Annotated in this window: 107 protein-coding genes (1 of these 107 running past the window's edge); 60 read left to right on the forward strand and 47 right to left on the reverse strand. The window is 66.5% G+C overall.

The window, feature by feature from the left end; all coding sequences use genetic code 11:
- Window positions 1-737 (forward strand): DNA polymerase IV (dinB, locus tag GGR33_RS21055; protein ID WP_183508992.1); only part of this gene is annotated, 737 nt, incomplete at its 5' end.
- A 189-nt stretch (window positions 738-926) separates the two neighbouring features.
- On the opposite strand, the gene GGR33_RS21060 is transcribed toward dinB, so the two are convergent.
- A complete protein-coding gene (locus tag GGR33_RS21060) occupies window positions 927-1,319 on the reverse strand; it encodes a hypothetical protein (RefSeq protein ID WP_183508994.1) in 393 nt (130 codons plus the stop codon).
- A 279-nt stretch (window positions 1,320-1,598) separates the two neighbouring features.
- Here GGR33_RS21060 and GGR33_RS21065 point away from each other — a divergent pair, with 279 nt between their 5' ends.
- A complete protein-coding gene (locus GGR33_RS21065; RefSeq protein ID WP_210302140.1) occupies window positions 1,599-2,699 on the forward strand; it encodes a helix-turn-helix transcriptional regulator in 1,101 nt (366 codons plus the stop codon).
- 195 nt (window positions 2,700-2,894) lie between these two features.
- Here the strand turns inward: GGR33_RS21065 and GGR33_RS21070 are convergent, their stop codons facing one another.
- Complete coding sequence (locus tag GGR33_RS21070; protein WP_183508998.1) at window positions 2,895-3,179, reverse strand: hypothetical protein; 285 nt, start codon at window positions 3,177-3,179, stop codon at window positions 2,895-2,897.
- On the opposite strand from GGR33_RS21070, the gene GGR33_RS21075 reads away from it, so the two are divergent.
- Window positions 3,178-3,831 carry a response regulator transcription factor gene (locus GGR33_RS21075; RefSeq protein ID WP_183509000.1) on the forward strand — a complete coding sequence of 218 codons (654 nt, stop codon included), beginning with the start codon at window positions 3,178-3,180 and terminating at the stop codon, window positions 3,829-3,831. The two genes, GGR33_RS21070 and GGR33_RS21075, sit on opposite strands and share 2 nt — an antisense overlap.
- Before the next feature lie 48 nt (window positions 3,832-3,879).
- Here GGR33_RS21075 and GGR33_RS21080 read toward each other — a convergent pair whose 3' ends face one another.
- Complete coding sequence (locus tag GGR33_RS21080; RefSeq protein ID WP_183509002.1) at window positions 3,880-6,429, reverse strand: TonB-dependent receptor; 2,550 nt, start codon at window positions 6,427-6,429, stop codon at window positions 3,880-3,882.
- Between the two features lie 254 nt (window positions 6,430-6,683).
- On the reverse strand, window positions 6,684-7,589 hold the full coding sequence (locus GGR33_RS21085) for a LysR family transcriptional regulator (protein ID WP_183509004.1): 906 nt from the start codon (window positions 7,587-7,589) through the stop codon (window positions 6,684-6,686).
- A 469-nt stretch (window positions 7,590-8,058) separates the two neighbouring features.
- On the opposite strand from GGR33_RS21085, the gene GGR33_RS21090 reads away from it, so the two are divergent.
- The 7 genes from GGR33_RS21090 to GGR33_RS21120 all read left to right on the forward strand — a co-directional run bounded on the left by GGR33_RS21090 (window position 8,059) and on the right by GGR33_RS21120 (window position 16,187).
- Window positions 8,059-9,069, forward strand: a complete 1,011-nt coding sequence (locus GGR33_RS21090; RefSeq protein WP_343068593.1) for an efflux RND transporter periplasmic adaptor subunit — start codon at window positions 8,059-8,061, stop codon at window positions 9,067-9,069.
- Window positions 9,066-12,179, forward strand: coding sequence for an efflux RND transporter permease subunit (locus tag GGR33_RS21095; RefSeq protein ID WP_183509008.1), 3,114 nt, complete (start codon window positions 9,066-9,068; stop codon window positions 12,177-12,179). Before GGR33_RS21090 ends, GGR33_RS21095 begins: the two co-directional genes overlap by 4 nt.
- 342 nt (window positions 12,180-12,521) lie before the next feature.
- Window positions 12,522-12,674: a hypothetical protein gene (locus GGR33_RS21100; protein WP_183509010.1), complete on the forward strand. Its 153-nt coding sequence runs from the start codon at window positions 12,522-12,524 to the stop codon at window positions 12,672-12,674.
- A 313-nt stretch (window positions 12,675-12,987) separates the two neighbouring features.
- Window positions 12,988-13,545 carry an iron transporter gene (locus GGR33_RS21105; protein ID WP_183509012.1) on the forward strand — a complete coding sequence of 186 codons (558 nt, stop codon included), beginning with the start codon at window positions 12,988-12,990 and terminating at the stop codon, window positions 13,543-13,545.
- A gap of 62 nt (window positions 13,546-13,607) precedes the next feature.
- Window positions 13,608-13,892: a cupredoxin domain-containing protein gene (locus GGR33_RS21110; protein ID WP_246413379.1), complete on the forward strand. Its 285-nt coding sequence runs from the start codon at window positions 13,608-13,610 to the stop codon at window positions 13,890-13,892.
- The gene (locus GGR33_RS21115) at window positions 13,892-15,310 is read left to right on the forward strand and encodes a 4Fe-4S binding protein (RefSeq protein WP_183509015.1); all 1,419 of its coding nucleotides are present in this window, start codon (window positions 13,892-13,894) and stop codon (window positions 15,308-15,310) included. Before GGR33_RS21110 ends, GGR33_RS21115 begins: the two co-directional genes overlap by 1 nt.
- Before the next feature lie 43 nt (window positions 15,311-15,353).
- Window positions 15,354-16,187, forward strand: coding sequence for an FTR1 family iron permease (locus GGR33_RS21120; RefSeq protein ID WP_183509018.1), 834 nt, complete (start codon window positions 15,354-15,356; stop codon window positions 16,185-16,187).
- A 22-nt stretch (window positions 16,188-16,209) separates the two neighbouring features.
- Here GGR33_RS21120 and GGR33_RS21125 read toward each other — a convergent pair whose 3' ends face one another.
- The 4 genes from GGR33_RS21125 to GGR33_RS21140 form a co-directional block, all read right to left on the reverse strand.
- A complete protein-coding gene (locus tag GGR33_RS21125) occupies window positions 16,210-16,968 on the reverse strand; it encodes a COG4705 family protein (protein WP_183509020.1) in 759 nt (252 codons plus the stop codon).
- A 45-nt stretch (window positions 16,969-17,013) separates the two neighbouring features.
- Entirely contained in the window at window positions 17,014-17,484 is a 471-nt protein-coding gene (locus tag GGR33_RS21130) for a phosphatase PAP2 family protein (protein WP_183509022.1), read from the reverse strand.
- A 299-nt stretch (window positions 17,485-17,783) separates the two neighbouring features.
- Window positions 17,784-18,203, reverse strand: coding sequence for a histidine kinase (locus GGR33_RS21135; protein WP_183509024.1), 420 nt, complete (start codon window positions 18,201-18,203; stop codon window positions 17,784-17,786).
- Between the two features lie 61 nt (window positions 18,204-18,264).
- The gene (locus GGR33_RS21140; protein ID WP_183509027.1) at window positions 18,265-19,056 is read right to left on the reverse strand and encodes a COG4705 family protein; all 792 of its coding nucleotides are present in this window, start codon (window positions 19,054-19,056) and stop codon (window positions 18,265-18,267) included.
- A gap of 288 nt (window positions 19,057-19,344) precedes the next feature.
- On the opposite strand from GGR33_RS21140, the gene GGR33_RS21145 reads away from it, so the two are divergent.
- The 6 genes from GGR33_RS21145 to GGR33_RS21170 all read left to right on the forward strand — a co-directional run bounded on the left by GGR33_RS21145 (window position 19,345) and on the right by GGR33_RS21170 (window position 24,178).
- Window positions 19,345-19,806, forward strand: coding sequence for a hypothetical protein (locus tag GGR33_RS21145; protein WP_183509029.1), 462 nt, complete (start codon window positions 19,345-19,347; stop codon window positions 19,804-19,806).
- Complete coding sequence (locus GGR33_RS21150; protein WP_183509030.1) at window positions 19,803-20,648, forward strand: MipA/OmpV family protein; 846 nt, start codon at window positions 19,803-19,805, stop codon at window positions 20,646-20,648. The genes GGR33_RS21145 and GGR33_RS21150 overlap by 4 nt, the downstream gene beginning before the upstream one ends.
- Window positions 20,649-20,715: 67 nt before the next feature.
- Complete coding sequence (locus GGR33_RS21155) at window positions 20,716-21,060, forward strand: hypothetical protein (protein WP_183509032.1); 345 nt, start codon at window positions 20,716-20,718, stop codon at window positions 21,058-21,060.
- 167 nt (window positions 21,061-21,227) lie between these two features.
- Window positions 21,228-21,908, forward strand: a complete 681-nt coding sequence (locus GGR33_RS21160) for a winged helix-turn-helix domain-containing protein (protein ID WP_183509034.1) — start codon at window positions 21,228-21,230, stop codon at window positions 21,906-21,908.
- A complete protein-coding gene (locus GGR33_RS21165) occupies window positions 21,892-23,265 on the forward strand; it encodes a sensor histidine kinase (RefSeq protein WP_183509036.1) in 1,374 nt (457 codons plus the stop codon). The genes GGR33_RS21160 and GGR33_RS21165 overlap by 17 nt, the downstream gene beginning before the upstream one ends.
- A 280-nt stretch (window positions 23,266-23,545) precedes the next feature.
- Window positions 23,546-24,178, forward strand: a complete 633-nt coding sequence (locus GGR33_RS21170; protein WP_183509038.1) for a tyrosine-type recombinase/integrase — start codon at window positions 23,546-23,548, stop codon at window positions 24,176-24,178.
- A 142-nt stretch (window positions 24,179-24,320) separates the two neighbouring features.
- Here GGR33_RS21170 and GGR33_RS21175 read toward each other — a convergent pair whose 3' ends face one another.
- Window positions 24,321-25,214 (reverse strand): LysR family transcriptional regulator, encoded by an 894-nt coding sequence (locus GGR33_RS21175; protein WP_183509812.1) that lies wholly within the window; start codon window positions 25,212-25,214, stop codon window positions 24,321-24,323.
- Window positions 25,215-25,335: 121 nt separating this feature from the next.
- Between GGR33_RS21175 and GGR33_RS21180 the strand changes: the two genes are divergently transcribed.
- A complete protein-coding gene (locus tag GGR33_RS21180) occupies window positions 25,336-26,835 on the forward strand; it encodes a CoA-acylating methylmalonate-semialdehyde dehydrogenase (RefSeq protein ID WP_183509040.1) in 1,500 nt (499 codons plus the stop codon).
- A gap of 119 nt (window positions 26,836-26,954) precedes the next feature.
- Entirely contained in the window at window positions 26,955-27,893 is a 939-nt protein-coding gene (locus GGR33_RS21185) for a LysR family transcriptional regulator (protein WP_183509042.1), read from the forward strand.
- 184 nt (window positions 27,894-28,077) lie between these two features.
- On the opposite strand, the gene GGR33_RS26060 is transcribed toward GGR33_RS21185, so the two are convergent.
- The gene (locus GGR33_RS26060; RefSeq protein WP_246413393.1) at window positions 28,078-28,293 is read right to left on the reverse strand and encodes a hypothetical protein; all 216 of its coding nucleotides are present in this window, start codon (window positions 28,291-28,293) and stop codon (window positions 28,078-28,080) included.
- On the opposite strand from GGR33_RS26060, the gene GGR33_RS21190 reads away from it, so the two are divergent.
- The 13 genes from GGR33_RS21190 (at window position 28,249) to GGR33_RS21250 (ending at window position 40,752) form a co-directional block, all read left to right on the forward strand.
- Window positions 28,249-28,905, forward strand: a complete 657-nt coding sequence (locus GGR33_RS21190; RefSeq protein WP_284211767.1) for a succinate dehydrogenase/fumarate reductase iron-sulfur subunit — start codon at window positions 28,249-28,251, stop codon at window positions 28,903-28,905. The genes GGR33_RS26060 and GGR33_RS21190 overlap by 45 nt on opposite strands.
- A complete protein-coding gene (locus tag GGR33_RS21195; protein WP_183509046.1) occupies window positions 28,902-29,231 on the forward strand; it encodes a succinate dehydrogenase/fumarate reductase transmembrane subunit in 330 nt (109 codons plus the stop codon). The genes GGR33_RS21190 and GGR33_RS21195 overlap by 4 nt, the downstream gene beginning before the upstream one ends.
- The gene (locus tag GGR33_RS21200; RefSeq protein ID WP_183509048.1) at window positions 29,228-29,578 is read left to right on the forward strand and encodes a succinate dehydrogenase, cytochrome b556 subunit; all 351 of its coding nucleotides are present in this window, start codon (window positions 29,228-29,230) and stop codon (window positions 29,576-29,578) included. Before GGR33_RS21195 ends, GGR33_RS21200 begins: the two co-directional genes overlap by 4 nt.
- An 8-nt stretch (window positions 29,579-29,586) precedes the next feature.
- Window positions 29,587-31,323, forward strand: a complete 1,737-nt coding sequence (locus GGR33_RS21205) for an L-aspartate oxidase (RefSeq protein WP_183509050.1) — start codon at window positions 29,587-29,589, stop codon at window positions 31,321-31,323.
- A gap of 40 nt (window positions 31,324-31,363) precedes the next feature.
- Window positions 31,364-32,323, forward strand: coding sequence for a fumarate hydratase (locus GGR33_RS21210; protein WP_183509052.1), 960 nt, complete (start codon window positions 31,364-31,366; stop codon window positions 32,321-32,323).
- A gap of 5 nt (window positions 32,324-32,328) precedes the next feature.
- On the forward strand, window positions 32,329-33,000 hold the full coding sequence (locus GGR33_RS21215; protein WP_183509054.1) for a fumarate hydratase C-terminal domain-containing protein: 672 nt from the start codon (window positions 32,329-32,331) through the stop codon (window positions 32,998-33,000).
- Between the two features lie 149 nt (window positions 33,001-33,149).
- Window positions 33,150-34,013 carry an amidohydrolase family protein gene (locus tag GGR33_RS21220; protein ID WP_183509056.1) on the forward strand — a complete coding sequence of 288 codons (864 nt, stop codon included), beginning with the start codon at window positions 33,150-33,152 and terminating at the stop codon, window positions 34,011-34,013.
- Window positions 34,006-34,749, forward strand: a complete 744-nt coding sequence (locus GGR33_RS21225) for a sulfite exporter TauE/SafE family protein (RefSeq protein WP_183509058.1) — start codon at window positions 34,006-34,008, stop codon at window positions 34,747-34,749. Before GGR33_RS21220 ends, GGR33_RS21225 begins: the two co-directional genes overlap by 8 nt.
- A 61-nt stretch (window positions 34,750-34,810) precedes the next feature.
- Window positions 34,811-36,439 carry a thiamine pyrophosphate-binding protein gene (locus GGR33_RS21230; RefSeq protein WP_183509061.1) on the forward strand — a complete coding sequence of 543 codons (1,629 nt, stop codon included), beginning with the start codon at window positions 34,811-34,813 and terminating at the stop codon, window positions 36,437-36,439.
- Between the two features lie 46 nt (window positions 36,440-36,485).
- Window positions 36,486-37,487, forward strand: a complete 1,002-nt coding sequence (locus GGR33_RS21235; RefSeq protein WP_183509063.1) for an ABC transporter substrate-binding protein — start codon at window positions 36,486-36,488, stop codon at window positions 37,485-37,487.
- Between the two features lie 515 nt (window positions 37,488-38,002).
- Window positions 38,003-38,773, forward strand: a complete 771-nt coding sequence (locus GGR33_RS21240; protein WP_183509065.1) for an ABC transporter ATP-binding protein — start codon at window positions 38,003-38,005, stop codon at window positions 38,771-38,773.
- A complete protein-coding gene (locus GGR33_RS21245; protein WP_246413353.1) occupies window positions 38,766-39,677 on the forward strand; it encodes an ABC transporter permease in 912 nt (303 codons plus the stop codon). The genes GGR33_RS21240 and GGR33_RS21245 overlap by 8 nt, the downstream gene beginning before the upstream one ends.
- Window positions 39,678-39,726: 49 nt before the next feature.
- Complete coding sequence (locus GGR33_RS21250) at window positions 39,727-40,752, forward strand: ABC transporter substrate-binding protein (protein ID WP_183509067.1); 1,026 nt, start codon at window positions 39,727-39,729, stop codon at window positions 40,750-40,752.
- Between the two features lie 78 nt (window positions 40,753-40,830).
- Here GGR33_RS21250 and GGR33_RS21255 read toward each other — a convergent pair whose 3' ends face one another.
- Entirely contained in the window at window positions 40,831-41,661 is an 831-nt protein-coding gene (locus GGR33_RS21255) for a 3-oxoadipate:acetyl-CoA acetyltransferase (protein ID WP_183509069.1), read from the reverse strand.
- Window positions 41,662-41,869: 208 nt separating this feature from the next.
- Between GGR33_RS21255 and GGR33_RS21260 the strand changes: the two genes are divergently transcribed.
- From GGR33_RS21260 to GGR33_RS21275, 4 genes are all read left to right on the forward strand, one after another.
- Window positions 41,870-42,640, forward strand: a complete 771-nt coding sequence (locus tag GGR33_RS21260) for an SDR family NAD(P)-dependent oxidoreductase (RefSeq protein ID WP_183509071.1) — start codon at window positions 41,870-41,872, stop codon at window positions 42,638-42,640.
- Between the two features lie 19 nt (window positions 42,641-42,659).
- Window positions 42,660-43,667 (forward strand): ABC transporter substrate-binding protein, encoded by a 1,008-nt coding sequence (locus GGR33_RS21265; RefSeq protein ID WP_284211758.1) that lies wholly within the window; start codon window positions 42,660-42,662, stop codon window positions 43,665-43,667.
- Window positions 43,668-43,703: 36 nt separating this feature from the next.
- Window positions 43,704-44,645, forward strand: a complete 942-nt coding sequence (locus GGR33_RS21270) for a 3-hydroxyacyl-CoA dehydrogenase NAD-binding domain-containing protein (RefSeq protein WP_183509075.1) — start codon at window positions 43,704-43,706, stop codon at window positions 44,643-44,645.
- A 244-nt stretch (window positions 44,646-44,889) separates the two neighbouring features.
- Entirely contained in the window at window positions 44,890-45,942 is a 1,053-nt protein-coding gene (locus GGR33_RS21275) for an ABC transporter substrate-binding protein (RefSeq protein WP_183509077.1), read from the forward strand.
- 540 nt (window positions 45,943-46,482) lie between these two features.
- Here GGR33_RS21275 and GGR33_RS21280 read toward each other — a convergent pair.
- The 9 genes from GGR33_RS21280 to GGR33_RS21320 all read right to left on the reverse strand — a co-directional run bounded on the left by GGR33_RS21280 (window position 46,483) and on the right by GGR33_RS21320 (window position 63,670).
- Complete coding sequence (locus GGR33_RS21280) at window positions 46,483-48,624, reverse strand: helicase-related protein (protein WP_183509079.1); 2,142 nt, start codon at window positions 48,622-48,624, stop codon at window positions 46,483-46,485.
- Window positions 48,625-49,195: 571 nt separating this feature from the next.
- Window positions 49,196-50,812 carry an FAD-dependent oxidoreductase gene (locus GGR33_RS21285; protein ID WP_183509081.1) on the reverse strand — a complete coding sequence of 539 codons (1,617 nt, stop codon included), beginning with the start codon at window positions 50,810-50,812 and terminating at the stop codon, window positions 49,196-49,198.
- Window positions 50,813-51,127: 315 nt separating this feature from the next.
- On the reverse strand, window positions 51,128-52,387 hold the full coding sequence (fabF, locus tag GGR33_RS21290) for a beta-ketoacyl-ACP synthase II (protein ID WP_183509083.1): 1,260 nt from the start codon (window positions 52,385-52,387) through the stop codon (window positions 51,128-51,130).
- A gap of 145 nt (window positions 52,388-52,532) precedes the next feature.
- Complete coding sequence (locus tag GGR33_RS21295) at window positions 52,533-53,075, reverse strand: TetR/AcrR family transcriptional regulator (RefSeq protein ID WP_183509085.1); 543 nt, start codon at window positions 53,073-53,075, stop codon at window positions 52,533-52,535.
- A gap of 41 nt (window positions 53,076-53,116) precedes the next feature.
- Window positions 53,117-56,221: an efflux RND transporter permease subunit gene (locus tag GGR33_RS21300; protein ID WP_183509087.1), complete on the reverse strand. Its 3,105-nt coding sequence runs from the start codon at window positions 56,219-56,221 to the stop codon at window positions 53,117-53,119.
- Complete coding sequence (locus tag GGR33_RS21305) at window positions 56,218-57,303, reverse strand: efflux RND transporter periplasmic adaptor subunit (protein WP_183509089.1); 1,086 nt, start codon at window positions 57,301-57,303, stop codon at window positions 56,218-56,220. The genes GGR33_RS21300 and GGR33_RS21305 overlap by 4 nt, the downstream gene beginning before the upstream one ends.
- Before the next feature lie 308 nt (window positions 57,304-57,611).
- Window positions 57,612-59,009, reverse strand: a complete 1,398-nt coding sequence (locus tag GGR33_RS21310) for an MFS transporter (RefSeq protein WP_284211762.1) — start codon at window positions 59,007-59,009, stop codon at window positions 57,612-57,614.
- A 46-nt stretch (window positions 59,010-59,055) separates the two neighbouring features.
- Window positions 59,056-59,571 carry a DUF1993 domain-containing protein gene (locus GGR33_RS21315; RefSeq protein WP_183509093.1) on the reverse strand — a complete coding sequence of 172 codons (516 nt, stop codon included), beginning with the start codon at window positions 59,569-59,571 and terminating at the stop codon, window positions 59,056-59,058.
- A 367-nt stretch (window positions 59,572-59,938) separates the two neighbouring features.
- Window positions 59,939-63,670 (reverse strand): vitamin B12-dependent ribonucleotide reductase, encoded by a 3,732-nt coding sequence (locus tag GGR33_RS21320; protein ID WP_183509096.1) that lies wholly within the window; start codon window positions 63,668-63,670, stop codon window positions 59,939-59,941.
- 564 nt (window positions 63,671-64,234) lie between these two features.
- Between GGR33_RS21320 and GGR33_RS21325 the strand changes: the two genes are divergently transcribed.
- Together GGR33_RS21325 and GGR33_RS21330 are read left to right on the forward strand one after the other, a co-directional pair.
- Window positions 64,235-64,651, forward strand: a complete 417-nt coding sequence (locus GGR33_RS21325) for an NADH:ubiquinone oxidoreductase subunit NDUFA12 (protein ID WP_183509098.1) — start codon at window positions 64,235-64,237, stop codon at window positions 64,649-64,651.
- A 115-nt stretch (window positions 64,652-64,766) separates the two neighbouring features.
- Window positions 64,767-65,432 (forward strand): DUF2155 domain-containing protein, encoded by a 666-nt coding sequence (locus GGR33_RS21330; RefSeq protein WP_183509100.1) that lies wholly within the window; start codon window positions 64,767-64,769, stop codon window positions 65,430-65,432.
- A gap of 15 nt (window positions 65,433-65,447) precedes the next feature.
- On the opposite strand, the gene aat is transcribed toward GGR33_RS21330, so the two are convergent.
- From aat to GGR33_RS21360, 6 genes are all read right to left on the reverse strand, one after another.
- Window positions 65,448-66,122 carry a leucyl/phenylalanyl-tRNA--protein transferase gene (gene aat, locus GGR33_RS21335; RefSeq protein WP_183509102.1) on the reverse strand — a complete coding sequence of 225 codons (675 nt, stop codon included), beginning with the start codon at window positions 66,120-66,122 and terminating at the stop codon, window positions 65,448-65,450.
- An 87-nt stretch (window positions 66,123-66,209) separates the two neighbouring features.
- The gene (locus GGR33_RS21340; protein WP_183509104.1) at window positions 66,210-66,500 is read right to left on the reverse strand and encodes a hypothetical protein; all 291 of its coding nucleotides are present in this window, start codon (window positions 66,498-66,500) and stop codon (window positions 66,210-66,212) included.
- A gap of 107 nt (window positions 66,501-66,607) precedes the next feature.
- Window positions 66,608-67,963 carry an acetyl-CoA carboxylase biotin carboxylase subunit gene (gene accC, locus GGR33_RS21345; RefSeq protein ID WP_183509106.1) on the reverse strand — a complete coding sequence of 452 codons (1,356 nt, stop codon included), beginning with the start codon at window positions 67,961-67,963 and terminating at the stop codon, window positions 66,608-66,610.
- Between the two features lie 94 nt (window positions 67,964-68,057).
- Window positions 68,058-68,537, reverse strand: a complete 480-nt coding sequence (gene accB / locus GGR33_RS21350) for an acetyl-CoA carboxylase biotin carboxyl carrier protein (protein ID WP_183509108.1) — start codon at window positions 68,535-68,537, stop codon at window positions 68,058-68,060.
- Window positions 68,538-68,548: 11 nt separating this feature from the next.
- Window positions 68,549-69,010 carry a type II 3-dehydroquinate dehydratase gene (gene aroQ / locus GGR33_RS21355; RefSeq protein ID WP_183509110.1) on the reverse strand — a complete coding sequence of 154 codons (462 nt, stop codon included), beginning with the start codon at window positions 69,008-69,010 and terminating at the stop codon, window positions 68,549-68,551.
- A gap of 120 nt (window positions 69,011-69,130) precedes the next feature.
- Window positions 69,131-69,910 (reverse strand): DsbA family protein, encoded by a 780-nt coding sequence (locus GGR33_RS21360; RefSeq protein WP_183509112.1) that lies wholly within the window; start codon window positions 69,908-69,910, stop codon window positions 69,131-69,133.
- A gap of 163 nt (window positions 69,911-70,073) precedes the next feature.
- Here GGR33_RS21360 and GGR33_RS21365 point away from each other — a divergent pair, with 163 nt between their 5' ends.
- Window positions 70,074-70,439, forward strand: a complete 366-nt coding sequence (locus GGR33_RS21365) for an MmcQ/YjbR family DNA-binding protein (protein WP_183509129.1) — start codon at window positions 70,074-70,076, stop codon at window positions 70,437-70,439.
- A 4-nt stretch (window positions 70,440-70,443) separates the two neighbouring features.
- Here GGR33_RS21365 and GGR33_RS21370 read toward each other — a convergent pair whose 3' ends face one another.
- Entirely contained in the window at window positions 70,444-70,764 is a 321-nt protein-coding gene (locus tag GGR33_RS21370; protein ID WP_183509132.1) for a DMT family transporter, read from the reverse strand.
- Between the two features lie 246 nt (window positions 70,765-71,010).
- On the opposite strand from GGR33_RS21370, the gene GGR33_RS21375 reads away from it, so the two are divergent.
- The gene (locus tag GGR33_RS21375; protein WP_183509825.1) at window positions 71,011-72,177 is read left to right on the forward strand and encodes a pyridoxal phosphate-dependent aminotransferase; all 1,167 of its coding nucleotides are present in this window, start codon (window positions 71,011-71,013) and stop codon (window positions 72,175-72,177) included.
- Between the two features lie 9 nt (window positions 72,178-72,186).
- Here GGR33_RS21375 and GGR33_RS21380 read toward each other — a convergent pair whose 3' ends face one another.
- Window positions 72,187-73,452, reverse strand: a complete 1,266-nt coding sequence (locus GGR33_RS21380) for a methyl-accepting chemotaxis protein (RefSeq protein ID WP_183509134.1) — start codon at window positions 73,450-73,452, stop codon at window positions 72,187-72,189.
- Window positions 73,453-73,787: 335 nt separating this feature from the next.
- Window positions 73,788-76,676 (reverse strand): ribonuclease E/G, encoded by a 2,889-nt coding sequence (locus tag GGR33_RS21385; RefSeq protein WP_183509136.1) that lies wholly within the window; start codon window positions 76,674-76,676, stop codon window positions 73,788-73,790.
- Between the two features lie 714 nt (window positions 76,677-77,390).
- Between GGR33_RS21385 and GGR33_RS21390 the strand changes: the two genes are divergently transcribed.
- Both GGR33_RS21390 and GGR33_RS21395 read left to right on the forward strand, forming a co-directional pair.
- Window positions 77,391-78,677, forward strand: a complete 1,287-nt coding sequence (locus GGR33_RS21390) for an N-acetylmuramoyl-L-alanine amidase (protein ID WP_183509138.1) — start codon at window positions 77,391-77,393, stop codon at window positions 78,675-78,677.
- A 189-nt stretch (window positions 78,678-78,866) separates the two neighbouring features.
- On the forward strand, window positions 78,867-81,287 hold the full coding sequence (locus GGR33_RS21395) for a penicillin-binding protein 1A (RefSeq protein WP_183509140.1): 2,421 nt from the start codon (window positions 78,867-78,869) through the stop codon (window positions 81,285-81,287).
- A gap of 161 nt (window positions 81,288-81,448) precedes the next feature.
- Here GGR33_RS21395 and GGR33_RS21400 read toward each other — a convergent pair whose 3' ends face one another.
- Window positions 81,449-82,426, reverse strand: a complete 978-nt coding sequence (locus tag GGR33_RS21400) for an alginate O-acetyltransferase AlgX-related protein (RefSeq protein WP_183509151.1) — start codon at window positions 82,424-82,426, stop codon at window positions 81,449-81,451.
- A 99-nt stretch (window positions 82,427-82,525) separates the two neighbouring features.
- Between GGR33_RS21400 and GGR33_RS26460 the strand changes: the two genes are divergently transcribed.
- Both GGR33_RS26460 and GGR33_RS26465 read left to right on the forward strand, forming a co-directional pair.
- Complete coding sequence (locus GGR33_RS26460) at window positions 82,526-82,666, forward strand: DUF2306 domain-containing protein (protein WP_306484456.1); 141 nt, start codon at window positions 82,526-82,528, stop codon at window positions 82,664-82,666.
- A 9-nt stretch (window positions 82,667-82,675) separates the two neighbouring features.
- Entirely contained in the window at window positions 82,676-82,924 is a 249-nt protein-coding gene (locus GGR33_RS26465; protein WP_306484454.1) for a DUF2306 domain-containing protein, read from the forward strand.
- Between the two features lie 6 nt (window positions 82,925-82,930).
- Here GGR33_RS26465 and GGR33_RS21410 read toward each other — a convergent pair whose 3' ends face one another.
- The 3 genes from GGR33_RS21410 to GGR33_RS21420 form a co-directional block, all read right to left on the reverse strand.
- Window positions 82,931-85,072, reverse strand: a complete 2,142-nt coding sequence (locus tag GGR33_RS21410) for a TonB-dependent receptor family protein (protein WP_183509161.1) — start codon at window positions 85,070-85,072, stop codon at window positions 82,931-82,933.
- A gap of 120 nt (window positions 85,073-85,192) precedes the next feature.
- A complete protein-coding gene (locus GGR33_RS21415) occupies window positions 85,193-86,182 on the reverse strand; it encodes a copper chaperone PCu(A)C domain-containing protein (protein ID WP_183509165.1) in 990 nt (329 codons plus the stop codon).
- Window positions 86,183-86,233: 51 nt separating this feature from the next.
- Window positions 86,234-86,635 (reverse strand): hypothetical protein, encoded by a 402-nt coding sequence (locus tag GGR33_RS21420; protein WP_183509169.1) that lies wholly within the window; start codon window positions 86,633-86,635, stop codon window positions 86,234-86,236.
- 257 nt (window positions 86,636-86,892) lie between these two features.
- On the opposite strand from GGR33_RS21420, the gene GGR33_RS21425 reads away from it, so the two are divergent.
- Both GGR33_RS21425 and GGR33_RS21430 read left to right on the forward strand, forming a co-directional pair.
- Window positions 86,893-88,209: a L,D-transpeptidase family protein gene (locus GGR33_RS21425; RefSeq protein ID WP_183509175.1), complete on the forward strand. Its 1,317-nt coding sequence runs from the start codon at window positions 86,893-86,895 to the stop codon at window positions 88,207-88,209.
- 130 nt (window positions 88,210-88,339) lie between these two features.
- Window positions 88,340-88,783 (forward strand): DMT family transporter, encoded by a 444-nt coding sequence (locus GGR33_RS21430; RefSeq protein ID WP_183509179.1) that lies wholly within the window; start codon window positions 88,340-88,342, stop codon window positions 88,781-88,783.
- Window positions 88,784-88,832: 49 nt separating this feature from the next.
- On the opposite strand, the gene GGR33_RS21435 is transcribed toward GGR33_RS21430, so the two are convergent.
- Window positions 88,833-89,837: an SLAC1 anion channel family protein gene (locus GGR33_RS21435; RefSeq protein WP_183509184.1), complete on the reverse strand. Its 1,005-nt coding sequence runs from the start codon at window positions 89,835-89,837 to the stop codon at window positions 88,833-88,835.
- A 149-nt stretch (window positions 89,838-89,986) separates the two neighbouring features.
- Here GGR33_RS21435 and GGR33_RS21440 point away from each other — a divergent pair, with 149 nt between their 5' ends.
- From GGR33_RS21440 to GGR33_RS21460, 5 genes are all read left to right on the forward strand, one after another.
- Window positions 89,987-90,979: an AraC family transcriptional regulator gene (locus tag GGR33_RS21440; RefSeq protein ID WP_183509189.1), complete on the forward strand. Its 993-nt coding sequence runs from the start codon at window positions 89,987-89,989 to the stop codon at window positions 90,977-90,979.
- Between the two features lie 158 nt (window positions 90,980-91,137).
- Window positions 91,138-92,439 carry a serine hydroxymethyltransferase gene (gene glyA / locus GGR33_RS21445; RefSeq protein ID WP_183509193.1) on the forward strand — a complete coding sequence of 434 codons (1,302 nt, stop codon included), beginning with the start codon at window positions 91,138-91,140 and terminating at the stop codon, window positions 92,437-92,439.
- Between the two features lie 105 nt (window positions 92,440-92,544).
- A complete protein-coding gene (nrdR, locus tag GGR33_RS21450) occupies window positions 92,545-93,075 on the forward strand; it encodes a transcriptional regulator NrdR (protein WP_183509197.1) in 531 nt (176 codons plus the stop codon).
- Window positions 93,072-94,184 carry a bifunctional diaminohydroxyphosphoribosylaminopyrimidine deaminase/5-amino-6-(5-phosphoribosylamino)uracil reductase RibD gene (gene ribD, locus GGR33_RS21455; protein WP_343068597.1) on the forward strand — a complete coding sequence of 371 codons (1,113 nt, stop codon included), beginning with the start codon at window positions 93,072-93,074 and terminating at the stop codon, window positions 94,182-94,184. Before nrdR ends, ribD begins: the two co-directional genes overlap by 4 nt.
- Before the next feature lie 3 nt (window positions 94,185-94,187).
- The gene (locus GGR33_RS21460; protein WP_183509202.1) at window positions 94,188-94,826 is read left to right on the forward strand and encodes a riboflavin synthase; all 639 of its coding nucleotides are present in this window, start codon (window positions 94,188-94,190) and stop codon (window positions 94,824-94,826) included.
- Window positions 94,827-94,832: 6 nt separating this feature from the next.
- Here GGR33_RS21460 and GGR33_RS21465 read toward each other — a convergent pair whose 3' ends face one another.
- Both GGR33_RS21465 and GGR33_RS21470 read right to left on the reverse strand, forming a co-directional pair.
- Window positions 94,833-95,204 carry a nuclear transport factor 2 family protein gene (locus GGR33_RS21465; RefSeq protein ID WP_183509204.1) on the reverse strand — a complete coding sequence of 124 codons (372 nt, stop codon included), beginning with the start codon at window positions 95,202-95,204 and terminating at the stop codon, window positions 94,833-94,835.
- Between the two features lie 5 nt (window positions 95,205-95,209).
- Complete coding sequence (locus tag GGR33_RS21470; protein WP_183509206.1) at window positions 95,210-95,584, reverse strand: YciI family protein; 375 nt, start codon at window positions 95,582-95,584, stop codon at window positions 95,210-95,212.
- A gap of 127 nt (window positions 95,585-95,711) precedes the next feature.
- Here GGR33_RS21470 and GGR33_RS21475 point away from each other — a divergent pair, with 127 nt between their 5' ends.
- From GGR33_RS21475 to thiL, 4 genes are all read left to right on the forward strand, one after another.
- Window positions 95,712-96,458 (forward strand): glutathione S-transferase family protein, encoded by a 747-nt coding sequence (locus GGR33_RS21475; protein ID WP_284212070.1) that lies wholly within the window; start codon window positions 95,712-95,714, stop codon window positions 96,456-96,458.
- Window positions 96,459-96,599: 141 nt separating this feature from the next.
- A complete protein-coding gene (ribH, locus tag GGR33_RS21480; RefSeq protein ID WP_183509208.1) occupies window positions 96,600-97,094 on the forward strand; it encodes a 6,7-dimethyl-8-ribityllumazine synthase in 495 nt (164 codons plus the stop codon).
- Window positions 97,091-97,600 carry a transcription antitermination factor NusB gene (gene nusB / locus GGR33_RS21485; protein ID WP_246413355.1) on the forward strand — a complete coding sequence of 170 codons (510 nt, stop codon included), beginning with the start codon at window positions 97,091-97,093 and terminating at the stop codon, window positions 97,598-97,600. The genes ribH and nusB overlap by 4 nt, the downstream gene beginning before the upstream one ends.
- Entirely contained in the window at window positions 97,597-98,577 is a 981-nt protein-coding gene (gene thiL / locus GGR33_RS21490; RefSeq protein WP_183509215.1) for a thiamine-phosphate kinase, read from the forward strand. The genes nusB and thiL overlap by 4 nt, the downstream gene beginning before the upstream one ends.
- A gap of 58 nt (window positions 98,578-98,635) precedes the next feature.
- Here thiL and GGR33_RS21495 read toward each other — a convergent pair whose 3' ends face one another.
- The 10 genes from GGR33_RS21495 to GGR33_RS21540 form a co-directional block, all read right to left on the reverse strand.
- Entirely contained in the window at window positions 98,636-99,265 is a 630-nt protein-coding gene (locus GGR33_RS21495; protein WP_183509221.1) for a DUF1989 domain-containing protein, read from the reverse strand.
- Window positions 99,255-99,956, reverse strand: coding sequence for a guanitoxin biosynthesis heme-dependent pre-guanitoxin N-hydroxylase GntA (gntA, locus tag GGR33_RS21500; protein WP_183509226.1), 702 nt, complete (start codon window positions 99,954-99,956; stop codon window positions 99,255-99,257). The genes GGR33_RS21495 and gntA overlap by 11 nt, the downstream gene beginning before the upstream one ends.
- A gap of 175 nt (window positions 99,957-100,131) precedes the next feature.
- Window positions 100,132-100,452 carry a hypothetical protein gene (locus tag GGR33_RS21505; protein WP_183509230.1) on the reverse strand — a complete coding sequence of 107 codons (321 nt, stop codon included), beginning with the start codon at window positions 100,450-100,452 and terminating at the stop codon, window positions 100,132-100,134.
- Between the two features lie 20 nt (window positions 100,453-100,472).
- The gene (locus tag GGR33_RS21510) at window positions 100,473-101,057 is read right to left on the reverse strand and encodes an ABC-type transport auxiliary lipoprotein family protein (protein ID WP_183509849.1); all 585 of its coding nucleotides are present in this window, start codon (window positions 101,055-101,057) and stop codon (window positions 100,473-100,475) included.
- Between the two features lie 158 nt (window positions 101,058-101,215).
- Window positions 101,216-102,298 (reverse strand): MlaD family protein, encoded by a 1,083-nt coding sequence (locus GGR33_RS21515; RefSeq protein ID WP_183509233.1) that lies wholly within the window; start codon window positions 102,296-102,298, stop codon window positions 101,216-101,218.
- A 73-nt stretch (window positions 102,299-102,371) separates the two neighbouring features.
- Window positions 102,372-103,145, reverse strand: a complete 774-nt coding sequence (locus tag GGR33_RS21520; protein ID WP_425488808.1) for an ABC transporter ATP-binding protein — start codon at window positions 103,143-103,145, stop codon at window positions 102,372-102,374.
- An 89-nt stretch (window positions 103,146-103,234) separates the two neighbouring features.
- On the reverse strand, window positions 103,235-104,380 hold the full coding sequence (locus GGR33_RS21525) for an ABC transporter permease (RefSeq protein WP_183509241.1): 1,146 nt from the start codon (window positions 104,378-104,380) through the stop codon (window positions 103,235-103,237).
- Between the two features lie 175 nt (window positions 104,381-104,555).
- Window positions 104,556-105,842, reverse strand: coding sequence for an MFS transporter (locus GGR33_RS21530; RefSeq protein WP_183509246.1), 1,287 nt, complete (start codon window positions 105,840-105,842; stop codon window positions 104,556-104,558).
- A 165-nt stretch (window positions 105,843-106,007) separates the two neighbouring features.
- Window positions 106,008-106,199, reverse strand: coding sequence for a hypothetical protein (locus GGR33_RS21535; RefSeq protein WP_183509250.1), 192 nt, complete (start codon window positions 106,197-106,199; stop codon window positions 106,008-106,010).
- Window positions 106,200-106,517: 318 nt separating this feature from the next.
- Window positions 106,518-106,877, reverse strand: a complete 360-nt coding sequence (locus tag GGR33_RS21540; protein ID WP_183509255.1) for an ArsR/SmtB family transcription factor — start codon at window positions 106,875-106,877, stop codon at window positions 106,518-106,520.
- 50 nt (window positions 106,878-106,927) lie between these two features.
- Here GGR33_RS21540 and arsH point away from each other — a divergent pair, with 50 nt between their 5' ends.
- From arsH to GGR33_RS21555, 3 genes are all read left to right on the forward strand, one after another.
- Window positions 106,928-107,674 carry an arsenical resistance protein ArsH gene (gene arsH, locus GGR33_RS21545; protein ID WP_183509267.1) on the forward strand — a complete coding sequence of 249 codons (747 nt, stop codon included), beginning with the start codon at window positions 106,928-106,930 and terminating at the stop codon, window positions 107,672-107,674.
- Window positions 107,675-107,920: 246 nt separating this feature from the next.
- Window positions 107,921-109,204, forward strand: a complete 1,284-nt coding sequence (locus GGR33_RS21550) for a PQQ-dependent sugar dehydrogenase (RefSeq protein WP_246413359.1) — start codon at window positions 107,921-107,923, stop codon at window positions 109,202-109,204.
- Window positions 109,201-109,773 (forward strand): c-type cytochrome, encoded by a 573-nt coding sequence (locus GGR33_RS21555; protein WP_183509271.1) that lies wholly within the window; start codon window positions 109,201-109,203, stop codon window positions 109,771-109,773. The genes GGR33_RS21550 and GGR33_RS21555 overlap by 4 nt, the downstream gene beginning before the upstream one ends.
- Window positions 109,774-109,775: 2 nt before the next feature.
- Here the strand turns inward: GGR33_RS21555 and GGR33_RS21560 are convergent, their stop codons facing one another.
- Complete coding sequence (locus GGR33_RS21560) at window positions 109,776-110,318, reverse strand: GlcG/HbpS family heme-binding protein (protein ID WP_183509275.1); 543 nt, start codon at window positions 110,316-110,318, stop codon at window positions 109,776-109,778.
- 361 nt (window positions 110,319-110,679) lie between these two features.
- Here GGR33_RS21560 and mgtE point away from each other — a divergent pair, with 361 nt between their 5' ends.
- The 3 genes from mgtE to GGR33_RS21575 form a co-directional block, all read left to right on the forward strand.
- A complete protein-coding gene (gene mgtE, locus GGR33_RS21565) occupies window positions 110,680-112,053 on the forward strand; it encodes a magnesium transporter (protein ID WP_183509285.1) in 1,374 nt (457 codons plus the stop codon).
- A 112-nt stretch (window positions 112,054-112,165) separates the two neighbouring features.
- Entirely contained in the window at window positions 112,166-112,969 is an 804-nt protein-coding gene (locus GGR33_RS21570) for a hypothetical protein (protein ID WP_183509291.1), read from the forward strand.
- A gap of 49 nt (window positions 112,970-113,018) precedes the next feature.
- A protein-coding gene (locus GGR33_RS21575; protein WP_183509296.1) for a DUF1489 family protein crosses the window boundary here: on the forward strand, window positions 113,019-113,405 show its 5' portion. 54 nt of this gene lie beyond the right edge of the window; the window shows 387 of its 441 coding nt (coding positions 1-387); the start codon lies at window positions 113,019-113,021; the stop codon falls past the right edge of the window.

A 113,405-nucleotide genomic window follows, 5' to 3' on the forward strand; every position in this document is an offset into this window, starting at 1 on the left:
CGATCTCGGAGGAGATCCGCGCGATCTTTGCCAAGCATACCGAACTGATCGAACCAGTTTCCCTGGACGAGGCCTATCTCGACGTCACCGAGAACCTCCAGAGCCTGCCGACCGCAACGGACGTTGCGAAGGCGATCCGGGCCGAGATCCTGGAGGCGACCGGGCTCGTCGCCTCGGCGGGCGTCTCCTACAACAAGTTCCTGGCGAAGGTCGCTTCCGACTACCGGAAGCCAAACGCTCTGTTGGTCATCACGCCGACGATGGGACCAGCCTTCGTCGAGGACCTCCCGATCGGCCGCTTCCACGGCGTCGGCCCGGTCACCGAGGCCAAGATGAAACGGCTCGGCATCCAGACGGGACGCGATCTCAAGGAGCGATCGATCGAGGAACTGCAGGCGGCCTTCGGCTCGTCGGCCGGCTATTACCATGCCGTGGCGCACGGGATCGACGAGCGACCCGTCCGGGCCCATCGCATCCGCAAGTCGATCGGCGCGGAGAACACTTTCTCGGACGACGCCGACACGTTCGAGATCCTGGCGGAACGCCTTGCGCCCATCGTCTCGAAGGTCTGGACGGCCTGCGAGACAAAGGGCTTTCGTGGACGGACGGTGACGCTGAAGGTCAAGTTCTCGGATTTTGTCCAGATCACCCGGGCGCGCTCCATGACCGAGGTCGTGCCCGACCGCGCGACGCTCGAAGACATTCGCAGGCAACGGCAGATCCGATTGGGATCGTGAACGGAGGGACCTCGTCCGCTCTTATGCCTTTACCGACCGAAAGCGGACCAGCAAAAATCGACCCCGGTCGGGCAACCAGGCAGACGTTAGCGATTTTTGGAAGCGGTCATTTGCCATGTGGCGGCCAAGGTCGGCTCTTGGCGATCACTCCATGGGAACGGCTTTTCGCTGGCACCGGCAGATGCTTGTCTATGGAGATAAAAATCCATTGGGAGCAGAAATTTCCAATAAATCCGCGGCCTGCTGAAATGATTCTTTTAAGATGTGTTGCGCAGTTTCTTTTACGTAAATTTGGGTGCGAGCTTTCAATTCTTGATCTTGGATCGTGTCGAATTTTGTCTCCGCCAGAGCCCGCTGCAATTCGTCATGGATCCAATTGAGCGATTTCTGCGGATCATTTCCTGCATCAGAAGCGTAATTGTAAATTAAATGCACCACGATGTCGAGTAAAATACAAATAACTGCATTAGAAGACGCGATTTCCGTATGGTCCGACCTGCATTTCCGCGGAAACATCGCACCCCCCATTGGCTTGATAAACTTTTTTGCGGCGAAATGACTTGATTGAGTGCTGCCGTGCACCGGTTTCTTAGATAATTAACTTGCAGTGTTGTTTCAGCGCGCGCCGGGCAGCCTGCCGGCTGCCCGTCGACGTTGATCGGGTGATTAGGCTCGTTGCGATAGGGGTAGCGGGACGGGACCGGAGCCGCGTCAACCCAAAGGTTGACATCAGTCGATCCGTACACACTGTTGCGGTTTTGCATCGCCCCTCTACTGCGAGGCATTGATATGACCGTCGACGCGTTGCTGTCGCTGGGCTAGCAAAGCATTGGACTGATCATGGAGCACGAAACAGCGCTGATGTCCGCCGTGATCGCGGTACTCTATGATGCAGCTATCGATTCAGCCAAATGGTCGACCGCCCTGAAGAGTGTCTGCGACTACGTCGGTGGGGCCCAGGCAACCATGTTTTGGCAGGGGGCGGCTGCTGACAACGTCGGTGTGCTTCACCTCTATAACGATGATCCTGTCTATACGCGACTATACTTGGAAAAATTGGCTCCCCTCAATCCGGCGTTTCCGGCCGTTCTGTTCCAGGAAGTCGGCGCAGTGCACGCCTTCTCGGATCTCGTTCCCGAGCAGGAGCTGGAGGAAACGGCCTTCCACAGAGAATGGATCGCACCACAGGGTTTCACCGATTCCCTCGCAGTTCTGCTGGAACGCGACGCGACGCGGATGGCTTTCCTCTCGTTTCCGTGGCGCGGCGGCCAAATCGACGCCGCGGCGCGGGAACGGCTGGCTCTACTCGTGCCGCACATCCAGCGTGCGGTAACGATCGCGCAGTTGTTCGGCCGGCAAAACGCGGAGGCAAGCTTGCTGACCGAGACCCTCGACCAGGTCGGCGAACCCGTGTTCCTGCTCTCCAGTGACAGACGAATCGTTTACGCCAACGCGAGCGGGCGAGAGATGATCGATCGGGGCGTAGGCATACGGCTGCAGGACAAACGCCTGCGCGCTGCGGCCGACGAAGCGGATCATGCGCTTGCAGACAGCTTGGATGCGATCACGCGCGGCGCGCCGGTTGGAGCCCAGGGGACAAGCTTCGCTCTGGAAAGTACGCCCAACGACCGCCTGCTCGCCACTCTGCTCCCCCTCAAACGCGAAGCGCGACAGCGCGTCGGGACCGCGGATCTCGCGACGGCGGCGCTCTTCGTCCGCCGCTCGCGGTTTGCCGATCCGACGCCACTGGAATTGGTCGCCAAGCGTTACGGGCTTACGGCAAGCGAGATCCGAGTCGTCGAGGCGACCTTGCGTGTCAGTGGCCTCGATGCCCTCGCCGGTACGCTCGGCGTCTCGAAGGCGACGGTCAAGACGCATCTCAACCGCATCTATCGAAAGTGCCCTGTGAAAAATCAGAGCGAACTGATCAAGCTCGTCGCCGGATTGGTCCAGGCTTTGTGAGGTGGAGATGACGATTGTATCGACATCATTGAATGGTGCAAAAGCACACAAAAATCGCGCCTTGGTCTTCAGCTTCCTCGGCGAAATCCGCCCGTCGTGATTAGACTGAATCCGACCCTACCCAGCCCTACAAATTCGGTCGCGCGGTTCCCGGCAGCCGACGTACGTTCTGCCGCTACTGCAGCAGCATTGCGCTCATCTCGGCCGTTCGATGCCTTCGGCGTTGCGTCCAAGAGCGGATGTTGATGACGGAGAGCTGGCGGCTATCGCGACTCGAATGGCCTTGGTCGATTGGAAAAAATCAACCTCCCGGCCATCAGGTGCCAACGCGCCGAATGGCAGGTCGCTGGTGAGGAACTTCCCGTAGCCATTGGCCGATCGGGCGTAGCCGCGGCTACCCAATAGAATCTGGCTGGTTTTGGGTTGTCGTGGCAACCCGGGCGGCACAATCGTCGTGTCAAAAGCAACCATCAACATCATGATCGTTTCGGACGATCACTATTACTGCCGTACCATCTACCGGATTCTCGTCCTGAAGGGCGTCGAGGTCTTTCTGGCCAGGAAGACGAGCGACGGGGAGTTCTCGGTTCTTTCGAACGACCGCGACTTGATTCTCGTCGACCTGTGCCAGGATGTGGAGCGAGGACTGAAGGTCATCGCGAACGTCAGGGCCGACGAGAGCGACGTCCCGATCCTGGCGCTTCTACCGGTCGAGAATGTCGAGGCTCGCGTGACGGCCCTCGAACTGGGGGCCGACGACTGCGTCCCCAAACAACTCGACCTCAGGGAGCTTCTGGCGCGTATGTATGCGGTCGTGCGGCGGCGGCGCGGGCATACCCGCTCGCTCATCGAGATCGGAACCGTCGCACTCGACCTCCTAAAGCGCGAGGTGACGTTCGGAACGAAACGCACGGTCCTCCCGCAGCAGGAATTCGCCCTGGTCCGCATGCTTGCCGAACATCCGAGCCGCATCCTATCGCGGGATGTTCTGCACGATCACCTCTACAGGGGCGAAGACGATGTCTCGCCGACGGCCGTCGACGTGCTGATCTTCTATGTGAGGCGAAAGCTCGGGAAGGACTTCATCAGGAACGTCAGAGGTCGAGGCTGGGCTCTCTCGGACGTCGTCTAGAGACCGCCGTGCCCCGGCCGCCGAGGCGGCCGGGGCACGGATGGATCCTCAATACTTGCGGATGATCGGCTCTTCCATCGGCCGGGGCGCCGACCCGAAGGTGTAGCGGATACCGCCGTAGATCGAGAGCGGCTGCGCCAAGACCGTCGTGCGCGGATCGGTCGTATTGTACAGATTGGCCACCAGACCGGGCTGCCGATACGTGCCGAAGCTCGCGTATTTGTTGTTGGTCAGATTGGTCACGAGACCGAAGACCTGAAGGTTCTCGTTGACCTGGTAGCTCGTGTTGAGACCGAGCACGTAGTAGGCTGGCAGCTTCGCGTTGAGGTTCGACTCGTCGCCGCGGAAATAGGCGGACGAGAAGGCTTGCAGGTTCATGCCGACCCGCCAGCCCGGCAGGACGCGATAATCGAACCCGACCTTGAACTGGTGATCCGGGATCAGCGGAACCTTGCTGCCGGGCCTCACTTGGATCGAGCCGTCGGCATCGGCCGAGGGGTTGTTCGGCGAGGCCAGAGTGCCGCTGAACCGGAAGGTAGCGTCGATCAGGGCGTAGTTGGCATAGATCGCGAGATCGCCGCGCGTGTACTCGGCGCCGACCTCGACACCCTGGCGGCGTGTGGCCGGCACGTTGACGTAGTAGCCGCGGGCCGCATTGCCGGGGCTCGACAGCTGGAGGATGTCGTTGGTGAGGTCGCTCCGGAAGGCACCGACCTTATAGGACAGCTCGCCACCATCGTAGAAATTCGGGATCGCGCCGCGGATGCCAGCCTCGTAGTTCTGCGCCGTCACCTGCTTCAGGGGCGGATCGGCCACCAGCGAATTCGGCAGCAGGCAGGGACGGACCGGGTTCGAGCAGCCGAGCTCCAGCGGAGTCGGTGCGCGGTTCGATTCCGCGTATCCGCCATAGAGCGACAGACCAGGCATCAGCCGATAGGTCAGGCCGGCGACCGGGTTGATCTTGGTGTAGTTGTGATTGCCCGTCACATCCGGTGAGAAGCCAGTCGTATCCTGGGTCGTGATGCGCGCGAAGTTGAGGCGCGCGCCCGCGGTCAGGGACAGGTCGTCGGTGACGTCGAACGTGTCGGTGGCGTAGAGGCCCATATACAGGTTCGAGCCGATCACCGCGCTCGGAGCGATGCCAAGAGCAGCTGCGGTGCGAAGCTGCGTCGTGCCGAGCCCGGGGACGAAACCGTAGGTCGGGTTGTTCGGATCGGTCGTGATCGACAGGTCGGGATTGATGACGCCGAGCGCGCTGGACGACTTGAACGAGTAGTCGGCCACGTCGATGCTGCCGCCGACGACGAAGCTGTTGCCGAAGCCGAATACGCGGTCGCGATTGGCCGCCTGCAGCGAGCCGCCATAGCCCGTCGCCTCGGTCTTGGTGGTGTCCAGCGTGCCGTACGGAACGTTCGGGCTGAACAGGATGCCCGGCGTGGCCACGCCCTGTCCGAGGATCAGGAACTGATCTCGGAACTGCCGGTTCGTCTGCCCCGGCTGGGCGCTGAACGCGTCGTCCTGGTAGCAGAGCCGGCGCGGCGTGAAGAATGAACCGTTGCGGTTGCAGCCCTCGAAATTTCCGTCGTTGCCGTCGATGTAGGTCTGGCTGAAGCGGCGGAAATAGGCATTCCCGGACAGGTCCCAGGTCGGCGAGATGTCGACACGGCCGGTCACCTGGAGCGTGCCCATCTGGGTCGTCGTGGTCTGCGGCCAAGTGAAGATCGCGCGCGGGTCGCCATGCGTGAAGTCGACCGGGGTCGCGGCCGCTGCGCCGAAATACGTCCGGGCGAAGTTCCCGATGATGTGGAACTCGGAATCCTGGCTCCGGTATCCGAGATCGGTGTAGATGCGGCCGATCTGGCTCGGGCTCTGGTATCGCCAGCCGTTATCCTTGAGACCATCGCCGTTGAAGTAGAAGCTCCAGTCGCCGACTTGGGTGCCGTATTGCAGGCCGCCCGCGATCCGTCCGTCCGAGCCGCCGAGGGCGGTGATCTCGGTGCCCTGCCAGGTGAAGCCGTTCTTCATCTGGACGTTGACGGCACCTCCGAGGGCGTTGAGACCGAAGATCGGGTTGCCGGTGACGATGTCGATACGCTGGATCGCCGAGGGCGGGATGAGGTCGAAATTGACCGTGTCGCCGAAGGCCTCGTTGATGCGCACTCCGTTCTGGTAGACGGCGAGCCCCTGGGGCACACCCACGACCGGCGACACCGTGAACCCTCGGTAGTTGACGTCGACGCGGTTGTTGTTGCCCTGCGCATCCGAGAGGTTCAGTCCCGGCGTCACGCGGGCGAGGGTTGCCACGGCGTTGAAGGTGCCGGTGTCCCTCTCGATCGCGGAAGCCGTTACCGTCTCGACGGTGCTGGGGATCTTGTACAGCGGTTGATCGCCGCCACGCAGACGTCCAGCCGCCGGAGCCTGGTTAGCGGTACCGTCCGCCGGAATCCGGCTCCGCCCGGAGCCGATGCCGGACGCCGAACCGCCGACCGGCGTCGTCGCCACGACGCTGATCTCGTCGAGAGTGGCCGATTGCTGAGCCAGGGCGACGCCCGGGATCAGCGCCGTCGAAAGACCCAAAGCTCGCGCCAATGCATGCATCCGACGTCCCGCCCCTCTTTATGGATTGCTGAATTCGCGCCATCGCGGCACGATCGCTTCAGCTAGAAACGGTCTGATTTGAAATTCAATATAATAGGATGACTCTTGCTCGCAACATTTATGTAAGTAATAGCAAGGTCACACAAAATTATGATCTTCTAATTCTCCGGGATGGAGTGGCAATCAAAAGCGATGGTCAAGTCACCAGATGGCCCGCAGGCGCTCGACGGACGGAAAGGGCTCAATGACCGCCGTCAAACGGTCTTCGCCGCTCGCTGAACCAAGTCGCGGAGCCAGCGGTGAGCCGGCACGTCGTCGTATCGCCGGTGCGACAATCGCATGGTCCGAAGCCTTGGCGTCTCGAACGGCAGCGCCAGGACCTCCAGCGGAGCGGCGCGCGCGAATTCTCGTGCTCCGAGCTCGCCCATGATCGCGATCATATCTGACTGGACCAGGACCGCGGGAGCCGAGAGGAGGGGCCCCTTGCAGGCAACGCGGCGCACGAGGCCGGCCCCGGCCATCCACTCGTCGATGAACTCCGTACCTTCTCCGGTCGATGACAGCAGAAGGTGCGGATAGGCTCCCAGCTCCTCGACGCCGAGCTTTCCATTCCGTCCGGCCGGATGCCCACGGCGAACCAGGGCGGCGAAACCGCATTCGATCAGAGGCGCTCCGACGAAGCGGTCGTCGGGCGCGTCGGCACCGACCAGCGCCAGATCGATCTCGCCGCGATCGAGCATCTTCACGACATCGAGCGTGCCACTGGGCACCAGGTTCAGCGTCACCCGCGGGGCTTCCACCGCGCAGAGGCCGGCGATCGGGGCCGCGAGAACGAGCGCGGACCGATTGTCGACGGCGATCGAGAATTTGCGTTCCGCCAGCGCCGGATCGAAGGCCGTCGCGCCCTGCAGTTCCGGTCCGAGCGATTCCAGCGCAGCCCGAACCAGGTCGGCGAGATCCGCGGCATAGGGCGTCGGCTCCATGCTGTCCGATTGTCGGATGAAGAGCTCGTCCTTCAACGCGGTGCGGAGCCGGGTCAGCGCGTGACTGACCGCCGATTGGGACATGTTCAGCGTCGCCGCCGCCTGCGTCACGCTCCGGGCTTGGGCGACGGCATCGAAGACCACCAGAAGATTGAGATCGAAATTTCGCCAGTTCATGCCGCCGCTCGAAATTCGGCTCGCACCAGTTCTATGAACATCGTGCATGCGCTACGCTAAAACATTCATTGGCGTTCATTCTGCATGTGATGCATATGCTCGGCAATGCCACATGCGGTCGGCTGAACATAACAAGTTTATGTTCCAGCAATCACGCAAATTACAAATAGTATACGAAAAGTTATAGAGATTTTTTTCTGGATATTTTCTGTAATAAAATTATATTATCCACCATACAGTAGGCATTTTCTTTCGCCGCGCTCGACGCAGATGAGCTTTTATGCATCGATGGCCGACATCTAAACTTGGATAATCTATGTCGCGCTTGCTGAAATATATGGTTACGTGCCTTGTCGTCGGCGGCGTCGGCTTCGCGGCTGACCGTCAATGGGCAGCTCCGCCGGCCGCTCAGAGCACGAGCGCCCCCGCTCCCGTTCCGGTCGTCACCGACAACGTCAGGAAGCTGGACGTGCCGATCGTCATGAAGGGCGTCGGCACCGTCAACGCATTGAACGTCGCCACCATCCGCAGCCAGGTGACGGGATACCTGCAGAGTACCAGCTTCCAGGAAGGCCAGACCGTCAAGCGTGGCGATGTGCTCGCGCAGATCGATCCGCGCATCTACCAGGCTCGCCTCGAACAGGCCCAGGCCCAGCTCGCCAAGGACGCGGCGCTGCTCGAGAACCAGAAGACCAATCTCGGCCGAAGCGAGCCGCTCCTGAAGAACGGCTTTGCGACGGATCAGCAGGTCGCCGGCCAACGCGCCATGATCCTGCAGACCGAGAGCGCGATGAAGGGCGATCAGGCCGCCATCGACTACGCGCAGAGCGAACTCGACTTCGCGACTTTGCGCGCCCCGTTCGACGGCGTGACCGGCATCCGCCGCGTCGATATCGGCAACATCATAAACCCTGGCGACGTGAACGGGATCGTCGTTCTGACGCAGGTCCAGCCGATCAGCGTGCTCTTCACTCTGCCGACCAGCGACATCGCGGCGGTCCAGGCCGCGCTCAACCGCGGTCCCGTGACCGCCACCGTCTACGATCAGACCGGCGACACGAAGTTGGACGAGGGCACGCTCCGGCTGATCAACAACCAGGCCGACCCGAAATCGGGCACGGTGCAGCTGAAAGCCGTCTTTCCCAATGCCCAACGCCAGCTCTGGGCGGGAAGCTTCGTCAATGCCGAGGTCACGACCTCGGTGGAGAAGGGGGCGCTGACCATCCCGACCAACGCCCTGCAACTCAACGACAAGGGCTCGTTCGTCTACGTCGTGGGACCGGACTACACGGTCGCGACCCGCATGGTGAAGGTCGGACAGCGGACCCGGGGCGTCGCCCTCGTGGCGGACGGTCTGAAGGAGGGCGAGACGGTCGTGGTCCAGGGCCAATATCGCCTGAAGCCCGGAACGCTCGTCGCCTCGTCGCCACCCGATCAGGTGCCCAACACCTCGACGGCCTCTGCCGGAATGCTGCCATGAGCCTCTCATCCGGCTTCATCAAGCGTCCGATCGCGACAGGCCTGCTCATGCTCGCCGTCGTCGTGCTCGGGGCGATCAGCTACACGCTGCTTCCGGTCGCCTCGCTCCCGAACATCGACTCGCCGACCGTCCAGGTCACGGCACAGTTGCCCGGCGCCGATCCGAAGACCGTGGCGTCCTCGGTCGCGACGCAGCTCGAGCGCCAATTCGGCCAGATCCCCGGCCTCAACCAGATGACGTCCAGCAGCGGGACGGGATTCACCCAGATCTCGCTTCAATTCGACCGCAGCCGCACGATCGACTCGGTGTCCTCCGACGTCCAGGCGGCGATCAACGCGACGCAGGGACAGCTTCCGGCGGCGCTGCTCAACCCGCCGATCTACCGGAAGACGAACCCGGCCGACGTCCCGATCCTGCTGATCGCCATGTCCTCGGATGTGCTGCCGATCATGACGGTCAGCGACTACGCCTATTCGCTCGTCGCACAGAAGCTGTCCCAGATCCCCGGGGTCGGCATCGTCGGCGTCGGCGGCCTTCAGAGCCCGGCCATTCGCATCCAGATCAATCCCGCGCAAATCGCCGCCCAGAACCTCGATTTCGAGACGGTCAGGACCGCATTGGCGAATCTCACCGTGCTCCAGCCGAAGGGGCAGTTGTACGGTGGGCAGCAATCGGTCGCCCTCCAGAGCAACGATCAGCTGATGACGGCGGCCGGGTTCGAGGACGCGATCGTCGCCTATCGCGACGGGGCGCCGATCCGGGTTCGCGACATCGGGCGCGCGATCAAGGCTCCCCAGGACGTGACGCTCGCCGGCTGGGTCGGCGAGAAGCCTGCCGTCGCGCTGGCCGTCCAGCGGGCTCCTGGCGCGAACGTCATTGCGACGGTAGCCGCGATCAAGAAGGCCTTGCCTCAGCTCCAGGCATCGCTGCCTCCGGGCATCGACATGCGGATCGCATCCGACCGTACGCAGACCATCCAGGCCAGCGTCGCGGACGTTCAGTTCACGCTGCTGCTCACCATCGCGCTCGTCGTCGGCGTCATCGCGGTCTTCCTCCGCAAGCTCTGGGCGACGGTGATCCCGGCGATCTCGGTGCCGATCTCTCTCGTCGGCACCTTCGCCGTGATGTACGTGCTCGGCTACAGCCTCGACAACCTGTCCCTCATGGCGCTCACGATCGCGATCGGCTTCGTGGTCGACGATGCCATCGTCATGGTCGAGAACATCGTCCGCCATATCGAGGAGGGCGCGACGCCGATGCAGGCGGCGCTCGATGGGGCCGGCGAGATCGGCTTCACGATCCTGTCGATCTCGATCTCTCTCGTCGCGGTCTTCATTCCGCTGTTCCTGATGAGTGGGATCGTCGGCCTGATGTTCCGCGAATTCGCCGTGACCGTCGCGGTCTCGATCCTGGTGTCGGTCGTCGTTTCGCTCACGCTCACGCCGATGATGTGCGCGCGGCTCCTGCCGGGCCACGAGGAGAAACCGCCCGGTCGCCTCTCACGCTGGCTGGAGAGCTTTTTCACCTGGCTGAACGAACGCTACGACGACGGCCTCAAGGTCGCGCTCCGCCACAGGTTCCTCACGCTGCTGACCTTCTTCGGCACCGTCGCCCTGACCGGATACCTGTTCGCGACCATTCCGAAGGGCTTCTTCCCGCAACAGGATACGGGGCTCATCATCGGCATCAGCGAGGCGGCCCAGGACGTTTCGCCGAAGGGCATGAAGAAGCGCCAGCAGGCCATCCTCGGGATCATCGCGAAGGATCCGGCCGTGGCCGACGTCGCCGGCTATATCGGGCCCGGCGGCCCGACCGTGACCGAGAACAACGGCCGCGTGTTCATCACGCTGAAGCCCGGCACCGAGCGAAACGTCACGGCCGACCAGGTGATCCAGCGGCTCTCGACGGCGCTCGATCAGGTGCAGGGCATGAAAGTCTTCATGCAGGCCGCCCAGGACATCACCATCGGCGCCATCGTCTCGAAGACGCAGTACCAGTTCACGTTGACCGACGTCGACCTGGAGGAACTCAACCTCTACGGGCCGAAGATGCTCGACGCGCTTCAGAAGCTGCCCGAGCTCTCGGGCGTCGCCAGCGATCAGCAATCCGGCGCCCGCATGCTGAACGTCGTCGTCGACCGAACGGCGGCCTCGCGCCTCGGGATCGACCCGGCCACGGTCGACAATACGCTCTACGATGCCTTCGGGCAGCGGCACGTCGCGCGCATCTATGCGCCGCTGAACTACTACTACGTGATCCTGGAGGTGGACCCGCAGTACCAGCTCGGTCCGAATGCCCTGCAGCGGATCTATGTCCGCTCACAGAACGACACGTCCGTGCCCTTGAGCCAGATCGCCAAGCTGGAAACGGGGGTCATGCCGGCGGTGATCAACCACCAGGGGCAGTTCCCGTCGGTGACCCTAAGCTTCAATCTCGCGCCGGGAGCGACCATCGGTGCGGCAGTCGCTGCCGTGCAGAAGGCGGCTGCGGATCTCAAAATGCCGTCCTCCGTGGCGACGGCCTTCCAGGGCAATGCGCAGGCCTTCCAGACCTCGCTCGGTTCGACACCGCCGCTGATCCTGGCGGCTCTGTTCGCGGTCTACGTGATTCTCGGCATCCTCTACGAGAGCACCATCCACCCGTTGACCATCCTGTCGACTCTGCCTTCGGCCGGGCTCGGAGCCTTGGCGACGCTGATGCTGGTGGGCCGCCCCTTGGACATGATCGGGATCATCGGCATCATTCTCCTCATCGGCATCGTGAAGAAGAACGGCATCATGCTGGTCGACGTCGCGATCGAACGGGAGCGGGAAGGCGGCAAGAGCCCGGAAGAGGCGATCCACGAGGCCTGCCTTCTCCGCTTTCGACCCATCCTCATGACGACACTCTGCGCCCTCCTCGGTGGCGTTCCCCTGATGCTCGGCACCGGCACGGGATCAGAGATCCGTCAGCCCCTCGGCTACGCGATCGTGGGTGGCCTGGTCGTCTCGCAGGTGCTGACGCTGTTCACGACGCCAGTGGTCTATCTCTACATGGACAAGCTGAGCGGCTGGCTGGCCTCCATGACGCGTCGACCGACGGAAGCGGGCGCCGCGAGCCGGCCGGCCTAGCGGCCCGAGCGCATCTTGCCGGTATCAGAAGTCGGGGCAGCCCGGCTGCGATCGCTGCGCCGCGCAACGCGATGACGACATCATGACATCGCGGCTCAAAAAATCATTGTGAAATCGTATAAGTCCGGAATGTAGCCATTCTTCCTGCGAGATGGTTTGTTCTTCGAGCGCATCGAACGGAGTTTCGTGGATGAGACGAAAACAACCGTTCTTATAAGTCGCTCATCATATTGGCGATTGTCGATATGATCTTTCTCCCGCCACCCGGAAGGGGAAAGATACTTCGAGAGTTGGGATGCTCGACGCAAACCTGCTCTCTTGGTCCACATCGAGGAGAACGATATGACCCTGCTTCCTATCGCCGCTGCAGCCATGGCTCTGAATTCCATGCTCGTTCTCGGCATGGCAGCCTTCGTCACCGAGCGGGACGAAGATCAATCCGGCCGCGGCAACGGCGGCGCTCTGGCCACCGCCGAAGCCGTCGGCGGCCTCTGAGCGCTGGAGGACCGCAACGGCACATGCGGCACGAACCGGCGATATCCGGCTCGTGCCTATCATCCGCGTCGAACGTCGGCGGTTCCCAAGGGTGCAGCTGGAACGCTCATCTCCTAAGCCCGACGGTCCGGAGACCGGATCGTTGGATGATGTAGCGAGTCAAAATCCTCAACAGACACGGCAACTCGCAAACTTAGCTTCCGAACTCACGAGTGAATTTACAAAAGTCGACTACATTAAAACGATTCTACAGGGACAGCGCTAGAAAGACGCGCTTTCAACCTGGATATACGTGCGCTAATCAGCGGCGGCCATGATCCATCTCATTCGAAAATCGGCGGCCTTCTGCGCCGCAATGCTGCTGCTGGCACCCATTGCCGCACAATCGAAGGAGGTGCCGGTCGGGCCCCATGTCACGCAGAACGGGCTCGAGGTGGCGGCGGTCTACCTTCAGCCCATCGAGATGGATCCGCCCGGCATGATGCGCGAGGCGGCGCAGTCGGACGTCCATCTCGAGGCCGACATCCGGGCCGCCAAGGACAATCGCAACGGTTTCGCCGAGGGCGATTGGGTTCCGGCACTCGACGTTAAGTTCGAGCTGGTGAAGCTCGACGGCGACAAGCCCACCGACCAGAAGGTCGACGGTCCAATGATGCAGATGGTGGCCAATGACGGCCCCCATTACGGCGACAACGTCAAGCTGTTCGGGCCGGGACGCTACCGCCTGAAGCTGACGATCGCGCCGCCCGGCGCCCACAGCCATTTCGGCCGGCATGTCGACAAGGAGACCGGAGTCGGGCCGTGGTTCGCGCCCTTCGAGGTCACCCAGGACTTCACCTTCGCCGGAATCGGCAAGAAGGGCGCCTACTGAGCATGGGCGCCTCGATCGGACACGCCGCGGCTTTCCTCGCTGTTTTCGCCGCCGGTCTGACGATGGGACCGGCGCAGGCCGACGACTTGCCCGTGATCAAGGTCGAGATGCGCGATGGCATCATCACGCCGACGACCATCGAGGTGCCCGCGAATACGCGCTTCAAGCTCGAGATCACAAACAGCGGCACCTCGCCGGTGGAGTTCGAGAGCACGGAGTTGAAGCGCGAGAAGGCCCTTGCCGCCGGCTCGACCTCCTCGATCATCTTCCGGACCATCGATCCGGGCACCTATGACGTGTTCGACGACTTCCATCCCGAGGCCAAGGCGAAGCTGGTAGCCAAGTAGTGTCTTCCGCCGCTTCCCCTGCATCGGCGCTCGCGGCTCGACACCCCACGTGGATCGACCACCGCATCGCCGCCTTCGGCGACGGCCTGCGCCGACACGCCGGGACGATCCGTGCCCTGCAATGGGCGATCGTCGTCGTCTACGTCGTGCTCGTCGCGGTTCCGGCGTTCCTGCCGCTGCCGGCAAGCGGCGCGCGGATGTGGTCCAACCTGACGCTGGCGGCGCAGTTTGCCTTCTGGGGCATCTGGTGGCCCTTCGTCCTCGTGAGCATGCTGCTGGTCGGGCGAGCCTGGTGCGGATTCCTCTGCCCCGAGGGAGCGCTCACCGAGTTCGCGAGCCGCTGGAGCCGTGGCCACGCCCTGCCGCATTGGCTGACCTGGGCCGGTTGGCCGCCGGTCACCTTCGCCGGAACCACGGTCTACGGCCAGATGGTCAGCGTCTACGGCTACCCGAAGCCGGCCCTGGCGATCCTCGGCGGCTCCACGCTCGCCGCCATCGCACTCGGCCTGATGTATGGCCGGAACAAGCGCGTCTGGTGCCGCTATCTCTGCCCGGTCAACGGCGTCTTCGCCGTCCTATCGAAGCTCGCGCCCCTGAGCTTCCAGGTCGACCGCGAGGTCTGGGCCACATCGCCGAAGCCGCCGCACGAGGCCGCCTTCAACTGCGCGCCGCTCGTTCCGGTCAAGACGATGCAGGGCTCGGGCGCCTGCCACATGTGCGGGCGATGCAGCGGCCATCGCGGGGCCGTGCGGCTCGCCCTGCGCAGGCCGAACCACGAGATCGTCCATGTCGCGGGCAACGAGCCGAGCGCGGACCAGACCTTCCTGATCCTGTTCGGGATGATGGGCCTCGCGGTCGGCGCCTTCCAATGGTCGTCGAGCCCGTGGTTCGTCGATGCGAAGCAGGTGCTGGCGACCTGGCTGGTCGAGCACGGCGTGCTCTGGCCGCTGGAGACGACGCTGCCGTGGTTCGTCCTCACGAACTATCCCGACCGCAACGACGTCATGACGCTGCTCGATGGTGCGGTGCTGCTGGCCTACATGGCGGCGGCCGCCTTCGGCATCGGGTTCGCGCTCTGCCTCTGCGTGGCCGCAGCCACCCGCGCCATCGGTCCGTGGTCGTGGGCGCGCTTCCACCACCTGACCCAGACGCTGATCCCGATGGCGGGTTGCGGCGTCTTCCTCGGCCTGTCGGCGCTCACCGTCACGTACCTGCGGGGAGACGGCATCGTCGTGCCGTACGTGCCCGAGATCCGGGCCGCGCTCCTGGCCGGTGCCGGGCTCTGGAGCCTCTGGCTCGCCTGGCGCGTCGCCGGCCTCACCGCTCCGCCGGCCCGGCAGGCCGCCGCGACGCTCTGCATGGGCGCGGCCCTGGCGCTCGCGGCCGCGAACTGGGTGCTGCTGTTCTTCGTCTGGTAGGCGCCCCGCGCCGCCGCGACTCTCAATCGGGAAACCTGCCGTCATGATCGGAGCTTTCGTCATCGCGTTCCGCGAGGTCATCGAGGCCGGCCTCATCGTCAGCATCGTGCTGGCCGCGACCCGCAGCATCCCCGGTCGCAGTCGGTGGGTCGTTCTCGGGATCATCGCGGGCATCACGGGGGCAGCGCTCGTCGCCCTGTTCGCCGAGAAGATCTCCGAGGCCTTCGAGGGCACCGGCCAGGACATGCTCAATGCCGGCGTGCTCATCGCCGCCGTACTCATGCTGATCTGGCACAACGTCTGGATGAGCCGGCACGGCCGGGAAATGGCGCGGGAGTTCAAGGCCGCCGGTGAGGCCGTGCGCAGTGGCGAGCGCGCCGCCGCGGCCCTGTCGGTGGTCGTCGGCGCGGCGATCCTGCGCGAAGGCGCCGAACTGGTGCTGTTCCTCTACGGCCTCGTAGCCTCGGGCACCTCGGGCGTCGACCTGCAACTCGGCGCCCTCGCCGGGATCGGGGCCGGTGCGCTGCTGGCCGCGGTCAGCTATTTCGGGCTGGCCTCGATCCCGAGCCGCTACGTCTTCGCCGTGACGAGCGCGCTGGTCACGTTCCTGGCCGCCGGGCTGGCGGCGCAGGCGGTGCAGTTCCTGGCCAATGCCGGACTGGTCGAGGCGCTCCAGCAGACACTCTGGAACAGCTCCGGCATCATCCCGGAAAACGGCCTCCCGGGCCGCGTCCTGCATGCCCTCGTCGGCTACACCGATCGCCCGACGGCCCTGCAGGCGATCGTCTACGTCGCGACGATCGTCCTGATGATCGCGCTGACCCGGATGGGGGCGGCTACGAAGCGCCAGGACGCGCGCACGGTCGGACAGACCTGAGACCCGGTCGCACCGCGGCCCGTCAGGCCGGATGCCGCCCGGCCCTCTGGGGAAGCAGGGCGATCGCCGCGACGATCAGAACGATCAGCACGGCCGACGCGGTGTAGCGGTTCAAGGCGAGACCGCCATTGGCGAGAGGCTTGTCGAGGAAATCGCCGACGGTCGCGCCGAGCGGTCGCGTCAGGACGAACGCCGCCCAGAACAGCAGGGTCCGCGAGAGGCCGGTCCGGTAGTAGGCCAGCGCGACGAGCGCGAGCGCCACACCGAAGACGAGGGCACCGCCTCCGTAGCCGAGCCCGGTATCGTCCGCCATCCAGTCTCCGAGCGCCGTTCCCAACGTCTGGGAGAACAGGATCGTCGCCCAGTAGAAGGCCTCGACCTTCGGCGTCGTCACGTCTTCGACGGCCACCGATCCCGTCGAGGCGTACCAGACCCCCAGGGAGGTCAGCAGCAGGGCGAAGAGCAGCGACGAGCCGCCGAGGTAGCCGATGCCGATCGACCGGTCGACGAAGTCGGCGAGCGTCGTGCCGACCGTGGTCGTGGCGACAATGACGGTCCAATAGAGCGCCGGATGGAACTGCCTGGCCCGGATCTGGGCGACCACCGCGACGATCAGGATGACCGAGAAGATCGCGGTCCCGACAAGGTAGCCGAGATTCATCGACATCGTCACCGCATCGCCCCCGGTCTCGCCGAGGGTCGTGGCGGCGATCTTGATCAGCCAGAAGCCCAGCGTGACCTCGGGGACCTTGCTCAAGACTTGGTCGCTGGTGGATTGCATGAAGGTGAGTCCTGTTGCTTTGCCGATATCGGCGGGGGCGGCCGCTCAGGCGGGAGCCGCCGTCCGTTCACGCGGTTTCCAGGCAAGCGCCGCGAGCAGGCAGAGCGACACCCATGCGATCCCGGCGCACCATCCCCCGAGCACGTCCGTCGGCCAGTGGACGCCGAGCAGGACCCGGCTCGCTCCGACGCTGAGGGTCAGGATGGCGGCGGCAGCCAGGTAGACGGACTTGAGTGACCGCCTGGGCTCATCTCTCGCCAGCACGGTCGCGAGCGTGAGGTAGGTCACCAGCGACATCATCGCGTGGCCGCTCGGAAAGCTCGCATCGAACACGGCAGGCCCCCCGCGGATGAGGTCCGGCCGCGCCCTGTCGAACGCGGATTTCAGGAGCGAACTCAGCACCTGGCCGCCGGCCATGGCCGCCACGACGAGGATCAGGGCCGGCCCGTCGCCGCGCAGCGCCAGAATACACAGGGCGACGACGGCGGCGAACCAGAGCACGGTCGCACTGCCCAAGGCCGTCACGTCCCTGATCGCTGACGGCCACCAGGCAGGCCCGATGAGCCTTTGAGCATCTGCCGGATCCCGCAGATACAGGAGCAGATCTCGGTCGAATCCAGCGGTGTCCGTTCGGATCACCAAGTAGGCAATCGAACAGAAGACGACCGCGGATGCCACCAGGGCAGACAGAAGCAACCCTCGTCTGTTGTCGACATCGGTCCAGGGATCCGTGAGAGGCAAGCGTACTTTCCGCGTCTCGAACTGTCCGGCACCCGAGCGGCCCTCGACCGCCGTGGCATCGCAACCAGTTACGGTTATGCGTTGTCCTTGCCGGCCATGCGATCCATGGTCTTGAGGAGATCGGAGAGCGTCGTCTTGCAGGCAGCCGCGTCCGGTGTCCCGGCGCGCAACGCCTCGAGCGCGGCGTCGATGGCCTTGTCGACCTTGTGCCAATCCGCCGCCGCACGGGGCTTCAGGCCCGACTCGGCCTCGTCCCAGGACATTTCGAGATCCTTGATGCGGGTCTTCGCGCCGCCGAGGTCGCCCTTTTCGACATAGGCCTGCGTATCGACGACGATCATCCTGAACTTCGACAGGTCGCCCAGCTTCGACGCGGCAGCCTCCGCCCGCTCGATTCCCATCGGGAAGCCGAGGGTCATGCCCGCCGCGCCTCCGAGGACGGTCCCGAGACCCAACGACAGAATGGCGGCGCCGATCATCGCATGTCTGGTCATGACGCAGGTTTCCTTTTGCGGGGGAGAGGTGGCGGTATGGGAGTGATGGGGTGCCGGCGGGCTACGCCTGGCCGCCGGCCGGCGCGCGTCGTTCTGCGGCGGCGGGCTTGACGGTCACGATGGCGACGAGGACCACGATGACGGACAGGAAGCAGAGGCTCGTATAGACCGTGCCGAAGCCGAGCCCGTCATACTCGCGGGACTGGGACAGCAGATCACCGAGGCTCGCGCCGAGGGGCCGCGTCAGGATGTAGGCGAGCCAGAAGGTCAGGACCGGATTGGCGCCGAACTCGTAGGCCAGCGCGATGAGGGCGATGAGCGAGCCGAAGGCGAAGACGCCCAGATAGAACCCGAACCCCAACGCTTCGGTGGCCAGGTCGCCGGCCGCCGTCCCGAGGGCGAAGGTGCACAGGATCGCGAGCCAGTAGAAGAGCTCGCGGCGCCTAGTCACGATGGAATGGATCGAGAGGGTTCGCTCCACGAAGAACCAGACGGCGAAGATCGCGGCCAGGGCCACCGCGAAGACGGCGGTGCTGAATTCGAGGCTGATGCCCAGCTTGTCCGTCAGGAAGTCGGTGATCTGCGTTCCGACAATGCTGACGAGGACGACGGTCAGCCAGTAGATCCACGGCACGTAGCGGCGCATCCGCAATTGCAGAACCAGGGCGGCCGCGAGACACGCGGCCATGATTGCTGTGGTCGTCACCGTGCCGAGGCCGACATTGACCGCGAGGTAGTCGGCCCCGGTCTCGCCGACGGTGGTCGACATGATCTTGATCACCCAGAAGATCAGCGTGACCGCCGGGACCTTGTTGAGCATCGTGCCCATGTCGCTTCGCGCAGGCGCGGTCATGGCTCTCGTCTCCAACACCCGGAGCACCCGAGCTGCAACGGCACCATGGCCGAGCGATCATTGGAGTGAAGTGGCTGGCATGTTGATGATTTTCAATCTTGAATTCTTTTAGTCGCGCCGATTTTTATCGACGTATAATTCCCCTGATTTCGACCGCATCGTAAGTATACGAATTTGTATACTCACCGTTATTGAATGTTGCCTCGCAGACGTCCTAACCCCCGAAGAGCTGTAGAGCCAGCATCCCGGATCGTTTCGGTCCGCATGGTGGGACGAGAAGCGGAAGCCATGACGGGTTCGTTCGTCAGATGCGGAGCGGGCCTCGCCGCCACGATCGCCGTCGCCTGTGCGGGTCTCCCCGCGATCGCACCATCCGAGACGCGGGCCTCGGAAACCGGTCTGGCCGATGGCTTGGCTGCGATCGCCTCCGGGTTCGGCGGCGCCACCGACACGGTGGTTCACGGCTGGAAGGATATGGGGCGTGCGCTCGGCAGGATGCAGATCCCCGATCTGCCTTCGGCGACGCTGCTGACGACACACCAGGCGTGCGTCGACCCAACGGGCATGACGAGCAGCGACTGCACCAGTGCCGTCGACGCCATCTGCCGCCGGCACGGCTTTCAGAACGGCCAGCAGATCGACATGGAATCGGGCCAGGTCTGCCGGATGACGCCTCAGGGGCGCATCGACGTCGCCCATGCCTTCGCCTGCAAGTCGAAGGTCTGGCTCACCCAGGTGGCCTGCTGGTGAGCCGCCCGAGCGTCGAGACCCGGGCACGCGTCCTCGCGGCAGCCGCCTTCCTCGTCTTGCAGGTCTCGTCCGGATCTGCGGCGGATCTGTCCGAAGGCACCCGGCCGGCCACCCAGGATCGGGTCGTGTCGGTGACGGCCTTCTCGCTGTTCGGGCCGAAATACCTGGGCGCGGAACGGTACGGGCCGTTCGGCTATCCGGCCGTCACCATCCGCAGGCCCGACGAACCGTTCGCCCTCGATTCTCCCGACGACAGCCTCGGCGTTCCGATCCTGGACGCGACGCAGTTCAAGCTCGGCCCGGTCGTCAACCTGCGCCAGGGCCGCAATACCAGTGTCGATCGCCGCTTCGCCGGCCTCGACCGCGACCCTTGGGCGATCGAAGGGGGCATCTTCGCCGACCTCTGGGTGCTTCCGGATCAACTCCGGACCCGAGCCGAGTTGCGCCACGGCCTGCGCGGCAATGATGGTTTCGCCATCGACCTGTCCGCTGATCTGTTCGAGCGTTTCGGCGCCGTCACGGTTTCGGTCGGTCCCCGCTTCGGCGTCCTCGATGCCGCACTGGCCCAACGGCAATTCGGCGTAAGCCCGGCAGCCTCGTCGAGGAACGGCCTGTTCCAGCCCTACCGCGCCGCAGGCGGTCTCCAGAGCATGGGCCTGACGTCGGCGGTTTCCTATGACTGGTCGCCCTCGTGGCGGACCACGCTCTATGGTCGCTACGAGCATCTCGTCGGCGATGCTGCCGCGAGCCCGATCACCCGGCGGCTCGGCTCCGTCGATCAACTCACCGCCGGGCTCGGCGTCACCTATTCCTTTCACGCGAATCTGCCGTTCATCCCGTGAGCGGGGCTCGTCATGAGCGTGGCTCGACGACCCGGCCGCATCAATGCCACCGAAGGAGATCGACGCGATGCGCAGCCTCACGCTCTGGCCCCTCGCCATCGGCCTGATCTGCGGTTCTGCCGAGGCGAAGGAGAAGCCGACCCGGTTCTGGAACCTGACCGGGGATACTGTGACGAGCCTCAAGCTGGCTCCAGCTGGAACCGACCGGTTCGGCGAGAACCAATGCGCCAACGACAGCGACGGGACGGTCGACTACGACGAGCGCCTGAAGATCCCCGGGCTTCGGTCCGGCCGCTACGACGTGAAGCTCGAAACGAGGCACGGATTGGCCTGCACGGTTCGCGATGTCGACGTCGTCGAGGGCGACGTCTTTTCCATCGAGGAAAAACAACTGGCCGGATGCCGCAAATGAGGCGCGGTCGAGGACCGTAACGGCAGGCGGGCTAAGCGGAGGAATACTGAACAAACGCCGGCCGGTCCCGTCCCTATGCCGCATTGAGAAACTGTAACGATACTTCACGCAGGTGATCCGGTAGACCGCGGTCAAGGCGCGAAAGCGCAGACCGCAGCCTCTGCCCCATGAAGATCCTTGTCATCGAGGACGATGCCGACACCGCCTCGTTCATCACCCGCGGCCTGACCGAACAGGGGCATGTGGTCGATCGGGCCGAGAACGGCAGGGACGGACTGTTTCACGCCGCCGGGGGCGCTTACGACGTCATGATCGTCGACCGCATGCTGCCGGGCCTCGACGGGCTCGGCGTCGTGAAGACGGTCAGGGCGGCGGGCGTCCAGACGCCTGTTCTGTTCCTCACGACGATGTCCGGCGTCGGCGACCGGGTCGACGGGTTCGAGGCGGGCGGCGACGACTACCTGATCAAGCCCTTCGCCTTCGCTGAGCTCCTGGCTCGCGTCAGCGCCCTGGGACGGCGCCCGCCGCTGACGCAGGTCGAGACCGTGCTGCACGCGGCCGACCTCGAAATGGACCTGATCAGCCGAAAGGTCCGTCGCGGCGAGCAGGAGATCGATCTGCAGCCCCGGGAATTCCGGCTTCTGGAATATCTGCTGCGCAATGCCGGACGCGTGGTGACCCGCACGATGCTGTTGGAGAACGTCTGGGAATTCCACTTCGACCCGCGGACCAACATCGTCGAGACGCATGTCAGCCGCCTGCGATCCAAGATCGACAAGGGCTTCACCCCCGAGCTGATCGAGACCGTCCGCGGCTCCGGATACCTGCTGCGTGCCGCGACTCCCTAAGATCGTCCGCAACGCAGCCTTTCGCTTCGCCCTCGCTCACACCATCGTCTTCGTGATCTCGGTGGCGGCGGTCGGCCTGAGTGCCGAGGCCCTGGTCACGCGCGCCCTCAGGCTCCAGGCCCAGCAGCGGGTCGAGGAGGAGATCGCAGAGCTCAAGGGCGAGTTTCAGCAATACGGGCGCGATGCCTTCCTCGAACTGATCAGAGCCCAGCTGGCGAAGGGCGAGAACCGCCTGCAGTTCCTCGTCGTGTCCGCCGATGGGAAGAAGCTCGCAGGCGAGTCCATCCTCCTTCGCGTCGTCGAAAAGTCGAGCCGGTTCGCGGCAGGCGAGGCGAGGGAAGTCGCGCTGAGTCGCTCGGACGCGATGCTGGTCGCCCGGCAGCCTCTCGCCGAGGGCATGACCCTGCTCGTCGCCGACGACATGAGGAGCATCGAGGACGTCGAGGACGTCGTCTCCAGCGCGTTCTACGTCGTCCTGGCCATCTCAGCCCTGCTCGGGCTCCTCGCAGGGGTCATCCTGTCCACGGGGCTGCTGCGGCGCGTCGACCGGGTGACACATGCCGCCGAGGCCATCATCGCAGGCGATCTCACGAGACGGATCGAGATCACCGAGGCCGGAGACGAGTTCGATCATCTCTCCTCCACGCTCAACACCATGCTCGACCGGATCAACGGGCTGATGGAGAGCCTGCATCAGGTCTCGAACGACATCGCGCACGACCTGCGAACACCGCTCGCCCGGCTGCGGCAGAATCTCGAGGAAGCCCGCACGCGGGCCGAGACGACCGTCCAGTACGAAGCGGCGGTGGACAAGGCGATCGCCGAGGCGGACGGACTTCTCGCGACCTTCTCGGCCCTGCTGCGGATCGCCCAGATCGATGCCGGCACCCGGCGCTCGGCCTTCACCCGCGTCGACCTCTCCGAGTGCCTTCAGACCGTCGCCGAAGCCTACCTCCCGTCCATCGAGGATAATGGGCGGTCGCTGAGCTGCTCCATCGAGCCGGACCTGCTCGTCGAGGGAGACGATCAGCTCCTGACGCAGCTCTTCTCCAATCTCCTGGAGAACGCGATCGGCCATACCCCGTCCGGGACGGCGATCCGTCTGGAACTCTGCCAACACGCGGCCGGAGCGGGCATTGCCGCCGTCATCGCCGACGACGGTCCCGGCATTCCCGCCGACGAGGCGAAGAAGGTGTTTCGCCGGTTCTACCGCCTCGAGAAGAGCCGCAGCACCCCCGGCAACGGCCTCGGCCTGAGCGCCGTCGCCGCGATCGTCGACCTGCACAAGGCGAAGATCGTCCTAGCCGATAACAGGCCAGGATTGCGTGTAAAAATCATCTTTCCAAATAAATCTTGAAGTTGTCGAAATACAATTGTAATAAAAGTATCTATTTTAGAAATTTATCTGTCGTCCGGAAATTTTATTTAAATATCGCAGCCTGTTCTTTCGCGCGGCGATTGCGCTAAACGTTGACCACCGGCAAGAAGGGCTCGCCGAATAAAATTGCTCTTTTGCGTCCGCATCTGCGCTGGATTGACATCAAAGCAGCTGTTTCGCTTTCGGCCTTCCGCTGTTTCGAACGCACTGCGGTCGCCGTTCATTTCCCTGCCGGCGTAGGCCGGCTGGGAGAACGACGATGGGACATTCTGAAAATGATCCGGTCTTCAAGAATCGCCGAGCATGGAATGCTGGCCGCAAGCTCGGCGCCAAGCGTGCCCTCAAACCGCAGCAGGTCTGGGCAGTCCGCTTCTGGCTCGACCGCGAGCAGCGCGTCCGTGATCGTGCGATGTTCGATCTCGCTATCGACAGCAAGCTACGCGGCTGCGATCTCGTAAAACTCAGGGTCGGTGATCTCGTGAGCGGCGGTCGCGTTCGCACACGGGCTATCGTTATCCAGAGCAAGACTGGCCGCCCCGTGCAATTCGAAATCCTCGAACCAGCCCGGACCAGCATCCTGACGTGGCTGGAATGCCGTGGCGGCACGCTGGACGACTACGCCTTTCCAAGCCGGATCGACCACACGGGCCATATCAGCACCCGGCAGTACGCCCGATTGGTCGATGAGTGGGTGACGGGCATCGGCCTAAGACGCGAGGACCATGGCACGCACTCGCTCCGGCGGACGAAGGCATCATTGATTTACACGCGGACGGGCAACTTGCGCGCCGTGCAGATCTTACTCGGGCACACCAAGATCGAGAGCACGGTGCGCTACCTCGGCGTCGATGTCGAAGATGCGCTCATTTTGGCCGAGGCGACTGAGATCTGATAGGCAGCTTCTCGGCGCCAGCGCGCCGAGGAGCCCCAAAACCGCCGAGCCGGATAGCGCCCAATCTCGCCGTTCATCCGCGAACTGCGATTCCCGAAAGCGGACCCGCCCTGGCCCAAAACGGTGCCCCCTTGATCGGCGATCATGAATGCCCTGGCAGGAATCGGTGCCGTTCGTCGCGAAACCGACGAATGATGAACTCCCGGCAGACCGCGACGCGACGTGCGTCGTGGCTGTCCGGATGGGACATCAGCCAGTAGGTTCTCCGGAACTGGGTGTCCGGCAGGACACGGACGAGCTCCTGGCAATCGGCCACCGCGAAATCGTGCAGGATACCGATGCCGGCTCCGCCTCTCACCGCTTCGAGCTGTCCGATCGCGCTGGCGCACCTGAACACGCGCCGTGTCCGATCCTCCAGAAAAGCGGCGTAATCGAGCGCGGAAGCGTAAGTGTAATTGTCGACGCCCGTCACGCCCGCATGCCGGGATAGGTCGGAGGGCGTCTCGGGCATTCCCTCGCGATCGAGGTAGGACCGTGCCGCATAGAGCCCGAGGCTGTAGTCGGTCAGCTTCGCGAGGGTCATGCGGCCGTGGGTAGGCCGGTCGAGAGCGATGGCGAGCTCGGCTTCCCGCCGCGACAGCGAAAACGTCCGCGGCAACGGCACGAGTTCGACGACCAGATCGGGATAGCGGATGGCCAGCTGGCCGAGTTCGCGTGACAGGAAGAGGTTTCCGAGCGCGTCGGGAGCGCCGATCCTGACGGTGCCGGCTGGCTCGACGTCGCCGAGATGCATCTGCGAGGTTGCGGCGATGACCTCCGCCTCGATGCGCTCCGCGACGGGCATGAGGCGCTCTCCGGCCTCGGTGAGAGCGGAGCCGTTCGGCCGGCGATGAAACAGCGTCGTGCCGATCTCCTCTTCCAGACTGCCGAGACGGCGAGCGACCGTCGCGTGGTTGAGGCCCAGCCTTCTCCCGGCCTCGAGCATTTGCCCGTGACGCGCAACGGCCAGGAAAATCTGGAGGTGGTCCCAGTTCAGGGGCATTGATTTGCGCACAACGGTTGAGCGGTATCGGCTATTGAAACATATTTTTCGTAGTCCGAAAAAGCTCGCCATAAACGGGCAGATGCGCTGCTGCCGCCCAAAGAGAGGATCTGCCATGCCCACCGAGATCGGCCACTACATCGATGGCAGCCGCGCAGGCGGCCGGAGCGACCGGACTTCGCCGGTCTTCAATCCGGCAAGTGGCGAACAGACGGGTGTCGTCGCGCTCGCGAGCACATCCGAAGTCGATCGTGCGGTCGCGTCTGCCGTTGCAGCGTTCCCGAAGTGGTCCCGGACTCCTGCGCTTCGTCGCGCGCGGATCCTCAACAAGTTCCTCGGTATCTGCGAAGAGCGCATCGACGAGCTGGCGGCCCTGATCACGGCCGAGCACGGCAAGGTGCACTCGGATGCGAAGGGCGAGGTTCAGCGCGGACTGGAAGTCGTCGAGTTCGCCGTCGGCATCCCTCAGCTCCTCAAGGGGGAGTTCTCCGAAAACGTCGGGACGCAGGTGGACAGCCATGCGCTGCGGCAGCCCCTCGGCGTCGTCGCCGGCATCACGCCGTTCAACTTCCCCGTCATGGTGCCGATGTGGATGTTCCCCGTCGCACTGGCTTGCGGGAACTGCTTCATCCTGAAGCCGTCGGAGCGTGATCCCAGCCCGTCGATCCTGATGGCCGAGTGGCTCAAGGAGGCGGGTCTTCCGGACGGCGTGTTCTCCGTGGTCCAGGGTGACAAGGAGGCGGTCGACGCCCTGCTGCACCATTCCGACATTGCCGGCGTGAGCTTCGTCGGCTCCACGCCCATCGCGAAGTACATCTATTCGACTGCAACCGCGAACGGGAAGCGCGCGCAGGCCCTGGGCGGTGCCAAGAACCACATGATCGTCATGCCCGATGCCGACATGGATCAGGCGGTCGATGCTCTGATGGGTGCAGCTTTCGGCTCGGCGGGCGAGCGTTGCATGGCGATCTCCGTCGCCGTGCCGGTGGGCGAGAAGACCGCAGATGCTCTGATCGGGAAGCTCGTCCCGAAGATCAACGCCCTCAAGGTCGGCCCTGGAACCGATCCCGAGTCGGAAATGGGGCCGCTCGTCACGAGGCAGCACTACGAGAAGGTGCGCGGCTATATCGATCAGGGCGTGGCTGAAGGGGCCGAGCTGCTGGTCGACGGTCGCGACCTCAAGCTCCAGGGCTACGAAGACGGTTACTTCCTCGGAGGCACGTTGTTCGATCACGTCACGCCGGACATGCGGATCTACAAGGAGGAGATCTTCGGACCCGTCCTCGGGATCACCCGAGCCCCCGACTACGCGACGGCGGCCAAGCTGATCAACGAGCACGAGTTCGGCAACGGCACCGCGATCTTCACCCGTGACGGCGATGCGGCGCGGGAATTCGCCCATGAGATCCAGGTGGGCATGGTCGGGATCAACGTGCCGATCCCGGTGCCGATGGCCTTCCATTCGTTCGGTGGCTGGAAAGCCTCGTTGTTCGGCGATCACCACATGCACGGCCCGGAAGGCGTCCGGTTCTATACCCGCCTGAAGACCATCACGACCCGCTGGCCGACCGGCATTCGCGCAGGCGCCGAGTTCGTCATGCCGACCATGAAATAGGGTCCGCCGCCCGGCTTGCCCGAACACGTATCCGACGAACGAGGCGACGGCGGAATTGAGCCGATTGCCAGCTACCCGTATGATTTCTTGAACGGCGCTCAAGAAGAAGAGTCGGCGGATTGTCGCTTCGGGAACTTCGCACTTTCGTTGCCGTCGCCGAGGGTGGATCCTTCGCTGCGGCCGCCAAGACCGTCGGGCGGACGCAGTCTGCCATTACAGTCCAGATGAAGGTGCTGGAAGACGAGTTCCGGGTGGCGCTCTTCGATCGTTCGAACCGCCCCCCTACCTTGACGTCGGTCGGGCGGGCTCTGCTGCCGCACGCCATCGAAGCGGTCGCTGCCTACGACCGCCTGTTTCAGGTGATCAACGACACGACGGTCGAGGGACATCTCAGGCTCGGCGTCGTGCCGAGCGTGATGACCGGCGTCATGCCGAAGGCGCTCAAGGCTCTCCGGGAGCGCTACCCAGCGCTTCACGTCGAACTGGCCATGGGCCTGTCGAAAGACTTGGTCGGCCGCGTCCAGAAGGGTGCGATGGATGCGGCGGTCGTCAGCGATTTCAAGCTTTCGAACGCTGGCCTTCGCTGGTCGCCGTTTTCCCAGGAGCCGCTGGTCCTGATCACTCCGCTCGATGCTCCGGCGAAGAAGGCGGAAGACCTGCTGACGGCATACCCGTTCATCCGCTACTCGCGGCACGCGTGGGTTGGGCAACTGATCGACGACTTCCTGAAGCGACGAAAGATCCAGGTCCGCGAGGCGATGGTGCTCGACACGCTGGAGGCGATCCGAACGATGGTCCATCACGGATTGGGCGTGTCGGTCGTTCCTCAGCGTTCGACGGACGACGCGAGCGATTTGCCCGTGCGGACCGTTCGATTCTCGGGGCCGACGACGCAGAGGATCGTTGGTGTCGTCCAGATGGAGGAGCACGCGAAAGCGGCGCTGGTCGACGTCCTTCTGGACGTCCTGAAACGCGAAGCGGCTCCCGGCTCTGGGCGCATCGATCGCGTCGCGCCGCGGCGGCCAAAGCGAACCGGCAACGGTGGCGACCAGACCTGAAAACGCGGTCGAAGAGCCTGCGTCTTCGACGATCCGGCACCGGCTCCGGCCATCGATCCCGCCGCCGCGTTCTATCCGCGACGGGTGAGGACAGCCCTCTAGCGGTGTCAGGGCGGCGAAGCACACGCGCAGCTCCATAGAGGCCTGCCGAGGCATCGCGATCGACTGCGTATCTTCAAAATCATCAAAGATAATCTTGAAGGAAATTCGATTGTTGTAAATCAAGGGCGATGTTAGAAAAATTCTCAAGAAAGTGATACGCGGGAGGACATTGAGGATGCCGCAGGCGGATAATGCCTCCCTGACGGTGTCTATCTGGCGCGGCGGCCAGGATGGAAACTTCGAAACATATTCCGTGCCCAATCGTCAGAACCAGACAGTTCTTGATGTCGTCACGCATGTTCAGCGGCACATCGACCCGACACTGAGTTATCGTTTCGCGTGCCGCGTCGGAATGTGCGGCTCATGCGGCATGACCGTGAACGGTCGTCCGAGATGGACCTGCCGGACGCACGTCTCCAAGGTTGCGAAGGACGGAAAGCTTCAGATCGCGCCGCTTTCGAACCTGCCGGTCATCAAAGATCTTGCGGCGGACATGCAGCCCTTCTTCGAGAAGTGGCAGAAGGCCGGCGGCGTGTTCGAGCCGTCGAAGTCGCGGGCCGAGCCGGTCGAACCGATCCGCCCCAACGAGCCGCAACGGATCGCGGCCGACGAGGGCATCGAATGCATCAATTGCGGGGTCTGCTACGCCGGCTGCGACACGGTGCGTTGGAACGACGACTATCTCGGACCGGCCGCCCTCAACAGGGCGTGGACGCTGATGAACGACCGCCGCGACAGCGCTCAGAAGCCGCGACTTGCCGCTGTCGCGGCCAATGGCGGATGCCATGCCTGCCACACCCATCAATCCTGCCAAGAATACTGTCCTCAGAGCCTCAACCCGACGGGGTCGATCTCGCTGCTGAAGAGGCTGGCGACGAAAGCTTATCTCAAGGGTGAGCTGAAGCCATGAACGTGAGGCTCTACATCTGGCAGCGCGGCACTGCCGCGCTGATGGCACCCTTGGTGCTCATCCATCTGGCCGTTATGTTCTACGCGACGCGCCAGGGTCTGACGGCGCACGACATCCTCGGCCGTACCCGCGGCAGCATCGCCTGGGCGATGTTCTATGGAACATTCGTCGTCGCAGCCGCCATCCACGCCTCGATCGGCATCCGGAACATCCTCGTCGAATGGCTTCCCGTCCGGGACCGGGCCGCGGCCTTTCTGTCGTCCGGACTGGGCATCCTCCTGATCCTGCTCGGCGCCCGGGCTGTCTTCGCCGTGGTGTTCGCATGAGCGCACCTCCGCGCCCCTATCGCCGGAATGCGCTCTGGATCGCCGCCATGGTCCACCGGGTCTCCGGCATCGGCCTCGCGCTCTTCCTCCCGCTTCACTTCCTGGCGCTCGGTCTGTCGCTTCAAGGTGCGGCCCGGCTCGATTCCTTCCTGCGCTGGACCGACATCCCGCTGATCAAGCTGGCCGAAGGCGGCCTCGTCTTTCTGCTCGGCGTCCATTTCCTGGGAGGATTGCGCGTCCTGTTCGTCGAGAACTTCGACTGGCGCGTGAACCAGTTCCGGGTGGCAACGGCGGCGGGTGGCGCTGCGGCGATGCTCGCATTCGCATTCCTGATCCGGGTTCTGTGAGGTCGACGATGAGCATCGAACGCATCGAGACCGATATCCTGGTCCTGGGTTCGGGTGGGGCGGGTTTGTTCGCCGCCCTGCATGCGCACGACCGCGACCCGTCGCTGACCGTCACCATCGCGACCAAGGGGCTGCTCGGCAAATGCGGCTGCACCCGCATGGTCCAGGGTGGCTACAACGTCGCCCTGCACAATGGCGACTCGATCGAGCGCCACTTCATGGACACGATCGAGGGCGGCAAATGGCTGCCCGATCAGGAACTGGCCTGGACTCTCGTCTCGACCGCGCCGGAGCGGGTCCGGGAACTCGAGAACGAAGTCGGCTGCTTCTTCGATCGGAACGCCGACGGCTCGCTCCATGGCAAGGCCTTCGCCGGCCAGACGTTCGACCGCACCGTCCACAAGGGAGACCTCACGGGCATCGAGATCATCAACCGGCTGATGGAGCAGGTGTGGAAGCGCCGCTCGATCCGGAAGCTCGAGGAGCATCGGGCGATCGCGATGATCCCGGACACCAGCGGGAAGGCTCTGTCCGGTATCCTGATGATCGACATCCGGACCGGCAAGCTCCGCTTCGTACAGGCGCGGGCCGTCCTGATGGCGACCGGCGGCGGACCGACGATGTACCGCTATCACACGCCGTCCGGCGACAAGAGCATGGACGGGCTCGCCATGGCGCTACGTGCCGGCCTGCCGCTGCGCGACATGGAGATGGTCCAGTTCCACCCCACCGGCCTTCTCGCGGGTCCGGATACACGGATGACGGGCACGGTTCTCGAGGAGGGCCTGCGCGGTGCCGGCGGTCATCTCCTCGACGGTGCAGAGCGCCGGTTCATGGGCGACTACGATCCGAAATTGGAACGCGCGACCCGCGATGTGGTCAGCCGCTCGATCTATGCCGAGATGAAGGCCGGCCGAACCTCGCCCAATGGGGGGGTCTACATCCGCATGAGCCATCTCGGCCCCGCTGACGTGGCCAAGAAGTTCAAGGGCATGGTCGATCGCTGCCGCGATTGCGGTTTCGATCTCGCCGGCGGTCTCGTCGAAGTGGTTCCGACAGCCCATTACTTCATGGGCGGCCTGATCTGCCGTCCCGACACGTCCACGGACATGCCGGGGCTCTTCGTTGCGGGCGAGGATGCGAGCGGCATGCATGGTGCCAACCGGCTCGGGGGCAACGGAGTCGCCAACTCGACGGTGTTCGGCGGGATCGCGGGCGACGTCGTGCCGGCATGGATCGCCGCCAATGGCGGCCACCGGCCTCCCGACGAAGTCGCGATCGCCCATGAAGCCGCGCGCTGCACCTATCCGTTCGGCCGCAAGCCCGGGGACGTCAATCGCCTGCGCGAACGGTTGATGGACCTGATGTGGGACGATGTCGGTGTGGTGCGCGACGCCGCCGGGCTTGCCCGTGGGCTCGAAGGCCTGGACGCGATCGAGGCCGAGTTGATGGAGATCGGCGTCCCGGATGGCGACCGTGCCTTCAACCTGACCTGGCACGACTGGTTGAACCTCCGGTCGCTCGTCGAGACCAGCCGCGTCATCGCGCTCGCCGCGGCCCGGCGAACGAACTCCCGTGGCGCGCATTTCAGGTCGGACTTCCCCGAACCCGGCGATCTCGAAACCTCGACCTTCACGGTCGTCAGGCAGACGGGCTCGGACCTGACGATCACCGACGAGCCGGTCCAGTTCACCAGGGTTCGCCCGGGCGAGTCGCTGCTCGTGCAGGCCGTCGCCGCGGAATAGCGGGCACTCCATCTCCAGATCGATATTCGTCGAGACAGCCATGATCCCTCTCGCAACGATCGAGAAGACGGCCGAAACTCTGATGGAGAAGGCTGCCATCGAGATTCCCGAAGACTATCTCGGGGGCCTCCGGCGCTGCGCCGATACGGAGAAGGGCGACCTTTCCTCGTTCGTGATCCAGGCGATGCTGGAGAACTACGAAGCGGCGAAGGAAGATCGGCGTGCGATGTGCGGCGACACGGGAGTGCCGCGCTGGTACGTGAAATACGGCAACGACGCCCGGCCCGAGAGCGGTCCCATCGGCGTCGAGAGCGCCCTGAGGCGCGCGACCGCGAATGCCACGCAGTCCATTCCGCTTCGTCCGAACCGGGTCCATCCGCTCTGGCGAACCGACCACGACAACAATGTCGGCATCAACGCGCCGGAGATCGAATACGCCTTCCACCCGGATGCCGACTGGATCGACCTGACGACCGTCCACAAGGGCGGCCTGTTTGGCTCCGACTACCGGATGCTGTTTCCCGGTGACGGCATGCAGGGCATCCGACGCTTCTTCCTCGACACCCTTGTCGCCTTCGGCAAGCGCGGGCTGGCCTGCCAGCCGGCCATCGTCGGGGTGGGCCTGGGCGGTTCGAAGGACGCCTGCATGGTGCTCGGAAAGCAGGCCTCCTGCCTGCGCACGGTCGGCAGCCGCAACCCGGACCCGAAGATCGCGGAGCTCGAAGACGAGTTCAAGGAACTCGGCAACTCGATCGGCATGGGCGCCATGGGTTTCATGGGCTCGTCGATGGTCGTCGATTGCAACATCGAGGTCGGCTACTGCCACACCGGCGGCATGCCGATGAGCGTGCACATGTTCTGCCTGTCCTCGCGCAGGGCGACGGCGCGCATTCATGGCGACGGCAGGGTCGAGTACCGCACCGACCCGGACTGGTTCACCGACTACTCGCGCCGCGCCACGGTCGAGTGGCACACGCCAGTCCCGATGGCGGCGGAGTGACGGCCATGGCCAGCACCATCAAAACCGTTGAGCTGACCCTGCCCGCCTCCGTCGAGGCGCTTCGCAAGCTCGAGATCGGCACGGTCGTCTACCTGACCGGCCGGCTCTTCACGGCACGCGAGGGCGTCTACAAACGTGCCATCGAGGAGGGCGCCGGGATGCCCGCCGCCAACGTCGATCTCGGCACGGCGAACTTCCACTGCTCGCCCGCCGCCTCGATCGAACCGGACGGCCGTTTCAACGTCGGCGCGGTAACGGCCACCGCCTCGTTCCGCTTCGCGAAGTGGCTGGATGGCTGGTTCAAGCTCTCCGGCTGCAACATCATCATCGGTAAGGGCGGCATGACCTCCGAGATCTATCGGAACGTCTTCGTGCCCAACAAGGCGATCTACCTGACGACCGTCGGCTACGGCACCGGCGCGCTGCTCGGCCGCGGCATCAAGGACGTGCCGGGCGTCTACTGGCGCAACGAGCTCGGTCTCGCCCAGGCGGTCTGGGTGCTCGACGTCGAACATTTCGGGCCGTTCATCGTCGAGAGTGACCTTGACGGTGCGTCCCTGTTCGAGCGCGAGAACGAGAAGATCGCGCCCGGACTGGCGCAGCTCTACGAGGGCACCAAGCCCGCCACGCTGCGCCGCTACGGCGAGACCGACGACAAGACCGACGAGGTGATCTGACGAGCCCGTTCGCCGGTCGGCACGCCGATCGTCGATCCGAGGCAACCTGGAAACGTCGTTGCTGAGCTTCGCAGGCCGCCTCGGCAGACCGGGTGCGGCATCGGGTTACCGTTGCCTGAAGCCGAAAGCATGTCGATGGGAGACGCGCGTTGAGGATCATCGACTTCCGCATCAGGCCGCCATTCGAGGACTTCCTGAACACGGCCATGTATGCCGGCAGCGAGCGGCGCGACCGGATCGCCCGCGCCATCGGCTTCGCGCCGTCCCCCGCCGCGCAGGCGCAGTCGGTCGACGGTCTCCTGGCCGAGATGGACCGGGCCGGCATCACCCATGGCGTGGTGGTCGGCCGGGAATCCGGCAGCCTGGGCTCGGTCGACAACGCCACCGTGAAGGCGTTCTGCGACCAGCATGCCGGCCGCTTCATCCCTGCCGCTTCGATCGATCCCGCCGACCGCAAGAAGGCGATGCGGCAGATCGAGGACTGCCTCACAGCCGGGTTCGCACTGTTCAACATGGAGCCCGGCGGTGCGATGCCGCCGATGCACACCGACGACCGCCGGCTGTATCCGCTCTATGCCCTCCTCGAGGACCGGGAGGTTCCGCTGATCCTGATGACCGGCGGCAATGCCGGGCCCGACATCAGCTACACCGCACCCGAAACCCTCGACCGCGTTCTCGGTGACTTTCCGAAGCTGAAGATCGTCTCTTCGCACGGGAACTGGCCATGGGTTCACCAGATCCTCCACGTCGCGTTCCGGCGGCCGAACCTCTACCTCTCGCCCGATTACCTCCTCGCCAACATGCCCGGCATGGACGACTACGTCCAAGCCGCGAACACTTGGCTGTCCGACCGTGTCCTCTACGCGAGCGCGTTCCCGTTCGCGCCGGTCGACCGGTATTGCGACTGGTTCCGCAAACTGCCCATCGCGCCCGAGAACCTCGAAAAGATCATGTGGGCCAATGCGAGCGACCTTCTGAAGCTGACGGTTTCGCAAGGGGCCGCCCGTGCTTGAGACGCTCATGGTGGCAGCCTGCCTCGGGGGCGCCGGCTTCATTTCCGGGCTGACGGGCTTCGCCTTCTCGCTGATCGCGTCGGGCATCCTGCTGACGATCAAGCCGCCGATCGAAGCTGCGGCGCTCGTGCTGATCTGCAGCATCCTCTCGAACGTCATCGCCATCGTTCGCCTGAAGACGGCGCCGCCTTGGCCGACGGCCCTCGCCATGATCCTTCCCGGGCTCCTGGGAGCGCCGATCGGGATCGTCCTTCTGCACGAGCTGCGCCCGACCGCGATCAAGATTTCGATCGGGATCTTTCTCATCGCCTACGCGATCTTCCTCGCCTGCCTGCGCTCGGACTTCCACGTGAAGGTCAAGGGTTTGTGGGTCGACGGCTTCGTCGGCTTCGTCGGCGGCATTCTCGGAGGGATCGCCGGCCTGTCCGGTGCCCTGCCGACGGCCTGGAGCATGCTCAGGGACTGGGAGCCGCGTATCCAGCGGGCCGTCTATCAGAGCTTCACGCTCGTGATGCAGGTCTGGTCCCTCGCCATTCTCGCGCTCTACGACCCCTTCCCCCCGGAACTCGTCGACGACCTGAAGGTGGGCATCCCCGTCGTTCTGGTCAGCGTCCTGCTCGGTCTGGCCCTCTTCTCGCGCATCAACCAGAAAATGTTTCGATCCGTCGTGCTCGCCCTGCTTGCCGTGCTGGGGCTGACCACGACCGTTCTGGCTCTTCCAGGCCTGGGGCACTGACGTCACGCCGAGCTCGGGCATCCGCGTTTCAACGACGGCATCGTGAACAGGAGCACACCTCATGGATCGAATGCGTGGTGCGGATGTCGTCGCGAAGACGCTCGAACGGCTCGGCGTGACCCGGATCTTCTCGCTGTCCGGCAACCACATCATGCCGATCTTCGACGCCTTGCTCGCCACGAAGATCGAGATCGTCCACGTCCGTCAGGAAGCGGCCTGCGTGCACATGGCGGATGCGTGGGGGCGATTGACCGGCGAGGTCGGTGTCGCGCTGGTTACGGGCGGCCAAGGCATGTCGAACGGTGCCGCGGCCCTGTTCACGGCTTTGGCGGCCGAGTCGCCGCTGCTCCTTCTCTCCGGGCATGCCGGGCTGAAGGAGTTGGGGCGCGGGGCCTTTCAGGAACTCGCCCAGGCTGATATCGCGCGGCCCATGGCGAAGGCGTCCTGGACGGCTTCGTCCGTCGCGACGCTCGGAACCGACCTCGCGGCGGCCATGAGGATCGCTCTGGAGGGAAGGCCCGGTCCGGTCCACCTCGCCCTTCCGGTCGATCTCCTCGAAGAATCCGTCGATGAGCGCAGCATCCGCCTTCCGGATGCGATCGCGCGTGAAGCGGCGACCCCTGCGCCCGATCTGATCGATCGCGTGACGCAGATCGTAGCGGATCACGAACGGCCGTTGATCGTGGTCGGTCCGGCGCTGGGTGGGGACACGCAGCGAGCCGCCTCGAACGCCCTCGCGCAGCGCCTCGGTGTCCCGATCGTGGCGATGGAAAGCCCGAGAGGGATCAACGATCCAGCACTCGGGAGTTTCGCGGAAGTCCTGAAGGAGGCAGACCTGCTCGTTCTAATCGGCAAGCCATTGGATTTCACGCTGAAATTCGGTGACGCACCCGCGGTTTCGGGCGACTGCAAGTTCGTCGTCATCGATCCGGATCCGGAACTCGTCGCAAGGGCGGCCCGCAGCAAGGGCGATCGACTCCTCGCCTCCGGCATCGGCGATCCTTCCGCTGTCCTCGAAGCGCTCGGTTCGTCCGAAGTCCCGGCCGGCTCCAGGCAGGGCGAATGGTATCGGCGCGCCACAGAGGCATTGTCCTACGAACCGCCGGAATGGGACGCCGCCGAATCTCCGGGCCGCGTGCACCCGGTGCAGCTTTGCCGTGCCGTTCGCGATTTCCTGGGCAAGCATCCAGGCGGAACGCTCATCTGCGACGGCGGTGAAATCGGCCAGTGGCCGCAGGCGATCATCAAGGGCGAGCGTCGCCTCGTGAACGGCGTCTCGGGCACGATCGGAGCCTCGATCCCGTTCGCCATCGCTGCGCGCTGCCTGAACCCAGCCGGCCCCGTGGTCGCGATCCTCGGGGACGGCACGTTCGGGTTCCACATGGCCGAGCTGGACACGGCCGTCCGCTACGACCTGCCGATCATCGTGGTCATCGGAAACGACGCCCGATGGAATGCGGAATATCAGATCCAGCTGCGCTCCTTCGGGATCGAGCGCGCCAAGAATTGCGAGCTGCTGCCGTCGCGCTACGAGCAGGTCGCCGAGGCGCTCGGTGGCATCGGCATGCGGGTGACGTCGCCCGAAGAGCTTCCGGCAGCGCTCGAGGCTGCTCACGCGACCGGAAAGCCAGCCTGCATCAACGTGATGATCGAGGGCGTCCCGGCTCCTGCGATTCGACGATCGAGGTAACGACCGATCGAGGCGATGTGATCAGCAAGGTCAGCGGGAGGAGACAATGCAGAGACGTCAGCTACTTGCCGGGGCCGCCGCACTTCTTTCAGTTCCCAATCTCGCCAGCGCCGAAGCGAGCGACGTTCGCATCGCGCGTCAGCCGAGTATCGGTCACCTGCCCCTGATGATCATGGAAGAACGGGAGCTGCTTCAGAAGCAGGCTGCCGCCAGAGGTCTCGGCCGCATCGGCGTCGATTACGTCACGCTGGCCGGCGGCGCAGCCATGAACGATGCGCTTCTATCGAATGCCATCCAGTTCGCTGCAGGTGGCGTCCCGCCGATGATCCTCCTCTGGTCGAAAACGGCCGGCAGCAGCCTCGAAGTCAAAGGCATGGCCGCCATGAATTCGATGCCGCTTCTGATGAATACCAACAACCCCGCGATCAAATCCCTGAAGGATTTCAAGAGGACCGACAAAATTGCGCTGCCTGCCGTCAAGGTATCTGTCCAGGCCGTCTTTCTTCAGATGGCAGCCGAAAAAGAGCTCGGCGAGGACCATCGCAACGACCTGGACCAGCTGACGGTCACGCTTTCACACCCGGACGGCATGGCGGCTCTGTTCGCAGGCCAGGAAATAACAGCCCACTTCACGGCTGCACCGATCCAGGAACTCGAAGCCCGCAGGCCCGGCATCCGAACCATCCTGAACTCATTCGATATTCTGGGGATGCCCTCGACTTTCAATGTCGTGTGGGCGTCTTCGAAGTTCGTGAATGCCAATCCGAAGATCAGCGAAGCATTCATGGCAGCTTTGGAGGAGGCCATCGGCATCATCCAAGCCGACAAAAAGGCCGCCGCGGCGAGCTATCTCCGGCTCGCGAAGGATCCGAGCGATGCTGCGCTCATCGAGCAAATCTTGAACGACCCACAGGTCAGGTTCACGACCACGCCGCAGGCAATGGCGAAATATTACGAGTTCATGTATCGAACCCGTCTGATTTCGCGCAGTCCGAAGATCTGGACCGATCTATTTTTCCCGTTCTTGCACGCAAAGGATGGAAACTGATCGGCGCCCGTGCAGCCGCCCAATCACGCTGAGGAAGGACGAGAGCGGAAAGGATCTCGTCGGAACGTCGGAAGAAATCGCCAAATGATTGGCTTTCAGCAACGGGATCGCCGCTAGATCATGACCTCGGGCTACTCCGAGAGCACGAGAGCAGAAGCCTTGGCGATCGAGACAGCACCTTCCTCTACGGCAAACTTGAAAATCCTTGAACGATAGCTTGAGAAATTTTCAATCTAAACATATTTTAGTTGAATTAATTCAAGATACAAAAGAGTGTTATTCTGCGCTTATGAGTATGCGCAAATAGAAACGGAGCGATCGGAGAAGCCCAAGCAAAACACGGCCGCCTCGGATCGAGAGAAAACACATCGGCGAAATCGAGCATTGCCGACGCGCGATCAGAATAGGTTTGAGATAAAAACCAGCGCTTCCACTGAAAAATACCAATATACAAACAGAAAAACAAAATAAAAATAATATAAAAGCGCGATCAACGTTATCGCACGGAGGAAATCGTGGACCTGAACACGCCACTGCTGGAGGTCGACGGCGTGACCCTCCAGTACAAAACGCCACAACACCTGGTCACGGCAACGTATCGCGTCGACTTCAAGATCTGGCCGAGCGATCGCTTCGTTCTTCTGGGCCCATCCGGTTGCGGAAAATCGACCCTCCTCAAGGCTGTCGGCGGCTACATGGCCCCGACGGAGGGTGAAATCCGATTGCGAGGGCGCCTGGTCACCGATCCGGGGCCTGACCGGATGATGGTGTTCCAGGAGTTCGACCAGCTGCTGCCCTGGAAGACGGTGAAGCAGAATGTCGTTTTTGCTCTCGAAGCCTCAAGGCGACTCTCGGGTCGCGAGGCCGAGGAACGGGCAAACCACTACATCGACAAGGTCAATCTCACGAAGTTTGCCGACAGCTACCCCCACATGCTGTCGGGCGGAATGAAGCAGCGCGTCGCCATCGCCAGGGGCATGGCGATGGAGCCGGACATCCTGCTGATGGACGAGCCATTTGCAGCACTCGATGCCCTGACCCGGCGCCGAATGCAGGACGAGCTGATGAGCCTCTGGGAAGGCACGCGCTTCACGGTCCTGTTCGTCACCCACTCCATTCCCGAAGCCATCAAGATCGGCTCGCGCATTCTCCTGCTCTCTCCCCATCCCGGAGAGGTGAAGGCGGAGCTCAATACAGCGACCTCGCCGAGCGAGGCGATGGAGCTGGAAGGCCGTATTCAACACATGCTCTTCTCGGAGCAGATCGAGGTGGCCGAGAATGTCTAGCGTCGTACACCGTCTCCATTCCGCGCCCCCCGAAGCGACGGCACAGCATCAGGCCAGGCCCGAATTCATACGGCAAGATCCTGTCGGCCAGCCCACGACGGTCGTCGAAAAGCCCCTCTCGCTCGCCGAGCGGCTCTACAATCAAGCCTGGCTTCGGAAACTCGCGATCCTCGTGGTCCTGGCGCTGATCTGGGAGTGCTACGGCCGCTACCTCGACAATGACCTGTTGTTTCCGACCTTCTCCGCCACCGTATCGGCTTTCGTGAAGGGGATGGCCGACGGAACCCTGCCGGCACGCATCTGGGGATCGCTCAAGGTCCTGCTGATGGGCTACGCCGCGGGCGTCGTCCTCGCGACGGTGCTCACGGGCGTCGCCATTGCGTCGCGGATCGGAACGGATCTCCTCGAGACCCTGACCTCGATGTTCAATCCGCTCCCGGCGATCGCGCTTCTGCCGCTCGCTCTGATCTGGTTCGGACTCGGGAACGGAAGCCTCGTCTTCGTCCTGGTTCACTCCGTCACCTGGGCCATCGCCCTGAACACCCATTCGGGGTTCCTGTCCGTCAGTCGAACCCTGAAGATGGTCGGCAGGAACTACGGCCTCTCGGGTGCGAGTCTGATCCGGAAGATCCTGATCCCAGCTGCCTTCCCGAGCATCCTGACCGGCCTCAAGGTCGGCTGGGCGTTCGCGTGGCGAACCCTGATCGCGGCCGAGCTCGTCTTCGGCGTCAGTTCGGGATCCGGGGGGCTCGGTTGGTTCATCTATGAAAACAAGAACATGCTCGACATCCCGAACGTGTTCGCCGGCCTTCTGACCGTCATCCTCATCGGCCTCGTCGTCGAAAACCTCATCTTCCAGACCATCGAACGCAAGACCATCGGCCGGTGGGGCATGCTGACCTGACGACGTTCCGCCACAACCAAAACAGAACATCGCTCAGGGGTGGATGCGCATGAAACCAGGACACTTCATCAGATCGATCGGTGCTGTCGCGATCCTCGTCGCGAGCATCCCGGCGGCGTCCGCCGAGGTCGCGACCGTGCGGCTCGCCCGGCAATTCGGCATCTCGTATCTGCCGTTGACCCTGATGCAGGAGCTGAACATGCTGGAAAAGCGCGCCAAGGAGCAGGGTCTCGACGTGAAGACCGAATGGCTGCGCTTCACCGGCGGCTCGGGAATGAATGAGGCCTTGCTCGCGGGAAACCTGGACTTCGCCTCGGGTGGCGTCGGGCCGTTTCTGACGATTTGGGGGAAAACGACCACCAATCTGAAGGTCAAGGGCGTCGCCGCCTTGAATGCCATGCCGCTCTGGCTCGTCTCCGTGAATCCAAATGCGAAGTCGCTCAAGGATCTAGGCCCGGGCGACAAGATCGCGCTGCCGACCGCGAAGACGTCGATCCAGGCGATCACGCTGCAGATGGCTGCGGCGAAGATGTTCGGGGAGAAGGAGGCCAGCAAGTTCGATTCTCTGACCGTTTCGATGGGCCATCCCGACGCCCAGGTCGCCATGCTCGGCGGCAAATCGGAGATTACCGGCCATTTCGGCTCTCCGCCGTTTCAAGAGCAGGAGATGAAGGATCCGCGCGCGCACAAGATCGTCGATAGCTTCGACGTTCTCGGCGGTCCCCACACCTTCAATCTCGTCTGGGCGTCGAGCAAGTTCGTGACGGCCAATCCGAAGGTGACGGCAGCGTTCATCGCCGCCTTGGAGGACAGCCTGAAGCTCATCCGCGATGAGCCGGCCAAGGCCATCGAGATCTGGATCAAAGCCGAGAACGTGAAGCTGAATCCGGCCGAGGCGGCAGAGATCCTCAAATCGCCCCAGAACGAGTGGACCACGCGTCCGAAACGCATGCTCTCCTATCTGGACTTCATGAACCGGGTCGGGCTCGTCTCCGCGAAGGCTTCGAGCGAAGCGGAGCTCTTCTTCCCGAGTGACGCGGTGACGGGTCCAGGCGACGGGGCCGCCACGCGCTGAGCGGCGGAGGTCTCGGCTCGTTCGGCGACCGAGATGAGATGGGTGTAGCAGGTCCCGCGCCGGCGATCGGCGCTGGTATCAGACCGAGGGTAGCGACAGAAGCCGCCGTGCTTCGGTCGCCTTCGCCACGCGCCGCCCCCGGCTTTCCGCCATCTCGGCCAAGCGGGCGACGAGCTCCGCATTGCTGCGCGCGAGCCGGGTGCGGTCGAAGCGCAGGTTGTCCTCGAGCCCGGTACGGCAGTGGCCTCCGAGTTCCAGGCACCATTCGTTCATGTCGAGCTGCGCGCGGCCGATCCCGGCACCGGCCCAGGTCGCGTCCGGCATGATCTCGCGCAATTCCGAGACCAGGAATTCGAGCAGTCGCCGCCGCGGCGGCAGGGCATTCGGCACCCCCATCACGAACTGCACGTGGACGGGCGCCTTGAGCAGGCCGCGATCGAGCAACGCCTTGGCGCTGTAGAGCATCGCCGCATCGAAGACCTCGATCTCCGGCTTGACGTCGTGCTCGAGCATGGAGCGAGCGAGATCCTCCACGAGCTGCGGCGGATTCTCGTAGATCTGGTTGGGGAAGTTGACCGAGCCGGTCGAGAGGGAGGCCATGTCCGGCCGCAGGGCTACGCAACGCCCGCGCTCCGCCTGGCTACGCCCCCGCCCGCCGGTGGAGTGCTGGACGATCATGTCGGGGCAGTGCCGGCGGACGCCTTCCTGGACTTCCTGAAAGAGCGCGGGATCGGAGCTCGGGCTCTCGTCGGGGTTGCGGACGTGGATGTGAGCGACCGCGGCGCCTGCCTCGTAGGCTTCGTGGATCGCCTCGATCTGCTCGGGCGGACGTACCGGCACTGCCGGCGAGTCGGCCTTCTTCGGGATCGCACCCGTGATCGCGACGGTGATGATGACGGGCTCGGTCACGGGCGTTTCCTCGAATGGCTCGGCGCGTCGGTCATGCCGATGCAGAGCACCCGACCGACGCTCCAAGCGCCGGCGCGCTGTGGCTGACGGTGTCGATCATGGCCTCGCCAAATTCCGGATTGCAAGATGATTCATTTCAGTATTTGATATTTGTTCGATATGGAGGAAACATAATGCAGACCCTCCCTGAAGCATTCTGGATTCGACGATGACGGGACGCTTGAACGGGTCGGCGGCGATCGTGACGGGCGGCGCCAAGGGTATCGGGCGCATTACCGTCGAGATGTTCCTCGCGGAGGGAGCCCGAGTCTGTGCCTTCGATATCGAGGCGCCGGACTCGGCCAGTGTCACAGAGCTGCGCGCAGCCGTCGCGGACTGCGGCGACCGGTTCGTCTACTCGCGCGTCGACGTCACGTCCGAGGCGGATGTGGGGCGCGGGGTCGAGGCGGCGATCGCGTCCCTGGGCGGGATCGACATCCTCGTGAACAACGCGGGCAAAGGACCCGATCCCACACCGGTCGAAAACCTATCCCTGGTCGACTGGGACGCCGCGCTCCGGCTTAACCTCACCAGCGCCTTCCTGTGCGCGCGGGCGGTGATTCCGCACATGAAGCAGCGCCGATCGGGCCGGATCATCAACCTCGCCTCCCAGGCCGGCCGCAGCAAGAGCGAAGTCTCGAACCTGCCCTACGCCAGCGCCAAGGCCGGCGTCCTCGGCTTCACGCGCAACCTCGCTCATGAGGTCGGCTCGTTCGGGATCACCGTGAATGCCGTCGCGCCCGGCGTGACGCTGACCGAACGCATCGCCGACAAGCTCGCGCGACGGGCGGATCGCGAGGCCCTCACCGATGCCATTCCCCTGCGCCGCTTCGGGGACGCGCGCGACGTCGCCGGCGCCATCCTCTTTCTCGCTTCGTCGGATGCCGCCTACGTCACGGGTGCCACCATCGACGTGAACGGCGGGCGGACCATGATGTGACGTGCCGCGGAGGTGTTTCGTGCGACGGTTAGCAATCGGACTTGCGGCCCTGCTCCTGCTCTGCGGCCCGGTGCCTCGTGCGCGCGCCGAACAAGGCGAGTTGCGGATCGCCTACCAGTTCGGCCTTCTGTTCCTGCCTCTCGTGATCATGGACAAGGAAAAGCTCGTCGACGTCGCTGCGCGCGAGGCTGGGCTCAGTGCGCTGAAAACCAGCTACATCCAGATGGCGGGCGGTAGCGACATGAACAGCGCCCTCCTGTCGGGGGCGATCGACATCGGCTCCGGGGGTGTCCCGCCGTTCCTGATCATGTGGTCGCGCACCCGCGGCAATGCCGACGTCAAGGGCGTGGTCGCGATGTGCGCGATGCCGATCAACCTCAACACGCGCGATCCGAACCTGAAGAGCATCGCGGACCTCACAGACCGCAACAAGATCGCGATGCCCGCGGCCCGCGTCTCGATCCAGGCGATCATGCTCCAGATGGCCGCGGAGAAGGCCTTTGGCCCGCAGGGGTTCAACCGGCTCGACAATCTCGGGGTCGGCCTCTCCCATCCGATGGCCATGTCGATGCTGCTCTCAGGCCAGGGCGAGATCGATCTGCATTTCGCCTCGCCGCCCTACAACTATCAGGAGCTCGACGATCCCCGGATCCACTCGATCCTGAACTCGCACGACCTTCTCGGCAACGCGACCTTCGAGGTGCTGTGGGCGACGCGGAAATTCGTCGAGGGCAACCCGCTTTTGTACAAGGTCTTCGTCACGGCCTTCCAGCGCGCCGTCGACCTCATCAATCGCGATCCCGGCAAGGCCGCCGAGATCTACCTGCGAGATTCCAAGGAGAAGCTGACGGTCGAGCAGATCGTCCAGATCTTGCAGGACCCGCAGGTCGAGTACACGACGACCCCGAAGCACATCGACCGCTATTCCGATTTTCTCCATCGCACGGGGCAGTTGAAGGCCCGCCCCTCTGGCCCGGATGAGCTGTTCTTCCCGCGTCCCGATGCGGCCGGCCATTCGGCCGAATGAATTAGGCGGGATCTCACGAGGACGGAAGCGACGAGAATGTCGGACATCAATCGGGTTGCCGTCATCGGGTGCGGCACGATCGGGATGAGTTGGGCGAGCCTGTTTCTCGCGCACGGTCTCGAAGTCCAGGCCTACGATCCGGCGCCGGGCCGGGAAGCGCCCCTGCGTGACTTCATCGCTGTCGCGACCACCTCCATCGGGCGTCCCGTGCCTGCTGACACGACTGCGTTGCGCTGGTGCATGGAGCTGGAGGACGCGGTCGGCAATGTCGAATTCGTCCAGGAGAACGGGCCCGACGCCGAGGACGCGAAGAGGACGTTGCTCGCCGCCATCGACCGGCTGACACCCGCCCACAGCGTCATCGCGACGAGCACGTCCTCGCAGATTCGTAGCGCGATCACCGCGGACTGCCGGCACCCGGAACGGCACATCGTTGCACATCCCTTCAACCCGCCGCACCTCGTTCCCCTCGTGGAGATCCTCGGCGGAGCTGATTGGGCGGTGGAGCGCTCGACCGCTCTATACCGGCGCCTCGGCCGACACCCGATCGTCATGCGGCGCGAGATGCGCGGTCACATCGCCAACCGCCTTACCTCCGCCCTGTGGCGTGAGGCGCTGTTCATCCTGCAGGAAGGCGGCGCGAGCGTTGCTGATATCGACGACGCGGTACGCTACGGCCCCGGGCTGCGCTGGGCCATCATGGGCCCGTACCTGACCTACCATCTCGCCGGAGGTCCGGGTGGCATCCGCCACTTCCTCGACCATCTGTTACCGGGCCACGTCAAGCGCTGGGCCGAGCTCGGGACCCCGGTCCTCGATGCGGATCTAGAGGCAAAGATCGTGCAGGGCGTGCTTGAAGCTCTCGGAGACCGCTCAATCGCGGATTGCATGCGCGCTCGCGACGCGATGCTCGTTGCCCTCGCCTCGCTAAGCTCTGCAGCGGACGATGCCCAAGACGACCTGCGCGGAGACGCTTAGCCTGCTCTGAAGCGATGGGACTGCTATCGACCAAGGGCAGCCCGCGCAGATCTTGCGCCCATACGAGTTCCAAATTTCCGGCGCGCGAGCGGAAATCAGACTTTCGACTTCGCGCTTAGCCTAACTGGTTTCGATCGCCTTATTGCTTCAGCCGACCATACTGCGCGTAGGAAATGACGATCCCTACGCTAGCTAATTGCTGGATCCCCAAGGGGGCTGATCATACCCGGAGCATCGGCGCATCATGGACAGGATCCTGACCCGCATCGGCACCCCCCCGATCCCGACGCGACGCCAGCTTCTTAGAACCGGGGCATCGGCAGCGGCCATAGGCACCGAACTTCTCGGAGCGGGTCCAGCCCGCGCGGAGGCGTCCGAGTTGCGGATCGCCAAGCAGCCGGGCTTGTCCTATCTGCCGGCCGCGGTCGCGGAGCATCTGGGCCTCGTCGAGAAGCACGCCACGGCTGCGGGGCTCTCCGACGTCAAGGTGAGCTGGACCCGGCTGACGAGCGGCGGTGCGAGCAACGACGCGCTGCTGTCGGGCAGTGTCGACATGGTGATCAGCGGCGGCCCGAACATGCTGATCCTCTGGGGCAAGACATCCGGGCGAGTGAAGGGCGTCGTCTGCACGGGCGCGTTGCCAATGAAGCTCGTGAGCAACAATCCGAATGTCCACTCGCTCGCAGATTTCACCGCCACGGATCGGATCGCCACGCCGACGATCCGAGTTGGAACCCAACCCACGGTGCTCGGCATCGCGGTCGAGAAAGCTTTCGGCCTGAATGCCCTCGAGCGCTTCAATGCGATGACGATCGCGATGGGCCATCCCGACGCGATGATTGCACTGCAGAACAAGGGCACCAACGTCACGGCGCATTTTTCTTTGCCGCCTTTCCAGGAACAGGAACTCGCTTTACCGGGCGTGCACACGGTGCTCGATTCGGTGAACGTGATGGGCGGCCCGATCACCAATGGCTGCGTGTACAGCACCACGACCTTCCACGATGCCAACCCGAAGCTGACCGCCGCCTTCGTCGCCGCGATCCGTGAGGCGATCGCTTTGATCGGGCAGGACAAGCGCCGCGCTGCCGAAATCTATCTCGCCGTCAACAAGGAGAAGATCTCGGTCGACGAGCTGACGGACCTCATCGGACGACCGGAGATGGTCTTCACAGCGGCCCCCGCAAATCTGCTTCCCGCCGCGCAATTCTTTTCCCGGGCCGGCTATATCAAGCAGAAGCCGAACGATTGGCGGGAATTCTTCTTCCCTGAAGTTCACGACCTAGGGGGGAGCTGACGAAGTGAGGACGGTCGAGACGCGCCTGGTCGGCAGAGACGGACGCCGATCAACTCGACCGACAGAAATAAACCACGGCTTCCGAGCGCCGCTCGGCGCCAGCGCGACGGCAGGAATGGGCCGATACCCACAACGCTCCAAAGTCTGCTTCAACTTCTTGACGAACGCAAAGTGGCCGTTCCGCTCTCGGCCTCTGTCGTCGCTTCATCTCCAACTCCTCCAGTCCAAGCTGATCCTCTCATTCAGCCCGGTCCAAAGCCAGCCGGTCAGGACACGACCTACGGCCCAGCGAACGACGTTAAAAGCTGGCAGTCACCCATTAACGGCGGAGCAACGGCTAAAGCGACGTCCGCTTACGGGCATGGCGGCGGAGGATCGGAACGACTGACTCGGGTCGATCCATGACGGAAGTGCGACGTCTGCTTCGCCGCCTCGGGCAGCTCAAAGCCGCCGGTCAGCTATCGGCCAGATCCGGTCGTCCGTATCGCGCCCGATGCCGCGCTTCACTTCGGATGTGAAGTGCCAGGCGTGATCAACGCATCAGGTCGTTGCGAGAGGTCTGATCCGTGCGGCGACCTTGTGCGACGCCGTTTCCCGAAGTTGCGCCTCGATCGCTGCGTTGGCACGGCCGCGCAGCATCTTCGTTGCCTCGACTTCGTCAAACGTGTCGGGGAAGCGCCGGCCCAGCCAGAGATAGGCGGCAGCGAGTTTGACCGTGCGCTCGAGGTAGCCGAGTTCGCCGTCGACGCTGGCCCGCAGCGCTGGGACGGAAGCGCCTGCCGCGCGGGCCTGTACCCAGCGGTCGAGCACCGCTTTCGAAGCCGCGTCGCGCCGGTCGATCGGGGCGACCGCGAAGGCGAAAGCCTCGCGGATCGGTAGACGCGCCTTGTCGACCGCGCGCGCGGCCTCCAGCGACTCCTCCATCTCGGAGGGTTGGAACGGCGAGCCGTCGTAGAAGGTCGCGCGCGAGAAGTGGGTCAGGACTTCGGCAAGTGACTCGGTGCCGAGCTCCAGGGCCGCTGCCTCGATCGCGATCAAGTCCGGCCGTACGTAGAACCGAGTGTCGGCGGCGGGTGCCGTCGGGGCTCCGGCGAGCGCGCTGCGGATCGGTCCGAGGCTCGCATCGTCCGTGGCCGAGACGTGGCCCTTGTCCTGATGGCCGAAACGTCCGGCCCGGCCGGCGATCTGGCGGATCTCGGGGTTGGTGAGCGCGCGGGTGGTGGTGCCGTCCCACTTCGTGACCGAGGAGAAGATCACGCGCTTGAGCGGCCCGAGGTTAAGGCCCATCCCGATCGCGTCGGTGGTGACCAGCACCTCGGCTTCGCCGTTGCGGAATCGTCCCGCCTCAGCGCGGCGCACCTCCGGCGACAGAGCGCCGTAGATCGTCGCGACGCTCCGCCCGGCCGCCACCAGGGTCTCGCGGATCTCGTGCACGGCGCGGCGCGAGAAAGCGACGACGGCGTCACCAGGCTGCACGGTTTCGAGGGGGACAGGCGCATCCAGCGCCACCAGCGGAGTCTTGCGCTCGAAGGTCACCACGTCGAGCGATTCACCGGCCGCTTCCGCCGCGCGGCGGACATGCGACAGGGCATCGTCCGAGCCGCAGACGATGACGGTGTTCGCCGGGATCCCGAACAGCGCGTTGGTCCAGGCCCAGCCGCGGTCTGGGTCGGACAGCATCTGGATCTCGTCGATCACCGCGACATCCACCGGGCGACGCAGATCCGCCGTCTCGATGGTACGTGCCGTGTGGCTGGGGTCGGGCTCGCCCAGAACCTCCTCGCCGGTGACCATGCCGGCGCGGAGCCCGCGCTCAAGCAACGCTTCATAGTTCTCCAGCGCAAGGAGGCGCAGCGGCGCGAGATAGGTGCCGGTCTGGGCCTTCGCCAGCACTTCTAGCGCCGCGTAGGTCTTGCCGGAATTGGTCGGACCCATGTGGAAGACGATCCGCCGGTTCATCCGACGGGCGGGCACGAACTTGTCGATATAGCCGCCGAACCCGACCCGGTCGCGCAGGCGCCGCCGGCCGGATTCCTCGCGCGCCACGACCTTCGCCCGGGTGCGGACGGTCTTGAGCGTGTCACCGATGACGTGTGCGAGGTTCGGCGAAGGCGTGAAGACCCTCGCGCGGAGCGATCGATCGAGATGTGCGATGTAGGTCGGCGCATCCGCACCGATTTCGTGAAGGTCGGCGCGAATCTGGTCTCGCAGCCGCGCGACCGTCCGGCGCAACGTGCCTTCGAGTTCCACGGTGGTCTCGGCAAGAGCCGCGCGCAGGCCGTCCAGCCGTCGTGTCGGGTCGTTGCCCAACGCCATCTCCTCCAGGATCTCTTCGGCCGTCTCGCCCGGCGGAACATCGAGGCGGAGATCGAGCCGACCGTCGTCCAGGAGCGGGATGCTCACCCGAAGCCTCCAGACGACAGCGTCGTCGCGCCCCGGTTCGGACCGCAGAGCCGGGATCGTCGAACGAAGGGCGGCGACGCCCGTTTCGGCGAAGGCGCGCCGTGCACCACCGTCCCGGAGAGCGGCGGCGACCGCTTCGTCCTCGACGAATCCGTTGTGCTCGGGCAGCTCCATGCGAAGGCGCAGGGCCTCGCGGTCTATCGCAGCGGCGCCGATGCCGAGCCGATGCAGAGCATCTGCCAGGATGTCGGTCGTCAGGTGGTTACGCTTGCGGGCCATGCCCTACCTTTCCGATCGCACTGCTGCAGATCAAGGGCGCGAGGGCGGCGCGTCTCGGGGAACTGCCATGCTGCCGACCCCCGATTGCATTGGCCGCCCCGGAGAGGAGGTGTGTCGCGTCGCGGGGCAGTGAGAGAAGCGCGACCGGATGGCGTCTTGGCTCCCCGGCCTGGGCTTCGCGGGCGTGATGTCGCGCAGGTCGTATTTTCGCCCACTCGTACTCTGCGAATGTCTCAGTGAGTGGTTTTGCTACCGCCCGGTTGCAAACAGTCGAGCCTGAAACGCGGACACCGTAACAGCGCTGTTCCTGTTAAGCCGGCAGCCGCGGCGAACGTGGTGCGGAGTTGCGCGTCTAGGTCACGCGCCACCGGAGATGTTAGCGATCTGTGCCGTGATGCCGATCCGAGAGCATGTGACAGTTAGGGTGCGTCGATATCTCGGGTGCCTTGAAAAGTGATCTCGCCTGCCGCGGGACGGTCGAACTCAACGGCTGCGGTTTCGCTTGGGCTCGAGAACACGCACGGTCGAGGCTTCTGCGAGCGCGCTTCGCTCAAGTGGGCCGTCATCGGCTTCACGGTTGGACGTAATCCCACACTTTGGAAATGACGACCGACCCCTCGCCGACGGATGACGCAACACGCTTGACGGAGCCCGCACGCACGTCCCCCACCGCGAAGATACCCGGGTGCGATGTGCCATAGGGCGAGCCTCCATCGGTCGCATCTCCGGTCAACACGAACCCATGGCTGTCGAGCGCGACGAGGCCCGAAAGCCAGCTCGTATTGGGGGCGGCGCCGACCATGATGAACAGCGCGCAGGTCGAGACCGTCCGTTCCGTTCCATCACCAGCGTTTTGGATCGTCACCGCATCGAGGCGATCATCGCCGTGAAGACCGCTGACCTCGGCGCCGTACTCGATGGTGATCGCCGGATCCGCCTCGAGCCGGCTCGACAGGTAGCTCGACATGGAGGTGGCGAGCGACTGCCCACGCACCAGAAGGCGGACGTGTCTGGCCGAGCGGCTGAGATACATCGCAGCCTGCCCAGCCGAGTTGCCGCCGCCGATGACGACCGCCTCGGCATCCTTGCAATAGCGGCTCTCGTTCTCCGTCGCGGCATAGTAGATGCCCGCACCCTCGAACGCCTCGAGCCGATCGATCGGTAGCCGGCGGTATTGGACACCGGTGGCAACGATAACCGCACGACCTCGAACGCGCTGGTCGTTGTCGAACGTCGCGCAGAAGGCTCCGTCGTCGAGCCGCTCAAGTTTGACGACCCGGCGCGGCATCGCAAACCGCGTCCCGAACTTCAACGCCTGGACCTCGCCTCGCCAAACGAGATCGGCGCCGGAGATTCCCGTCGGAAACCCCATGTAGTTCTCGATCCGGCTCGACGTGCCGGCTTGGCCGCCGATCGCGAGATCCTCGATGACTAACGCGCGAAGTCCTTCCGCTCCGGCATAGACGCCGGCCGCGACGCCCGCCGGGCCGCCGCCGACGATGAGGACGTCGAATGCCTCGTCGTCGAGGAGGTTGTAGTTGAGGCCGAGAAGCTGGCCGACCTTGGCCGGCGTCGGATCCGCTACGACGATTTCCCGACCGAAGATGACGGCCGGCCGATCGGGCGTCGCCGAGCAGCTTCTCGCGACGGCACGCGCTTCCTCGCTACCCAGCACGTACGACCGATACGGGAAGCGGTTGCGGCTCGCGAACTCCGCGATCCGCCGCACGACTCGGTCCTCGTCCTCACCGATCAGCACAAGCGTGCCGTCGCGCGAGTCCAACTGCCGCCGGCGCCGCGCAGCAAGGACCGTTATGACGATGTCCGACATCTCGGGGATCTCGGACATGAGACGCAGCATATCCCGCCGAGGCACCTCGATGGTGTTGGTATCCTTCGATGCCCGCATCGGCATCGACCAGTTACCGCCGTGCAGCAGGGCGATCTCACCCATGAACTGCGTCGGGCCGAGGGTGGACGGGACGTGTCGCTCGCCCGTGAAGGGGTCCACCACTTCGACCTCGCCCTCCTCGACATAGACGAATCGGTCGGCCGGCTCGCCAGCACGAGCGAGGAACGTTCCGGTTGGATAGTGTCGCTCGGATCCTAAGGCGCGGATTGCGGCGACGTGCGATGCCGAGAGGGGTACGCGCTGCATCTCGCGCAGGTCGCGGCCGATCGTTTCCATGGTTCGCCCCCGTCACATGCGGTCGATGATGCACTGCATGGATCGAGCCTTCGATTGTGACGATGAGCCGTTCCTGGTCAATCGAGGCCAGACACGTGACTGCGGACCTTACCCATCTCGACGCGACGAAGCCGGCTCTCCCGGCGGAGGACATTGGGGCGCTCCATCTGTCTCAGGGGATGTCGGCCGGTTGCCGTCATCTGACGGACCTAAGATGGCGCGTCCGATTTGCTCGCAAAACCCGAATAAGATCGAAGAAAACATTCGATGTTTTCGAAATGATCCGATGAGACGCGCCGCTGTCGATGTGGAGAACTAGATTCGTTTGAGGATGATGCTCGCATTGACCCCACCGAACCCGAAGCCGTTGGACAGGGCGTAGTCCACATGCGCGCGTCGCGCCTCCGGCCCGATGAGATCCAGGCCAACCGCAGCTTCGTCGGGTTCGGTGAGATTCAGCGTAGGTGGCAGAACGCCCTCTCGTAGCGTCTGCACCGTGATGATCGCCTCCAGACCACCAGCGGCACCGAGAAGATGGCCGGTCGCAGACTTCGTGGACGAAATTGCCGGGCAGGCCTCGCCGAATACAGATCTCATTGCGGCCAGTTCGCCGGCGTCACCAACCGGCGTGGCCGTTGCGTGGGCGTTCACGTAGCCGATGTCGGCGGGCTCGAGACCAGCCATTGCGAGGGCCGTAGTGATTGCGCGGCGGGCGCCGCTGCCATCCGGTGGCCCAGCGGTAAGGTGGTAGGCGTCTGCGCTGGTGCCGTACCCGACCAGCTCGGCCAACGGGACGGCGCCACGTGCCTTCGCGTGCAACAGCGTCTCCAGCACGAGGATGCCGGCACCCTCTCCCATGACGAAGCCGTCGCGGCTTCGGTCGAAGGGGCGGGAGGCAGCTTCCGGGGTGTCGTTGTAGGCCGTCGACAGACTGCGCGCCGCGGCGAAGCCGCCGAGCGCGACGCGGTTCACGCAGGCCTCCGCGCCACCGCAGACGACGACGTCCGCTTCGCCGCTTCGGATGAGGCGCATGGCGTCCCCGATGGCCTGCACGCTCGCCGCGCAGGCGGTGACGGGGGCTCCGAGGGGGCCCTTGAAGCCGTATCGGATGGAAACGTGCCCGGCGGCCAGATTGACCAGAAAGGCCGGCACAGTGAACGGCGACAGGCGCGGCGCTCCGCGCGAGCGCACGGTCTCGACCGCGTCCGTGATGGTCTGGAATCCTCCGACGCCGGAAGCGATGACGGTCGCGGTTCGTGTTCTCTCGTGCTCGCTGGAAGGCTGCCACCCCGATTGGCGGAGTGCCTGATCCGCCGCCGAAAGCGTGAACTGGATGAAGCGGTCCATTTTCCGGCGATCCTTGACCGGGATGAGCGCATCCGGATCGAAGCCGTCCGGGTGCTCTTCCTTCGACGGCACCAAGCCGGCCACCTTTGCGTCGATGTCGGGAACGATGTCGTCCGGGAGACGCCGAAGGCCGGATTCGGACGCGATCAGGCGGCGCCACATCCCTTCGACGCTGCAACCGAGGGGAGAGGCGACCCCCATGCCGGTGACGACGATCGGCTCGCGCATGGTGATCCTCTTGGTGCGGCGTTGCGGGACGGAACGGGCGTTGCGGGGAACGCTTTGATCCTCGGGCGGCGACCTAAATCCGTCCGGTCGGGCTGTCGGTGGTCGCTCACGATCGGCTGCCGGCTCGGCGCTCTTCGCGAACGGCTCACGAGGTGACGGAAGCCTTTGCCGCCTCGATCAGGTCGCTGGCCAACGTCTCGTCGTCGACTGCCCTTGCCAGGACGATCGCTCCGACGAGGGTCGACAGTGTCGACAGGGAACGCCTTCTGCGGCGCTCTTTGGATGACCGAGGCGTCAGCTCGGCGAGGATAGCGGCGAGACGTTCGACGCCTCGGGTGAACCGCGATCGGACCACACTTCCAAGAGGCTCCCGCGCGACGTCGTTCGCGAGGGCCGCGAGAGGACACCCTTTTCCGGGCGCTTTGACGTGGGCGAGAGACAGGTAGTTCGCGATGATCGTGTCGACGCTGCCCCTGTATTCCTCCGCGAGCGCGGAATCGAACGCCTCCGCCGCAAGGGCATCCTTGTTCGCGAACTGGCCGTAGAAGCCGCCGTGGGTCAGACCGGCGGCGGACATGATGTCCGCGACACCGATTCCGTGGAGACCACGCTCGCGGAACAAAGCCGCCGCGACTTCGACCACGCGCTGACGGTTGAGCCTGGCCTGCTCCTGCGAGACTTTCGGCATTCCTCGATCCTCCAGACCCGGTGACGGCTACGTCGTCCGGGTCACGACCCGGCCTGCATCGTGATTCCATCCGGAACGGGATCGACGCTACCCCCGCGCGGCTCCCGCGCCACCCTGAACCAGAGCGCGTAGAGCGCCGGCAGGAACAGCAGCGTCAGGAGCGTTCCTACGCCGACGCCACCGATCAGGACGTAGGCCAGTGCGCCCCAGAAGACCGAGTGGGTCAGGGGAATGAAGGCGAGCATGGCCGCCGCCGCCGTCAGGATGACGGGCCGGGCCCGACGGACGGTGGATTCGACGATGGCTTCATAGTCCGACAGCCCGCTCGCGCGGTCGTGGTGGATCTGATCGACGAGGATCAAGGTGTTGCGCATCAAGATACCCGACAGCGCGATCAACCCCAGGATCGCGTTGAAGCCGAAGGGCTGGTGGAAGATCAAAAGCGTCGGGACGGCGCCGACGAGACCAAGCGGTGCCGTCGCGAAGACCATGAACATCGTCGAGAACGAGCGCACCTGAAGCATGATGACGGTGAGCGTCACGATGAGCATCACGGGAAATACCGCGACCAGAGCGGTCATGGCCTTGGCGCTCTCTTCGACGGCGCCGGCGGTATCGATCCGGTAGCCCGGCGGCAGCCGCGCCTTGATCGGATCGAGCAGCGGCAGGATCTGAGCGTGGATGTCCGGGGGCTGCTTGCCATCCAGCACGTCGCCCTGCACCCGGATGTAGGTCTCGCGGTTGTAGCGCTTGAGCACCGCGTCCTCGTTTCGGGTCTCCAGCCGCGCGACTTGGGATACCGGCACCTGCCTGCCGTCCCGGGTGGCCAGCGTCAGGTCACCGATCTCTCCGAGCGAACGCCGCTCGGGACCGGGGCTGCGGAGCAGGACGTCGACGGAGCGCAGATTCTCGCGGACTTGGGTCGCGGGCGTGCCGTTGAGATAGCTCTGCAGCTGCTGGCCGGTCTCCTTCGGGGTCAGGCCGATGAGACGCAGGCGTTCCTGGTCGAGGCCGAGATGCAGGCTCGGGGTCTTGTCGCCCCAGTCGAGATGGACCAGCCGCATGTTCGGATTGGCCGCCATGACCTCCCGCACTTCGGCGGCGATGCCGCGGATGACGTCGAGGTCGGGGCCGACCACCCGGAAGGCGACGGGGAAGCGGATCGGCGGCCCAAAGACGATCTGGAGCACGCGCACGCGGGCTTCGGGGAAAAGCCCATCGTCGACGAGCTTGCGGACCTTGATCCGAAGGGCGTCGCGGGTCGCGGAGTCAGCGCTCTGCACGACGATCTGCGCGAAAGCAGGATCGGGCAGTTCGGGATCGAAGGACAGCACGAAGCGCGGCATCCCCTGACCGATATAGCTCGTGATCTCGCGTGCTTCCGGCAACGCGCGAACGGCAGCCTCGACCTTCTTCACGGTGGCCTCGGTCGTCCCGAAGGCCGAGCCCGTCGGCAGCGTTACCTCGACGATGAGCTCGGCGCGCTCGGAATTCGGGAAGAACTGCTTTTCGACCTTGCCCATGCCGACGACCGCCGCCGCGAACAGGGCCACGGTGATCCCAGCCGCCATCCACTTGTGGTCGACCGACAAGCGCACGACCCGTCGCAAGCGCTGATAGTTCCGGGTGGCGTAGATCGCCGCGTGGCCTCCGGCCACCGCTTTGATGTCGGGCAGAAGCTTCACGCCGAGATAGGGCGTGAAGGTCACGGCCACGATCCAGGAGACGATGAGGCAAAAAGCGACGACCCAGAAGATGTTGCCGGCATATTCGCCGGCGGTGGAGGCCGCGAAGCCGACCGGCAGGAAGCCTGCGATGGTGACGAGGGTCCCCGTCAGCATGGGCGCCGCGGTCGCACTCCAGGCATAGGTCGCGGCTTCGATCCGATCCGCACCTTCCTCCATGCGCACCACCATCATCTCGATGGCGATGATGGCGTCGTCGACGAGGAGGCCGAGCGAGATGATCAGGGCGCCCAGCGTGATGCGATCGAAGTCGCGCCCGGTGAGCATCATCACCACGAACACCGCCGAGAGCGTCAGAGGCACCGCGAGCGCCACGACGATGCCGACCCGGAACCCGAGGGCGACGAGGCTCACGAAGATCACCACCGAGAGCGCAGTGAGGAACTTCACCATGAACTCGTGAATGGCGTCGTCGATGATCTTCGCCTGGTCGGTGATCTTGGAGAAGGAGACGCCCGCCGGCAGGTCGTGGTGGATCGCCACTTCCTCGGCGTTCAGGGCCTCACCGAGGCTCAGGCCGTTGAAGCCGGGCTTCATGACGAGACCGAGCATCAGCGCCGGCTCGCCGTCGTTGCGGATCTCGAAGACCTTGGGGTCTTCGTAGCCGCGCTTCACCTCGGCGATGTCCCCGAGCTTGAGGCTACGGTCGCCGGCGATGACGGGAAGGTTCCTGATCGTGTCGAGTCCGTCGATGGCACCGTCGAGTCGCAGATAGACCCTGGGCCCCGCGGCCTCGACGAAACCGGCCGGAGTCACGTCATTCTGGTTCGCGAGTGCGGCGAGCAATTGCTGGCCGGTGATGCCGAGGGTCGCGAGGCGCTGGTAGGAGATCTCGACGTAGATCTTCTGGGCCTGCTCGCCGAGGATGTTGATCTTCTCGACGCCGGCCACGCGCAGCAGGCGCTGACGCAGGTCTTCGGCCCGAAGCACCAGCTGCCGGTGCGGGCCTTGGGCCTGAAGGGCGTATAGGGCGAAGTAGACGTCGGAGAACTCGTCGTTGAACAGGGGGCCCATCACGCCGCGCGGCAGGGTGGAAGCCTGATCGGACAGCTTCTTGCGGGCTTGATAGAACTCGGCCTGCAGCTTGGCCGGCGGCATGCTGTCCTTGAAGTAGACTTTCATCAGCATCAGGCCTGGCCGGACCGTCGTCTCGACGCGGTCGTAATAGACGAGCTCCTGCAGGCGCTTCTCCAAGGGGTCCGCGACCTGCCGCTGCATCTCCGAGGTGGTCGCACCGGGCCATGCAGCGGAGACGGACATCGTCTTGACGGTGAAGACGGGATCCTCGGCACGGCCGAGCTTCTCGAACGCGAAGAAGCCCGCTGCCGTCACCGCGATCAGAAGGAACAGCGTCACGGCCCGTTCGCGGACCGCCAACGCCGACAGGTTGAAGCCGATCATCGGACGACGCCCGTCATGCTGGCCGGCGCCATCCGCACCTTCTCGCCCTCCTTCAGAAGGTGGGCACCGAGCGCCACGATGAGATCACCGGGATGGAGGCCTGAGACGATTTCCGCATTCTCCTCGGCCATCCGTGCGACGGCGACCGATTGCCCCGCCACGGTCCCGGTCTGGGCGTCGTAGCGCCAGACCGCGGAACCGCTTCCGCGATCGAACAGAGCGGTGAGCGGCACCTCGACCGCTGCCGTCCGCTTGGTGTCGGCCGACTTGAGCTGGAGCGTGACGGTGGCGCCGAGCGGGGCTGTCTCGCCGCCTCCCGCCAGGATGTAGCGTGCCCGATAGGTCCGCGTGGCGGGATCGGCCGTGGCGGACAGCTCGCGCAAATGTGCGGGATAGGTCCCTTCGCTCTCCGCATAGAGCGTCGCCGAGGCAGCTCCCTGCGCCAGGTGCTTGCTGCCCTCGGGCAGGAACACCTCTGCCTCCCGGGCCCCGTCGCGGGCGAGCTTCACCACCGTCTGCCCGGCCGCAACCACCTGCCCGGGCTCCGACGGCACCTCCATCACCACACCGTCTGCATCGGCCTGGAGTTCGGAATAGCCGGCCTGGTTGGAGACCTGGCTGGCCTGCGCCTCGGCGTTGGCGAACTGGGCGATGGCTGCATCGGCCGCCCCCTTGTTCTGGTCGTAGGTCTGCTTCGAGGTCCAACCGTCGCCGACGAGCTTGCGGCTGCGCTCCTCGTCGGCCTTTGCCTTGATCATCTGGGCGCGTGCCGCTTCGACGGACGCCCGCGCAGCCGCGAGCGCGAGGGTGAAGTCGGTCCGGTCCAGGCGCATCAACGGCTGTCCGCGCGACACGCGATCTCCCGGATCGACGAGGCGCTCGAAGATCTTGCCTGAGACCCGGAACCCGAGATTGCTCTCGGTGCGGGCACGGATGACGCCGGTGTACCGGGAAACGCCGCCGGTGCTCGAAGCGACCTTGATGGTCTGGACCAGCGGCGGCTCGGCCTTCACCGCAGTCTCGGCCGGCGAGCACGCCGCGAGGGCAAACCCCATGAGCACCAGCGCCGATCTCGCACCCATCTTACGTCCTCGCCTGCGGCATCAATCGACCGTAAACATTACGATCATCATTTATTATGGCACTCGTTCATCGTCAATGCCGGTGCTCCTCACATGTCCGAACCCCTCGATTGCGAAGTCGCCGGCCGGCACGCGATCGGATCGGTCGACTGCCGCCATCCGCAGACGGCTTGCTGTTCGCCCAACACTTCCGCCGGACTCGAAAGAACCATTCCATCGTCGCGACAGATATCAGGCGGCTTCAGCAGTCCTGTTGTAGCGACCGTTGCGTCCAACGAACTTCGAAATGCCTCGATGGCGCGACCCGGTCACGCCCTCCTTTCTAGCGCCAAGCCACCTGCACCCGCGGCGATGCACGCGAGGGCCGCGACGACGACGGCCGTATGAAAGGCCCCGACGAGCTCCTCTCCGCGCGCCGCGAGGATGCTGCCGATCAAACCCGTAGCGAGGAGGCCACCCGCCCGCGCCACGGCGCTGTTGAACCCCGCCGCCGATCCGCTGTGCCGGTCGTCGACGGAGGCGAGCACTGCGGTGGTCAACGGAGCGACCGCGCATGCCATTCCTATGGCAGTGAGGGCGAGGCCCGGAAAAACGGTGCTCCAGTAGCCGGATCCTGCTCCCGTCCGGAGAAGGAGAAGGAAGCCTGCGGCGACTATCAGTGGGCCGCCGATAAGAAGCGTACGTGATCCCATCCTTCCAGCGAGGCCGCCGAGGATTGGAGATCCGACGGCGATGATGGCGGGTAGGGGCAGCAAGGCCGCGCCGGCGGCCGTACTCGAATAGCCGGCGCCCTCGATCAGGACATACGGCACCAGGATCAGCATGACCCCGAGCGCGCCGTAGAGGAGGAACGTCAGCAGGGTCAGGCCGGCGAATGACCACGTGCCGAACAGGGCAGGGGGCATCATCGCCCGGTTGCCCAGCCTCCGCTCCCAGGCGACGAAGCCGACGAGCAGCAATGCTCCCGCGAAAAGCAGTCCGGACGGCCCGAGAGCGGAATGGCCTTTCTCGGATCCGGAGATCAGCCCCCACGTCGCCGCCCCCAGCCCCGACGTCGCCAGCATGGCCCCGACGATGTCGAGCGGTTCACCGTCGCTTTCCCCATCTCTGCGAACGTAGAGCCACGCGAGGACGACGGCGCCCAAGGCGAGCGGCAGGTTGATCAAGAAGATCGCCCGCCAGCCGATCCAGTCGATGAGCCATCCCCCGAAAAGGGGACCGAGCGCCGCGGTCGCTGCTCCGGCCGCCGACCAGATGCCCACCGCACGACCGCGCTTTTCGCCGCTGAAAGTGTCGTTCAGGATGGCGAGACTGTTCGGCAGGAGAAGTGCCGCGCCGCAACCCTGGACGATCCGGGCCACGACGAGGGTGCCGAGATTCGAAGCGAGCCCGCAGGCAATGGATGCGATGCCGAACAACGAGACGCCGAGGATCAGGGTCCGACGACGGCCGATCCGATCACCGACGGCCCCGCCGAGAAGGAGGAGGGCCGTGAGCGGCAGCAGATAGCCGTTGATGACCCACTGCAGCCCGGCTGCACCACTCCCGAGATCGCGGTCCAGTGCGACCAGGCCGACGTTTACGACCGAGCCGTCAACGAACGAAAGGCTCGACGCGAGAATGCAGGTCGCCAGCGTCAGCGAGGGATGGTGAAGGACGCTCTCGTCCGCCCCATCCCCGCGCACATCGCCAATCTGTCGATCCACGCCGGGGTGGGGTCCGCTCATCGGTTTCGAGACCGCACCGAGCGCTTCAGCTCTGTCGCGGCATCCCGAGATAGTCGAGCTTGCCGATCGGAACGCCGACATGGCGAAGAATGTCGTAGGCGGTCGTGACGTGGAAGAAGAAGTTCGGCAGGGCGAAGTGGAGCAGGTAGGCATCACCCGGGAGCGTGGTCTTGGAGGCGCCGCCTCCGAAGGTGATCTGCCGCGTCTCGCTGCCCTCGAAGGCGTCGAGGCCCACGCTCTCCAGATACGCGATCGTCTTCGCGCATCTCGCCTGGAGTTCGTCGAGCGTCGTTTCCTCGTCGGCGAAGGAGGGGCCGTCGACGCCGGTCAGGCGGGCGGCGGCGAACTTCGCCGTATCGCTCGCCCGCTGGATCTGTCCGGACAAGGGATACATGTCCGGCGCGAGGCGGCCCGCCACGATGGTCGCGCGGTCGAGGCCGTTCGCATCCGCATGAGCGGCTCCCTTGCCGAGCAACGTCGAGAGGACGCCGAGCCCGCGCGTCAACACTGGGATGGAGGCCTGATACATCGACAATGGCATTGAGATGATCTCCGGTGCCGTGAGCGTTCGATCGCGACGACTGATGCCTCTACTCCCGCAATCCGCGCTCGGCGAGGGCGCCGATGGCTCAAACGGCCACGCCGAGCCGTTTACCGATCTCCTCGATCGACGCCAGTCTAAAGTCCCAGGCGTCCAACCCAGCGCCAAGCTCGCCGCAAGCTTGGCCGTACTTGTTTCGTTCTGAACAGTATTGGAGGACGCCGATCCGGCGTCCTCCTTCATCTCCAAAGCTCAGCTTAAGGTCTGTTGCGAGCAGTTCTGCTTGCGAAAAGAAACCTCAGTGAAGTTTTAGCAACTTCTCCTCCGAGCGATGCTCAACTAGTGAGCCCCCTCACGGGTGGCGCGCTTACGAGCAGCCCGTCGTGCCGCCGCAGGTGTCGCATTTCAGGCAGGTGCCGTTGCGGACCAGCGTGAAGTTCGCGCATTCGGGGCAGGCTTCGCCGACATAGCCCTTCATTTTCGCCTCGGCGCGGCGGTCGGCGACCGTGCGCTCTGCCTTTTCAGACTTGGCGAAGGGGAGGGTGTCCACGATGGTCTCGGCATGGCCGGCCGGGAGCGGCTCCGCCTTCAGCGCGGTCGCGCCACGAGTGGCGTGGACGACGTTGCCGGCCGGTGCGGAGGAGCTGACCGCGCCGACACCCGTGGTGGCGAAGCCGGGGCCGCCCTGGATCAGGGTGAGCCGGTCGGCCGAGCCGCGTAGCAGGCCACGAGAGACCACGCTGGAGGCGGCGGGACCGGGCTTGCCGGCCTCGCGGGTGGTGTCGCCCTCGCCGCCGCCGAGCGCGGTGCCGCCGATCTCGGACGGGTTGACGTGGGCGAGGTCGGAGCGGCCGAGATACGAGATCGCCAGTTCGCGGAACACGTAGTCGAGCAGCGAGGTCGCGTTCTTGATCGCGTCGTTGCCCTGCACGAAGCCCGACGGGTCGAAGCGGGTGAAGGTGAAGGCCTCGACGTATTCCTCCAGCGGCACGCCGTATTGCAGGCCGAGCGAGATCGCGATGGCGAAGTTGTTCATCAGACTTCGGAAGGCGGCGCCCTCCTTGTGCATGTCGATGAAGATCTCGCCGAGGCGACCGTCATCGTACTCGCCGGTGCGCAGGTAGACCTTGTGGCCGCCGACCACGGCCTTCTGGGTGTAACCCTTGCGCCGGTCGGGCATCTTTTCGCGCGAGCGGATGTGCTCGACGCGCTCGATGACCCGCTCGACGATCTTTTCGGCGACCACGGCAGCCTTGGCGGCGGCGGGCGCCTGGATCAGCGCCTCGACCGCATCGTCCTCGTCGTCGTTGTCGGCGATGAGAGCGGAATTCAGCGGCTGCGAAAGCTTCGAGCCGTCGCGGTAGAGGGCGTTGGCCTTGAGCGCCAGCGTCCAGGACAGGCGGTAGGCCGCCTTGCAATCCTCGACGGTGGCGTCGTTCGGCATGTTGATGGTCTTGGAGATCGCACCCGAGATGAAGGGCTGCGCCGCCGCCATCATGCGGATGTGGCTCTCGACCGAGAGGTAGCGCTTGCCGGTGCGGCCGCACGGGTTAGCGCAGTCGAACACCGCGTAGTGCTCGGGCTTGAGGAAGGGCGCGCCTTCCAACGTCATCGCTCCGCAGACGTGGATGTTGGCCGCCTCGATGTCCTTCTTCGAGAAGCCGAGGAACGGCAGCAACTCGAAGGTCGGGTCGGCCAGCTTCTCGGCGGGCACCTTGAGGTTATCCTTGAGGAAGTCGTCGCCGAGCGTCCAGCGGTTGAAAACGAACTTGATGTCGAAGGCCGACTTGAGGCCCTTCTCCACCGCAGCGATCTTGTCGTCGGTGAAGCCGCGGGTCCGCAGGCTCGACGGGTTGATCGCCGGCGCCTGGCCCATGGAGCCATGGCCAACCGCGAAAGCCTCGATCTCGGCGATCTCGCTCTCACGGTAACCCAGCGCCCGCAGGGCGTCGGGAGCCGCTTGATTGATGATCTTGAAGTAGCCGCCGCCGGCGAGCTTCTTGAACTTCACCAGGGCGAAATCGGGCTCGATGCCGGTGGTGTCGCAATCCATGACGAGGCCGATCGTGCCGGTGGGCGCGATGACGGTCGCCTGGGCGTTGCGGTAGCCGTGGGCCTCGCCGAGTTCGAGTGCGCGGTCCCAGGCCGCGCGGGCATGGGCGCCGAGATTGCCCTGCGGGATGTTGGCGTGGTCGAGCGGGACCGGGGCGATCGAGAGGAACTCGTAGCCAGCCGCCTCGCCATGCGCCGCGCGGCGATGGTTGCGGATCACCCGCAGCATCGCATCGGCATTGTCCTCGTAGGCTGCGAAGGGACCGAGCTCGGAGGCCATCTCGGCCGAGGTGGCGTAGCTCACGCCGGTCATGATCGCGGTGAGCGCACCGGCGAGCGCGCGGCCCTCCTTCGAGTCGTAGGGCAGGCCCATCGTCATCAGCAGGCCGCCGATATTAGCGTAGCCGAGGCCCAGCGTGCGGTAGCGGTAGGAGAGCTCGGCGATCTCTTTCGAGGGGAACTGCGCCATCATCACCGAGATTTCGAGCACCACCGTCCAGAGGCGGTTGAGGTGCTCGAAGGCCTCGACGTCGAAGTGCTTGGTGGCGCGGTCGTACATCGTCAGCAGGTTGGCCGAGGCCAGGTTGCAGGCGGTGTCGTCGAGGAACATGTACTCGGAGCACGGGTTCGAGGCCCGGATCCGGCCGCCCTGCGGGCAGGTGTGCCAGTCGTTCATCGTCGTGTTGAAGTGCAGGCCCGGATCGGCCGAGGCCCAGGCGGCCTCACCGATTTTTTCCCAGAGATCGCGGGCCTTGAGGGTCTTAGCGACCTTGCCGGTGGTGCGAGAGGTCAGGCTCCAGTCGCTGTCCGCATCGACGGCGCGCAAAAAGTCGTCGGTCAGCGAGACCGAATTGTTGGAGTTCTGGCCGGCGACCGTCAGGTACGCCTCTGAATCCCAGTCGGTGTCGTAGACGGGGAATTCGAGCTTGGTGAAGCCCTGCTTGGCGAACTGAACGACGCGCTTGATGTAGGAATCCGGCACCATCGCCTTGCGGGCGGCCTTGATCTCACGCTTGAGAGCCGGGTTGCGCTCGGCGTCGTAGCAGGCGTCGCCCTCGGCCTCGCACTGGGTGCAGGCCTTCATGACGGCGGTGAGGTGCTTCGAGACGACCTTCGAGCCGGTGACGAGGGCAGCGACTTTCTGCTCCTCCTTCACCTTCCAGTCGATGAAGGCCTCGATATCCGGGTGGTCGATGTCGACGATCACCATCTTGGCGGCGCGGCGCGTCGTGCCACCCGACTTGATCGCGCCAGCCGCCCGGTCGCCGATCTTGAGGAAGCTCATCAGGCCGGACGACTTGCCGCCGCCGCCGAGTTTTTCGTTCTCGCCGCGCAGCATCGAGAAGTTGGAGCCGGTGCCCGAGCCGTACTTGAACAGGCGCGCCTCACGCACCCAGAGGTCCATGATGCCGCCCTCGTTCACGAGGTCGTCCTGGACGCCCTGGATGAAGCAGGCATGCGGCTGCGGGTGCTCGTAGGACGAGGCCGAGCGGGTCAGCGCGCCGGTCTTCCAGTCGCAGTAGAAGTGGCCCTGGCCTGGGCCGTCGATGCCGTAGGCCCAGTGCAGGCCGGTGTTGAACCATTGCGGCGAGTTCGGCGCGACCATCTGCTTGGCGAGCATGTAGCGAAGCTCGTCCATGAAGGCCGAGGCGTCTTCCTCGGAGGTGAAGTAGCCGCCCTTCCAGCCCCAATAGGTCCAGCAGCCGGCGAGGCGATCAAAGACCTGCGTCGAGGAGATCTCGGAGCCGATGCGCTCGTCCTCGGGCAACTCGGCCAGCGCCTTCTCGTCGGCGACGGAGCGCCACAGGAACGAGGGAACGTCGTTCTCCTCGACCTTCTTCAGGCGCGCTGGCACGCCGGCCTTGCGGAAATACTTCTGCGCCAGCACGTCGGCGGCGACCTGGCTCCAGCTCTCGGGCACGGAGATGCCGTCGAGCCGGAAGACGACCGAGCCGTCCGGGTTACGGATCTCGCTCACCGCCTCGCGGAACGCGATGGCCGCGTAGGGAGACTGGTTGGCCGTGGTGTAACGCCGCTCGAACCGCATGAATCGCTTCCCCCTCGACGCGCATGGCGCGCCCCGCCGGCAGACGTGCCGGCCTGGCTTGGACGTTTGGTAGCCACCCGGCCGGAGCACGGTGCCAGCAACGAACCCGACGGTTGCCGATCACCGCTGCGATGGCCGGACGGGGACTCGACAACCCCGTTCCGGCCCAGCCGAAGCGTTGATCGAACACTAACCCTGGTAGATTCCGTCCGTCAATAAGTGGTGTCGGAGCGTACGATTGGCCCTAGATGTTGTGTTCTGTGCGGCAAATCCTGTGGATAACTCAGGCCCTGCGCTAAGTGTCGATCCGGCCTCATCCTTTGTGATCGATAAAATTTTTGCTCCACAGCATCGAGATTGGGCACCATGCCAGGCACCGGAAACACCGCGGCTGCGGCGGGTGGGGCGTGGCGGATTTGCGACAGCTCAGCGAGGGCAGCCGGGCCGATCTTCGGGGAGACGGCCGGGAAGAATCGATGACCTAGGCGTCACGCTGGACTTGCGCCGATGCCCCGCTCATAAGAGCCGCGCTGACGGTTGGCCCGCGCCTGCGACCGAGGAATCATGGCCCTCAAGGACACGCTCCTGCGCATCTTCACCTGGTGGAACGGCCAGACCGTTTCGCTGGCGCTCCTGACTGCGCGCAGCGGGCAGTTCGTCGGCTCGGACGAGATCGGCAACAAGTACTACAAGGCGCTCGGCCCGCTGATCGACCGCTCGGTCGGACCGGAGCGGCGCTGGGTGGTCTATAACGGCTATGCTGACGCCTCGCGCGTCCCGCCCGGCTGGCGCGCCTGGCTCTGCCACAACGGCGACGTTCCCCCGAGCGAGGAAGACTACCATCCCCGCGAGTGGCAGAAGCCGCATCTCGAAAACATGACCGGCACCGCCGCGGCCTACCGGCCCTCGGGCTCGCAGCTCTCGAAGGGCGTCACCGCAGGCGCGTCGGGCGACTACGTGCCGTGGTCGCCGGGAGCCTGAGGGCAGGCCGCTCCGGCTGAGCCGCCCTTTTTCCACCAAGCTTACCGTGTCTAGAGCGCCCCATGCCGGCGCAGCTCCGGCCTCACGCCCGGCACAGTTTCGAGAGGGGCGCGCCTTGAGCCGCAGAATCGCACGTCTTCTCCCCGCGACCGTTCTTCTGGCCTCGGCACTCGGCCTGACCCCGGCCTTGGCTGACAAGATCAAGAACCCGACCGCGGTGTTCTCCGGCCTCGACAAGATCACCGGCCGGATCGTGTCTTTCGAGGTGGCCGTCGACGAGACCGTGCAGTTCGGCGCCCTGCAGCTCACGCCGCGCGTCTGCTATTCGCGCCCGCCCACCGAGACACCCAAGACCACGGCCTTCCTCGAAGTCGACGAGGTCACCCTCGACAACAAGTATCGCCGCATCTTCACGGGCTGGATGTTCGCCTCGAGCCCCGGCCTGCATGCGATCGAGCACCCGATCTACGACGTCTGGCTCGTCGATTGTAAGGGCGGCACCGACGTGATCGCCGAGGTCAAGGAGCAGGAGGACACGCCGGCCCTGGCCTCCCGCGCCGACAAGAAGAAGCGCGACCGCGGCAACGATCCGACCAAGGCGGCCGCCCAGATGAACCAGCAGGGCCAAGTCGACGTCGAGGGCCCGCGCGGCGTGCCGGTGCAACCGAAGCAGAAGCCGTCCCGAAAGTTCTTCCCGACCAACGAAGGGCCGACGGCCGCTGCCCAGCGGCCGCCCGCGCCGCGTGAGCCGGAAAACATCTTCGACCGGATCTTCCGTTAAGAGCGACCGTCTCGATCACGACTCCGTCGGGTCGAGCGCAGCGAGCGCATCCGTTCCGCTGACGGCCCGATCGCACGGCCAGACCGCCCAATCCGCCTCGCGCGCGACGGCCTCGCCGAGCCGTCGCTTGTAGACGTGCCGCGGCACCTCCTCGACGCCGAACTGACTGAGATGGTCGGTCAGGAACTGTGTGTCGGCGAGGCGATAGCCCCCAGCGCGCAAGCGCGCGACGAGGTGGACGAGGGCGACCTTCGAGGCGTCGCGGACCTCGTGAAACATGCTTTCCCCGAAGAACGCTGCGCCCAGGGATACGCCATAGAGGCCACCGACCAGCCGGCCTTCGGCATAGACCTCCACCGTGTGGGCGCGGCCGGCATCGAACAATGCGCCGTAGAGGTCTCGGATGCGGGCGTTGATCCAGGTCCGGTTCGTGTCTCGCCGCGGCGCGGCACATCCGGTGATCACCGCATCGAAATCGCGGTCGCTCACGACCTCGAAGACGTCTGAGCGCACGGTGCGGGCGAGACGCCGGGAAACATGGAAACGATCGAGGGGGAGGATGCCTCGGGCGCGGGGCTCGACCCAGTAGATCGTGGGGTCGTCGGCATCCTCCGCCATGGGAAAGATCCCGGCGGCATAGGCCTTCAGAAGAATGTCCGGCGTGATCTCGACGGGGATCCGGTCGTGCATGCCCTTTTCTCGCGCGCCCGCCTCGCGAGCGCCAGCGGAGAATCGGCATCGCCGGGCGTATCGAGCGCCCGGCGATGGAGCCTTGGATCAGCGTGCAGGGCCGCCGGAGGTCCCGCCGACATTCGGCACGGGCTTGTTCGTCTGCGCGGCGTTGCCGCCCTTGGCGGAATCGACGGCTCCCGCATTCGTCGCCGCGCCGCTGGTGCCCGGTCCCGGCATCGGCTCGGGAGCAGGCGGCGTCTGGCGCGGACCGCCGGACGTCTGACCCGTCTGCGGAACCGGCTGGTTCGGCTGCGCGGCGTTGCCGCGATCACTCTGGGCGAAGGCAGGCGCGGCCGCGAAGAGCAGGGCGGCAACGGCAGAAGTCGTACGATACAAGACAAAACTCCTTAGAACATGAACGGCTTAGCGAGCCACCGGCGCGCGTGCCGTTCGGGTGTCCCAAGAACGAATGGTCCGTCTCTCTGTTCCCGGCCAGCCCGGAATCAATCGCCGTCGAGGCCTTCGCGCTCGAGGAAATGCTCGAGCCAGTGGATGTCGTAGAGCCCGTTCTGCACGTCCGCGTTGCGCACGAGCGTCCGGAACAGCGGCAGCGTGGTGTCGACGCCGTCGACCACGAACTCGTCGAGCGCCCGGCGCAGGCGCATCAGGCACTCGTTGCGGGTGCGGCCGTGCACGATGAGCTTGCCGATCAGCGAGTCGTAATTCGGCGGGATGCGGTAGCCCTGGAACACTGCGGAATCGACGCGCACGCCGAGGCCGCCCGGCGGATGGAAGTACGTGATCAGGCCGGGGGAGGGCCGGAAGGTCGAGGGATGCTCGGCGTTGATCCGACACTCGATGGCGTGGCCGTTCACGTGGATGTCCGCCTGCGTCACCGAGAGCGGATTACCGGCCGCGACGCGGATCTGCTCGTTCACGAGATCGATGCCCGTGATCATCTCCGTGACGGGATGCTCCACCTGGATGCGGGTGTTCATCTCGATGAAGTAGAAGCGCCCGTCCTCGTAGAGGAACTCGATGGTGCCGGCGCCGAGATAGCTCAACTCCTGCATCGCCTTGGCGCAGATGCCACCGATCTCGGCGCGCATCTCGGCGTTGAGCGCGGGCGAGCCGCCCTCTTCCCAGACTTTCTGGTGACGACGCTGCAGCGAGCAATCGCGCTCGGCGAGATGGATGGCGTTGCCGCGCCCATCGCCCAGAACCTGCACCTCGATGTGGCGCGGCTTCTCCAGATACTTTTCGAGGTAGACCGCGTCGTCGCCGAAGGCCGCCTTGGCCTCGGTGCGGGCCATGGTCAGCGCCTGTTCGAGGTCGGCCTCGGTGCGGGCGACCTTCATGCCGCGCCCGCCGCCGCCGGAGGCCGCCTTCACGAGCACGGGATAGCCGATCTCGGCCGCGACCTTCTTCGCCTCGTCGGTATCGGTGACGCCGCCCTCGGAGCCCGGCACGCAGGGGATGCCGAGGCGCTTGGCGGTGCGCTTGGCCTCGATCTTGTCGCCCATGATCCGGATGTGCTCGGCCTTGGGGCCGATGAAGCCGATATTGTGGTGGGAGAGCACCTCGGCGAAGCGGGCATTCTCGGAGAGGAAGCCGTAGCCGGGATGGACCGCATCCGCGCCCGTGATCTCGCAGGCGGCGATGATCGAGGGGATGTTGAGATAGCTGTCGCGCGCGGCCGGCGGCCCGATGCAGACGCTCTCGTCGGCGAGGCGCACATGCATGGCATCGGCATCGGCCGTGGAATGGACCGCGACGGTGGCGATGCCGAGTTCCTTGGCCGCCCGCAGAATGCGCAGCGCGATCTCGCCGCGGTTGGCGATCAGGATCTTGTCGAACATCGGCAGAGCATTCTCAGACGAAGTGGATACCGGTTCGTCGCTAGAGAATGCGACAAAACAAAAAGGCCGTCGCGCGCTCGCGCGGCGGCAGCTACTACTCGATCACCATGAGGGCTTCGCCGAATTCCACCGGCGTGCCGTCCTCGACGAAGATCGCGGTGACGGTGCCGGCGCGTGGTGCGACGATCTCGTTGAAGGTCTTCATCGCCTCGACGAGCAGTACCTTGTCGCCGGTCGCCACCTTGGTGCCGATCTCGACGAAGGGCTTCGCCTCGGGGGAGGGGCGCAGATAGGCCGTACCGACCATCGGGGAGGGCACCGCGCCGGGATGTGCAGCGCCCTTGGCCGGCGCCGCCGGCGTGCCGGGAGCGGACGCGGTCGCGATGGCGGCCGGGGCAGCCGCAGCCGCGACGGGAGCCGCCGGCGCCACCTGCACCGCGATCTGCTCGATCTTGCGGGCGACGCGGATACGCAGGTCGCCCTTCTCGACCTCGATCTCGGTGAGATCGGTCTCGGCGACCATCTTGGCGAGTTCGCGTACGAGATCCGGATCGAAGGGTTCGCTCTTGGCCATCGCCTGCCGTCTTATGCGTCGGGTGAGGGGGACTGGCGCCCCCGGAGAAGATGCGCGAGGGCGTCGAGCCCCGCGCGATAGCTATAGGCGCCGAAGCCGCAGACCACCCCGGCACAGACCGGCGCGATCAGCGAGACATGGCGGAAATCTTCGCGGGCATGCACGTTCGAGAGGTGGATCTCGACGGCCGTGACCTTTGATCCGGAGATCGCATCGCGCAGGGCGATCGAGCTGTGCGTATAGGCGGCCGCGTTGATCAGCACGCCGGCCCCCGCCTCGCCCGCCTCCTGTACGAAGTCGACGAGTTCGCCCTCGTGGTTCGTCTGCCGGAAGGTCAGCGCGACGCCGAGCTCGGCGGCGCGGGCCATGCAATCCCGCTCGATCTCGGCCAGCGTGGTGCTGCCGTAGATCCCCGGCTCGCGACGGCCGAGCAGGTTGAGATTCGGCCCGTTGAGGACGTGGATGGCGAGCATGGACCCTTGCGGCTGTGGCGGCCGGGCTTGCCCGGCCGTGACGATGCCGGTCTTAGACGACCGGCGAAGGCTGCGACAAGGGGCCACGCATCCGCAACCCCAAGGCGAGAGAGGGCGAGATCAGCAGCTCGCGTGGCCGCACTGGCGGACGTCGGCGATGGTCTTCTTCATCGGATCGACGCCGACGGCGCCAGGCAGGATCTCGTCGCCGATGATGAAGGCGGGCGTGCCCGACAGGCTGAGTTTGTCGCCGAGACCCATATTCTCGGTGAGCGCAGCCTTCACCTCGGGGCCGGCGGCATCCTTCTTCAGGCGCTCGACGTCGAGGCCGAATTCCTTGGCGACGGCGAGAGCGCGCTCGGCGTTGACGCGGCCCTTGCTCTCGAGAAGCTTCACGTGGAAGTCGAACATCTTGTCGGCCTTGAGCTGCTGCTTGGCGGCCAGCGCGATCTTGCTGGCTTCCACCGACTCGTTGCCGAGCACGGGGAAGTCCTTCAGCACGACCTTCAGCTTCGGGTCAGCCTTCATCAGCGTCTGCACGTCCGACAGGGCCTTGCGGCAATAGCCGCAATTGTAGTCGAAGAACTCGACCAGGGTGATGTCGCCTTGCAGGTTGCCGGCGACCACGCTGTGCGGCGAGTCGATCAGGGCGCTCCTCGCCTCCTTGAGCGCAGCGGCCTGGGCAAGCTTCTGCGTCTCCTGGGCGCGGCGCTCACCTTCGGCGACGGCCTCCTGCAGCACCTCGGGGTTCTTCACGAGGTAGTCCTTGACGATGGACTCGATCGCCTTGCGCTGCGCGTCGTTGAAGACGGGGGCATCTTCGGCCGAGACGGACGAGACGGCACCGAACGCCAGAGCGGCGGCGAGGGCGAACGCTGAGGCGGAGCGGAGCAGGGGCATCGATGTCCTCGAAGAGATCAAGGCGGACCTCGCAACGGCGGCGGCGAGGCGGCGCGCTTCGGCGCTTGCGGTAGAGGAGGGGTTAGGCGTTTTCGCGGCGCGGGGTCAAATCACGGACGGCGCGGGGTAAATTCGATCGACGAGCGAATGGGAGCCCAGTGGCATGAGCGATGACGGCGTCGAGCGTCTGCGCAGGATCTGCCTGGCGCTACCCGAAGCGACGGAAAAGTTCACGTTCGGCGCGCCGACCTTCCGCGTCCGCGAGAAGATCTTCGCGATGCCGCGCGACCGGGACGGGCGCCTCTCGGTCTGGGTGAAGGCACCGCCGCATGCTCAGGAGATCCTAATCGGCGCGGATCCCGATCGCTTCTTCGCACCGCCCTATGTCGGCCCGAAGGGATGGGTCGGCATGCGGCTGGACGACGGAGCAGACTGGGCCGAGGTCGAGGCGCTCGTCACGCGAAGCTTCCGGCTGATCGCGCCGAAGCGTCTCGCCGCGAAGCTGCAGCAGCCAAGCGGCAAGCGCTGACGGCCTAGGAGGTACTGGCGAGCTTCATCGTCACGAGTCCCGACACGATCAAACTCGCTGCGAGCAGACGGACGGGGCTGCCCTGCTCTCCCAAAAACGCGATACCGACGACGAACGCGCCGATGGCGCCGATCCCCGTCCAGATCGTGTAGGCCGTCCCAAGAGGCAGCGTCCGCATGGACAAGGCCAACAGGCCGAAGCTACCCGACATTGCCACCGCCATGACGAGCGTCGGCCACAAGCGCGAGAAGCCGTCGGATTGCTTCATCGCGTAGGCCCACACGATCTCGAGAATGCCGGCGGTGATGAGATAGAACCAGGCCATCGCAGCCCTCCTGAAAGGGCCGGGCCGTCCCGGACTTGTGCCCCGCACAGGGGGGAGGACGTGGCCTCGCTATGTCGATGTAGTGATCCGACGAGGTGGATGGCAAGGTCCGGCGTCGCGGTGCTGGGCACAGAGGACGGCGGCCCGTCACAGGTCAGCCGTGGGGGCTGGCAGGAGAGACCCTTGACCACACTCATGATGGTTCGAGGCCTTGCCAGCGACGGCGTCTCGCCCGATCGAAGCGCGATGAGCGAGCAATCCCAAAAGATCTCCCGCCGCGCGCAGGCCGTCGCCCCCTTCCTCGCGATGGACGTCATGGCCGCAGCGGCCGCCAAGGCCCGCAGCGGTGCGAGCGTGATCCGGATGGAGGTCGGCCAGCCCTCGGCCCCGGCGCCACGCGCGGTGATCGCGGCGGCGCAGGCAGCGCTCGCCGATGGCCGCGTGCCCTATACGGAGGCGCTCGGCATGCCGGCGCTTCGCGAGCGCATCGGCCGCCACTATGCCGAGACCTACGGCGTCGCGATCCCTCCGGAGCGCGTCGTCGTCACCACGGGCTCGTCGGCCGGGTTCATCTTCGCCTTCCTGGCCCTGTTCGATGCGGGCGCGCGGGTCGGCGTGCCGCAGCCGGGCTATCCCGCCTATCGCAGCATCCTCCACGCGCTCGATCTGGTGCCGGTGCCGATGGTTCTGCAGCGGGCTGACCGCTTCGCGCCGACGAGCGCGTTGATCCGAGAAGCGCAGGGACAGGGCGGTCTCGACGGCGTCCTGGTGATGAGCCCGGCCAACCCGTCCGGCACAGTGATCGAGCCGGGGCGCCTCGCCGAACTCTGCGCGACGGCGAAGGCGCTCCACCTCCCCTTCGTCTCGGACGAGATCTATCACGGCCTGAGCTACGGCGTGCCGACGGCGACCGCGCTGCAATTCAACCCAGACGCGGTGATCATCAACTCATTCTCGAAATTCTACTGCATGACCGGCTGGCGCATCGGCTGGATGGTGGTGCCGGAGGCCCTTGTGCGGCCGATCGAGCGGCTGGCGCAGAACCTCTACATCTCGGCACCCTACCTCTCGCAGGTAGCCGCGCTCGCAGCCTTCGACACCCTCGACGAGATCGGCGCGATCCGCGACGGCTACGCCGAAAACCGACAGATCCTGCTCGACGCGCTGCCGGGCCTGGGCCTCGGCGAGACGCATCCGGTGGACGGCGCCTTCTATCTGTACGCGGATGTCGGGCGCCTCACCGACGACGCCACCGCCTTCTGTCGGCGGATGCTCGACGAGGCGGGCGTCGCGGCGACGCCGGGGCTGGATTTCGACCCGGTCGAGGGTCACCACCACGTCCGCTTCTCGTTCGCGGGATCGCGAGACGAATGCGTCGAGGGCGTGCGGCGGTTGCGGACCTGGCTCGGCTGACGCGTCCGCTCAGGCGGCGCGCAGGCTCGTCGCCGATCCCGAGAGGCGGATGGCCTCGGCGCAAGCAGCTTCGAAGCCCTGGAATGCGGTCGTGGCGACGCCCCAGTCCTGGACCTTGACGCGCTCGACCATGAGCTTGGCCTGACGCTCCGCCTCGGCGAGGACTCCGCGAAGGGCGCCGTCGAGGCCGACTTCCGCAGCCGCATCGGCACCCGGACGCCGCGCCACCGCGAGATCGGCCGGCGAGAGGCCGACGAGGATGGAGGCCATGCCGCGCTTCCAGGCGGCGATGTCGGCCGGCAGCCGCGCCAGCAGGACAGGGCACTTGTCCGCCGCATCGACATCGAGCAGGGCGCGGCTGGTGGTCTCGAGGCCGACGAGGCGTGTGATCGCCGAGGAGATCTCGCCGCGTGCCTTCGCCGTGCCGGCAGCGATGCGCTCGACGCTCGACGAGATCTCGCCGGTGGCCTGCTGCTGCTGGCCCATGACGTCGGCGATCGCCCGCATCTCGGCGGCGGCCTCGGCGACGGCGCCACTCTCGGCTTCGACGCGGAGGTTGGCGCGCTGGACGGCGCCGGCACCGGCCGCGACGGCCTCGCGGGTATGGGTGACGGTGTCGCGCATGGCGGCGAGTTCGCCGCGCAGGCCGTCGAGCCTGGTACGTATCTCTTCGGTGGCCTTGGCGGTCTGGCCGGACAGGGCCTTGACCTCGCCGGCCACCACCGCGAAGCCGCGGCCGGCCTCGCCGGCACGGGCCGCCTCGATGGTGGCGTTGAGCGCGAGCAGGTTGGTCTGGGCCGAGATGCCGGCGATGGCGCTCGCCATCTCCTCGATCTGGGTGGCGGCCCGCTCGAAGGCGGCGAGACAGCCGGCGATCTTGCCGGCATGGGTCTCGATGGCGCTCATGCGGGCGCCGGCCTGGGCGATGTCGCCGGCACAATCGGCGATGCCGGTGCGGGCGCGCTCCGCGGTGGCGGCCGCGTTCTGCGAGCGGCTGGCGATCTCGACGGTCGAGACGGCGACTTCCTCGCTCGCGGCGGCGATGGTGCGCGCCTGGTCGGCGATCTGGGCCGCATCGTGGGTCAGCCAGCCGATCGCCATACCCGCCTCGGAGGCGTCGGCAGCCATCCCGGCCTGACGGGCCAGGAGTGCGAGATCGACCGAGGGAGGAGCGGGCAGGGGAGCCGGCGCCGAAGCGCTCTCCTCGGCCGGAGCGGACGCCGTGCTGACCACCGCATCCATCACATGGCGAGGTTTACGGAACCGTCCGAGCATGATGTTGGCATCTCCCATCGGCCGGACAGACCGGCACGACGAGGTTGATCGTTAGTCCTCAGTTGCAAATCCGAGGTTAACGCGGCGCTCCCCGCAACTGAAAAGCAATATTGATGCAATGATGCATCGCAAACCCCGCCGCACCGCGGCGCAAATGCATGTGCACGCAATCCGTTATCAATAACATAAAGCGATTTCCGATAGTGCACGCGGGACAACGACGCGGCCTCGGCAACGCAACCACAAAATGAAGATGCCGGGCCGATATGTCGGCCCGGCATCCTGATTGTCTCGTTCATGCGGCGCGATCGACGGAGGGCTCCGCCGACGGCGTCTTACTCGCCGGTCAGGGCCGCCTTGGTGCGCGACCACCAGCCGGCGCGCTTCGGACGGTCGGGATCGACCGGCGTCAGGGCCACGGCGACGGGCTCGGGCAAGGGCTGCGGTGCAGGCTCGGGGGCCGCCTCGGCAGGTGCCGCACGCTCCACGGGGAGATCACTGGCCTCCTGGACCGGAGCGTCGGCCTTCGGGGCGGGCTCGGCGCCGTTCACTTCGGGGGCATGGGCCGCTTCGGCCGACACGGCGATCACCGCCTCGGCGCTGACCGGCTCCTCGGCGGAGACGGCCGCCTCGCCCTTTTCGGCATCGTCGGAAGCGTTCTCGTCGTCCCGGTCGGCGCGGCCGCGGCCTGCGCGCTCGCGGCCACGACCGCCACGGCGGCCACGGCGGCGGCGGCGCGCCGCACCATCGGCCTCTCCGTCTGCCTCGGAGACGGCCTCGTCACCTTCGGCGCTGGCAGCGACCTCGGTCTCGGAACCCTCTTCGGCACCGGCCTCGGCATCCTCGGAGCCTTCGCCGGACTCGTCGCCCTCGTCGTCACCGCGAGCACGATCGTCCTCCGAACCTGGCCGGCCACCACGACGGCGGCGGCGGCGGCGGCGGCGGCGGCCGTTCTCGTCGCTGGACTCGCCCCCGGCCTCGCGGCCCTCGGCAGCTTCCTTCGACTCGGTCTCGGCATCGCCCTCGGCGTCCTCGGCGATCTCGTCCTCGATCTCCTCGTCCTCGGCCTCGTAGGTCGGCGAGATGGCGACGGCGCGCACGCCGGTCACCGGAGCCGCGGATTTCACGGCCAGTTCGCCGCGTTCGAGCTGGTAGGGCGAGCTGGCCGTCAGCCGCTCGTCGGCGGCGATGGTGACGGTGACGCCGAAGCGCATCTCCAGCTCGTGCAGGTGAGCGCGCTTTTGGTTGAGGATGTAGAGGCAGGCCTCGGTGCGCGTGCGCAGCACGAGGTTGTGGCTGCTGCTCTTGACCAGTGCCTCCTCGATCGAGCGCAGGATGTGGAGCGCCACCGACGAGGTCGCGCGCACGTAACCCGAGCCGCCGCAATGCGGGCACTGGATCGACGAGGATTCGAGAACGCCCGTGCGGATACGCTGGCGGCTCATCTCCAGCAGGCCGAAGGGCGAGATCCGGCCGACCTGGATGCGGGCGCGGTCGTTCTTCAGGGCCTCGTTGAGGCGCTTCTCGACGGCGCGGTTGTTGCGCTTCTCCTCCATGTCGATGAAGTCGATCACGACGAGGCCGGCGAGGTCGCGCAAGCGCACCTGGCGGGCGACCTCGTCGGCCGCCTCGAGGTTCGTCTTGAGCGCGGTATCCTCGATGTCGTGCTCGCGGGTGGCGCGGCCCGAGTTCACGTCGACCGAGACCAGCGCCTCGGTCGGGTTGATCACGAGATAGCCGCCCGAGCGCAGCGTGACGTGGGTCGAGAACATCGCGTCGAGCTGCTGCTCGATGCCGTAGCGGGTGAAGATCGGCGTCGCTTCGGCATAGGGCTTCACCACCTTGGAGGAGGTGGGCATCAGCATCCGCATGAAGTCCTTGGCCTCGCGATAGGCCTCGGGACCCGCGACGAGAACCTCTTCGAGCTCCTTGTTGTAGAGGTCGCGGATGGCCCGCTTGATCAGCGAGCCCTCCTCGTAGACCAGGGCCGGTGCGGTCGAGGACAGCGTCAGTTCGCGCACGCTCTCCCACAGGCGCATCAGGTATTCGAAGTCGCGCTTGATCTCGGGCTTGGTGCGCGAGGCGCCGGCCGTGCGCAGGATGATGCCCATGCCCTCCGGCACGTCGAGATCGGCCACGACCTCCTTCAGGCGCTTGCGGTCGGCGGCCGAGGTGATCTTGCGGGAGATTCCGCCGCCACGGCCGGTATTCGGCATCAGCACGGAGTAGCGGCCGGCGAGCGACAGGTAGGTGGTGAGCGCCGCGCCCTTGGTGCCGCGCTCTTCCTTCACGACCTGGACCAGGATGATCTGGCGGCGCTTGATCACCTCCTGGATCTTGTAGTGGCGGCGATAGGCGCGGGGACGCTCGGGAAGCTCGGCCATCGCATCGCCGGCTCCACCGATCTGCGCGACGCGGGGCTCGCCGTCCTCGTCCTCGGATTCGTCGTCCGAGTCGTCCTCGTCCTCGTCCTCATCCGATTCCTCGTCGGAATCGTCGTCTTCGTCTTCATCCTCATCCGACTCGTCGTGCTCGTCCTCCTCGTCGGACGCGTGCTCGTCGGATGCCGACGGCGCCTCGGCGGGGTGGGGGGCCTCGGAGATCGCGGCGACCTCGGACGGCTCGGGCGCCGGCTCGGCGGCCGCAGGCTCGGCGGAAGCGCCGTCCGCCTCTCCATCCGTGCGGGCGGCCGGATCGAGCACGGCGGCCGGGAGTTCCGAACCGGCCTCGGCGGCGGGGGCCGCCTCCTGCCCCTCGGGAGCGGTCTCGCCAGCCTCGGCGGCCTCGGCCGTACGCTCCTCGGCGGAGGGCGCGTCGTCGTCCTCGGCGCTCACCGAATCGTCGGACTTGGCGGAGGCGGCCTCGGCGCGACGGCCGCGATGGCGACGGCCCCGCGAGCGGCGCTCCTCGCGCTCGTGGTGCTCTTCCTCTTCCTGCCGCTCCGCCTCGATCAGCGCGAGGCGGTCGGCCATCGGGATCTGGTAGTAGTCGGGATGGATCTCGCTGAAGGCGAGGAAGCCGTGGCGGTTGCCGCCGTATTCGACGAAGGCGGCCTGGAGCGAGGGCTCCACCCGGGTCACCTTGGCGAGGTAGATATTGCCCCGCAGCGGCCTGCGGCTGGCGGATTCGAAGTCGAATTCCTCGACCTTAGAACCGTGGACCGTGACGACCCGGGTCTCCTCCGGGTGCATCGCGTCTATGAGCATCTTGTTGGTGTTGGCCATGACGAACTTTCGACATGGCGGCGGACGGGGCACACCTTGGACGCTGCCATCCCGGCGGCGCCGTCCCCGGCCGTGAGGCCGACAGGGGGAGGGCACGTGCCGGACTCGTCGCCGAGGCCTGGTGGCTCTGGGGCGAGAGGCTTCGGGAAAGGGGTTTGCCGTCAACCGCCGATGGGCGCCGATGAGCGGCGCATCTGGGGTTGAACATGGCCGGCGGGAGAGAGGAGACGGCGCGACGCGACAGGCGTGCGCGGGGAGCACGAGCAACGGCAACCGATGCTGTGTGTCCTCCCATCCCTTCCGGCCTCACGAAGATTCCTGGCCGGTTATGCCGGCCGCATGTCACTCGAAACAGGTACGGCGAGAGAACGGCCCGTCATGCCTGCCGACTCCGATCCAGCCTCGAAACATGTCCGAAGATCGTCACGAGGAGCCGGGCGCGAGGGATCGCGAGTGGGCTTCCGCGTCCGAAGGCCGCAACGCTGGCCATCGGGACCGGATGGGGTCAGTTTCATTAGCGTTCGTTACGGGCTTTTGGCAAGAGTCCGCTGCGACAACGTGGTTTCGGACTCGTTTCCATCGGACCGCCGGCGTGACCTGTCGATCCCACCGCAACGCCCGGTTGCGGGCCTCGACTTGGACGGAAAGGTCCGGTTAACCACGATTGCCCTATCTCCTAGGAGAGAGGCCCTGCGGATCCACCGACGCCTGCCGATGCCGACACGCGCCCGCCATGTCCCGACCGTTCTCCTCGCGCTGACGCTCGCCGTCGGCGCGCCGGCCCGCGCCCAGGACAACGACAAGGGGCGGATGAGCGCCGTGGCGATCGGCGCCGAACTCGCCGTGCAGGGCAGCGCCACCACCCTGACCCTCGTCCTGTCGAAGCCCGTCGAGGCCCATGCCTTCGTGATGGAGCGGCCGGACCGGGCGGTGATCGACCTGCCCGAGGTCAACTTCCAGATCGCACCCGAGGCCGGCACCAGGCGAGAAGGCGTCGTCACCTCCTACCGCTACGGCCTGTTCGCGCCGGGCCGCTCGCGCATCGTGGTCGACCTCGCCGGACCGGCCGTGGTCGACGGGGTCGAAACGAAGACGCGGCGTGACGGCGCGACGCTGCTCTCCATCGCCTTCCGGCGCACCGAGCGCGAGGCCTTCCGCAAGGCGGCGGTGGCGAGCGATCCGGCGCCGTCCCTGCGCAAGGCGCCCCCGGTCGAGGCCGTCGACAGCCGCCCGCTCGTGGTGGTCGACGCGGGCCATGGCGGCACCGATCCGGGCGCGATCGCCAAGACCGGCGTGCAGGAGAAGGACATCGTGTTCGGTTTCGCGACGTCGCTGGCCGAGCGTTTGAGGTCGTCCGGACGTTACCGCGTGACCATGACCCGCGACCGCGACGTGTTCGTACCACTTGGCGAGCGGGTCCGCGTCGCCCGTGAGGCCAAGGCCGACCTCTTCATCTCGATCCACGCCGATTCGATCTCGGCCGCGCCGCAGGTGAAGGGCGCCACGATCTACACGGGCTCCGAGAAGGCGACCGATTCCGAATCCGCCAAGCTCGCCGAGCGCGAGAACAAGGCCGACGCCGCCGCCGGCACCGACTCGGCGGTCGGCCCGGCCGACGTCACCGACATCCTGGCAGAGCTGACCTTGCGCGAGACGCGCGGCTTCTCCTCCGGTTTCGCGCACCGCCTGATGGGCCAGCTCTCGCCGGTGATGGAAATGAGCGCGAAACCTCATCGCGAGGCCGGCTTCGTGGTCCTGCGCTCGCCCGACGTGCCCTCGGTTCTGGTCGAGCTCGGCTACCTGTCGAGCAAGAGCGATCTGGAAAAGCTGCAATCCGAGGAATGGCGCGCCGGCGTCACCGGCTCGATGGCCAAGGCCGTCGACCTGTTCTTCGCCGGCCGGGCCACCTCGGCTCAGCCGATCGGCGCGCCGCCGAGCACCACCGGCTCCGTGCCCTTCGGCTCGGGCGCGAGCGGCCTGAGGATGCCGCGGCTGCGCTGAGAGCCGTCGCGCCCGCCGCAGTTTCACCATACAACCAGTGTCGATACGGGGCCGAACGAGCCCGGTCGGGCCGAGGCCGCCTGAACGGCTCGCGACCGCGCCGACGCCACAGCCTTTCGAGGCCGCATCGTCCTGACGCCGGCCCTCGGGACCGTCGGCGGGCGGCCAAGCGACGGAACGGACATCCGGATGCGATTCATCCTGCGGTTCTTCGGGATCCTGTTCTCGGCCGGCACCGTGCTGTTCCTGGTCGCGGCCGTGGTCGGGGCGTTCTTCTACTGGAAGTACAGCCAGGACCTGCCGGACCACGCCGCGCTCGCCAACTACGAGCCGCCGGTGATGACCCGCGTCCACGCCGCGGACGGCTCGCTGCTCGCCGAATACGCGCATGAACGCCGGCTCTACCTGCCGATCCAGGCGATGCCGAAGATCATCGTCGCGGCCTTCCTCTCGGCCGAGGACAAGAACTTCTACAAGCATGGCGGCATCGATCCCGAGGGCATCGTCCGCGCCTTCGTCACCAATGCCTCGTCGGGCAAGAAGCAGGGCGCCTCGACCATCACCCAGCAGGTGGCGAAGAACTTCCTGCTCTCGGCCGAGCAGACCTACGACCGCAAGATCAAGGAGGCGCTCATCGCCCTCCGGATCGAGTCGACCTACTCGAAGGACAAGATCCTCGAGCTCTATCTCAACGAGATCTTCCTCGGCACCATCGTGCCCGGCCGCAACCTGCACGGCGTCGCTGCGGCGGCTCTCGATTATTTCGGCAAGTCGGTCCACGAGCTGACCATCAACGAGGCGGCCTATCTCGCAGCCCTGCCGAAGGGTCCGAACAACTACCACCCCTATCGCCGCACGCAGCAGGCGCTGGCACGCCGCAACGAGATCATCGGCCTGATGGCCCAGAACGGGTACATCACCGCGCAGGAAGCCGACGAGGCCAAGAAGCGGCCACTCGGGGTGAACCCGCGCGTCGCCTTCCCGAACGCGGCCGTCTCGAACTACTTCACCGAAGAAGTCCGCCGCGAGATCGCCGAGCGCTACGGCGAGACCAAGCTCTACGAGGGCGGCCTCTCGGTCCGCGCCACCGTCGACCCGAAGATGCAGTCCTGGGCCCGCAAGGCGCTGGTCGACGGCCTCGTGCGCTACGACCAGTCGCATGGCTGGCGCGGCGCGACCCATAAGGTCGACCTGACCGGCCGCGACTGGGGGCTCGCCGTCTCCGAGGTGCCACTGCTCAACGACATCGCGCCCTGGCGCGTCGCCGTGGTGCTGAGCACGCAGGGCGGCAACGCCCAGATCGGCCTGCAGCCGAAGCGCGAAGCCGGCAACGTCGTCAGCAAGGACCGCGAGACCGGCATCATCGGGCCGGACGGCGTGAAATGGACCGGCCGCGGCGTCGCCTCGGCGCTCAGCCCCGGCGACATCGTCTATGTCGAGGCCATCGAGGGCGGGCAGGGCCGCTTCCGCCTGCGCCAGAAGCCCGAGATCTCCGGCGCCATCGTCGCGATGGAACCCTATACCGGGCGTGTCTACGCCATGGTCGGCGGCTTCTCGTACGACGATTCCGAGTTCAACCGCGCGACGCAGGCGATGCGCCAGCCGGGTTCCTCGTTCAAGCCGATCGTCTATTCGGCCGCGCTCGACAACGGCTACACGCCCTCCTCGATCGTGCAGGATTCACCGATCACCATCGAGGCCGGCCCCGGCCAGGAAGCCTGGACGCCCTCGAACTACGACGGCAAGTCCGGCGGCCCGCATACGCTGCGCTACGGCATCGAGCACTCCAAGAACCTGATGACAGTGCGGCTGGCCAAGGACATCGGCATGCCGCTGATCGCGGAATATGCCCGCCGCTTCGGCGTCTACGACGATCTGCTCCCGGTCCTGCCGATGTCGCTCGGCGCGGGCGAGACCACGGTCATGCGCATGGTCACCGCCTATTCGATGCTCGCCAATGGCGGGCGCCGCATCCGGCCGACCCTGATCGATCGCATCCAGGACCGCACCGGCGAGACCATCTACAAGCACGACAACCGCAAGTGCGTCGGCTGCGAAGCGGAGAAGTGGTCCGGCCAGGACGAGCCGAAGCTCGTCGACGAATCCGAGCAGGTGCTCGACCCGCTGACCGCCTACCAGATGGTCTCGATCATGGAAGGCGTGGTCCAGCGCGGCACCGCGACGATCCTGAAGCAGATCGGCAAGCCGCTCGCCGGCAAGACGGGCACCACCAACGATGCCAAGGACGCCTGGTTCGTCGGCTTCTCGCCGGACCTCGCCGTCGGTGTCTATCTCGGCTTCGACAAGCCGCGCTCGCTCGGCGACCGCGCCACCGGCGGCGGCCTCGCCGCGCCGATCGCGCTGGATTTCCTGAAGGTCGCCCTCAAGGACAAGCCGCCGACCCCGTTCCGGGTGCCGCCGGGCATCAAGCTGATCCGCGTGGCCGCGGGCTCCGGCGCGCGCGCCGGCGGGGGCGACGGAGCGGGCACGATCCTGGAGGCGTTCAAGCCGGGCACGGCACCGCCGGACGCCTACGTCGCAAGGCCCGACGCGCCGACCGCGGTGCCCGATGGAGCCGGCGCCGCCGCACAGACCGGCGGCGTGTACTAACCATCTGACATGAGCGGGAGGGCCATCGCAGTCCTCTCGCTTCTCTTCTTTCTCCGAATGATTTAGACACCACTTCTGCCATTTCGGTCGAAGATGGGCTTTCTTGCCACGCTTTCCGCCGGCAGGACTGAGATCCCAAAATGTGACCGGGCAGGGCGTACTCAACCGGCCGCCTTGCGCGCCATCGCCAGCTCGGCCAGTGCCTCGATCCGCATGCCGTAGATCGGCGGCTCGATCATAAAGCGCTCGGCGATCTCGCTGACGACGAAATCCGGGCGCACGCTGGCGACGTAGTCCCAGTCGATGCTGGTCGACCACAGGAAATGCACCTCGCGGAACGTATCGGCGAGGAAAGGCGTCAGCACGCCCACCGTGGTCATGGCCTCGTGCTCCGCGAAGGAATCGCCGAACAGCACGAGGCGGCGCGGATCGGCAGCCGGATCGGCGTTACGATAGATCGCGTGGGCACCGATATGCGCGTCCCTGGGGCGCCCGAGCGCTTCGAAATGCGTGAGCAGCCGATTGGCATGCGTGCGCCGCGCCATCGTGTCGAAGAGGCACGTGTCGATGGTCTCGACGGGCGGTGGCGTGAGCTTGGTGGCGAGATCGCCGATGAAGGGCAGGCTGTGCCGAGGCCACCGCGCCGCGATGTCGTCGCGCGGCGCGACGCCGAGGCGGCCGAGAATGGTGCGGTAGGCGAGGTCGCACCCTTCGAAGGTCCAGTGCGTATCGGTGCGCCGATAGAGCGGTGTCCGCCACCGGGCCGCCCGCATCGGGCCGACGAGGTCGACGAGCGCCCGCGCGGCGGGCGAACCCCGAAGCCAGCGCCGCAGCCGCAGGGCCGGCGCGCGCTCGGGGTCGAAGACCAGCCCGTCCACCGCATCATGGTAGATGGTCAGCTTCTCCGGCGCGACGACGTGCAGGTAGGTGGCGCCGAGCCGGCGGCTCCTCCGGCAGCGGTCGGCGAGGTGCTTGCGCCACTGCCACAGGGTGCCGCGCGCGAGGCCCGGCCGGCCGAACTGTTCGAGCACGCGGTTGGTGCCGCCGGTGAGAAAGAGCCAGCCATCCCGTCCGACATGAACCTCCGCGCTCTGGGAGAGCGCAGGCGCGTCGGAATCCTGCCTTGGGAATGGAAGCATGCAACCCGTCTACCCGCGGGCGCGAGACAACGCCAAGCGCTGGTAGAAGCCCGTTGCCGCATGACATGATTGCGCTTCCGACCCCGGACGAGGATCGCGATGACCCTGTCACCTCTCGCCGACGCCGGCCTCGTGGTGCAGGCGCATGTCGTGGCGGCCTTGTCGGCTCTGGTGCTCGGCGCGATGCAACTCGCCCTCCCGAAGGGAACGACGCGGCATCGCCTGCTCGGCTGGGTCTAGATCGGGCTGATGGCCGTCGTCGCGCTCGGCTCCTTCGGCATTCACGGGCTGCGCCAGGTCGGGCCGTTCAGCTGGATTCACGTCATCTCGCTCGTCACGCTGGTGCTGCTCGTGCGCGGTGTCGCCCACGCACGAGCCGGACGGATCGAGGCGCATCGCTGGACGATGATCGGACTGTTCGCCGGTGCACTCGTCATCACCGGCGGCTTCACCCTGCTGCCCGGCAGGGTGATGCACGACGTCATCTTCGGCGGCTGACGCACCTCAGAACGAGGCGCGCACCCCGCCGAAGAAAGAGCGGCCGTTGCCGGGATAGAAGGCCGCCGGTCCGCCCGGCACGGTCGAGGCGTTCGTCACCACGGCGACGTCTGAGACGTAGCGCTCGTCCGTGAGGTTGCGGGCATCAAGGAACAGCGAGATGCCGTTGGCGAAGTCGATGCCCGTGCGCACGTTGACCAGCGCGTAGCCCGGCACCTTCAGGGTGTTCGCGTGATCCGCGAAGGCGCCCTGCGGCACCCAGTCGATCGACGGCGAGACGTAGAAGCCGCTCGGATGGGTGTAGGTCAGGATGGTGCGCAGCACGTCCTGCGGGATGCCGGCGATCCGGTTGTTGCCGAATTGCGGGTCGTTCACAAAGCGAAATTCGTTATGCGTCCAGATCTGCGTCGCGGTGAGCGTGTCGCCGATGCCGGTCAGGTCGCGCAGCACCTCGAGCGAGACCGCCGCTTCCACGCCCTGGTGCACGGTGCGCGGCGCGTTGAAGGTCGCCGCCGGGATGCCCGCGCCGGGATTGGCGAAGAAGTTGATCAGCTCGTCGCGGATCTCGGCCCGGTAGAGCGTCACGTCCCAGCTCAGCCGGTCGATTTTTCCGCGCGTGCCGGCCTCGTAGGTCCAGGCCTGCTGGGCCCGCAGCGGCACGAATTGCGTCGTCGTGCCGATCACCTGATTCAAATCCGAAAAGTCCGGGACGTCGCGGCTGCGGGTGATGTCGCCGAAGACCTGGATGTCCGGCAGCGGCTGCCACATCAGCCCGACCTTCGGGTTGATGCCCTGATAGGTCGCGTTGGCGTATTTGCCGACGAGGTTGCCGGCGAAGTTGAGGGCGGGGTTGGCATTGGGCACGGCCGGCAGCCCGCCCTTGTCGCTGTAGGTCCGGTTCGATGAAAAGGCCTTGAGGCCGGTCATCAGCGCCACGTCGGGCAGGAACCAGAAGCGGTTCTCGCCATAGGCCTCGTAGTTCGAGGCGCTCTGCACCGAGTTCAGGGTCTGGGTGAAGCGGTAGCCCGAGGTGTTGAGGTACTGCCGGGCGTCGTTGACGCCGGCAAAGGCCCTGACCCCGAGGATGGTGTCGTTGCGGAAGCCGCCGATGTCGAAGGTGCCGGACCAGTGCGGGGAGATGCCGTAGGTGAAACCGTCCTGGTTGATCACCTGGAAGATCGGGTGGTACAGGTTCTTGTGAATCACCCAGGAATCGACGTCGAGGCGCCCGACGTCGAGGGCGAAGGAGGTGCGGTTGGCGAGCCGCTCCGTCTCGACCTGGCGCGACTGGTTGCCGGTGAGGGCGGAGAGGTTGGCCATCCGCGGATTGTTCAGGGCATCCGACAGGCTGAGCGAGCCGGGCAGCTTCTGATCGGTCAGGAAGACGCCCGCATAGAACCGGGTCTCGATGCCCGGCGCGATCTGGTAGCCGAGATTGGCGTTGAAGTTCTGGGTGCGCTGGGTCTCGTGAACCCGGTAGCCGTCCGAATTGGTGATGGTGCCGCTGAGCAGGACGTCCACCGGGCCGGAGATCCGCGAGACCTGGAAGTTCTCGCGGATGGTGCCGAAGCTGCCGCCGTCGATCCGATAGATATTGGGTGCAAACGCGGTGTACGCGGTCGGCGTGACGAGGTTGACAGCGCCGCCGAGAGTGGTGGCGCCGAAAGTCAGAGCGTTGCCGCCCTTGTAGACCTCAGCCGAGCGCAGGGAGAGCGGATCGACCTGGTAGAAGTCGCCGCTGCCGTCGGCGAGGTTGAGCGGGATGCCGTCCTGCAGAAGTTCGATCCCGCGCAGGTGGAAGCCGCGGGCAACGCCCGAGCCGCGCACCGAGAGCCTGAGCTCCTGGCCGTAGCGCTCCTGCACGAAGACGCCGGGCGTGTCCTTGAGGACGTCGCGCAGGGTGTTGGCGTAGCTGTTCTTGAACTCGTCCGCGTCGACGAAGGCAACCGAACCGACAGTGGAATTCACGGCCTTGCGCTGCTCGGCGACGCTCGGGACGGTGAGCGAGCCGGCTCGCGGCGTCGCCGCGACGCCCTCGACGCTGAGTTCGGGCAGGGTGGCGGATTGCGGCTCGGCGAAAGCGGCCGTCGAGGTCAGGAGCAGGCAGGCGAGCGCGCCGGCTCCGCCCTTGGAGGAGGTGAGGGACATGGTCGTCGGCTCCACGCCCGCGCCGCGCTCGCACGCATGGGCGAGGGGCTGCGGGTCGTCGAAAGAGAGAAGGAGTTTTTTTTCGCGCGCGCAGCCCTGCGGCTGCGTGCAGATCAGCCGCTAATGCTGGTGCTCGGCCCCGGCGGAGGCGCCCCCCGGTCCCTGAGCGCCGATCGGCGCCACGCTGAACGTCACCGGTACGGTCCCTGCCCGCTCGAAGACGAGCGTGCCCTGGACCGACTCGCCGGCCTTCAGGCCGTCCTTCAGGTCGAGGAACATCAGGTGGAAGCCGCCGGGCTTCAGCGCCACGCTGCCGCCGGCCGGAACAGCGAGGCCGCCCTCGACGGGAGCCATCTTCATCACGCCGCCCTCGGTCGACATCGAGTGGACTTCGGCTCGGGCCGCCTGCGGGATCGAGGCGCCGATCAGCTTGTCCGGCTGGGCGCCGGAATTGGCGATGGTGACGTAGCCGCCGGCCACCTTGGCGCCGCCCGGGGTGGCGCGCAGCCACGGGGTTTCGATCGAGAGGTCGCCCGCCTTGACCGGTACGACGGCCGCCGCTGTGCCCGTCTTCGCGGCGACGATCTTCACGCCGGGCGCCGGCGTCTTGAGGTCGTGCGGGTTCTGTCCCGCCTGAGGAACCTGCGTCCAGGCGATCCCGCCCTTGCCGCCGGCTCCGGCGCATTCCTGCTCCACGGGGAAGTAGACGGTCGAGCCCGGAGCGAAATCGTCGCTGATGCGGGCGAAGAAAGTGAACTCGTCGACCTCGTCGTCGCCGAGACTGCCGCCGCTCCAGGTGATCGCGGTGACGCCCTCCGAGACCTTGCCGTGGAAGGATTGATAGGCCTTGGCGTAGCTGCCCTTGGTGGTGGCGAGTTGCCAGCCGGGCTTCGGCATCGGCTTGGCGCCGATCACGCCCTCCGGGATGGTCACGGTGACACGGGTGGTCGCAGCACCGTCGCAGCCGTGCATGATCTGCACGACGCCGCGATAGCTCGCATTGGGAGCGGCTTCCTTGCGCTCGAGCACGGCATGGGCGAGCGCGGCGGACACGGAGAGGGTCAAGGGGAGGGCAACGAGCAGCGCGGCCCGGCAGAGACGATTCGACATGAACAATTCCCGAGGTCTGAAGGATCTGGTGCGAGAAGCAGGACGATCGGTTCAGACGACGGGGGGTGCTCGGGCACTGGCGAGTGTGCGGGGAGGAGCGCGGGCCGGGGCGGCCGAGGCCATCCGCCAGACGAGCCGGACGGCGAGACGCGGCCGCCAGGCGATCGATGCCGTGGTGGCCAGCGGCGGCATGCCGGCGGGAGGATGCGCCGCAGTGCAGCAGCAGGAATGCTGGTGGGCCGGTGCGTGGGGGACGCCCGGATCGGTGCGGTCGGCTCCGTCGGAACGGTCGAGGCAATGCACGTCGAAGGGCAGGCCGGAGGCCGAGGCCGACGGGAAGGCCGCGATCCCGCCGAGGAAGGACTGAATCACCAGGGCATAGAGCGCCAGGACGGCCGTCAGCCTGCGCAAAATGCGCACGCCTTCTCCCGTTCCGGTGCCAGCCAACCTCATCGCCGTCCCTTTAGACCGGCGTTTCTCGGAGGACCAGATCTCGCACGGAGACGTCGGCTGCGCTGTTGCCCGGGCGCCGCAATCCACCCCGATGTGTGGCTTCGCACGGTCAAGCTGCCGAGCGCCACAATATGGCCCGGTGATCATGCGTTCTTAACGCTAGCCCGACATCAAGGGCGGCAGGCGATTTCCGGCGCGTATCGAGTCAGGCCGGCTCCGTATCTCCGCCTTCTCAACCGGATCAGAGCATTGGATCGATGCTGAACCAGGCCACCACCACCCGCCCCGCCCTCCGCCTCGCCAGCGCCCTGCTGGCCGGCTCCGCGCTTCTATGTCCGCTCGTGTCGCCCGCCTCGGCGCGCGAGGATGCCGGCCAAGCCGAATGGGCCCAGGATTACGCGGCGCCGCAGACCATGCAGGTGCGCCGCTCCTCCACCCCGATCCTCTCCCCGCAGACCATCGCGGCGACCGAGCAGGTCATCGAGAAGTATCGGGGCATCGTCTCGCATGGCGGCTGGCAGCCCGTCTCCGGTGCAGGCAGCCTGCGGATCGGTTCGCGCGGCCCCGCCGTCGGCGCCCTGCGCCAGCGCCTGATCGCCACCGGCGACCTCGACGCCCAGGCGGGAGCCGGCGGCATCTACGATTCCTACGTCGCGGCCGGCGTGAAGCGCTTCCAGGCCCGCCACGGCCTCAGCCAGACCGGCCAGATGAGCCCGGCGACGCAAGCCGCCATGAACGTGTCGGCCGACATCCGCCTGCGCCAGCTCGAGACCAACCTGATCCGCCTGCGCTCCTATTCGGGCGATCTCGGCCACCGCTTCGTCATCACCAACCTGCCCGCCGCCCTGGTGCAGACGGTGGAGAACGGTCAGGTCGTGACGATCCACGCCGCCGGCGTCGGCAAGATCGACCGCCAGTCGCCGATCATGAACACCAAGGCGACCCAGATCAATTTCAACCCCTTCTGGACGGTCCCGGCTTCCATCGTGAAGAAGGACCTCATCCCCAAGATGCAGAAGGATCCGAACTACCTCACCGACAACAAGATCCGCATCTTCCGCGGTGAGACGGAGGTCTCGCCACGCTCGGTGAACTGGAATTCGAACGAGGGCACGCAGTTCCGCTACCGCCAGGATTCGGGCGCCGACTTCAACTCGATGGGCGTCGTGCGCATCAACATCCCGAACCCCTACGGCGTGTTCATGCACGACACGAACTCGCGCGGCGTGTTCGGCGACGACTTCCGCTTCATCTCCTCGGGCTGCGTTCGTCTGCAGAACGTGCGCGAGTACATCACGTGGCTCCTCAAGGACACGCCCGGCTGGGACCGCGCCCATGTCGAACAGGCCGTGGAGAGCGGCCAGCGCATCGACGCGACCCTGACCCAGCCCGTGCCGGTCTACTGGACCTACATCACCGCCTGGGCGACCCCGGACGGCACCGTCCAGTTCCGCGACGACATCTACAAGCGCGACGGCGTCAACGTGCCCTCGACCATCGAGGCGCCGACGCCGGTGGCCAGCGCCGCCTCGACTCAGCCCGAGCGCTTCGAGCAGTTCGACGAAGACAACTGATCTTTTCGGCATCGGCACCGAGGCTCTTCGAGCCTCGCGCAGACGTCACTGAAAGACCCGCTCCTCTCGACAGAGGTGCGGGTCTTTCCTCATTCGGCTCGCGAAAGAGAACACCGCCTTGGCTCCCATCATGGCGACCGGCCTTCACCTCGCTGCGCTCCTCGGCGGCGCGGCGTTCGTGCTTCAGCAAGTTGCCAACGCGAATCTCAGGGCTGCCCTCGGCTCGCCCTTCTGGGCAGGTCTCACGAACTTCCTCGCTGGCGGCCTGGCATTGAGCCTCGTCCTGATCGCCATCCGCGAGCCGCTCCCGTCGATCCAGGTCGTGACCAGGGCGCCGTGGTTCGCCTGGATCGGCGGCTGCCTCGGCGCGCTCTACATCATCGGGATCATCTTCCTGCTGCCGAGGCTCGGCGCCGCTACGGTCGTCGCTCTGTTCATGGTCGGGCAGATCCTGACCTCGCTCACCTTCGATCATTTCGGCCTGCTCGGTGCGCCGATACGCGAGGTCGGGCTGCCGCGCCTGCTCGGCGCCATCCTGATGGTCGCCGGCGTCGGTCTGATCTGCGCTTTCTGACGATGCGTCACGGCCGGCCTCGTCGGCCGGCCGTGCGATGCCGCTCCCGTCAGCTGAGCGCCTTCAGCTCACCTCTGGCGACTCCGATCAGGGTGCGGATCGCGAGACCAGCGATCACCAGCGTGGCGAGCGCCAGGATGGCCAGGGCGACCACGTCGAAGACGGCGTGCCCGGCATGGTCCGCGTAGCGGATGGCCGCCCCCGCCGTCGCCGCCAGGGGAAAGCTGACGGCCCACCACGACAGCCGGAATGGGCAGGCGAAGGGCAGGTCGCGCAGCTGCCGCAGCAGCACGGCCAGGAAGAAGAGCGACAGCAGGAACAGCGCCTCGGCGAAGGTGTCTATGCGCCCCGTGGTGGCGACGTAGCTGGTGAAGCCCACCGAGAAGGGCGCGATCAGGATCATCAGGGTCGGCCGCAGGGCCGCCGGCATCGGCTCCTCGAACAGCAGCCGCGAGAAGATCAGCGTGAACAGTGGCACCGCGAAGAACAGGCCGACGCTGAACGCGAACAGGCTGATCTCCTGCGTCATGGGCAGGTGCAGCGAAGGCACGGCCAGCGGCACGTCGAGCAATCCGACGACCGGGACGATCCAGGCCGGCGTCGCATGGGCGGCCTGCTGCCGGCTGCTCATCCAGCGGCTGACGATATGCCAGGCGAACAGCACCATGAGGACGGTGCCGGCGATCCAGAGGCCGTCGGCGAGTGGCGCGCTGTAGCGCACCAGCACGATCGGCAGCAGCAGCAGGCTGATGATGGCGGTGCCGAACAGGCTGCTCGCGATCGGGTGCCTGAACTCGGCGAGGACCGCCTCTGGCGCCGTCGCCGCCTTCACGCCGTAGGCGAGGGCGAGCGCCACGAAGGCCACCACGGCGAGCCAACCGATCGCGTCGCCGATCCAGGGAGAAGCGCCGTAGCGCGACGCCGCGAGGTGCCAGGCGACGCTCAACCCGGTCAGTCCCATGACCGAGCCGAACAGGCTGACGGGCAAGTAGGCGAGGTATTGCCGGCGCGGCGCGGCGCCGGCCTCGGCGGGGGAGAGGGGGATGGTGGTCATCGGAGGAAGTCCCACGACGGAGGGTCGTTGGACTGAGAACTATGCCGGGACGGCGCAGGCCGCGATGGCCGCCCGGCGCATCCTCATGTCCGCTCGGATCAATCCTTGGTACCGGGTCGGGCGAGGCGCAGGCTAACGGGGAACGTCGCATGGAGGGGAGGCCGCACGAGGAGACCGCGGACGCGCTGACTGGGCTCGCTCCGATGCTCAGGGTGCGGCCGGAGCTGCAGGACCTGTGCTGGTACAGCCATGCTTGGCACTCCGCCCATCCGCCGGAGGCCGCCGGCTGGGCGCCGTTCCACATCGTCGCCGAGGGACGATGCCTGATGGAGCGGGCAGGTGAGGCGCCGGTGCTGCTCGGGTCGGGGGATATCGCGGTGCTGCCGCGCGGGGACGCGCATACCGTGCGCGGCGTCTCCGACGGGGCGATCGAGACGGCCAGGACGGTCGAGACGCACGGTGCGGTCCGCCTCGTCCGCAACGGCGAAGGCCAACCTGAGACCGAGCTGATCTGCGGACGCCTGCGCTTCGAGCAGGCCTCGTCGAGCCCCATCCTGGCGTTGCTGCCGCCCCTGGTCGTGATGCACGCGGACGAGGAGACCTCCCTGCGGCTGCGTGCCCTCGTGGCGACGATGCGCGACGAGTTGAACCGGGCCGGCGCCGGGTCGGGGGCCATCGCCACCGACTTGGCGAGCGCGCTGCTGCTCATGGTGCTGCGCGCGCATCTCGAACGCGAGGTGATGGGCAGCGGCCTGCTGCGCCTCCTCGCCGACCCGGTCACGGCACGGGCCTCGTCGGCCCTGCTCGGCGATCTCGGCCGTGACTGGTCGCTGGACGACATCGCCCGCGCCGCCCGTGTCTCCCGTGCCACCCTCGTGCGCAGCTTCCGGCGGGTCTCGGACACGGCTCCCCTGGCCTTCCTGGCCGGGCTGCGGCTCGGCCTGGCACGCCAGCGCCTGGAGACCGGCAACGACCCGCTCGCCCGGATCGCCGCAGAGGTCGGCTACGAATCCGAGAGCGCCTTCAGCCGGGCCTTCCAGCGGCAATTCGGGGTGAGGCCGGGGGCCGTCCGGGGAGCGGCTCGGACAGCCGCGCAAGCGGGTGCCGAGGAGGGGAAATACCGAGCTTTGCGAAGCTCATGACGCATCCATCGTCAAAAAATTTCAGCCCCGCGGCAAATTCAGCTGCGGTTGGCGTGCCTCATACCTGCGTGTACTAAATGCGCGCTGAGACGCCCCCCGTGAACGCCAACGGGTCGCCGGGTGCGCGACACCCCATAACAAGCAACGAGGCCAGTTTCATGAGCGCCGGTACAGCAGCCGCCAACGACGCCACCAGCCGCTTCTTCTCCGCCCACGTCACGGAGACCGATCCCGAGCTCGCCAAGGCGCTCGAGCAGGAGCTCGGCCGCCAGCGTCACGAGATCGAGCTGATCGCTTCGGAGAACATCGTCTCCCGCGCGGTGCTCGAGGCTCAGGGCTCGGTGCTCACCAACAAGTACGCCGAGGGCTATCCCGGCCGTCGCTATTACGGCGGCTGCCAGTTCGTCGACATCGCCGAGAACCTCGCCATCGACCGGGCCAAGCGCCTGTTCAATTGCGGCTTCGCCAACGTGCAGCCGAATTCCGGCTCCCAGGCGAACCAGGGCGTGTTCATGGCGCTCATGCAGCCGGGCGACACCTTCCTCGGCCTCGACCTCGCCGCCGGCGGCCACCTGACGCACGGCGCTCCGCCGAACGTCTCGGGCAAGTGGTTCAAGCCGGTCTCCTACGGCGTGCGCCGCGAAGATCAGCGCATCGACATGGACGAGGTCGCCAAGCTCGCCGAGGAGCACAAGCCGAAGGTGATCATTGCTGGTGGCTCGGGCTATCCGCGCCATTGGGATTTCGCGCGCTTCCGTGAGATCGCCGATTCCGTGGGCGCCTACTTCTTCGTCGACATGGCCCACTTCGCCGGCCTCGTCGCCGCGGGCCTGCATCCGTCGCCGTTCCCGCATGCGCACGTGGCCACCACCACGACCCACAAGACCCTGCGCGGCCCGCGCGGCGGCATGATCCTCACGAACGACGAGGCGCTCGCCAAGAAGTTCAACTCGGCGATCTTCCCCGGCCTGCAGGGCGGCCCGCTCATGCACGTCATCGCCGGCAAGGCGGTCGCCTTCGGTGAGGCGCTGAAGCCTGAGTTCAAGATCTACGCGCAGCAGGTGATCGAGAACGCCAAGGCGCTGGCCGAGACGCTGATCTCGGGCGGCTACCACATCACCTCGGGCGGCACCGACAACCACCTGATGCTCGTCGACCTCACCGGCAAGGGCCTGACCGGCAAGGCCGCCGAGGCCGCGCTCTCGCGCGCCGACATCACCTGCAACAAGAACGGCATCCCGTTCGACCCACAGAAGCCGACGATCACCTCGGGCATCCGCCTCGGCACCCCGGCCTCGACCTCGCGCGGCTTCGGCGTCGCCGAGTTCAAGCAGGTCGGCGGCTTCATCGTCGAGGTGCTCGACGGCGTCGTCGAGAAGGGCGAGGGCGGTGACGCCGCGATCGAAGCTGCCGTCAAGGAGAAGGTGCACGCCCTCACGGCGCGCTTCCCGATCTACTAGTCGCGCGGGCGCCCTTTCGGCGCGTTCGACACCACGCTAGAAAACGGCCGCGGATCGACATCCGCGGCCGTTTTCTTTTCTGGCGACAGCAGGTTTGCCCCCTCGATGCGGTGTCCCTATTGCGGCGGCCCCGATACGCAGGTGAAGGACTCGCGCCCGAGCGAGGATTCCGCCGCGATCCGCCGGCGCCGTGTCTGCCCGGATTGCGGCGGACGCTTCACCACCTTCGAGCGGGTGCAGTTGCGCGAGCTGATCGTGCTCAAGCGCTCCGGCAAGCGCGTGCCCTTCGACCGCGACAAGCTGGAGCGCTCCATCGACGTGGCCCTGCGCAAGCGCCCGGTCGATCCCGAGCGGGTGGAGCGGCTGATCTCCGGCATCACTCGGCAATTCGAGAGCGGCGGCGAGAACGAGGTGACCAGCGAAGCGATCGGCGAGGCGGTGATGGAGGGGCTGAAGGGCCTCGACGACGTCGCCTATGTCCGCTTCGCCTCCGTCTACAAGAACTTCGCCGAGCCGCAGGACTTCAAGGACCTGCTCGGAACGCTCGCCACCGATGCGACGCTGCCCTTCGGCGACGCCCCCGAAAAGGCCGGGGCACCGCGCAAGCGCGGCCGACCGGTCAAGTCAGGGGTGTGACGGAGCAGGCGGCGGCCGATCAGCGCTTCATGCGGCTGGCCCTGGCGCTGGGCCGGCGCAACCTCGGCCGGACCTGGCCGAACCCGTCCGTCGGCGCGGTCGTCGTCAGGGACGGCACCATCGTCGGGCAGGGCCTGACCGCTCCGGGCGGACGCCCTCATGGCGAACCGCAGGCGCTCGCCATGGCGGGCGAGGCGGCTCGAGGCGCGATCCTCTATGTCGGCCTGGAACCCTGCTCGCATCACGGCCGCACGCCGCCCTGCACCGATGCGATCGTCGCAGCCGACATCACGCGCGTCGTCTCGGCGATCGAGGATCCCGACCCCCGCGTCGCGGGCCGGGGTCACGCGCTGCTGCGCGGGGCAGGCATCGCGGTCGAAACCGGCCTGCTGCGCGAGGAGGCGGCCCGCGACCATCGCGGCCATATCAGCCGCGTCACACGGGGGCGGCCGAGCCTGCACCTCAAGCTCGCCCGGACCCAGGACGGCTTCGCGGCCCATGCCGGCAACGAGCGCCTGCGCATCACCGGTCCGCTCGCCGACGGTGCCGTGCATCTCTGGCGCGCCCATGCCGACGCGATCCTCGTCGGGATCGGTACGGTACGGGCCGACGACCCCGCTCTGACCGTGCGCCTGCCGGGGCTCGCCGAGCGCTCACCCTTGCGCGTCGTGCTCGATTCGGATCTGCGGCTGAACTCGGCCTACCGGCTGGTGCGCGGCGCGCGGGAGGTGCCGACCTTGGTGATCACCACGCGCAGGGCACCGGCCCACGGCAAGCGGATGCTCGCCTCCTTCGGCGTCGAGGTGGTTTGCGTCGATTCCGGCACGGATGGTCGCGTCGACCTGCTTGCCGCGCTGAGGGCGCTCGGGGAGCGAGGGGTCACTCGGCTGTGCAGCGAGGGCGGACCGAGCCTCGCCGACGCCTTGGCCGAAGCCGACCTCGTCGACGTGCTCACCGTCTTCACCGGTCCGACGGCGATCGGCCCGGCAGGTGGCCTTCCGGCGATCGGCCCGCATCTGGACAAGGCGCTCGCCGGGGGCCACCTGCGCGAGACCGAGTCCCTGATGCTGGGACCGGACCGGACCGTCACTTACGAGCGGAGCGCCTGACCCGTGTTCACCGGCCTGATCAGCGACGTCGGCCGCATCGTCTCCGTCGAGGGCGATGACAGGCTGCGGCGCCTCGTCATCGAATCCGCCTACGACCCGGCGACGATCGCGCTCGGCGCCTCCATCGCCTGCTCCGGCCCCTGCCTGACCGCGGTGGCGATCGAGCCGCACGGCGCGGGCTGCCGGTTCTCCGTGGACGCCGCCGCCGAGACGTTGGCGCGCACCACGCTCGGCACCTGGGGTAAGGGGCGCCGGATCAACCTGGAGCGGTCGCTCAAGATCGGCGACGAACTCGGCGGCCACCTCGTCACCGGCCATGTCGACGGCATCGCCGAGATTGTCTCGCGCGAGGAGGTCACCGGCAGCGACGGTCCCTGGGGCGCGAGCACGCGGTTCACCCTGCGCGCGCCGAGCGCGCTTGCGCCCTTCATCGCCGAGAAGGGCTCGGTCTGCCTCGACGGCACCTCGCTCACCGTCAATACCGTGGAGGGCGACCTGTTCTCGGTGCTGCTGATCCCGCACTCGCTCTCGGTGACCACCTGGGGCGAGCGTCGCGCGGCGGAGCCCGTGAACCTCGAGGTCGACCTGATCGCCCGCTACGCCGCGCGGCTCACCGATGCACGGGGCAGCCTGGGCGCCTGAGACGTCTCAGCGGTCGATGAAGCCACTGGACGGTGCCGGGTGCGGCATCGGCCAGCCGAAATAGACTTCGGCTGCGACGAGCCGGCCGTCGCGGATCGTCAGGATCTCGGTGTTGCGGAACGCCTCGCCCGTCGCCGTGCGGGCCTCGTAGGTCACGAAGACCCGGTCCGCGTCCGCCACGAGATGCACGAAGCGAAAGCCTGCGAGATTCCGGTGGTTCGGCCAGCACCTCTCGAAATACGTCTTCCTGTCGAGGGCGTTGTCGACCGGGCTGGTGAACGAGAACTCCTCGCCGATCAGCGCCTCGATCGCCGTGCGGTCGCCGTCGACATAAGCCTGGTAGCAGCGTCGGGCGACCGCGATCCCGTCCTCGTCCATCGCGCTCAGTCTCCCAACAGACCGGCGAAATCCGACATCTCGTAGAAGGGCCGGATCTCGATCTCGCTCGGGCCGGGCATCGGGTTGGGGCAGCGCTTCACCCAGGCGATCGCCTCGTCCATGTCCTTGACCTCCCACAGCCAGAAGCCCGCGACGAGTTCCTTCGTCTCGGCGAAGGGACCGTCGATCACGGTCCGGTCGGCCCCGTCGAACGCCACGCGCTTGCCCTTCGACGAGGGCTTCAGGCCGTCGGCTGTGACGAGGATGCCGGCCGCTTTCAGTTCCTCGTTGTACGCTCCCATCGCCGCGAGCATCTCTTTGGCGGGCAGCTGGCCCGCTTCGCTGTCCGCCGTCGCCTTGACCAACACCATGACGCGCATGGGGTGCCTCCCGAAATTCCTCGAAGCCCTGCCGGCCTCGGCTTGAAGACGCGCAGCCGCGAGCGATGCCGACAGCCGGGCGGAATCTTTTTGCGGCCGCGCGGCCTCGGCTTGACGGAATCGGCCCGTGCGGCCGACTCTCCGCGCCACCGACGAGGGGGAAAAGCCGGTGATCACGCTCTACACCTTCGGCCCGAATTTCGGGCTGCCTGATCCCAGTCCCTTCGTGATGAAGGCGCTGCTGCTGCTGAAGATGTCGGGCCTGCCCTTCACCGCCGACAGCAGAGGCTTCCGCAAGGCACCGAAGGGCAAGCTCCCCTACCTGCGCGACGGCGACGCCGTGGTCGCCGATTCCACCCTGATCCGATGGCATCTGGAACGGGCGCACGGCATCGACTTCGATGCGGGTTACGGGCCTGCCGAGAGGGCGGTGGGCTGGGCCGTTGAGAAGATGCTGGAGGAGCAGCTCTACTGGGCTGTGGTTCACGCGCGCTGGTGCGACGACGCCAATTTCGAGCGCGGACCGGCCGTCTTCTTTGCGGCGGTCCCGGCTCCGGTGCGGCCGCTGGTGAAGGCCGCCATCCGCCGGAAGGTGCGCCGGGATCTACACGGCCACGGCCTGGGGCGGCATGCCAAGCCCGAGATCGAGGCGATGGCGATGCGCTCGATCGGGGCGCTCGCCGACATTCTCGGCGACAAGCCGTATCTCCTCGGCGCCACGCCCTCGGGCTCGGACGCGACGGCGTCCGCCTTCATCGCCGGGCTGCTCTGCCCGGTCTTCGAGACGCCGCTGCGCGGCGCGGCTGCGGCGCGCGCCAACCTCGTCGCCTACGACCGTCGCATGCGCGAGCGGTATTTCCCCGAAGCGGCGTGAGGCGCGAGCACATCAGCCTCGCATCCGCCGCCTTGCCGCTCCGGCCCGTTCCGGGCTAACGCTCGCGGCGCCCCGAACACCGCGACAAGGCCGGTGACGGCTCGCGAGGTTGCGCCGCTTCTCCCTTCGGATCACGGTTCCATGGTCTCTCACAGCCGCGAGGCGTCCGCGCCGATCGATGCCGACGGCGCCCGCGTCCTCGTCATCGAGGCGCGCTTCTACGACGACGTCGCCGACGCCCTGCTCGACGGCGCCCGCCATGCCCTCGACGAGGCCGGCGCCGAGACCACGCTCGTCACCGTGCCGGGCGCGCTGGAGCTGCCCGCCGCCATCGCCATCCTGGTCGATTCCGCCAAGCGCGCCGAGCAGCCCTACGACGCCGTCGTGGCGCTGGGCTGCGTCATCCGCGGCGAGACGAGCCACTACGACACCGTCGCCAACGAGAGCGCGCGCGGCCTGATGGATCTGTCGGTGACGGAGCGCCTGCCCCTCGGCAACGGCATCCTCACCGTCGAGAACCACGAGCAGGCCATGGCTCGCGCCCGGCGCGAGGAGATGGACAAGGGCGGCGGCGCGGCGCGCGCGGCCCTCACCGTGCTGGCGCTGAAGCGCCAGGCCGCGGAGCAGGCCCGATGAGCCCATCTCCGCAGGACAAGAAAATGGCACCCCAGGCCAAATCCGAGCGCAGCGGCGCCCGCCTCGCCGTGGTGCAGGCCCTCTACGAGATGGAAATCTCGGGCAAGGGCACCATCGAGGCGCTGGCCGAGTTCGAGGCCTTCTGGATCGGCAGCGAGGTCGAGGGCATCGTCCACCCGCCGGCCGACGCCACATTCTTCCGCGACCTGCTGCGCGGCACGGTCGACCAGCAGCGCGAGATCGATCCCGTGCTCGACAAGGCTTTGGTCAAGGGCTGGCCCCTGAAGCGCATCGAGGCGGTGCTGCGCGCCATCCTGCGCGCCGGCGCCTACGAGTTGATGTTCCGCCGTGACGTGCCCGCCCGCTCGGCCATCTCCGAATACGTCGACGTGGCCCACAGCTTCTACGAAGGCGACGAGCCCGGTCTCGTCAACGGCGTCCTCGACCGCGTCGCCCGCGACGTGCGCGCCGAAGAGCTGGCCATGCCTGCCGGCCGCCAGGGGTGACGGAGACGCGCGCCGGCGAGGAGGCGCTGATCGCGCGCTATTTCGCGCCGCTCGCCGGCCCCGGCGCCGAGGGACTTCGCGACGATGCGGCAAGCCTGACGCCGAGCCCCGGCCACGACCTCGTCGTCACGGTCGACGCCATCGTCGCAGGCATCCACTACTTCCCCGACGACCTGCCGGCTTCCATTGCCCGCAAGGCGCTCGGCGTGAACCTGTCCGACCTCGCGGCCAAGGGCGCGCGCCCGTGCGGCTTCTTGCTCACCCTGGCTCTGCCCGACGACTGGACGGAGGCGTGGCTCGCCGGCTTCTCTGAGGGCCTGCGCGAGGCGAGCGAGGCCTTCGGTTGCCCGCTGCTCGGCGGCGATACGACGAGGGCAGGGGGCGCTATGCTCCTCTCGGTGACGGTGTTCGGCGAGGTTCCGAGCGGCACGATGGTGCGGCGTCAGGGCGCGCAGGCGGGCGACCGGCTCTGCGTCAGCGGCACGATCGGCGATGCGGCGCTCGGGCTCGTGATCCAGGGCGCGGCGGCGCCTGCGCTCGATGTCGACAGCCGGGCCGTGCTCATCGACCGCTATCGCCATCCGCAACCACGCCTCGCGCTGGCGTCGGCCCTGCGCCGGCATGCTCGCGCGGCGATGGACGTCTCCGACGGGCTCGTGGGCGATCTCGGCAAGATGCTCGGGGGAGGGGTGACGGCACGGGTCAGGGTCGCAGACGTGCCGCTGTCACCTGCCGCCCGGCAGGCGCTTCTCCTCGACCCGGCGCTGCTCGCCACCGCACTCACCGGTGGCGACGATTACGAGGTGCTGTGCGCAGTGCCGCCCAAAAACCTCGACGACTTCCGGGCCGAGGCGCGAGAGGCCGGAGTTGCGGTCACGGAGATCGGTACGATCGAGGCCGGGGAGGGGCCTCCGGTCTTTGTCGGTCCGAACGACTCGGCGCAGGCCTTCGCGCGTGGTTCGTTCAGCCACTTTTGACCGATGCCTCGACCGTCATTCCGGCGCTCGCCGCAGGCGAGAGCCCGGAATGACGGTCTTAGAAATTCGAAGGCAGTGAAGCCGAACCGCTTCGCGTGATCTCGTAGTGGATCGGCTTGAAGCTGCCGCCGTTCGATTGCAGCGCCGAGCAGGCGGTGAGCCCGATGATCAGGTCCATCTCCGCCTCGAACACGATGCGGTCCCCCGCCCTGCTCAACGGCGGCTCGACGGTGAAGGCACCCGTAGCGGCATCGATCGGGACGTTCATGAAGCAGTTGAAGGCCACCGGAATGGCATCCGGCCCGATGCCGAAGGGCGCCAGCGCCGCGGCGAGGTTGCCGAAGCAGCCGCGGTGAGGATCGGCATCGCCGTAGATGATGCGAAACGTGTCGGCCGAGCATGGCGTGAGCAGGAAGTCATGCCGGCCCACCGTGTCCTCGACGATGCGCAGCAGCACGTTGGAGCGGTTGGAGTAGAGCGGATCGCCGGTCGTCAGGTAGATCCGGCTCGCATAGTCGAGGGTGCGGCCGGACGAGATCACCTCGCCGACGTCGTGGCGGTTGTAGGCGAGGAGGTCGGCCACCTGCTCACCGCACGGATCGATCACGCTCAACCGGTCGCCCTTGGCCAGGGTGAAGGCCGTCCCGGAGCGGGGAGGGATCTCGCGGTGGCGGCATTCAGCGGCCATCGAGCGCAGCTTCCTTGGCGCGGCCCTGGAACGGACATTTCCAGGATTCGTCGACCGCCCGGCCGCTATACTGGCGCGCCTCCGAAGCCTCGCCATGGCGAGCGAGCATCGGGTTGGTCGAGCCGGCAAACGCCTCGTCCCGTTCTAGGATCGAGCTGCGCAGGGTCTCGTAGCGGCCCTCCTCGCGCAGTTGCTCGAACTGGGCATGCAGGTTGAAGACAAGGGCCGGCGACGAAAACCGCCGTGCCGGCCGGCTCGCCCGCGGGTGGAGCCCGACGATGAAGAAGGCCTCGCCACCGAAGCTCAACGAGAAATGCGGGTTGCCCGGGTCGCCATTCACCCGCTCGTCGAGGGGCTGACCGAGCCATGAATCCTTGTCGGACAACGACTGCGCGCGGCTCCAGAGGTGATGCTCGAAGGCCTCCTCGGAGAGATCGTCCGGCCCCTCGAACACCACCACGAAGCTCTGGAACAGAGTCGGGTCGCGGCGGTAGCGCGCGATGAAGGCCAGCAATGCCGGGTAGATCCGCATGTCGTCCCAGCCCGAGGTGATGTCGCGGGCCACCACGACTTTCATGCGCCCCTTTGCGGCCGCGGATTTCGCGCCGACGCAGGGGAAGGGCTTGCTGCCGATGAAGTCGCGGAACGCGCGGGCCTGCGCATGGTCGTGGTCGTTGCGGGGAAACTGCATCGAGGTCCGTGCTGGCGATCGGTCGGGGAGGGGCTCTTGGGAGTCGTGCAACGACACCTGCCCAGTCGCGTTCCGATAAGGTCCGGTACCGAACAGGCCTTATCCACAGGACGCCGCGATGCCCGTCTGCCGGGCTTCCATTCGCGGCCACCGACGGGGCCTCGCCGACGACCTGCTACGCCTCGGGCTCCGCATCGTCGTGCCAGGCGATGAAGGGAGCCGGAGCGCCGGTGCTCCGGAAATGGTCGAGCGCGCGTTCAATCACCTCGACCGGATAGGTCCAGGATAGGGGATATTGGTCCCGCTGACCGTTCGACAGCGTGAAGTCGGCCAGCGCGTCGCCAGGGGCGTCATAGGCGGGATTGCGGGAGCTCAGGCCCGGATCGTCCGGTCCACGCAGGAACATCAGCCAGCCCCTGCCCCCGCTGATCAGCGCGCAGAGCCGCTCGCCACCCGCACCTTCGAGCCAGACCTCGCGGGATGATGGCTCGGGCAAGGCCCGGTCATCCGCTTCGATCAGCGGCCCGAATTCACCCAGCGGACGATGTCGACGAGCACCCGACCGAGAGCCGCATCGAGGCCGGCCGCGGCGTTGCCGGCATCGACTGCGGAGACCGGGACGCGGGCCGAGAACACACGGGCATTGGCCACCCGACCGCTTCCCTCGGCGATCACCTTGACGGAGATGTCGACCACGGCCTCGCGGGAGCCGGCGGCGATGTCGAACTCACGGATCTCGCTGACGAGCTGGTAGTCCGAGACCACCTTGTCGCCGGGGCGCGTCACCGAGCGCAGACGTCCGGAATTTTCGAGGCTCTGGATGATGCGCGTCTGGATCAGGCGCGGCAGCCGGTCCGACCACTGCCCTCCCCCGAGGAAGGACAGCGATCCGTTCGACTCGCGCACCAGAATGCGGTCGGCTTCGAGCGTCTGCAGGCCGATCGGCTCGGCGACGACGATCGAGCGCGACGCTCCGCCAGCGCGCGCGTTGCCGGGCGCGGCGGCGAGGTCGAAGGTCAGCGGGGTCGCCCCGCCCCCGCATCCGGCGAGCCCCGAAGCCAGGACGGCGACCAGCGCGAATCCGGCCGCACGCAGCCGCATCGGGCCACGGCGGAACGCCGAGAACGCGAAGGTCGAGGCCGTCGTCATGGGCGAGGTCGTCCACAATCCAAAGGCCGGGAAGGGCCCACACCACTAAAATACGTCAAAGCTTAGCTGGTGCCCGTGCGCCGCGGCACATTCGGCTACTGGCGCTGCATTCACCGTCCACCGTTGTATTCCGGCAACGAGGGCTTTCCGCCAAAGATCACCTGGGACGGATCGCGCTCCAGACTCTTGGCGGCGCGGTTGAGGGTGTTCAACGTGCGCTGACCGTCCGTCGCCAAGGCCTCGACCTCGCGGCGGCTCGACCCGCTGAGGCGGGTCACGCTCGACGAGATGTTGGCGGTGCGCTTGTCGAGGTTTTCGGAGAGCAGGCGGAAGGCCTTGCCGGCGTCGCGCACCGAGACCGCGGCCTCACGGATCTCTGCGAAGGTCGAGGAGCCCTGCTCGCCCGAGGCCGAGCCGAGGAAGCCCTGCGCACCCTTCAGCACCGCGTCGATCTGGTCGGAGGCGGAGTTGAGCTTGGCCATCATCGCGCGGGCATCGGTGAGGCCGGCCTCGATGTTCGGGCTCGAATTCGCCAGCGCCGTGGAGAAGCGGTCGACGTTGTCGATGACGCGGTTGAGCTTCTCACCGTCGATCGCCTTGACCAGGCCACCGATCGCCGGGCCTGCATCGGCGAGGGCCTTCGAGAAGGTGTCGACGTTCGCCAGCGTGCGGTTGATGGCGCCCTCGTTGCTCGAGATCACCTTGTCCAGGCGCGAGAGCATGTCGTCGGCCCGCTGCGCGATCTGGCGCGCGGCGGCCATCATGTCCTGGATGTCCGAGGAATCGGCGAAGATCGTCGGCATCGAGTCGCCGGAGGCCGGCTTCAGGGGCGGCGCATCGGCGCTGCCGCCGGAGAGCGAGATCTGCGAGACGCCGGTCAGCATCGCCGAGTCGAGACGGGCACGCGTGTCGGCGCGGAGCGGCGTCGAGGGCAGCACCTCGACGAGGGCCACCACCCGGCGCGGATCCTGCGGCAGCAGGCGCACATCCGTGGCCTCACCGACCTTGATGCCGTTGAACGACACGGTCGAGCCCTTGGCGAGGCCGCCGACGCTGCCGGAGAAGACGATGCGGAGTGCCTGGTTCGCGGCGCTGCGTGAGCCGCCGCTGAGCCAGAACGCGAAGCCGAAGCCGGCGAGCACGACTGCGATGGTAAAGGCGCCGATCAGCGCGTAGTTGGCGCGGGTCTCCATCGGTCAGGCCTTCTCGCGATGAGCGGCAAAGGTTCTGTGCGGCATCGCACACGAGAGGGCGTAGGGCACAGGCTCAGGCATGGGCCACGCCCGGAGACGGCGCGCTGGAACGCGGGACGATCGCGCGGGCGCGCTTGCCGTGGAAATACGAGCGCAGCCACGGATTGTCGCTGGCCAGCATCGCCTCGATCGGCCCCTCGGCGATGATCTTGCCGTCGCCGAGCGCCGCGATGCGGTCGCAGGCCGTGTAAAGGCTGTCGAGGTCGTGCGTGACCATGAAGACGGTCAGGCCGAGCGTCTGCTTGAGGGTGGCGACGAGCTCGTCGAACTCGCCGGCGCCGATTGGATCGAGGCCGGAGGTCGGCTCGTCGAGAAAGAGGATCTCGGGGTCGAGCGCCAGAGAGCGGGCAAGGGCCGCGCGCTTGATCATGCCACCGGACAGCTCGGACGGGTACTTGTCCGCCGCGTCCGGCTTGAGGCCGACCATCTCGATCTTGAGGCGGGCGAACTCGTCGAGCAGGCGCTCGGACAGGTTCAGGTGCTCGCGCATCGGCATCTGGATGTTCTGCTTCACCGTGAGGCCGGAGAAGAGGGCGCCCTGCTGGAAGAGCACGCCCCAGCGCTTCTCCAGCTCGCGCCGGCGGTTCAGCGTCAGCCCGTCGACGTTCTCACCGAAGATCTCGATGGTGCCGGAGCGCTTCTGGATCAGGCCGAGAATGGTCCGGGTGAGCACCGACTTGCCCTGCCCCGAGGGGCCGACAAATCCCAAAATTTCGCCGCGCCAGATGTCAAGGTCGAGCCCCTTCATCACATTGCGCGCGCCGAAGCCCACCACGAGCTCGCGCACGCGGATGATGGCGTCCCGGCCCGGCTGGCGAGGCGATGAGGTCAAACGGCGTCCCGGTTCACATTCGGCGCGCAAGGCGCTGATTCCGCTCAGAATTCGATCGCGGCGAAGAACACCGCGAACAATCCATCAAGCACGATGACCATGAAGATAGACTTGACGACTGAGGCGGTGACGTGGCGCCCGAGCGACTCCGCCGAGCCCTCCACAGCGAAGCCCTCGATCGTCGCGATGATGCCGATGGTCAGCGCCATGAACGGCGCCTTGGCGAGGCCGACCCAGAGATGGTGCTCCGACACCGCCGCCTGCAGGCGCGAGAGGAACCCCTCCGAGGTCAGCCCGCCATAGATCATCGCCGTGACGCCGCCGCCGGCGAGCGCCGCGAGATTGGCGAGAAAGGCGAGGATCGGCAGGCCGATCATCAGCGCCAAGATACGGGGAACGATCAGGATTTCGATCGGATCGAGGCCCATGACGCGCAACGCGTCGACCTCTTCCCGCATGCGCATCGAGCCGATTTCGGCGGTGAAGGCCGAGCCGGAGCGGCCCGCCACCATGATCGAGGTGAGGAGCACGCCGAGTTCGCGCAGCACCAGGATGCCGATGAGGTTCACCACGAAACTCTGCGCGCCGAAGCGCTGGAGCTGGATGATGCCCTGCTGGGCAACGATGCCACCGACGAGGAAGGAAATCAGCGCGATGATCGGCACGCCGCGATAGGCGATGGCCTCGAGCTGGTTGACCAAAGCGGTGAAACGGAAGCTCGACGGGCGCCGCGCAACCCGGCCGATCGCAGCCACGACTTCGCCCAAAAACGACACACCGGCAAGCACTTGGCGGCCGCCGACGACCATGTTGCGGCCGATCCCGTCGAGCATTCCGAAGACGCGGCCGACGCGGGGAACCGCTGGCGGCTCGACCGGCCGCAGCGCGACCTCCCCGAGCAGAATCCTGTGTTCCGCCCGTGGGTTGGCATAGGCCATCTGCCCGCCCGCAGCCTCGATCTCGGCCCGCGTCCGCTCCAGCACCCAGGCCCCGAGCGTGTCGAGCCGGACGATCCCGGCGAGGTCGATCAGAATTGGATTCGCCTTTCCCTGCAAGGCGATGGCAGCCGCGGCGCGCTCGACGGCGGGGCCCTGGTCGGCGGTCCAGCGGCCCGTAAGCGCGATCGTGCCGCCCGCGCCGGGCGTGGCGCCGGCGGCATCGGGACGGGCTGTGCCGGCTTCGATCAGCACGGAAAACGGTCTCCAGAATCCGTCCCGGGGACGGGAATGCCCTGCACCTTGAGGTCAACATGGTGACCAAAGCGTGTCTTCCCCGGCAGCCGGCCCATGCTGACGGCGGTGCTCACGCACGCCACGCACACGCCGAACATGGCGCGCATGCGCATCCGCGCGCTCATCCGGAGCATCATCCGCCACGCCGGGCGGCCCTGGCGGCGAATCCGACGAGGCAGAGCCCGGCCAAAGCCACCGGCGCCATCAGAGCGAAGGTCGTGGCCGGCCCGGCGCTCCGATAGACCACGCCGCAGCCGAGCGTGGCCAGGGACGAGCACAGGGCCGTGGCCGAGCTGACGGTGCCCTGGGCCCGGCCGCGGGCGCCGTCGGGGGCGAAGGCCGAGACGGCGTTCATCGCGCCGAAATGCGTGGCGCCGAAGGTGAAGGCGTGGAGCATCTGCAGGCCGACCAGGGCGGGCAGGGAATCGCCGGCCCAGGCCATGCCGATGGCGCGCAGGATGGCGGCGGCGGCGCCGAGCGCCAGCAGCCGGAAGGGCGAGCGCCACGGCGCCGGCACCCGGCCGATCACCGCGAATAGTAGGATCTCTGCGGCGACGCCGATGGCCCAGAGCGCGCCGATCCAGGCGCCCGGCACCCCGGCCGTGCTCCAGGCGATGGAGCCGAAGGCGTAGATCGCCGCATGGCTCGCCTGGATCAGGGCCGCCGCGCCGATGGCCAGCCGCAGCTTGCGGGGCAGGCGAGGGCGCTCCGTGCCGGGGGAGGCCCGGCCCGCGCCGCCCGCCACGTCCCGGCTGGCATAGGCGACGGCAGAGGCGATCAGCGCCAGCCCGGTGAGCAGCAGCGGCACGGCGAACGCCTCGCCGAGCACCCCGAGCAGCGCGCCCCCGGCGAGGTTCGCGCCCAGGAACCCGATCGAGCCGGCCATGCGGATGCGCGGATAATCCAGCCGCCTCTTCGGGCGCGCGGTCCCGGCCCGGCCTGCGCCGGCCTGCGCCGCGCTCTCCTCCTCGGCGGAGAGCCGCACGGCGGCCAGCGTCAGGTAGTCGATGCTCGCCACCATCGGCGCGGCGGCCACGGCGTTGATCGCGATCAGAACAGCGAGCAGGCCCCAGCCGAGGGCGGCGCCGGCCGGCATCAGCGCGTAGGTCGCGGCGAGCACGAGGCTCCCGGTGAGCAGGAGCGTGCGTGCGGAAAACCCCCGGTCGATCAGCCCCATCAGCGGCGCCGTGGCGACGATGCGGATGGCGATGGGCAGCGCCAGCAGCCCGCCGATCAGCCCGGCATCGAGATGCTGCGCGTTTAGCCAGACCGGCATGAACGGCATCGCGATGCCGATCTCGACGAAAACCACGGTGTAGAGCAGCGCCAGCCGGAAGGCGTTGGGCGCGACGCTCGGGCCGGGCGGGGGCGGGGCAGGGGGCAAGGCAGGGACGGGGCGGCGGAGACTGGCCGGACGCATGCACGTCGGACCCGGTTTCGTCCATGCGCAGACGGACGGCCTGCCCTCGTCACGCGGCGCGGCGCGTGTGGTTCATCGGCGCCCGGGCGCAAGAACCTCGCGCCCGGGCCACTCGTTCGACCCGCTCCACCGAACCCGGCAGACGGGGAAGGCGCCGCAGGCCCGTTACTCGGAGGCCGCCGCGACGGGCTCGAGGATGGGATCCGCGGTGATCCCGTAGCGCACGGACACCGTCAGCAGCGTCAGGGCCGCCAGCGTACAGACGACGAGCGTCAGGATGGTGCCGGCGCGCGGGCCGTACTTGCCGGTCGTGCTGGATGTGGCGGGGACAGAACCGCGAGCAAGAAGTGTAGCCATAGCCAAAACCTCCAATGCGCCGCGAGGCGGCGAGAGCGATGGGGATTTACGCGAGGTGACACACACGCTGCGTCGCTCGAGTGCGACGCAGTTACCGGGCGATCCGCGGCCACGCTATCGATCGAATTTTTCTTGCTGTTCAATATCCGCGAATACAGATCGCAGATTTTCATTCGATCTCTACAATGTCTGTGATCCGCTGCACACTTGATTGCTGGCGCGGTGTTTCCGGAGGGAGCGTCCCTCATTGCGGATCATCGCCAGGGTGTTGCGGGACGTTCGCATGCCGGGTTGTGGTAAATGACGACGTCGAACGCCTCAGACATGGGCGCCGTCCCCTGGAGGGCCGTTGCAAGCGGAAAGAGCAGCGACAGCTGGGGCACAGACCTCGGGTCGGCCCTGGCAGCAGTCGCGCATAAGGAAGGCGATGAGGTCGGATAGGCCCTCGTACGCGGCGCTGTAGATGACCGACTTGCCCTCACGCCGGGACTGGATCAGCCCGGCATGGGACAGCTCTTTCAGGTGGAAGGTCAGGTTCGTCGCCGAGACGCCGATCTCGGTCGCGAGCGTGCCGGCAGCGAGGCCATCCGGCCCAGCGGTAACGAGAGCACGGACTACCCGGAACCGGTTCTCCTGCCCAAGGGCCGCGAAGGCCGCAACCGCTTGCCGTTCGTCCATAATTGATCCATTGCTTCAACGATTGTTGAAACGTAAAAGAAGCAAGCCTCTTGGACAAGCCCGAGCAGCCTTTCGCCGATGGCCTTCCGAACCTCAGCGAGGCGCACTTCAAGGTGCCGACGAGCGACCGCGCCCACGCAACGGCGTCCTTCACCCACGCACCGCGCTTTCTGATCCTCTACGGATCGCTGCGCGAGCGTTCGTTCAGCCGTTTTCTGGCCTACGAGGCGGCTCGTCTGCTGGAGGCGATGGGCGGCGAGGTCCGCATCTACGATGCTCACGGCTTGCCGCTGCCGGACGATGCCACAGCCGACCATCCGAAGGTCCAGGAGTTGCGGTCCCTGTCGATCTGGTCCGAGGGTCAGGTCTGGGTCAGCCCAGAACGCCACGGCAACCTGACTGGGGTCATGAAGAGCCAGATCGACTGGTTGCCGCTCAGCGAGGGCTCGGTGCGTCCGACGCAAGGGCGTACACTCGCGGTCATGCAGGTCTCGGGCGGATCGCAGAGCTTCAACGCCGTGAACGCGCTGCGTGTGCTCGGACGCTGGATGCGGATGATCACCATTCCGAACCAGTCATCGGTGCCGACGGCCTACAAGGAATTCGACGAGGCCGGCCGCATGAAGCCGGGTCCGCTCTACGAACGTGTCGTCGACGTGTGCGAGGAGTTGATGAAGTTCACGCTCCTAACACGCGAATGCGCCGACTATCTCGTGGATCGATACAGCGAGCGGAAAGAGCGGGAACCGAAGCGCCTGGAAGCCGCTGCTGCCGATATTGGCTTCGTTAAGCGATAAGATTGCCAGCGCGCTTATTCTTAGAAGCGGCGAGTCCTCGTGCCCTCGCGATTGACCCGGATAGGCGCGGAGCCGACCCGATTCAGCAGCAGTGATACGGCATTGCCGAAGCCGTCCACCAGTTCACCACCCCGATCAAACAACCGCGAGCCCCCCTCCCACGCCTTGGCGAAACCGTCGCAGGGGTTGAATAATGTATCCCAACCGGGTTGCGGCGAAGGTCGGCCTGGAATCGGGAGTGACGCCATGAGATCGAGCCTGTCCGTGGGCCTTGCCGCCCTGGTCGCGAGCCTGGGAGCCGCGATGCTCGCGCCGCTGCCGCTCCTCGCGCAGGAGGCGGCCCCGAAGGCGGCGGCACCCGCCGCGCCCGCTGCGGCGCCCGCGGCCGCGCCGGTCGACAAGGGCTCGGCGCTTTACGGGCGGCCGGACGGGGCGGGGGCCTCCAAGCTCGCGCCGGTCGCCGGGCCGCCATTGGCCACTGCGGCCGCCAAGCTGCCGCTCGACAAGCTCAAGGTGCCGGACGGGTTCAAGGTCGAGGTCTATGCCAGCGGGCTCGCCAATGCCCGCTCCATGGTCCAGGCGCCGGACGGCACGGTCTTCGTCGGCACCCGCACCGTCGGCAAGGTCTACGCCGTGCTGCCGCAGCCCGATGCGGAGGGCCGGCGCGTGGTCAAAACCCTGTTCTCGGGGATGCACCGGCCGAACGGCGTCGCGGTGCATGACGGGGCGCTCTACGTCGCCGAACTCTCGAAGATCACGCGCTACGACGACATCGCCAAGCACCTCGACGATCCGGGCAAGGGCACGGTGGTCTACGACGACCTGCCGAAGGACGAGGCGCATGGCTGGAAGTTCATCGCCATCGGGCCGGACAACAAGCTCTATGTGCCGGTCGGCGCGCCGGGCAACATCAACATGCCGCCCGAGACCCACGCCCAGATCCGGCGGATGGACCTCGACGGCAAGAACGCCGAGGTGATCGCCCGCGGCGTGCGCAACTCCGTCGGCTTCGACTGGAACCCGGCGACGAAGCAGCTCTGGTTCACCGACAATGGCCGCGACTGGGTCTCGGAGGACATTCCGAACGACGAGCTGAACGTGCTCACCGAGCCGGGCAAGCAGCATTTCGGCTTCCCGTTCTGCCACCAGGGCAGCTTCACCGATCCGGAATACGGCTGGGGGCATTCCTGCTCCGAATTCACGCCGCCGGCCGCGCTCCTCGGGCCGCACACCGCCTCGCTCGGCATGCGCTTCAACACGGGCGGCATGTTCCCCGAGGCCTACAAGAACCAGATCTTCATCGCCCAGCACGGCTCCTGGAACCGCACCCAAAAACTCGGCGGCGACGTGGTGGTGGCCAAGCTCGGCACGGACGGGAAGGTGGCCTCGGTGGAGCCGTTCCTCACCGGCTTCCTGCAGGACAACAAGTACGTCGGCCGGCCGGTGGACGTGCTGTTCATCAAGGACGGCTCGATGCTGGTCTCGGACGATTTCAACGGCGCGATCTACCGCGTGAGCACCGGGAAATGAGGCGCGGCCTCGCAGGCCTGCTGGCGGCCTCGACGCTCCTCCTGGCGGGAGGGGCGGGGGCCGAGACGGTGGCCGAGCGGCTGCCGGCCTGCCTCGGCTGCCATGGCGAGAGCGGCACCTCCGCGACCGAGGGCGTGCCCTCGCTCGGGGGCCAGCGGGCCGATTACGTGGTGACGCAACTCTTCCAGTTCCGCGAGGGCCAGCGCAGCGCGCCGCCGATGAACGAGATGGCGAAGGGGATGTCGGACGACGACCTGCGCGGCTTCGCCGACGCCATCGCGGCCCTGCCTCCGGCCAAGGCGGCCGGGCCGGCGGCGGATGCGGCGCTCGCCGAGCGGGCCAAGGGCATCCTCGCCAAGCACCAATGCACCTCGTGCCACGGCCCCGACCTCACCGGGCAGGACGCGGTGCCGCGCATCCGGGCGCAGCGGCGCGAATACCTCGCCGCCGCGCTCACCGGATACCGCTCGAACGCCCGGCCCGGCTACGACGCGGCGATGAACGAGGCGGCGCAGGATCTGAAGGACGACGAGATCACCGATCTCGCCGCCTATATCTCGTCGCTCTGAGCTTACTTGAGCGCATCGGCGCCCACCTTGCAGATCGTGGCGTCCTGGTCGCCGGTGCCGCCGGAGCAGCCGATGCCGCCGATCACCTTGCCGTCGAGCACCAGCGGGATGCCGCCCGGCGAGGCGGCGAGTTCCGGATCGAGCGTGCCGTAATAGGCCGAGCCCGCCGCATAGGTGTTGAAGAAGACCCGGCTCTCGCGGCGCCAACGCGCCGCCGTGCGCGCCTTGCGCTGCGAGATCATGATCGAGGGCAGCTGCGCCCCGTCGAGCCGGGCGAAATGCACCAGCTCGCCATGGGTATCGACCACGGCGATGTTCATCGGCCAGCCGCGCTTCTTCGCCTCGGCCTCGGCCGCCGCGAGGATGGTCTTGGCCTGGTCCAGGCCGATCGGCGCGCCGTAGGGCAGTCCGAACGGGATTTTTTCCGGCGTGCCGCCGGCCGGGGCGTTCGGCGGCGGCGCTGCCGGCTTCGGCGGCTCCGGCGATTGCGCGAGGACGGGGGTGCAGATCAACAGGCTCAAGGCCAGGGCACGGGCGAACGGCATCGGGTTCCTCCTGCGCTGCCTGCGCTACTGAGCGAGCGCATGGCGCGAGGAGGAGACTAGGTCGCGAAGCGATGCCGGGTAGCGGCTGCACGCCGTCGGCGGCCTTTCCTGTATGCAAAATTCAGTGATCGACGCCCTCGCGGGACAGGCGCGCAGCACGGCTTGACGAAGGGTGGCGATCGGCTCATCCGTCCGCCCGCGGCCACCGTCACACGAGCGTCGCGCCCTTTTCGCAACCCATCCCCGTCATGCCCAGCGACAGTCCCAGTCGATCGTCCATGCCGTCTCCGGCTGCCGGGGCCTGATCTCGCGGATCGGCTCACCCCCGCCGCCCGGAGGCGGCTGGCAGAAAGGTGAGCCTATGAACGACCTCGTCACCCCGATCGATCCGGTGACCGATCCGGCCGCGCTCGCCAGACGGCTGCGGGAGGAGAGCGCGCCCGACATCGTCGAGGCGCTGAACGAGCAGCGGCCGGAGGTGGCCGCCGCCGTGCTCCTCGGCCTCACGGCGGAGCGCGCCGTCGAGGTGCTCGACCAGCCCGGCCTCGACGAGGTGGTCGAGATCGTCGAGGCGCTGCCGCGCGACCGCGCCGGCCCGCTGCTCGCCGGCATGGCCGCCGACCGGCTCGCCGACGTCTTCCGCCTGATGGAAGAGCCGGGCCGCTCCGACCTCCTGGAGCGCCTCGATCCGGAGACGCAGGGCACGGTGCGCGCGCTGCTCGCCTATCCGGAGGAGAGCGCCGGCTCGATCATGACAACGGAGTTCGTCAGCGTGCCGGGCAACTGGACCGTCGGGCAGGTCCTCGACCACATCCGCCGGGTCGAGCGCACCCGGGAGACGGTCTATTCGGTGTATGTCCTAGACCCTGCGAGCCACGTCCTGCGCGCCGCCGTGCCCCTGCGCCGGCTGATCTCGGCCGAGCCGGATGCGAGCGTGCTCTCCGCGGCGGCGGGCCGGCGGCCGGTGACGGTCTCGGCCATGGCGAACCGGGACGATGCCGCCCGGCTGATCTCGAAATACGACCTGCTCGCGGTGCCCGTGGTCGACGGCGCCGGGCATCTCATCGGCATCGTCACCGTCGACGACGTGATCGACACCATGATCCAGCGCCAGACCGAGCAGGTCCAGCGCTTCGGCGGCATGGAGGCGCTGGACGAGCCCTACCTGCGCATCTCCTTCGGCGAGATGCTGCGCAAGCGCGCAGGGTGGCTCGCCGTGCTCTTCCTCGGCGAGATGATGACGGCTTCCGCCATGCAGGGCTTCCAGGACGAGCTCGAGAAGGCGATCGTGCTCACCCTGTTCATTCCTCTGATCATGAGCTCGGGGGGCAACTCCGGCTCGCAGGCAACCTCGCTGCTGATCCGCGCGCTGGCCCTCGACGAAGTGCGCCTGCGCGACTGGTGGCGCGTGGCGCTCCGCGAGCTTCCCACCGGCATCGCGCTCGGCGCGATCCTCGGCGGTCTCGGAATGGCGCGCATCGCCGCCTGGCAATGGCTCGGCTTCCACGATTACGGCGAGCATTGGGGGTTGGTCGCACTCACGGTGGGTGCGGCGCTCGTCGGCATCGTCACCTTCGGCTCGCTCACCGGCTCGATGCTGCCCTTCCTGCTGCGGCGCCTCGGCTTCGATCCGGCCAGCGCCTCGGCCCCGGCCGTGGCGACGCTTGTCGATGTCTCGGGGCTGGTGATCTATTTCGGCGTCGCGGCGATCATCCTGCGGGGGACGCTGCTGTGAGAAACACGGTCCCGCGCGCGACGTAAGCGCCCGTTAAACACGTTGGGCGACAATCGTCCGCACGTAGGACCGGCCGTCAAGCGGATCGCCGGTCGACAGGGACGTTCGTTCGATGATGAGTTCCGGTTCGCCCTCGCAGATCGACGAGACCGAGTACGACGTCATCGAGGGCGCCCTGGCGGAGACCGAGCGCGGCCGGCGTTTCCTCGCAGAGTTCGCCCGCCGCCACCGCGGCGCCGACACCGAGACGCTGCTGCAGGCGATCCACCGACTGGAGGGCGTCGTCACCCGCGATGCCGAGACCGTCGCCGGATCGGACGGCCTGCAGGGCGAGATCGCGGCGATGGCCGAGAGCCTCGGGCGCATGCGCGTCGCCATCGCGGTGGTCGCGTCGCCCGAGGGCGGCGGCGCGGGGCACCCGACCGCCCCCGAGACCCTCGACACACTGGTTCGCACGGCCGAGCGCACGACATCCGATATCCTCGGCGCGGCGGAAGCGATCCAGGAGGCCGCCTGGGGTCTACGTGAGAAGGGCGCGGAGGGCGCGCTCTGCGACGAGCTCGACCGGCGTGCCATGGCGATCTACACGGCCTGCTCGGCGCAGGACCTGACCACCCAGCGCGTCGGCCTCGCCGTCGCCGCCCTGCGCGACCTGGAGACGCGGATCGGCGGTCTGATCGGCCGGGAAGTTGCGTCGGACGAGCCCAGCGCGCCGATGCCGCTCCCGCTGCCACCGGCCCTGCCCGAAGAGGACGACCTCGATTTCGTGCCGAGCGCGGCCGGGGCCGAGCCTACCCAGGCCGAGTCGGCGGCGCCCGCCGCCATCGCCGAGCCCGACGACGCCGACGACCTGGCCCTCGCCTTCGGCGATCTCGACCGGCTCAGCATTGAAGAGAAGATCGCCCTGTTCTCCTGACGCGGCGAAAACGGCCTCTGTTTCGCCGGCCGGCGCCATATAAGTCGGCATGGCTCTGCACCTTCTCAAGCTTGCCGTCGGACCCGGTTCGGTCGCCGATCTCGAAGCCCACATCGCCCGCAGGCGCGCCGAGATGATCAGCCTCGGTGAGGAGCCGCGGACCTTTCACACGACCCGGATGGTGCCCAAGCGCAAGCGAGAGATCGCCGGCAAGGGCTCGATCTACTGGGTGATCAAGGGGACGCTGCTCTGCCGCCAAGCCATCACCGCCATCGAGCCCTTCACCGGCACCGACGGCATCGGCCGCTGCCACCTCGTACTCGACCCTGAAGTGAAGCCGGTGACGCCCCGCCCCTGCCGCCCCTTTCAGGGTTGGCGCTACCTGCGCCAGCGCGATGCCCCGAAGGATCTCGACCACGCCACCGCGGGCGACCTC

Source organism: Methylobacterium brachythecii, from assembly GCF_014196345.1.
Lineage (GTDB): Bacteria > Pseudomonadota > Alphaproteobacteria > Rhizobiales > Beijerinckiaceae > Methylobacterium > Methylobacterium brachythecii.

Coding starts and splice junctions, on each gene's coding strand:
- GGR33_RS21065 (WP_210302140.1), top strand. CDS start 1,599: ATGTCCGCCGTGATCGCGGTACTCTATGATGCAGCTATCGATTCAGCC.
- GGR33_RS21075 (WP_183509000.1), top strand. CDS start 3,178: ATGATCGTTTCGGACGATCACTATTACTGCCGTACCATCTACCGGATT.
- GGR33_RS21070 (WP_183508998.1), bottom strand. CDS start 3,179: ATGATGTTGATGGTTGCTTTTGACACGACGATTGTGCCGCCCGGGTTG.
- GGR33_RS21080 (WP_183509002.1), bottom strand. CDS start 6,429: ATGCATGCATTGGCGCGAGCTTTGGGTCTTTCGACGGCGCTGATCCCG.
- GGR33_RS21085 (WP_183509004.1), bottom strand. CDS start 7,589: ATGAACTGGCGAAATTTCGATCTCAATCTTCTGGTGGTCTTCGATGCC.
- GGR33_RS21095 (WP_183509008.1), top strand. CDS start 9,066: ATGAGCCTCTCATCCGGCTTCATCAAGCGTCCGATCGCGACAGGCCTG.
- GGR33_RS21100 (WP_183509010.1), top strand. CDS start 12,522: ATGACCCTGCTTCCTATCGCCGCTGCAGCCATGGCTCTGAATTCCATG.
- GGR33_RS21105 (WP_183509012.1), top strand. CDS start 12,988: ATGATCCATCTCATTCGAAAATCGGCGGCCTTCTGCGCCGCAATGCTG.
- GGR33_RS21110 (WP_246413379.1), top strand. CDS start 13,608: ATGGGACCGGCGCAGGCCGACGACTTGCCCGTGATCAAGGTCGAGATG.
- GGR33_RS21120 (WP_183509018.1), top strand. CDS start 15,354: ATGATCGGAGCTTTCGTCATCGCGTTCCGCGAGGTCATCGAGGCCGGC.
- GGR33_RS21125 (WP_183509020.1), bottom strand. CDS start 16,968: ATGCAATCCACCAGCGACCAAGTCTTGAGCAAGGTCCCCGAGGTCACG.
- GGR33_RS21135 (WP_183509024.1), bottom strand. CDS start 18,203: ATGACCAGACATGCGATGATCGGCGCCGCCATTCTGTCGTTGGGTCTC.
- GGR33_RS21140 (WP_183509027.1), bottom strand. CDS start 19,056: ATGACCGCGCCTGCGCGAAGCGACATGGGCACGATGCTCAACAAGGTC.
- GGR33_RS21145 (WP_183509029.1), top strand. CDS start 19,345: ATGACGGGTTCGTTCGTCAGATGCGGAGCGGGCCTCGCCGCCACGATC.
- GGR33_RS21155 (WP_183509032.1), top strand. CDS start 20,716: ATGCGCAGCCTCACGCTCTGGCCCCTCGCCATCGGCCTGATCTGCGGT.
- GGR33_RS21160 (WP_183509034.1), top strand. CDS start 21,228: ATGAAGATCCTTGTCATCGAGGACGATGCCGACACCGCCTCGTTCATC.
- GGR33_RS21170 (WP_183509038.1), top strand. CDS start 23,546: ATGGGACATTCTGAAAATGATCCGGTCTTCAAGAATCGCCGAGCATGG.
- GGR33_RS21180 (WP_183509040.1), top strand. CDS start 25,336: ATGCCCACCGAGATCGGCCACTACATCGATGGCAGCCGCGCAGGCGGC.
- GGR33_RS26060 (WP_246413393.1), bottom strand. CDS start 28,293: ATGCGTGACGACATCAAGAACTGTCTGGTTCTGACGATTGGGCACGGA.
- GGR33_RS21195 (WP_183509046.1), top strand. CDS start 28,902: ATGAACGTGAGGCTCTACATCTGGCAGCGCGGCACTGCCGCGCTGATG.
- GGR33_RS21200 (WP_183509048.1), top strand. CDS start 29,228: ATGAGCGCACCTCCGCGCCCCTATCGCCGGAATGCGCTCTGGATCGCC.
- GGR33_RS21205 (WP_183509050.1), top strand. CDS start 29,587: ATGAGCATCGAACGCATCGAGACCGATATCCTGGTCCTGGGTTCGGGT.
- GGR33_RS21210 (WP_183509052.1), top strand. CDS start 31,364: ATGATCCCTCTCGCAACGATCGAGAAGACGGCCGAAACTCTGATGGAG.
- GGR33_RS21215 (WP_183509054.1), top strand. CDS start 32,329: ATGGCCAGCACCATCAAAACCGTTGAGCTGACCCTGCCCGCCTCCGTC.
- GGR33_RS21230 (WP_183509061.1), top strand. CDS start 34,811: ATGGATCGAATGCGTGGTGCGGATGTCGTCGCGAAGACGCTCGAACGG.
- GGR33_RS21235 (WP_183509063.1), top strand. CDS start 36,486: ATGCAGAGACGTCAGCTACTTGCCGGGGCCGCCGCACTTCTTTCAGTT.
- GGR33_RS21245 (WP_246413353.1), top strand. CDS start 38,766: ATGTCTAGCGTCGTACACCGTCTCCATTCCGCGCCCCCCGAAGCGACG.
- GGR33_RS21250 (WP_183509067.1), top strand. CDS start 39,727: ATGAAACCAGGACACTTCATCAGATCGATCGGTGCTGTCGCGATCCTC.
- GGR33_RS21260 (WP_183509071.1), top strand. CDS start 41,870: ATGACGGGACGCTTGAACGGGTCGGCGGCGATCGTGACGGGCGGCGCC.
- GGR33_RS21270 (WP_183509075.1), top strand. CDS start 43,704: ATGTCGGACATCAATCGGGTTGCCGTCATCGGGTGCGGCACGATCGGG.
- GGR33_RS21275 (WP_183509077.1), top strand. CDS start 44,890: ATGGACAGGATCCTGACCCGCATCGGCACCCCCCCGATCCCGACGCGA.
- GGR33_RS21280 (WP_183509079.1), bottom strand. CDS start 48,624: ATGGCCCGCAAGCGTAACCACCTGACGACCGACATCCTGGCAGATGCT.
- GGR33_RS21285 (WP_183509081.1), bottom strand. CDS start 50,812: ATGGAAACGATCGGCCGCGACCTGCGCGAGATGCAGCGCGTACCCCTC.
- fabF (WP_183509083.1), bottom strand. CDS start 52,387: ATGCGCGAGCCGATCGTCGTCACCGGCATGGGGGTCGCCTCTCCCCTC.
- GGR33_RS21295 (WP_183509085.1), bottom strand. CDS start 53,075: ATGCCGAAAGTCTCGCAGGAGCAGGCCAGGCTCAACCGTCAGCGCGTG.
- GGR33_RS21300 (WP_183509087.1), bottom strand. CDS start 56,221: ATGATCGGCTTCAACCTGTCGGCGTTGGCGGTCCGCGAACGGGCCGTG.
- GGR33_RS21305 (WP_183509089.1), bottom strand. CDS start 57,303: ATGGGTGCGAGATCGGCGCTGGTGCTCATGGGGTTTGCCCTCGCGGCG.
- GGR33_RS21315 (WP_183509093.1), bottom strand. CDS start 59,571: ATGCCATTGTCGATGTATCAGGCCTCCATCCCAGTGTTGACGCGCGGG.
- GGR33_RS21320 (WP_183509096.1), bottom strand. CDS start 63,670: ATGCGGTTCGAGCGGCGTTACACCACGGCCAACCAGTCTCCCTACGCG.
- GGR33_RS21325 (WP_183509098.1), top strand. CDS start 64,235: ATGGCCCTCAAGGACACGCTCCTGCGCATCTTCACCTGGTGGAACGGC.
- aat (WP_183509102.1), bottom strand. CDS start 66,122: ATGCACGACCGGATCCCCGTCGAGATCACGCCGGACATTCTTCTGAAG.
- accC (WP_183509106.1), bottom strand. CDS start 67,963: ATGTTCGACAAGATCCTGATCGCCAACCGCGGCGAGATCGCGCTGCGC.
- accB (WP_183509108.1), bottom strand. CDS start 68,537: ATGGCCAAGAGCGAACCCTTCGATCCGGATCTCGTACGCGAACTCGCC.
- aroQ (WP_183509110.1), bottom strand. CDS start 69,010: ATGCTCGCCATCCACGTCCTCAACGGGCCGAATCTCAACCTGCTCGGC.
- GGR33_RS21360 (WP_183509112.1), bottom strand. CDS start 69,910: ATGCCCCTGCTCCGCTCCGCCTCAGCGTTCGCCCTCGCCGCCGCTCTG.
- GGR33_RS21365 (WP_183509129.1), top strand. CDS start 70,074: ATGAGCGATGACGGCGTCGAGCGTCTGCGCAGGATCTGCCTGGCGCTA.
- GGR33_RS21370 (WP_183509132.1), bottom strand. CDS start 70,764: ATGGCCTGGTTCTATCTCATCACCGCCGGCATTCTCGAGATCGTGTGG.
- GGR33_RS21375 (WP_183509825.1), top strand. CDS start 71,011: ATGAGCGAGCAATCCCAAAAGATCTCCCGCCGCGCGCAGGCCGTCGCC.
- GGR33_RS21380 (WP_183509134.1), bottom strand. CDS start 73,452: ATGCTCGGACGGTTCCGTAAACCTCGCCATGTGATGGATGCGGTGGTC.
- GGR33_RS21385 (WP_183509136.1), bottom strand. CDS start 76,676: ATGGCCAACACCAACAAGATGCTCATAGACGCGATGCACCCGGAGGAG.
- GGR33_RS21390 (WP_183509138.1), top strand. CDS start 77,391: ATGCCGACACGCGCCCGCCATGTCCCGACCGTTCTCCTCGCGCTGACG.
- GGR33_RS21395 (WP_183509140.1), top strand. CDS start 78,867: ATGCGATTCATCCTGCGGTTCTTCGGGATCCTGTTCTCGGCCGGCACC.
- GGR33_RS21400 (WP_183509151.1), bottom strand. CDS start 82,426: ATGCTTCCATTCCCAAGGCAGGATTCCGACGCGCCTGCGCTCTCCCAG.
- GGR33_RS26460 (WP_306484456.1), top strand. CDS start 82,526: ATGACCCTGTCACCTCTCGCCGACGCCGGCCTCGTGGTGCAGGCGCAT.
- GGR33_RS26465 (WP_306484454.1), top strand. CDS start 82,676: ATGGCCGTCGTCGCGCTCGGCTCCTTCGGCATTCACGGGCTGCGCCAG.
- GGR33_RS21410 (WP_183509161.1), bottom strand. CDS start 85,072: ATGTCCCTCACCTCCTCCAAGGGCGGAGCCGGCGCGCTCGCCTGCCTG.
- GGR33_RS21415 (WP_183509165.1), bottom strand. CDS start 86,182: ATGTCGAATCGTCTCTGCCGGGCCGCGCTGCTCGTTGCCCTCCCCTTG.
- GGR33_RS21420 (WP_183509169.1), bottom strand. CDS start 86,635: ATGAGGTTGGCTGGCACCGGAACGGGAGAAGGCGTGCGCATTTTGCGC.
- GGR33_RS21425 (WP_183509175.1), top strand. CDS start 86,893: ATGCTGAACCAGGCCACCACCACCCGCCCCGCCCTCCGCCTCGCCAGC.
- GGR33_RS21430 (WP_183509179.1), top strand. CDS start 88,340: ATGGCGACCGGCCTTCACCTCGCTGCGCTCCTCGGCGGCGCGGCGTTC.
- GGR33_RS21435 (WP_183509184.1), bottom strand. CDS start 89,837: ATGACCACCATCCCCCTCTCCCCCGCCGAGGCCGGCGCCGCGCCGCGC.
- GGR33_RS21440 (WP_183509189.1), top strand. CDS start 89,987: ATGGAGGGGAGGCCGCACGAGGAGACCGCGGACGCGCTGACTGGGCTC.
- glyA (WP_183509193.1), top strand. CDS start 91,138: ATGAGCGCCGGTACAGCAGCCGCCAACGACGCCACCAGCCGCTTCTTC.
- nrdR (WP_183509197.1), top strand. CDS start 92,545: ATGCGGTGTCCCTATTGCGGCGGCCCCGATACGCAGGTGAAGGACTCG.
- GGR33_RS21465 (WP_183509204.1), bottom strand. CDS start 95,204: ATGGACGAGGACGGGATCGCGGTCGCCCGACGCTGCTACCAGGCTTAT.
- GGR33_RS21470 (WP_183509206.1), bottom strand. CDS start 95,584: ATGCGCGTCATGGTGTTGGTCAAGGCGACGGCGGACAGCGAAGCGGGC.
- ribH (WP_183509208.1), top strand. CDS start 96,600: ATGGTCTCTCACAGCCGCGAGGCGTCCGCGCCGATCGATGCCGACGGC.
- nusB (WP_246413355.1), top strand. CDS start 97,091: ATGAGCCCATCTCCGCAGGACAAGAAAATGGCACCCCAGGCCAAATCC.
- GGR33_RS21495 (WP_183509221.1), bottom strand. CDS start 99,265: ATGGCCGCTGAATGCCGCCACCGCGAGATCCCTCCCCGCTCCGGGACG.
- gntA (WP_183509226.1), bottom strand. CDS start 99,956: ATGCAGTTTCCCCGCAACGACCACGACCATGCGCAGGCCCGCGCGTTC.
- GGR33_RS21510 (WP_183509849.1), bottom strand. CDS start 101,057: ATGCGGCTGCGTGCGGCCGGATTCGCGCTGGTCGCCGTCCTGGCTTCG.
- GGR33_RS21515 (WP_183509233.1), bottom strand. CDS start 102,298: ATGGAGACCCGCGCCAACTACGCGCTGATCGGCGCCTTTACCATCGCA.
- GGR33_RS21530 (WP_183509246.1), bottom strand. CDS start 105,842: ATGCGTCCGGCCAGTCTCCGCCGCCCCGTCCCTGCCTTGCCCCCTGCC.
- GGR33_RS21535 (WP_183509250.1), bottom strand. CDS start 106,199: ATGGCTACACTTCTTGCTCGCGGTTCTGTCCCCGCCACATCCAGCACG.
- GGR33_RS21540 (WP_183509255.1), bottom strand. CDS start 106,877: ATGGACGAACGGCAAGCGGTTGCGGCCTTCGCGGCCCTTGGGCAGGAG.
- GGR33_RS21550 (WP_246413359.1), top strand. CDS start 107,921: ATGAGATCGAGCCTGTCCGTGGGCCTTGCCGCCCTGGTCGCGAGCCTG.
- GGR33_RS21555 (WP_183509271.1), top strand. CDS start 109,201: ATGAGGCGCGGCCTCGCAGGCCTGCTGGCGGCCTCGACGCTCCTCCTG.
- GGR33_RS21560 (WP_183509275.1), bottom strand. CDS start 110,318: ATGCCGTTCGCCCGTGCCCTGGCCTTGAGCCTGTTGATCTGCACCCCC.
- mgtE (WP_183509285.1), top strand. CDS start 110,680: ATGAACGACCTCGTCACCCCGATCGATCCGGTGACCGATCCGGCCGCG.
- GGR33_RS21570 (WP_183509291.1), top strand. CDS start 112,166: ATGATGAGTTCCGGTTCGCCCTCGCAGATCGACGAGACCGAGTACGAC.